This window comes from Streptomyces sp. NPDC048521 (assembly GCF_043199855.1).
In the GTDB taxonomy this organism is placed as follows: Bacteria; Actinomycetota; Actinomycetes; order Streptomycetales; family Streptomycetaceae; genus Streptomyces.
The window spans coordinates 488,418-601,779 of record NZ_JBICWR010000003.1; the positions used below are offsets into that span (position 1 = coordinate 488,418).

Here is a 113,362-nt window from a genome sequence, read left to right on the forward strand (position 1 = left end):
TCACGGAGAACTTCGAGGGCGACGGGTGGACGGCCCCGCGGGTCAGTCATGGCGTCCTGCGCTTCCTCGACGCCGAGACGCTGGAGGGTTTCCTCACGGAGGCCGGCCTGGCCGTCGTCGAGCAGTACGGGGACTGGGGGCGGGGGCCGCTCACCCCCGCCGGTCCGGAGATCATCACCGTGGCCCGGCGGGCCTGAGGACCCCCTACTCCCTCGCGTCCTCCTCCAGCGCCGCCAGCGCCGGGTCCAGCACGATGTCCTCGTCCCGGGCCTCGGTGGTCGGGTCCTCCGGGAAGTGGCAGGCCGTCAGGTGGCCGTCCCGGTTCCCGGAGAGCTGGATCAGCGGCGGCTCCTCCGTCGCGCACTTGTCCTGCGCCTTCCAGCAGCGCGTGCGGAAACGGCAGCCGGAGGGCGGGGAGATCGGGGACGGCACATCGCCGGCCAGGCGGATGCGTTCGCGTGCGGGCGCACCGCCCACTTCCAGGCTGACCTCGGGGACCGCGGACAGCAGGGCGTGGGTGTACGGGTGGCGCGGGCGGGCGTAGATGGAGTCCCGGTCACCCACCTCGATGATCTTGCCGAGGTACATGACCGCGACGCGCTGCGAGAAGTGCCGTACCACCGCCAGGTCGTGGGCGATGAACACGAACGCGATGCCGAGTTCCCGCTGCACCTTCTGCAGCAGGTTCACCACCTGGGCCTGGATGGAGACGTCCAGGGCCGAGACCGGCTCGTCCGCCACGATCAGCTTCGGCTCCAGGGCGAGCGCGCGGGCGACGCCGATGCGCTGGCGCTGACCGCCGGAGAACTCGTGCGGGAAGCGGTTGTAGTGCTCGGGGTTGAGACCGACGATCTCCAGGAGTTCGCGGACGCGCTTCTCCCGGCCGCCGGCCGGGTTGATGTCGTTGATCTCCATCGGACCCGAGATGATCTTGCCGACCGTCTGCCGCGGGTTCAGCGACGAGTACGGGTCCTGGAAGATCATCTGGATCTCGGAGCGGATCGGCGCCAGCGCCTTGCGCGAGGCATGGCTGATGTCCTGGCCGCGGTAGGTGATCGTGCCGCTCGTCGGCTCCATCAGCCGCGTGATCAGCCGGCCCGTGGTCGACTTGCCGCAGCCGGACTCGCCGACCAGGCCGAAGCTCTCGCCGGCGTGCACGGTCAGGTCGATGCCGTCCACGGCCTGCACCGCGCCGATCGTGCGGCGGATCGGGAAGCCGCCCTTCACCGGGAAGTGCTTGGTCAGCCCCGAGACTTCCAGCAGCGGTTCCCCGTCCGCGCCGGCGCTCGTCTTGCGCGGGACCGGGAGGACCAGGTCCTCTTTCATGACGGTGTCCTCCTATGACGACCTAGCCCAGTCGGGGCTTGATCTCCTCGATGAAGATGGTCCGCTTCTGGTCGGCGGTGAGATGGCAGGCCGACGCCCGGTCCGGGGCCAGCAGCGGGCGCTCGTTCACACAGCGGCCCGTGCCCGCCACCCGGTCCTGGAAGGTGCAGCGGGGGTGGAAGCGGCAGCCGGACGGCGGGTTGAGCAGCGAGGGCGGCGAACCGGGGATCGGGGACAGCTGGGCGCCGAGGTCGGAGTCGAGACGTGGCATCGAGTTCAGCAGGCCCCAGGTGTACGGGTGCTGCGGCGAGCGCAGCACCTCGTCGACGGTGCCCCGCTCCACCGCGCCGCCCGCGTACATCACCATGATGTCGTCGGCCATGTCGGCGATCACCCCCAGGTCGTGGGTGATGAAGACGATGCCGGTGCCGAACTCCTGCTGCAGGTCCTTGAGCAGGTCCAGGATCTGCGCCTGGACGGTCACGTCCAGGGCCGTCGTCGGCTCGTCGGCGATCAGCAGGTCGGGGTCGCAGACCAGCGCCATGGCGATCATCGCGCGCTGGCGCATACCGCCGGAGAACTGGTGCGGGTACTCCTTCGCCCGCTCCCTGGGGTTGGGAATGCCGACCTTGCCCAGCATCTCGACGGCGCGCTCCCATGCCTCCTTCTTCTTGGCGCCGGTGTGCTTCATGTACGGCTCGGCGATCTGGCGGCCGACGGTGTAGTACGGGGAGAGCGCGGTGAGCGGGTCCTGGAAGATCATGGCGACCTTGTTGCCGCGCAGCTTCTCCAGCTCCGACTCACGGGCCGACGTCAGCTCCTGCCCGTCCAGCAGGATCTCGCCCTCGACCGTGGTGAACATCGGGTTGTGCAGGCCGAGGATGGTCAGGTTCGTCACCGACTTGCCCGAGCCGGACTCCCCCACGATGCCGAGCGTCCTGCCCCTCTCCAGATCGAAGGAGAGCCCATCGACGGCCCGTACGACGCCGTCCTCGGTCTTGAAGCTGACGTGCAGGTCCCGCACCGAGAGCAGGGGCCCGGTGCCGGCCGGGACGGGAGCGCCGGCTTCCTTGGTCAGAGTGGTCACGACAGTGCTCCTAGGACAGCCGCACGCGCGGGTCGATGAAGGCGTACGCGGCGTCGACGACGATGTTGAACATCAGGATCATGGTGGCGGCGAACAGCATCACGCCGAGCAGCAGCGGCAGGTCGCTGAAGAAGACGGACTGGACGGCCAGTTGGCCGATCCCCGGCAAGCTGAAGGTGGTCTCGGTGATGATGGCGCCGCCGAGCAGGGATCCGAGGTCGATGCCGAAGATGGTGACGATCGGGATCAGCGAACCGCGCCAGGCGTAGCGGAAGAAGACGTACCGCCGGGACATGCCCTTGGCGCGGGCGGTGCGGACGTGTTCCTCCTGCAGCTGTTCGATCATCGAGGACCGTGACATACGGGTGTACTGCGCCGCGAAGATCGTGGAGAGGACCACCCACGGGATGATCAGGCCCGAGAACCAGGTGACCGGGTCCTGGGTGAACTCGTTGTAGGAGGGCTTGTCGAACCAGTGCGTCTGGTAGACGAGGATGGCCAGGGCCAGCGGGCCCAGGAAGTAGATCTGCAGGGAGCTGAGGACCATGGCCCCCGCGGTGGCCGTCTTGTCGATCAGCGTGCCGCGCCGCCAGGCGGCGAGCAGGCCGGCGCCGAGGCCGACGAGCAGGAAGACCACGGCCGCGCCCAGGGTGAGCGAGATGGTGGTGGGCAGGCGGTCCAGCAGCGTGCCCCAGACCTGCTCGTTGGTGTGGTACGAGTAGCCGAAGCAGGGGGCAGGGCACGGGCCCTGGGCGAACTGGTCACTGCCCAGGACGAGGTTGTGCAGGAAGGTCCAGTACTGCTCGGGGATGGATTTGTCCAGGCCGAGCACATGGTGGATGTTCGCGATGCTGTCCGGGTTGCAGGTCTTGCCGCACATCAGCAGCGCCGGGTCCCGGGGCACCCCGAAGAACAGCACGAACGCGACGATGCTCAGCAGGAACAGAATGACGACGGCACCGATGATCCGGCGGACGAGGAAGCGCAGCATGACAGGGCAGCTCTCAGACGTCGGCGGTCCGGGCGGTACCCGGCGCACCCTTGGTGCGGGCGCGCCGGGTACCGGAGGGAACGGTTACTTGATGTAGAGGCGACGCGGGTCGATGCCGCCGAGCACGTCGTCGTAGACGAGCCCGCCGACCTTGGAGCCGGCGATCTGGGTCTGCTTGTAGTACGCGGTCGGAACGACGTTGACGCTGTCCTTCACGATGTACTGGTCCAGCTTCTCCCACTCGGCCGCGGACTTGACCGGGTCGGTGATCTTGTTGATCCGGTCGATCTCGCTGTTGATCTTCGGGTCGTTGACCTGCGAGTAGTTCTGCGCGCCGTCGGCGATCACGCGGCCGTCGTACAGCGGCGGGATCACGGTCGAGGCGGACGGCCAGTCGGCACCCCACGCGGTGTGGAAGATGTCGTAGTTGTTGTCCAGCTTGGAGACCTGGTCGTAGTAGGTCTCGGCCGGGATCTCCTGGCGCTGGACGTTGAAGCCGGCCTTCTTCAGGCCCGCCGCCATGGCGGTGGAGTACTGCTGGCCCTCGGGGGTGTTGATGTAGCCGAAGGTCAGCTTCATGTTGAGCTTGCCGGCCTTCTTCAGCAGCTCCTTGGCCTTGACCGGGTCACCGGCGGGCTTCTTCTTCTTGCCCCACGGGTCGAACGCGGCGTCGTAGCCGGAGACGGTCGGGGAGATCAGACCGCCCGCGACCTCCATGGCGTCGTTGCCGCCGTAGGCACGCACGAACGGGGTGACCGGCAGGGCGTAGGCGATCGCCTCGCGGATCGTCTTGTCCTTCATGGCCGGGTGGCTCATGTTGATGTTCATCTGGCCCACGTACGGCTGGTAGCCGGAGACCGTGCGGGACTTCATCTTCGGGTCACGCAGCACCTGGGACAGGTTGCCCGCGTCGACCTGGTTGTTGAAGCTGACACCGGTCTGGTCCGCGCCGGTGTCGGCGAGGAGGGCCTTGGTGGAGGTCTCGTACTGCTGGTTGAACGTGATGTTGAACCGGTCCACGTACTGGTGGCGGATCGGGTCCGTCTTCGGGTCCCAGTTGGTGTTCTTGACCAGCACCATCGACTTGCCGGACTTGAACGACTGGACCTTGTAGGGACCGGTCACCACCGGCGCCTTGTCGTACTTCTCCTTGGTGTCGCCCTTCTCCGAGACGACCGCGTAGCCCGCCATCGCCAGCGCGTAGGGCAGGTCGGGGTGCGGGGTCTTGAAGTGGAAGACGATGGTCTTGTCGTCCGGCGTCTCCAGGACGGAGCCGGGCAGGTGCTTGCCCTTGTACGGGCCGTCCTTGAGGAGCTTGCGGTACTCGGTGCCCGGCTTGTCGGCCAGCCACTGCTGGAGGTAGGTGGGGCCCTGGTTGATGAACGGCGCGAAGAGCCGCTCGACGCTGTGCCGGACGTCCTTGGACGTGATCGGGGAACCGTCCTGGAACTTGATGCCGTCCTTGAGCGTGTACTTCCAGGTCTTGCCACCGTCGCTGGTGGTGCCGGAGTCGGTGGCGAGGTCGCCGACCACCTCGTGCTTGCTGCCGTCGTTGCTCGTGGCCTTGTAGCCCGTCAGACCGCGGTGGAGCAGCGAGGCGAGGGAGCCCTCGTCGGAGACGTAGATCTGCGCCGGGTCGAGGTGGGCGTAGCTGTCGCGCTGCAGCACCTCCATCGTGCCGCCGGGCTTGGCGCCGGGCACATCGGCCGCCGGGCCGGTGGAGGCCGCCGCGTCGCCGAACTTGATGGACGCCTGCTGGCGTTCGGCGTTCTGCTTGTCCTTCTTGCCGTTGTCGCCGCTGTCGCTGCCGCCCTTGCTGCAACCGGTGAGCACAAGAGCTCCGGCCGCGAGCACGGAGAGTGCGCCGTAGGCGTGGCGTCCGCCCCTACTCATCACGAAGATTCCCACCCATCTGTGTGTCACCAGTGCGTTCTGTGTGTCACCAGTGCGAAAAGAACTGCTGAAGTGCAGTGAAGAACAACGGAACTGACGTTCCGTACGGTTGATGTGCTGAGGTCAGCGCGCGGTCTTGGGATCGAAAGCGTCTCTGACCGAGTCCCCGAGCAGGTTGAACGCGACGACGAAGATGACCATCGAGATGCCGGGGAAGAACATGTAGGTGATGTCGTTCTGCAGCACCAGTTCGGTGGACGCCTTGGAGAACATCTGCCCCCAGTCCGGCGTCGGTTCGACGATGCCCACGCCCAGGAAGGACAGGCCGGCCTCGGCGGTCACGAAGCCGGGCAGCAGATACGTCGTCTGCACCAGCAGCGGGGTGACGATGTTCGGCAGGATCTCCTTGCGGATGATCCGCCACGGCGAGGCCCCGCTGACCCTGGCCGCCTCGATGAACTCTCGTTCGCGCAGGGCGAGTGCGGTGCCGCGCAGGATGCGGCCGAGCCCCATCCAGCCCAGGAACCATTGCACGAGGATCAGCGCCACCACCCGGACGTAGGTGGGCGTCTCGTCGCGCGGGCTGACGAACAGGGAGACCACGACCGGCATGCTCGCGATGAAGAACAGCTGCGCCGGGAAGGCGAGCAGGAAGTCGATGACCCGGCCGATGAAGTAGTCCGTCTTGCCGCCGATGTAGCCGGCGGTGACGCCGAGCAGGATGCCGGTCACGACGACCGCGAGGGTCACGGCGACCGAGATCATCAGCGAGGTGCGGATGCCGTAGATCAGCTTGGTGAAGACGTCGTAGCCGTTGCCCGGTTCGAGCCCGAACCAGAACTCGCCGCTGATGCCGCCGTTGGGCTGCACCGGCACGCCGGCGCTGTCGAACAGCTCCGGACGCTCGTCCGCGTAGACCGTGTACGGGTCCTTGCCGTACACCTTGGCGATCAGCGGAGCGAGCAGGCCGATCAGGAAGAAGAAGCCCACGACGTAGGCCGAGATCACACCGGTGCGGTCGCGCTTGAAGCGCATCCACATCAGCTGGCCGGGGGACCGGCCTTCGAGCTTGACGGCTTCGCTCTTCGCCTCCGGCCCTGGTTCGCCGTCGACGACGACCGAAGTCCCGCCGCCCTCAATGTCGATAGGACTTGTCACGGTTCGTCCGTTTCACAGATATAGGTGTGAGAGGTGTTCGGGTACTCGGAGAACGCGCGAACCCGCAGTCGGACGCGCGTAGTTCTACAGCCGAATCACACCGCTGGAAGCGACGAACTGTCCCACCTGGTGTTTTTGACACCGCGCATGGGGCTTCCTCCTCATGACTTCACGTGTTCACCAACAGGAGAGGGTTACCGTCTTTCCTCCGACACCCCTGACGGAGGGTCAGACACCCCCTGGTGCTCGTGAGTCGGCGCTGTCCCCACAGCGCGAGACCCATTGACCCGAGCGCTACGCGGCTAACTATCTGCCATGAGCCAGGTGGCGACCACTGTCTTTAAATCTCAATTCAGTCACAGCTGCCGTGTAGAACTTCCAAAAACTGGACAAACTGTTCGAGGGGAGAAGGCCGCGAAACGGACGTGTTACATGGCTATCGGTCGGGGATCTCCGCATTTCGGACACCGGGCCCGCGTAATCGATCATCGTCCGCCGGAAAACGGGTTGCAAAAAGCCCGGGTCCCTCCATCCTGGAGGGACCCGGGCTCAAGTGTCCTTGGATCAGCTGTGCTTGGCGCGGCTCGCGGCGCGGGCGCGCTCACGCTGGTCGAGCACGACCTTGCGGATGCGAACGGCCTCCGGGGTCACCTCGACGCACTCGTCGTCGCGGCAGAACTCCAGCGACTGCTCCAGCGACAGCTTGCGCGGCGGCACGATCGACTCGGTCACATCGGCCGTCGAGGACCGCATGTTGGTGAGCTTCTTCTCCTTGGTGATGTTGACGTCCATGTCGTCGGAGCGGGAGTTCTCACCGACGATCATGCCCTCGTACACCTCGGTGCCCGGCTCCGTGAAGAGCACGCCGCGCTCCTGAAGGTTCGTCATCGCGAACGCGGTGACGGCACCGGAGCGGTCGGCGACCAGCGAGCCGTTGTTGCGGGTCTGCAGCGGTCCGAACCAGGGCTCGTGGCCCTCGTGGATGGAGTGGGCGATGCCCGTGCCACGCGTCTGCGTCAGGAACTCCGTACGGAAGCCGATGAGGCCGCGGGAGGGCACCACGAACTCCATGCGGACCCAGCCCGAGCCGTGGTTGGACATGTTGTCCATCCGGCCCTTGCGGACGCCCATGAGCTGCGTGACCGCACCCATGTGCTCCTCGGGCACGTCGATCGTCATGCGCTCGACCGGCTCGTAGACCTTGCCGTCGACGTCCTTGGTGACGACCTGCGGCTTGCCGACGGTCAGCTCGTAGCCCTCCCGGCGCATGGTCTCGACCAGGATGGCGAGCGCCAGCTCACCACGGCCCTGCACCTCCCAGGCGTCCGGCCGCTCGGTCTCCAGGACACGCAGGGAGACGTTACCGATCAGCTCGCGGTCCAGGCGGTCCTTGACCTGGCGGGCGGTGACCTTGCGGTCCTTCACGGCCGCCTTGTTGTCGGCGCCCTTGCCGGTGGCGCCGCGACCGACCAGCGGCGAGGTGTTCGTACCGATCACCATGGAGATCGCGGGCTCGTCGACCGTGATCAGCGGCAGCGGGATCGGGTTCTCGGTGTCGGCGAGGGTCTCGCCGATCATGATGTCCGGGATGCCGGCGACGGCGCAGATGTCACCGGGACCGGCCTTCTCGGCCGGCTTGCGGGTGAGCGCCTCGGTCATCATCAGCTCGCTGATGCGCACGTTGCTGATGCTGCCGTCGCGCTTGATCCAGGCCACGGTCTGGCCCTTGCGCAGCTCGCCCTGCTCGACGCGGAGCAGCGCGATACGGCCGAGGAAGTTGTCCGCGTCGAGGTTGGTGACGTGCGCCTGGAGCGGCGCGTCCTCCTCGTACGTCGGGGCCGGGATGTGCTCCAGGATCGTGGAGAAGAAGGGCTCCAGGCTGTCGCTGTCGGCCGGGACCGTGCCGTTGTCCGGCTTGGTCAGCGAGGCGATGCCGTCACGGCCGCAGGCGTAGACGATCGGGAACTCGATCTGCTCCTCGTCGGCGTCCAGGTCGAGGAAGAGGTCGTAGGTCTCGTTGACGACCTCGTCGATCCGGGCGTCGGGGCGGTCCGTCTTGTTGATGCACAGGATGACGGGGAGCCGCGCCTGCAGCGCCTTGCGCAGCACGAAGCGGGTCTGCGGCAGCGGGCCCTCGGAGGCGTCCACCAGCAGCACGACGCCGTCGACCATCGACAGACCGCGCTCGACCTCACCGCCGAAGTCGGCGTGGCCGGGGGTGTCGATGATGTTGATGGTGATCGGTTCCCCGCCGTCCTTCGGGTGGTACTTGACCGCCGTGTTCTTGGCGAGGATCGTGATGCCCTTCTCACGCTCCAGGTCGTTCGAGTCCATCATGCGGTCGTCGACGGAGTCGAGCTGGTGGGCGGCGAACGCGCCGGCCTGCTTGAGCATGCCGTCGACGATGGTGGTCTTGCCATGGTCGACGTGGGCGACGATGGCGACGTTGCGGATGTCGTGGCGCGTGGCCATAGTGCGGCGAACTCCCGGGGTGTGAGGATTGCCCTGCGCGTACGTCTGTGTTGCGCGGGCCCTGCCGGGCTGGACACGCCACGGCCTCACCCCATGGTACGTGCCGTCCGCGGCGGGGGCTCGCCGGGCCGCTTCCGGGCAGGCGACCAGGCCGCTTGCCCAGGCGCGCGGGGAACGGCGCGAGCGGCCCCCACGCACCCTGAGCCGGCGAGGGTGCTCACTGCCCCTTGGGGGCGGCAGGAACCTTCGCCCCCTTCTTCAGGAAGCCCATGTCCTCGTAGATCGGCGTCTGGAACCCGAACGCCCCCGCGTTGACCAGATCCTTGCGCGCCCCCACCAGCTGGGGCCGCTGATAGAGCGGAATGGAGCCCGCCGCCGCCCAGATCCGCGCGTCGGCCTTGCGGATCAGCGCACGCGCCTCGTCCTCGTCCAGCGTCGCCGCCGCCTGGTCGAAGAGCTGGTCGACCTGGTCGGTGCCGACCCGCGTGTAGTTCTGCCCGATGTTCACCGACCCGTCGGCCGCCGCCACCGGCTTGGCGTAGATGGGCCGGGCGTCGGTCGCGGGGAAGGCGGAGGACGGCCAGGAGTACAGGGCGAGGTCGTAGTCGCCGGAGGCGATGTGGTCCTTGAAGTAGCTCTCGTCCGAGACCTTGGTGATCGTCGTCCGGATACCGACCCGCTCCAGCATCACCGTGATCCGCTCGGCGACCGTGTTCAGGGTCTCGGAGCCGGGGCCCGAGGGCAGCACGAAGCTGAGCGCGAGCGGCTTGCCGTTCTTGGCGAGCGGTCCGGCCGGCGCGGCGGCCGGAGCGGCCGTGCCCTTGGGGGCGTACGCGCCCGGCGCGCCGCCGTGCTTGCCCTCCTGCGCGAGGTGCCGGCCGTCCTCCTCGCCGTGCTGCCGCCTGCCGTCGGCGGACTCCTGGTCCTTGCCCTCCTCCCCGCTCTTGTCCTCCCCGCTCTTGTCGTCCTCGCCGACGATGTACTCGCCGTCGCCGCCGCCGTCGGACGTGTCCTCGTTCTGGCTCTTCTCGCCTTCCCCGCTCTGCGGGCCGGCCGCCTTCTCCCCCTTCTTCTCCTCCTTGACCGGGCCGCCGGGCACCCAGCCGGCGTCGGCGAGGAGCGCCTGCGCCTCCTTGGTGTCCTGACCGCCGATGGCGCCGCTGTTGTCGGCGTAGGCGGTCTGCCCGGACAGGGCGAGGTGGCTGCCGACCGGGACGGCGGGCAGGCCGAGCGGGGTGAGGACCAGCTTGGCCAGTTCCTCGCGGTCCAGGGCGCGGGCGACGGCCCGCCGGACCCGTTCGTCGGCGAGGGGGCCCTGGGAGCCGTTGAGGGCGAGCTGGGTGTAGGCGGGCTCCAGGGACCTGCGGACGTCGAAGGCGCGCAGGGCCTGCTGCTGCTCCAGGTACTCGGAGATGGCCTTGCGCAGCTTCTTCTTGCCGACCTTCACCTTGTCGGAGTCGAAGCCGTGCGCGAGCGCCCAGGAGCGCAGCTTCTTGACGGAGGTCTTCCCGCCGCCCTGCAGCGGGGTCCCGGTGCCCTTCTGGCGGGTGGCGAGGCTGATCCGCTGGGCGTCCGCGGCATCGATCTCGGCGAGGTCCACGCTGCCGTCGGCGAGCGCGGCGGCCCGCTTGTCATGGGGTACGGCGTGCAGCACGATCTGGTTGAGTTTCGCGGGCTTGCCCCACCAGCGCGGGTTGCGGGTGAGGACGACGTCCTTCTTGGCGGTGTCGACCTTCTCCACCTTGAAGGGTCCGGCGGTGACCTTCAGCTTGCGGCGGGCGCCGTCGTTGAAGGCGTCCGGGGTACCCATGACGTCCTTGGGGTACAGCGGGGAGAACAGCGATCTCCAGTCGGCGTAGGCGCGGGAGAAGGTGACCCGGACCTGGAGGTCGTTGGCGCCGCGCTCGATCTTGGCGATGCGGTCGTAGCCGGCGTTGCGGGCGGTCCAGTAGGCGCTGTCCTTTCCGGACAGGGCGCGCCACTGGGCGACGAAGTCGGCGGCGCCGATCTCCCGGCCGTCGCTCCAGACGGCCTGCTGGTTCAGCTTGTACAGCACGACCTGGCGCGGCTCGGTCTCGATGACCTTGGCCGACTCGAGATAGGAGGGGTTCGCCACCGGGCGGCCGCCGGCGTCGAGCCGGAACATCGACGGCAGCACGGCCTGGGCGACCCGGGTGGTGCCGGCGTCGGCGTCGGCCTGGAAGGTGTTCAGGGTCTCCGGTACGGCGTCCACGGCCCACTTCAGGGTGCCGCCGTCGGCGACCAGGTCGCGGGCGACCAGGGCGATGTCCTGCGGCGCGAGCGGGCCGCTGGTGTCGTCCTCGGAACCGCACCCGGCCAGGAGGGGCACCGCGAGCGCCCCCGCGGTGAGGAAGGCGGCCGAGCGCATGGCCCTGCGCTGGGAACGCCGCGAGGAGCGGTCGATCGGCTGCGGCACCGTCATGGCTGGTCGCGCGGTTCCCCGCGCCGCTTCGGGGCGCTGCCGGACCCCAGCGGACCTCGCCCCGCCTGCTGCGGCCGCGTAGGGGCCGACGCCGTCGTAGGACATCTCTGCTACCTCCGGGAAGCCGCGGGCTTTATGCTCACATTTATCGGTATATGGAGCTGATCACTTTTGGCGGTATATGGAGCTGATCAGATCTATGCGGCCACTGAAGAGGAAAGGATCCGGCCACAGCGGGCGACACGGCGACGACGGGCGGTAACCCCACCCGTGCGGCGCAACACACCCGGAGATGCATCCGTGCGCCTCCGCCAATCGCTGCACATGCCTTCACACCGGCAGGTGTGACGCGCAACACTCCAAGGCGCATGAACGTTGCCGCCCAGGTCCCGTCGGACCCATGGAAGTGAGGGGCAAGTCATGACCGTGCACGACGACATCACCTCGGTCCAGCGCTCCCTCGACGATCTGTACCGGTCGTTGGGACGTCTGGAGCAGCACCTGGGCAGCGGCGGCCTGGAGATGCGCCGGGTCCGACTGGACGCCGACCATCTGCGCGAGAGCGTGGCGCTGCTGCGGGATGCGGCGGCCGCCCCCGACGCGGCGCGCCGCCCCGACCTCGTCACCATCTCCGACACGCCCTACGACATCAGCCTCTGGACGGACACGGACGACGAGGGCCTGGGCGCCCGCGACCGCCGCGCCCCCTGAGATCCCCGCAACCGACCGGAGTCCCCCTTGGCTACTGGTACGGAACCCCAACAGAACAGCGGCGGCGTGCGCACCGGTACGCGCGCCGCGATCGCCGCACCGCATCTGCGGACCGACCGCTGGTGGCTGGCGCCCGCCGTCACCGCGGCCGGTCTGTTCGCCTTCGTCGTCTACTCGACCTGGCGGGCCTTCGCCAACGCCCACTACTACGCGGCGCCGTACGTCTCGCCGTTCTACTCGCCGTGCCTGGCGGAGAACTGCCGGGCCATGCGGGCGGGGCCGAACGCCGACCTCTTCGGCAGCTGGTGGGCGATCTCGCCCGCGATCATCATCCTGATCTTCCCGCTCGGCTTCCGGCTGACCTGCTACTACTACCGCAAGGCGTACTACCGCAGCTTCTGGGCGTCCCCGCCCGCCTGCGCGGTCGCCGAGCCGCACCGGACGTACACCGGTGAGACCCGCTTCCCGCTGATCCTGCAGAACGTCCACCGGTACTTCTTCTACGCCGCGCTGCTGGTCGCCGGCGTGCTGACCTACGACACGGTGCTGGCCTTCCGGGACACGCACTACCGCTGGGGCCACATGGGCCTCGGCACCCTGGTCTTCCTGGTCAACATCGTGCTGATCTGGGCGTACACGCTCTCCTGCCACTCCTGCCGACACATCGTCGGCGGCAAGCTCAAGCACTTCTCCAAACACCCCGTGCGCTACCGGACGTGGCAGTTCATCGGGAAGCTCAACGCCCGGCACATGCTGCTCGCCTGGACGTCCCTGGTGAGCGTGGCGCTCGCCGACTTCTACGTCTATCTGGTCGCGTCCGGGGTCTTCGACGATCCGCGCTTCTTCTAGAGATTCCAGTGAGGGACTGACTGATGTCCGTGGTGGACCGGCAGGAGTGGGACGTCGTCGTGGTCGGCGCGGGTGGCGCCGGTCTGCGGGCCGCGATCGAGGCGCGCGAGCGGGGCGCCCGTACGGCGGTGATCTGCAAGTCCTTGTTCGGCAAGGCGCACACGGTGATGGCCGAGGGCGGTATCGCGGCTGCCATGGCCAACGCCAACGAGCACGACACCTGGCAGGTCCACTTCCGCGACACCATGCGCGGCGGCAAGTTCCTCAACCAGTGGCGGATGGCCGAGCTGCACGCCCAGGAGGCCCCGGACCGGGTGTGGGAGCTGGAGACCTGGGGTGCGCTGTTCGACCGTACGAAGGACGGCCGGATCTCCCAGCGCAACTTCGGCGGCCACGAGTACCCGCGCCTCGCGCACGTCGGCGACCGTACGGGCCTGGAGCTGATCCGCACCCTCCAGCAGAAGATCGTCGCGCTGCAACAGGAGGACTTCAAGGAGACCGGGGACTACGAGTCGCGGCTGAAGGTCTTCCAGGAGTGCACGGTCACGCGGATCCTCAAGGACGGTTCCCGGGTGAGCGGGGTCTTCGCGTACGCGCGCGAGACCGGACGCTTCTTCGTCCTGGAGGCGCCCGCCGTGGTCGTCGCGACCGGCGGCATCGGCAAGTCCTTCAAGGTCACCTCGAACTCGTGGGAGTACACCGGCGACGGCCACGCCCTCGCGCTGCTGGCCGGCGCGCCCCTGCTGAACATGGAGTTCGTGCAGTTCCACCCGACGGGCATGGTCTGGCCGCCGTCGGTGAAGGGCATCCTCGTCACCGAGTCCGTGCGCGGGGACGGCGGAGTGCTCAGGAACTCCGACGGCAAGCGGTTCATGTTCGACTACATCCCGGACGTGTTCAAGGACAAGTACGCCGAGTCGGAGGAGGAGGCCGACCGGTGGTACGAGGACCCCGACAACAACCGCCGTCCCCCGGAGCTGCTCCCCCGCGACGAGGTGGCCCGCGCGATCAACGCCGAGGTGAAGGCGGGCCGGGGCTCCCCGCACGGCGGTGTCTTCCTGGACGTCTCGACACGGATGCCGGCGGAGGTCATCCGGCGCCGGCTGCCCTCCATGTACCACCAGTTCAAGGAGCTGGCCGACGTCGACATCACCGCGGAGGCGATGGAGGTCGGCCCGACCTGCCACTACGTCATGGGCGGCATCGCCGTGGAGTCCGACACGGCGGCGGCGCGCGGCGTGCCGGGGCTCTTCGCGGCCGGTGAGGTGGCCGGCGGCATGCACGGCTCCAACCGGCTCGGCGGCAACTCGCTGTCCGACCTGCTGGTGTTCGGGCGCCGGGCGGGTCTGCACGCGGCCGAGTACGCGCAGGGGCTGGCGAACCAGCGCCCGCCGGTGGACGACGCGCAGATCGACACGGCCGCCGCGGAGGCGCTGCGGCCCTTCTCCGCGGAGACGGCGGACGAGGCGGGGCCGCCGGAGAACCCGTACACCCTCCACCAGGAACTCCAGCAGACCATGAACGACCTGGTCGGCATCATCCGGCGCGAGGGTGAGATGGAGCAGGCCCTGCACAAGCTGGCCGAACTGCGGGCACGGGCGCGCCGGGCGGGGGTGGAGGGCCACCGCCAGTTCAACCCCGGCTGGCACCTGGCCCTCGACCTCAGGAACATGCTGCTGGTCAGCGAGTGCGTGGCGCGGTCGGCGCTGGAGCGCACCGAGTCGCGCGGCGGGCACACCCGCGAGGACCACCCGACGATGGACCGCGCCTGGCGCAACGTGAACCTGCTGTGCGCCCTCGCCGACCCCACCGGCGGCCTCGCGGCGACCGACCCCGCCCGCGGCCAGATCCGTCTGACCCGCGAGACCACCGAACCCATCCGCCCCGACCTGCTCGCCCTCTTCGAGAAGGAGGAGCTGGTCAAGTACTTCGCCGAAGAGGAGCTGTACGAATGAGCAGCTACGAGGCCCGCTTCAAGGTGTGGCGGGGCGATGTGCAGGGCGGTGACCTGGAGGACTTCGAGGTCGAGGTCAACGACGGCGAGGTGGTGCTCGACATCATCCACCGGCTCCAGGCCACGCAGGCGCCCGACCTCGCCGTGCGCTGGAACTGCAAGGCGGGCAAGTGCGGTTCGTGCTCGGCCGAGATCAACGGCCGCCCGCGGCTGATGTGCATGACCCGCATGTCGGTCTTCGACCGCGCGGAGACGATCACGGTCACTCCCCTGCGCGCCTTCCCGGTGATCCGTGACCTGGTGACGGACGTCGGCTTCAACTACCAGAAGGCGCGGGAGGTGCCGGCGTTCGTGCCGCCCGCCGGTGTGGGTCCCGGCGAGTACCGCATGATGCAGGAGGACGTGGACCGCTCGCAGGAGTTCCGCAAGTGCATCGAGTGCTTCCTGTGCCAGGCCACCTGCCATGTGGTCCGCGACCACGAGGAGAACAAGACGGCGTTCGCCGGCCCGCGCTTCCTGATGCGCGTCGCGGAACTGGACATGCATCCCCTGGACGCGGCCGCCGAGACGGGCCTGGACCGGGGACGCACGGCCCAGGACGAACACGGCCTCGGCTACTGCAACATCACCAAGTGCTGCACGGAGGTCTGCCCCGAGGGCATCAAGATCACGGACAACGCCCTGATCCCCCTCAAGGAACGGGCCGTCGACCGCAAGTACGACCCGCTGGTGTGGCTGGGCTCGAAGATCGGGCGCCGGTCTTCCTAGGCGTCGCTCGTCATTCGGCCCAGTCCTCCCGGTACGCCCGCCAGTCCGCCTCCGTCGCGGCGAAGTCGACGTACAGGGCGACGCCGAACCCGGCGCGGTCGGCATCGGTGCGGGACAGGCCGAGGCGGACGCCCCGGACGGCGGCCGGGACGGTCTCGGCGTGCGCCCAGTGGCCGAAACGGTTCTCGTGGTAGAAGGGCAGGCCCATGAGGAGGTCGGTGCTGTCGGGCGTGACCTCCAGGGCGAGGCTCGTCTGCTGGGCCACGTAGCCGCCGTACAGGCTCTCCAGCGGCTGCATGGTGTCGTACGACATCACGGCGATCTGGTCCACGCGGCGGGCCACCTGGCCGAAGTAGGCCTGGGACCACCACTTGGGGTGGCCGGTGGTCGCACCCCAGAAGGAGTGGAACGCGGGCAGCGGGTCGATCTGGTGGGCGGCCACGGAGAGCAGCGCGTGCCGGGCGCGGGTGAGGTCCCGCAGGTCGTCCAGGAGGGTCAGGTAGTCGCGGTCGCCGGAGTGGAGGGGTTCCAGGTCGAAGTGGGCGCCCTCGAAGCCGGCGGCGAGGACGCGGCGGGTGGAGGCGAGGATCGCGGCGCGGGTCGCGGGGCGGTCCAGGCGCAGCCCGTCGGGGCTCTCACTGGCCAGCTTGTCGCCGAGCCAGGCCTGCACCCGGACGCCGGGCAGCTCCCGGTGGACGGCCGCGATCAGCCAACGGGCCCTCGGGTACGCCGAGCCGGGCAGGGTGCCGTCGTGCTCCAGCGGCCCCGAGTGGACGTACAGATCCCGGATCCCGCTCCCGCTGAGACGCCTGGCGAGCGCCTCGACGTCCTTGCCGCCCTTACGCCCGTCCACCCAGGCATGACCCAGCCAGAGGGCGTCCCGGTGGCGCGTGCGGGTGCCGGGGGCCGGATCACCGGTGTAGTGGAGACGCAGGGCGGTCTCGGCGGTGAGGAGCGGGACGAGGAGCACGGCGAGTGCGGCGAGGGCCCACCGGAGAACCCGCCGCCGCATGCGCCCCACCGCCCGCCGTGCCGACGGCTCGGGGGGCGTGGGCTGAGTCGAGGCATCGGCCGGCTGCGGCGAGGGGGACTCGGGCCGGTTCGGCGCATCGGCCGGCTGGGCGCCCGACTGGCTTGAGGTGCCCGACGGCTCTGCCCTGGGCCGCGCCGAGTCGGCGACGCTATCCGGGCGGGCGGTGCCGTCGCCCTGCTCCGCCTCCGGCCTGGTCGTCTCTTCGTTGTCCATCCCGCCCCCTTGTCCACCTGGTCCCCCACCCGTATCCACCCCGCTCGCGAAGCCGCCTACCTGCCCATACGCTCCAAAATGTGACGTCCTCCCTGATCCGGGGCCGGCCCCGGCACGCCAAGGCGCAGATACGGGCGCGGGTGGCGCATGTCGTACTGGGTGCCCTGATCGGCGGCGGGTGGCTGGTGTTGCCGGTGATGACGGTCGCCGCCCGTGATCCGGTTCCCGTGCCCCCCTCCGGGCCGGTCGCCGGCGCCACCGCACCGCAGCAGGACGAGACGTCCACCGCCGATCTCGTACTGCCGCTGGTCGCAGGCGGTGCGGCCGTCGTGCTGGCCGGATACGGCTACCTGCGCCGCACTCGGCGTGCCCGCTCCCGGACGACGCCGGGGATCGTCTCCGTGCACCCGCCCACGCCCGCACCGGCCGAATCCGAACGCCAGGCCCGCGCCGCGCTGGTGCTGGCCGACGACTGCGTGCGTACCAGCCGGGAGGAACTGTCCTTCGTACGGCAGCGGTTCGGCGAGGCGGAGGTCGAACCGTTCACGCACGCCCTGCGGGCCGCCGAGACCGAGCTTTCGGCCGCGTTCGCGATCTGGCGGCGGTACGAGCAGGGGGTGCCGGCCGAAGCGGACGCGCGGCGACAGGCGCTCGTGGGGGTGATCGGGCGGTGCGCGGAGGCGGGGCGGCGGCTGGACGCCGAGGCACCGGCCCTGGACCGGCTGCGGGGACTGGAGGAAGGGGTGGGCGGGGCGCTGGAGGTCGCCGAGGGACGGTTCCGGGAGCTGACGGTGCGGACGGCTGCCGCCCAGGGCACGCTCACGGCACTGCACGAGCGGTATCCGCCCCTGGCCGCCGGGTCTGTCACCGGGTACGTCGAACAGGCGAAGGACCGGTTGGTGTTCGCCACGGCCCAGCTCAACCGGGCCCGCCAGGCCGACGACTCCGGCGAGGAAGAGTGGGCGGCGGGGCACCTACGCGCCGCCGAGGGCGCCATCGCCCAGGCCGGTGTCCTCACCGGCGCAGTGGAACGACTCGCAGCCCAGCTACGGCAGGCAGCCGACCTGCTGCCCCCCACCCTGACCGACGCGGAGGCGAAGCTCACGGTGGCCCGAAAGGGGGAGGTGGCCCTCAAGGGGGAGATGGCACGGAGGCAGGAGGCGGCGCGGGAGGGCAGGGTGATCCGGGAGGGGGAGGTGGCACGGGACGACGGGGCGGCCCGGGAGGAAGTGCTGCGGGAGGTCGGGGTCGCTCGGGAGGAGGCCGAATCGATGCGCCAGGGCGAGGGGACCCGCGAGGGCAAGGCGACGCGCGGCGACGGGGCGACCCGCACCGACGACGCGACCGGCAGTGAGGACGAGGCGACGCGCGAGGGCCGGGCGACCCGCGAGGGGGCGACGCGCGAGGACGAGGCGAACCGCGACGAGGGCCTGGCGAGAGACGAAGGCCGGGCGGCCCGCGACGAGGACGAAGCGAGGCACGAGGGCCAGGAGAGCGAGGCGGTAGGTAAGGCCAATGCGTCGCCGGAGAGCTGGGCGGCGCGAGCGGGTGCGGTGCGGCCGTCCATGGCCGTCGGCGAGTTGCATGCCCGGCTCGTTCATGCGGACGGCGTGTTGGCAGCCGTCCGCGCGGAGTTGACCGGGGGGCCGTACGACCCGCTGGACGCGTTGCGCCGGATCACGCGGGCCGTGGCGCGGCTGAGGGTGGGACGGTCGGGGGTGCTCGACACCGCGGCGCTGCTCGTGGCACGGAGTTCCGTGGCCGGCGCGGAGGAGTTCGTGGCGGTGCACCGGGGTGCGGTGGGCGCGGAGGCGCGGGCCCGGCTGGCGGAGGCGGTACGGTCGCTCACCGCGGGGGATGCCGAGAGGGCCGACACCGAGTCCCGTCACGCCCGTGAACTGGCCGAACGGGATGTACGGACGCACGGCAACCCGTACGCAGGCCCCGACGGCGACTCGGCGGGCCTGGTCGGTGCCGTCCTCGGCGGGATCCTCCTGGCCGAGGACCCGACCGGCGGCCCCCCGGCCGGCTTCGGCGGACCGGAGACCAGGAGCAGGCACCGCTTCCCCCCGACGCCATAGTCACCCCCGAAGCACCCCCACCGGCCCCTCACCCACCCCTCCCGTCGCCTTCTCAGTCGGCCGAGTCGGGTGGGTGGGTAGGCAAGCAGTGTCGGCGGGCGGTGCCCAAGCCGTGCCGGCCAGCCCTGTCGGCCGGCGGTGCCGTGGGTCAGAAGAGGCTGAGCAGGGCCTCCGCCGGGTCGGTGAGGCCGTTCTCGCCGCCGGGCAGCGGAAGCTCGAACCACACGGTCTTGCCCCGATGCGTCCGCCGCGATCCCCACGCCGCGCTCAGCAGCCCCACCAGCTGCAGCCCCCGGCCCCCCTCGTCCGTGTCGCGGGCCCGCCGCCGCCGGGGCTGGACCAGTCCGGAGTCCCACACCTCGCACACCAGCGTCCGGTCCAGCAGCAGCCGGAGCCTGATCTCCCCCTCGCCGTACCGCAGCGCGTTCGTCACCAGCTCGCTCACCAGGAGTTCCGTGGTGTCGATCAGCGGCTCGAGATCCCAGCTGAGCAGCTGCGCACGGGCGTACTCCCGGGCCCGGCCCACACTGCGCGGCTCGCGCGGCAGCGTCCAGTCGCCGACGGATGCGGCGGGCAGCCCCTGGACCCTGGCCATCAGCAGGGCGATGTCGTCCTCGCCGTGGTGGGTGTCGAGGGTGTTGAGGACGTGGTCGCAGACGTCCTCCAGCGGGCGGGAGGGGTCCGTGAGCGCGCCCACGAAGGCCTGGAGGCCCTCGTCCAGGGGGTGGTCGCGGGATTCGACCAGGCCGTCCGTGTAGAGGGCGAGGAGCGCGCCTTCGGGGAGTTCGACCTCGACCTCCTCGAAGGGCTCGCCGCCCACGCCGAGCGGCATGCCGGGCGGCACGTCGAGCATCAGGGCCGCCTCGCCGGGCTCCACCAGGACCGGGGGCAGATGGCCGGCGTTGGCGAACGTACAGCGTCTGGTCACGGAGTCGTACACGGCGTACACGCAGGTCGCGAGGTACACCTCGGAGAGGTCGGCGTCGCGGGGCTGCCGGGCCGTGCGGGTGGCCTGCTGGACGCCGCCCGGGGTGCCGAGGCCCCGGGCGATCTCGTCCAGGGCGGACAGGACTTCGGCGGGTTCGAGGTCCAGCAGGGCCAACGTACGGACGGCCGTGCGCAGTTCGCCCATGGCGACGGCGGCCCGCAGGCCCCGGCCCATCACGTCGCCGACCACCAACGCCGTGCGGTGTCCGGGCAGTTCGATGACGTCGAACCAGTCGCCGCCGACCTCGGTCGCCGCGTTTCCGGGCAGATAGCGGCAGGCGATGTCCAGCCCGGAGGCCTCCGGGTCGCCGGGTGGGAGCAGGGACCGTTGCAGTATCAACGCGCGTTCGTGCTCACGGCGGTACAGGCGCGCGTTGTCGATGCAGACCGCGGCGCGCGCGGCCAGCTCCACCGCCAGATCCCGGTCACGGTCGCCGAACGGCTCGCTGCCCTTCGTCCGGGAGAACTGCGCGAGGCCTACGACGGTGTCGTGGGCGACCATGGGCACGGCCAGCGTGGACTGCACGAGCCCGCCCTCCTCCGGGGGCACGGCCTGTGTGCGGGCGGTGCGCAGGGCGTCCGCGCAGGGCGAGTTGAACGGGAAGTGGTGGACCGCGCCGAGCGCGACGGCTTCACCGGCGCCGCTGAAGGGCGCGTCGGAGACGGCGCTGGCGAAGGCGACGCGGCGCAGTTCGGCGCTGCCGTCGGCGAGTCCGGGCGGGGCCTCGTCGCCGGCCAGCAGCCCTTGGTAGAGGTCGACGGTGGCGAGGTCGCAGAACCCGGGGACGACCACGTCGAGGAGTTCGCGCGCCGTGGTCTCCAGGTCGAGGGAGTTCCCTATGCGGGCGCCGGCCTCGTTGAGCAGGGCGAGGTTGCGCCGGGCGGCGGCGGCCTCGCGGGCGGCGGCGCGGCGGGCGGTGATGTCGGTGCCGAGCCAGGCGATCCCGATGGGCCGGCCGCTGCCGCTGTGCACGCGGTAGAGGTTGACGGACCAGTGCCGGCGCTCCTCGGAACCCGGGAGGAAGCCGGTGACGTGCATGTCGGTGATGGACTCGCCGGACTCCAGCACCCGCCGCAGGGTGGCCGAAACCCGTTCCGCCTCGCCGCGCGGCAGATAGTCGTGAACTCCCTTGCCCCGGTGGTCGTCCGGGGTTCCGCCGAAGATGGAGGCGAAGCGTTCGTTGGCTCGACGGACCCTCAGATCGTCGTCGATCAGCAGGAATCCGAAGGGTGATTGTCCGAAAATAGCCTGCGATGCGGCGAGGTCGGTCTCGATGCTGCGCAGGGTGCGGACGTCCACGACGATGCACACGGCCGCCTTGTCGCCCTCGGCGGTCCGGGTGGGCATGACATAGACCTCGGCCAGGCCCTCCTCGCCCCTCGCGCCGTCCGGGGCGTCCGGCATCCGGAAGGGGACCACCCCGGTCCACTCGCGTCCGTCGAGGATCTCGGCCATCTTGCGCTGGCCACGATCGCGCAGGTCGGGGTCGATGAAGGCCTCTATGGGGTCCATTCCGACGGCGCGTCCGGCGGGGATGCCGAAGAGCTGCTCGGCGCGCAGGCTCCACTGGTCGACCAGTCCGCCGGGGCTGATGGAGAAGGACGCGACCTTGATGTAGTCGTAGATCGAACCGGGCGGACTGCTCTGCCACATGGCGTCGCCGGGTGCCGCGGCACCATCCGCGGCCTGCTTCCTCGCGCCGTCCGACGGGTCCTCGGACTCCGTGGCCTTCGCTGGTATCTCGCTCACGCGAACCGTCCCCTCCAGCTCACCGCGTCCGGCACCGGTCACCGGGGGCGGCTGCCCGCAGTATCCAGCACTACGGCGCCGCACGACACGGTGTTCACGATCACAGCTCGGTCCAGGTGCTTTTCGGACCGGTCCGTGACAACACTTCCACTCTTCTAACCAGGGAACACGCCCACGAATCCCGCACCGGGGGACCGGTCGCGGGCGGGGAGCGCACGACGGACGGCACACCGGCGGACGCACACCGCTGTTCGGCCCCGCCGGCCCCTCCGCATCACCCGGGCACCGCCAGTTCGAACCAGACGGTCTTTCCGTTCGCGCCGGGCCGGGTGCCCCAGCGGCGCGAGGAGCCGGCGACCAGTTGCAGGCCGCGTCCGCTCTCGTCCTCGGGCTGGGCGACGCGCTCGCGCGGCGGGTCCGGGATGGGGTCGGAGACCTCCACCAGCAGCGTGTCACCGAGCCCGGCGGGGCGCACCAGCCGTACGCCGATGGGTCCGGTGGCGTACCGCATCGAGTTGGTGACCAGCTCGCTGACCAGCAACGCGGCCAGGTCGGCGACGCAGTCGAGGTCCCAGCCGTGCAACTGGCCCCGTACCGCGGCCCGGGCGGTGCGCACGGCACCCGGTTCCGCGGGAAAGGACCACTCGGCGCAGTCGCCATCGGTGTCGATCACGCCGATCACTTCCCAGGCCAGCAAGCCCACCCATGTCCGGTTTCGTGGGGTTAATGGGCACATACCCGATATGTCGCGGGCAGTACCGTGCAAGAGGGCGCGCTGTGGCACGAACGGCGTACGAGGCGCTCCGCGGGGTCGGGTGAGCGCCGGGCCGAGGCGCGCGTCGGCTCGACGGGCACCGCTCGCAGGTCGGCCGAGCAGGGGACCGGTGTCCGACTCGGTCAGCCGGGCAAGGGCCGTCGGTGTTGCGCTAGACCCAGGGTGCGGTCAGATTCCTGATCTCCTGGACCGCCGGGACGTCCTGGTCCAGCCATGCCACCGTCCAGAGCTCCCCCGGGGTCAGCCAGCGCAGTTCGTCGTGGTCCTGAAGGGGCCGGGGCGTGGGCGAGCCGGGACGCAGGCGGGCGGTCCACACCTGTAGGACGTACGGCGCCCGCAGGGGCCACTCCCCCGGCACGCGCTCGACCGGCTCGGTGTCGACGCCGAGTTCCTCGCGCAGTTCGCGCACCAGGGCGTCCTCGGGCCGCTCTCCCGCTTCGACCTTGCCGCCGGGCAACTCCCAGCGTCCGGCCAGTTCGGCGGGCGCGGTGCGGCGCGCGGCGAGCAGTCGGCCGCCGTCGAGCAGGGCGGCCCCCACCACCACGATCCGTTCCGTCTTGGGCGTCATGGGGCGGAGCCTACGGGAGCGCGCGGCCGGTCAGTTGCGGCCGCCGTCCCCGTTCTGACCGATGCGCTCGACCCAGTAGAGCTGCTTGTGCCCCCGGTCGTCGAGGCTGTCGGCGATCTTCTGGGCCTCGGCCCGGGTCGCGTACCGGCCGACGCGGTAGCGGTTGCCGTTGTCGTCCTGCCGTATCACGATCCAGGGCAGCGAGACCGTGCCCTCACTCATGGCCCCCACCGCCCCCGTCACTCCTTCTCGCACCGCCCCGCCCTCCCCCACGCTCGGCTGCTCCCCCACCTTGGACCTCCTTCGCGCGGGAGGGACTCCCATCGCAGGAGGGCCCCTGTCCCGTCCGGGGCCCCCGCCGGGCCCCGCCTAAGGAAACCGCGATCCGCATATGCCCGAGCGTACGCCCAACCTTTACGCAGCGAATACGGCTTTTCACAAAGAGGTACGCAACCAGCCAGAACGCCGGGGGCGCACGGGAGCGAATGCGCCGTCGCCCAGGTGCGGGGCCTCGGGCCGGGGCCTGTCGGCGGAAACCGGGGCCACCTGGGAAAACGGCCGGATTGCAGCGCCCCGCCGAGCCCGGCCCCGACCGGCCCGGCCGGGGTGTCCGCCCACCCGAGGCGCCGAGGGTGTGCGCTACCTCACTCGGGGGAGCGCGTGAAAGTCCGGCCGGCGGCCCGCGCCGGCACCGGGAGCCTCCAGGGACGTCACTTCACGGGCAGGTGGTACGCGACCCGGTAGCGGTCCGCCGGGATCACCACGTCGGCGGTCTCCACCGGGCGGCCGGAGGCGAAGTAGGTGCGCTGGATGACCAGGACGACATGGCCGGGGACTCCGCCGAGCACATGCAGCTCCTCGGCGAGGCCGGGGCGGGCGCCGACCTCCTCGGTGACGTTGTCCACGATGACGTCGATGGCCCGCATGCGCTCGACCACACCCATGCCGCCGAGCGGTCCCTCCTCGGGCAGCATCACCGGGGTGCGGCCGGTGACGACGAGCGGCTCCCAGGAGGTGGAGAGCATCATCGGCTCGCCGGCCTCCCGGAACAGGTATCTGGTGCGCATGACCCGGTCACCGGCCTGGATCGCGAGCCGCTCGGCGATGGCCGCCCCGGCCTCGGTCTGCTCGCTGCCGGATTCCCAGCTGCCGCGCGCCGAGGCGTCGGCCTGCTCCTGCCGGAAGGGGGTCGCGCCACCGGCCGGCCGGTACCCGGAGCGGGCCACCCGCCGGGGCACGGGCCGTTCGCGCACGTACGTCCCCGAACCGGAGCGGCCCTCGACCAGCCCCTCGGCCATCAGCACCTTGCGGGCCTCGAGCGCGACCGTGTCCGAGACGCCGTACTCCTCGCGGATGCGGGCCTGGGAGGGGAGCCGGGTGTGGGGCGGCAGTGAACCGTCGACGATCTTCTTGCGGAGATCACCCGCGACGCGCAGGTACGCCGGCTGCTCACCGAAAGTCACTGGCCACTCCCATCAGGTTGTACAGACAGCAACAGCCTGGCAACCGTCGGTTGTGCCGTGCAAGCAAAGGCCAGAGAATCACTCGATGTGATGACATGCGGGCCGGGAAGGCTTTACGCAGGCACTTTCCGCCCCTTATAGGGGTGCTCACACCAGGGCGCGCTCACACCTGGATGCTGGTGTCGGCGCCGTCGTCGCCCAGGGGCGGGGTGGCGGCCAGCCCCAGGGCCTTCCGCGCGGTGACCGCCTGGCCCGGCGCGATGAGGCCGAGGCCGGTGTCGTAGTGCTCGTAGAAGGCGTCCGCGTCCTCGGCCTTCGCGGCCTTCGCCCACTCCGCGCGCGCCTTGTCCAGGTGGGCCGCCAGGGCCGTGACGGGCCTTTCGGCCCCGGCGGGCCAGTCGTGCGCCCGCAGCATCCGCGCCTGCTCGCCCAGCGCGGCCGAGACCCGGCCCGCCCACGCCTTGTGCCCGGGCAGGTCGTCCTCCACGTACTCCTCCTCGGGGACGGTGTCCAGGGCGGCGTTGAGGACGTGAGCGGCCTTCAGATAGGCGACCTGGTCGGCGTCGAGGACGGTCTCGTCGTTGCGCAGCGAACCGGTGAGGTCGCCACCCTCGGTGGTGCTGCCGAACACGCAGGTGACCTCGCGGTCCCCCACCGCCCAACTGTCCTCGGTCGGCGTGAGGTAGTACACGTCGACGTCGCCCGGGAGCGCCCAGCCGTCCATCGCGTAGCTGTCCCGCAGGCTCCAGCAGCGTTCGTCGGCGGTGTCGGTGACCGTGTCGTCCCCGGGGTAGCCGTCGCCGGTCAGCTCGAAGGACGCGAACACCTCGCCGTCGTGCTCGCCGGTGCAGGGCACCTTGTCGACGTCGTACGTCTCGCCGCTCAGCCTGCCCCCCGGCGCGTCGAAGCACTCGCCCTCGACCAGCGAGATGCTCACGCCGTCGCGCGCGCCGTCCTTGAACCCCTGCCAGAAGTCGGACGCGCCGCCCGTGGCGAACAGCACTGCCCACAGCGCGATGCCGATCCCGGAGAGCACCGCGCCGCCGACGGCCAGCCCCTTGCCGCGTTCACCGCGCCGCCGGATCTGCCGCAACGCGACCAGACCGAGCACCAGCCCGACACCGGGCAGGAAGCACAGCACACCGAGCACGAGCGCGGCGATGGCGAGGCCGTTGACCGGCGCCGGGTGGTTGTAGGGGCTGTAGCCCTGCGCCCACGGCTGGTACGGCAACCCGTGACCCGCGCCCGGCTGTTGCGGGTACGCAGGCGGCGCGTACGGGCCCTGCGCAGTGGGCTGAGGCGGCTGATACGGGTCTTGTGGCTGGTGGGGGCCGGGGGGCGGAGGTGTGGACACCGGTACCGTGCTCCTGGGTCGGGCGGCGGCAGCGCAGCACCGGCGGCCGGCCCGCCGACTGGACTGACGTACGACTGGCCGCATGGTAAGCGGGGCGCGAGCGGGGGCGGAATGAGGGTGGGGCACCCGACGGGGGGTGGAGCCGGCGGCGAGGTCGTCCGGGCGGTGAACGGACTGACCGCCCGGTGGGCGGCGACCGCGCGGGACGGCACTGTCTTCTCGGCGGCCGGCGTCTGGCCCCTGCTGGCCTTCCTGGCCGACGGTGCGGCCGGTCCGGCCCGGGCGGAGCTGGCGGGGGCGCTGGGCGTGCCCGCCGAGCAGGCGGCCGGCACCGCACGGGAGTTGCTCACGGCTCTGCGGTCGGTGTCCGGCCTGGACGCGGCGCTCGGTCTGTGGACGCACCACGGGCTGACGCTGCGCGAGCAATGGCGGGCCGGGCTGCCGGCCGGGACCCACGGGGTGTTCGGCGACGACCTCGTCACCGCACAGGAACGGCTGGACGCCTGGGCGGCCGAGCGGACCGGCGGGCTGGTCGAGCGCATGCCGGTGACGCTGGACCGGGAGGCGCGGATGGTGCTGGCCAGTGCCCTCGCGCTGGGCACGACCTGGCGGCAGCCCTTCAAGGAGCTGCCGCTGCGACCGGACTCCGGCCCCTGGCAGGGCCGCACGCTGCGCGGGTTGTACCGGCGAAGCGTACGGCCGGACCGGGTGGGCGTGACGGGCACCCCGGACGGCTTCGTCACCGCGCTGACGGTGCCCGGCGACAACGGCATGGACGTCCATCTGGTGCTCGGCGAGGAGCGTATGACGCCGGGTCAGGTGCTGACCGCCGGAGTGGGGGTCGTGGAGCGCACGCTGCCGCTCACCGGGGGCGGTCTGCTGCCGCACGGGCACGTCGGCCCGGGCCTGCATGTGGAGCAGCAGCCGGCCGTCGAGCCGGAGCCGACGACGCTGGACGTGCGGACGGTGGCGTACGAGGTGCGGGCCGACCACGACCTGCTCGCCCTGGCGGGCCTGTTCGGGCTGACGGCGGTGACGGACCCGCGGCACGGCCACTTCCCCGGCATCAGCGCCTTCCCGCTCGCCCTCGGGGCGGGCCGCCAGTCGGCACTCGCCCAGTTCGGTCCGCTCGGCTTCCGTGCCGCGGCGGTGACGGCGGTCATGCCGGTGGCGGGCAGCGGGCCGCCCCGGTACCGCTACGAGACCACGGCCGTCCGCGTCTCCTTCGACCGCCCCTTCGGCTTCCTCGCCGTCGACCGCGCCTCCCGGCTGGTGCTGGTGGCGGGCTGGGTGACGGACCCGGCGCCGTACCCGGTCAGGGCGTTCCCGGGCGCTGTTCCTCCAGGACGCTGACGCAGCGGGCGAGGAGCGCGGCCAACGCGTCCCGTTCCTGGTCGGTGAACTCGGCGGCGAGGGCCCGCTCGACGCGTACGGCGCGTGCGTCGGCGTCGGCCAGCACGGCACGGCCCTCGTCCGTGAGACGGGTCTCCAGGATGTTCTTGTGCCACTCGTGGGGGGTGCGCGCGATCAGGCCACGGTCCTGGAGGTTCTTCAGGACCGTGTTCATGGTGGGCGGGGTGACTCCGCACAGCCGGGCCAGGGCGGCCGCGGAGATGCCGGGCTTGTCGGAGAGGTGGAGCAGCGCGGCGTACTGCGCGACCGTCACACCCGCCGGCTTCAGCACCGCGGTCTTGGTCGCGTTGAGGGCCTGCTCGGCCCGCTTGAGGTGGGAGCCGAGGCGCTCGGACGCGGGCATGGAGGTCATCACCCGCGCATAGTAGCGGGCACGTACAACCATTCACTCCCCGGCGATGATTAACACCTTGACGATGATTAGAGTTCTAACTTAGCTTCGTGGACGTACAGAAGTGATGGCTCAACCGATTTCGAGAGGCACCGGTACCCGTGTCCCGTTCGATCCACCGCCGTACGTTCCTGACCGCCGGCGCGGCCGCCGCCCTGGCCGTCGCCGCCCCCGGGGCCGCCCGGGCGGCCACCGGACCCCGCATCTCCACGGCCTTCACGCTCCCCGGTGAGCGCACCTACCCGGAGGGCATCGCCCTCGACCCGCGCACGGGTGACGCCTACGTCGGCTCGTTCACCACCGGTGCGGTCTACCGCGCCGCCGCCGGAAGCCGCACCGCCCAGGTCTTCCTGCCCGCGGGCGCCGACGGCCGGGACACGGCCAACGGCCTGAAGGCCGACCGCGCGGGCCGCCTGTGGGTGATCGACTCGACCGCCGGGATCGATGTGTACGACCTGCGCGACCGCTCCCTGCTGGCCCGGTTCGACCTGCCCGACGGCGATTCCCGCTTCCTGAACGACCTCGTGATCACCGCCGACGGCACGGCGTACGCCACCGACAGCCTGCGTCCGCTGATCTACCGCGTCACCCCGGCCGAGGTGGTCCGCGCCCGCGGCGGCCGTGCGCCCCTCACCGCCCGTTACGACCTGAGCGGGGCCCTGCCCCCGCACCCGCCCTCGGCCTACGCCCTGAACGGCATCACCGCCGACCGCTCCGGACGCCTGCTGTTCGTCGTCGACATGAACGGCGGCGGCCTGTACCGGGTGGCCGTGGCCGACGGCTCCGTACGGCACGTCACCCTCCACGGCGGGGACTTGGTGCACGGCGACGGCCTGGAACTGGCGCACGGCACCCTCTGGGTAGCCCACAACGCGAGCAACACCCTCACCCGCTGGCACCTGTCCCCCGACGGCACCTCGGCCCGCCTCACGCGCAGCCTGACCGACCCCGCCCTCCAGATCCCGACCACCCTGGCCCACGATCACCACGGCCTGCTGGTCGTCCGCTCCCAGTTCGACAAGGGCGGCCCGATGGGCCCGGGGACCCCGCGGACGCCGTTCACGGTGGCCCGGGTGACGGGGATGTGACAGCGCCGGCGCGGGTAGGCAGAGCCGAGTGGCACGGTTGACGATCTCGTGGCCCGGGTCAGGCCGATCGCTACGGCTGTGCCATGACCTCACTGCCCGACTGGATGCGCCCGCCGCGCGCGGAAGGCTGGTTCGCGGAGGACCTGGACCGCCTCCCCGAGGACGGCTGGTCCGTGACTCGATCGGCGCCCTCGCGGCCGGACTGCGCGCCCATCGCGGGGTGGAGATGCACTCGTCACGCCGGCCTTGGCATCCTTCCTCGTATCCATCGGCGCCACGCAGCCGTGGCGCAAGGCCGTCTTCACGGCAACCGGCCGGTTCGGAGAGTCGTCGGCTCGGCCTCCTCCAGCTCCTGGATCCGGCACTACGGGGCGCTGCCCTTTCACACCACGGACCAAGGAAAATCACACCGTCACGAGCCGGACACGATCGCCACAGAGCTTGGCCATGTCGTCAACATCAGAGGTCAACATGACCACGGGGCGGTGCTGTCGCAGCGCGGCCTCAGCGACCGCCGCATCGATCGCGTACTTGTACCCGTGCAAGCCGGCGTTCATCAGTAGCTTCGAGGCCGCCCTCGCCTCCTCGTCGCCCACCGGGACTACGCGCAGTCCGGAGAGTGCCCGGTTCAGGCGGGACGTGTTCGTACGGGCGTGGACGGCCTCGATGATGGTGAGCGCGCTGATTACGACCTCCATGCCTCGCGAGCGCGCCTCAGCAACCAGAGCCACCACCTGCTCGTCGTCAGCGAGCAGCTTCGAAAGCCCCTCGCTGTCGAGGACCAGCGTCCCCTCGTGACTCAGCTTGCGGCGGGCCATTCGCCCTCCTCGGCGAACACCTCGTCGAAGATCTGCCGAGCCCGCTGCCGGGCCTGCTCGGAGACCGGCCCCTTACGGTTCTCGTAGTCCGCCAGGTACTCATCAAGGACCTGGCCGCGCAGCTCACGCTCGACCGCCGCGGCGATGAACGCGGAGAACTCCCGCTTGCCCACCCGAGCCCGGATCGCCTCCGCGGTCCCCTCCGGCAGCGACAGACTCACCCGCGTCGCGGGCCCTTCCCCGATGCTGTACGTCGTCTCACCCACACCCCCAGTGTGTCAAACGAGTAGGAAACGCGCTACGGCCCGCCCCCGCCACGCACCGCAGGGCCCGTAACCCCACACGGGCGCCCTCATCCCACCCCAGCACCATCCCAGCACGGGAAAAAACAAAGGCCCGACTCCGAAGAGTCGGACCCCTTCTGACCCGTATGTTTTTCAGATCTGCGACGTGGTGATGTGGCACCCGCTACACGTTGAAGCGGAACTCCACCACGTCCCCGTCCTGCATGACGTAGTCCTTGCCCTCCATGCGGGCCTTGCCCTTGGCGCGAGCCTCGGCGACCGAGCCGGTCTCGACCAGGTCCTCGAAGGAGATGACCTCGGCCTTGATGAAGCCCTTCTGGAAGTCGGTGTGGATCACACCGGCCGCCTCGGGGGCGGTGGCGCCCTTCTTGATGGTCCAGGCGCGGGACTCCTTGGGGCCGGCCGTCAGGTAGGTCTGCAGGCCGAGGGTGTCGAAGCCGACGCGGGCCAGCGTGGCGAGGCCGGGCTCGTGCTGCCCGACGGACTCCAGCAGCTCCAGGGCCTCCTCCTCGTCCAGCTCGGCGAGGTCGGCCTCCAGCTTGGCGTTGAGGAAGATCGCCTCGGCCGGGGCGACCAGGGCGCGCTGCTCGTTCTTGAAGTCCTCGTCGGTCAGCTCGTCCTCGTCGACGTTGAAGACGTAGAGGAAGGGCTTGGTGGTGAGCAGGTGCAGGTCGTGCAGCAGCTCATTGCGTTCGGTGCCCTGGACGATGCCGTGCGCGAAGAGCGTGTCGCCCTTCTCCAGGATCTCCTTGGCCTCCTCGACCGCCTTGACCTTGGGCGCGATGTCCTTCTTGATCCGGGACTCCTTCTGGAGGCGCGGCAGGACCTTCTCGATGGTCTGGAGGTCGGCGAGGATCAGCTCGGTGTTGATCGTCTCGATGTCGTCCTTCGGCGAGACCTTGCCGTCGACGTGCACGACGTTCTCGTCCTTGAAGGCGCGGATGACCTGGCAGATCGCGTCGGACTCACGGATGTTCGCGAGGAACTTGTTGCCCAGGCCCTCGCCCTCGGAGGCGCCGCGCACGATGCCGGCGATGTCGACGAAGTCGACCGTGGCCGGAAGAATGCGCTCCGAGCTGAAGATCGAGGCCAGCTTGGCGAGGCGACCGTCGGGGACGCCGACGACGCCGACGTTCGGCTCGATCGTGGCGAACGGGTAGTTGGCCGCCAGCACGTCGTTCTTGGTCAGGGCGTTGAACAGGGTCGACTTGCCGACATTCGGCAGGCCGACGATTCCGATCGTGAGCGACACGTTGCGACTTCCCGTAGATGAGAGGGCCAGGGGCTGCCAGGGGCCAGAGACACTGGCCGATCCACCAGTCTACGGCGTCCCGCATGGCGGGCTCGCGGGAGCGTCGGACGCCCGGCCAAGCTCCGCGCACCGGCGTGTCTGAGGGCTGATTCGGCACATAAACAGACCTAAGTTGGTCCGGTGGAGCAACGCAGGACGCGACCCCCGAACGACGGACGGCGACGAGGCACACCGCAGGGTTCCCTGCCATCGCAGGCCCGGCGCCGGCCCGGCGGCGAACGCCGGCCCGGACCGGGCTCGGAACGGGCCTTACGGCAGGTCCGGGTCACCCGGCCGGTGCCGCCGGGCCCACGGCTGCCGAACCCCCGGCTCACCGGGCTCGGCAGCGGCCTGTTCTGCGCGGTGGTGATGTTCCTGCTCGGCTGTCTGGACCAGCTCCTGTTCGGCGGGTCCCAGCCGCTGTACGGGGTGCTGTTCCTGCTGGTGTGCGTCCTGACCGCGCTGTGGGTGCGCGAGGGGGACCTGCTGAGCGCCCCCGTGGTCGTACCGATCGCGTTCGTCGGAGGGCTGCTTCCCGTCGCCGACGGCAGCGGGGGGCTGCTCGGCCGTCTGATGGGGCTGGTCACCGGGCTCGCCACCCAGGCGGGCTGGCTGTACGGGGGGACGCTCGCCGCCGGCGTGATCGTCCTCGTCCGCCGGGTGCGGTGGGTACGGCGGCGCCGGCGACGGCTCTGAGCGGCTAGCCCTCCTGCGCGGCTCTCATCGCCGCTCCGACGATCCCCGCGTTGTTCTGCAGCTGCGCGGGCACGATCTCGGCCTTGACGCCCTCGATCAGGTGCAGGAACTTGTCCGCCTTGCGGCTGACCCCGCCGCCGATGATGAACAAGGACGGCGAGAACAGCATCTCCACGTGAGCCAGGTACTTCTGGACGCGGTGCGCCCACTGCTGCCAGTTCAGGTCGTAGTCGTCCTTGGCCTTGCTGGAGGCGCGCTTCTCCGCGTCGTGGCCGCCCAGCTCCAGGTGGCCGAGCTCCGTGTTCGGCACCAGGACGCCGTCCACGAAGACGGCGCTGCCGATGCCGGTGCCGAAGGTGAGCAGGACGACCGTGCCCCGCCTGTCCCGTCCGGCGCCGAACTGCATCTCGGCGACGCCCGCCGCGTCCGCGTCGTTGACCACGGTCACCGGCAGCCCGCCGAGCCTGCCGCTGAACAGCGCCCGGGCGTCCGTGTCGATCCAGCTCTTGTCGACGTTCGCCGCCGTACGGACCATGGCGCCGCCGGTGACCACTCCGGGGAAGGTCAGCCCGACCGGGCCGGTCCAGCCGAAGTGGTCGATCACCTGCTTGACCCCGTCGGCCACGCCGTCGGGCGTCGCCGGATGCGGGGTGAGCACCTTGCAGCGCTCCTTGGCCAGGTCGCCCCTGTCCAGGTCAACAGGGGCGCCCTTGATCCCTGATCCGCCGATGTCCACGCCGAAGATCTGCATGGCACCACGTTACGACGGACCACTGACGGTCACTACGGCCTACGGCGGCCCGTACGGCCGCCCGTCACTCGCCGGCGGTGTCCTAGGCGCCGGCGCCGCCGCGCTGGGCGACCAGGGCCGCGGCCTCTTCGCGCAGGTCGCGGCGGAGTTCCTTGGGCAGCGAGAAGGTGATGGACTCCTCGGCGGCCTTGACCAGTTCCACGTCCCCGTAACCGCGCTCGGCGAGCCACTCCAGGACCTGCTCGACCAGCACCTCGGGCACGGAGGCACCGGAGGTGACACCGACCGTGGTGACGCCCTCCAGCCAGGCCTCGTCGATCTCGTCGGCGAAGTCGACCAGGTAGGCCTCGCGGGCGCCCGCGAGCTTGGCGACCTCGACCAGCCGCTTGGAGTTGGAGGAGTTGCGCGACCCGACCACGATGACCAGCTCGGCCTCGGCGCCCATCTGCTTCACGGCGAGCTGACGGTTCTGCGTGGCGTAGCAGATGTCGTCGCTGGGCGGGGAGACGAGCCCCGGGAACTTCGTCTTGAGGGCGTCGACGGTCTCCATGGTCTCGTCGACGGAGAGGGTGGTCTGCGACAGCCACACGACCTTCGACGGGTCGCGGACCTCGACCTTGGCGACGTCTTCGGGGCCGTCGACCAGCTGGATGTGGTCGGGGGCCTCGCCGGAGGTGCCGATGACCTCCTCGTGGCCCTCGTGCCCGATCAGGAGGATGTCGTAGTCCTCCTTGGCGTAGCGGACGGCTTCCTTGTGGACCTTGGTGACCAGGGGGCAGGTGGCGTCGATGGTGGCGAGACGGCCCTGCTGGGCCTCCTCGTGCACCACGGGGGCGACGCCGTGCGCCGAGAACATGACGATGTTGCCGGGCGGCACCTCCTCCGTCCGCTCGACGAAGACGGCGCCCTTCTTCTCCAGGGTCTGCACGACGTACTTGTTGTGGACGATCTCGTGCCGGACGTAGATCGGGGCCCCGTACTGCTCCAGGGCCTTCTCCACGGCGATCACGGCGCGGTCCACACCCGCGCAGTAGCCTCGGGGTGCGGCGAGCAGGACACGGCGGCCAGGCGAAGCGGTCATGCGTCCCATCGTAAGGCCGCGTTCGGGGGCGCAGAGATCGCGTCACCGTGGCCAGGCGGGGAAGACTGGTCCCCATGTCCGACACCGGAACGACGGCCTCCGCGGTCGACGCGCACCACCGGCTGCGGCGCAGCCTCGGCTTCCGGGACCTCGTGGTCTACGGGCTGCTGTTCATCGCCCCGATGGCCCCGGTCGGGGTCTTCGGCACGCTGGACGCGGCGTCGCACGGTGCGGTGGCGCTGGTGTACGTGGTGGCCACGATCGCGATGGCGTTCACCGCGTTCAGCTATGCGCAGATGGTGCGGGTGGTGCCGCGTGCGGGATCGGTGTTCGCCTACGCCCGCGCGGGGCTCGGCAAGGAGGCGGGGTTCGTCGCGGGCTGGATGGCGATGCTCGACTACGTGCTCATCCCGGCGGTGGCGTATCTCTTCTCCGGGATCGCGATGAACGCGCTGGTGCCCGAGGTGTCCCGCTGGGTGTGGACCGCCCTGGCCGTCGTCGTCACGACCTTGCTGAACCTGTGGGGCGTACGGGCCGCCGCGCGCGTGGGTTTCCTCGTGCTGGCGCTGGAGATCGCCGTCCTGCTGGTGTTCGTGGTGTCCGCGATCGTGGTGCTGGCGCGGGACGGGGCGGCGCGGGGACCGCTGTCGCCGCTGGCGGGCGACGGGACGCAGGGCGCCTTCGCGCTCTCGGCGGTGATCGGCGCGGTGTCGGTGGCCGTCCTGTCCTACCTCGGCTTCGACGCGATCGCCACGTTCGCCGAGGAGGTCACCGGGGGCTCGGCGAAGGTGGCGCGGGCGCTGCTGTTCTGCCTGGCGCTGGCCGGGGTGCTTTTCGTGGCGCAGACGTACCTGGTGGCGCTGCTGGAGCCGGTGACGTCCGCGCAGCTGGCGCGCGATCCCGGCAGGCAGGGGTCGGCCTTCTACGACGCGGTGGACGTCTCCGTCGGCACCTGGCTGCACGACCTCGTGGCCGCGAGCAAGGCGATCGGGGCGGCGTTCGCGGCGCTGGCGGGGCAGGCCGCGGCCGGCCGGCTGCTGTTCGCGATGGGGCGGGACCGACGGCTGCCCCGTGCGCTGTCCCGGACGGACGCCGGGGTACCGCGGGTCGCTCTGCTGTGCGCGGCGGTGATCACACTGCTCGCGGCGGGCTGGGCGGCGCGGCGCGACGACGGCCTCGACAAGCTCGTCTCGGTGGTCGACATCGGCGCGCTGACGGCGTTCACGCTGCTGCACGCGAGCGTGGTGGGGTATTTCGCGGTGCGGCGGGGCGGGGGTCCGGTGAGCTGGTGGCGGCATGTGCTGGTGCCGGTGGTGGGGGCGGCGATCACGGTGGCGGTGATCGTGGAGGCGTCGCGGGTGGCGCAGGTGGTGGGCGGGGTGTGGCTGGTCGTGGGTTTGCTGGTGCTGGTGGGCCAGCGGGGCCGGGCCGAGCACCCGACCAGCTGAGCGGTACCGGGGAGCCGGCGGGACCCGGCCGAGCGTCTCGACCAGCTGAGCGGTACCCGCGAGCCGGCGGGGCAGGCTGCGGCCTCTCGGGTAGCGGAGCTGTAGCGACGAGCCGGCGCGACCCGGCCGACCGTCTCCGCCAGCTGAGCGGCACCGGCGATGCCGGCGGGGCAGGCTGCGGCCTCTCGGGTAGCCGGTAGCCGGTGGGTGCGAAGCCGGCCGCACCGCGGTCCCGCGGGGAACTGCGCGACGAGCCACGACGCACCCGCGCCCGGACGTCGGCCCGCGGGCCGACGGCGCCCCCCTGTCGGTGGCGCCCGTTACGCTCGCCGCATGGCTGTGAACACGTCCCCCGAAACCCCGCTCCCCGTCGGCGAGGTGTCCCGGATGATCGGGGGCTGGATCGACCGGCTCGGGGCGGTCTGGGTCGAGGGACAGATCACCCAGTTGTCGCGGCGCCCCGGCGCGGGGGTCGTGTTCCTGACGCTGCGCGATCCGTCCTACGACATCTCCGTCGGCGTGACCTGTTACCGGCAGGTCTTCGACGCCGTCGCGGACGTCGTCGGCGAGGGCGCCCGCGTCGTCGTACTGGCGAAACCCGAGTGGTACGCGCCGCGGGGCCAGCTGTCGCTCAGGGCCGCCGAGATCAAGCCCGTCGGCGTCGGGGAGCTGCTGGCACGGCTGGAGCGGCTGAAGAAGGCGCTCGCGGCCGAAGGCCTGTTCGCACCGGAGCGGAAGAAGCCGCTGCCGTTCCTGCCGCAGCTGATCGGCCTGGTGTGCGGGCGGGCCTCCGCCGCGGAGCGGGACGTGCTGGAGAACGCCCGGCACCGCTGGCCCGCCGTCCGCTTCGAGGTGCGCAACGTCCCCGTGCAGGGCGTGCACGCCGTCCCGCAGGTCGTGCAGGCGGTGAAGGAGCTGGACGAGATCGACGAGGTGGACGTCATCATCGTCGCGCGCGGCGGCGGCAGCGTGGAGGACCTGCTGCCCTTCTCCGACGAGCAGCTCGTGCGGGCGGTGGCGCAGTGCCGTACGCCCGTCGTGTCGGCCATCGGGCACGAGCCGGACAACCCGCTCCTGGATCACGTGGCGGACCTGCGCGCCTCCACCCCGACGGACGCGGCGAAGAAGGTCGTACCGGACGTGGGCGAGGAGTTCGAGCGGGTGCGGATGCTGCGGGACCGCACCCGGCGCTGCATGAACGCGTTCCTGGAGCGGGAGGAACGCGGCCTCGCGCACGCGCTGGCCCGGCCCTCGATAGAGGATCCGCACCGGATGATCGACGAACGTGCCGATCAGGTGGCGTCCCTGACCGGGCGGAGCCGGCGGACCCTCGGGCATCTGCTGGACCGCGCGGACTCCGAGCTGACGCACACCCACGCGCGCGTGGTGGCCCTCTCGCCCGCGGCCACGCTCAAGCGGGGTTACGCGGTGCTGCAGAAGGCCGACGGGCATGTGGTGCGGGACCCGGAGGAGGTCGCGCGGGGCGAGGCGCTGCGGGCCCGGGTCGCCGACGGCGAATTCACAGTGAAGGTAGGCGAATGACCGGCAAGGTGGACGAAGCGCTCTCGTACGAGCAGGCGCGGGACGAGTTGATCGAGGTCGTACGGCGACTGGAGGCGGGCGGTACGACGCTGGAGGAGTCCCTGGCGCTGTGGGAGCGCGGTGAGGAGCTGGCCAAGGTGTGCCGGCGCTGGCTGGAGGGGGCGCGGGCGCGACTGGACGCGGCGCTGGCCGAGGAGGCGGAGGACGAGGACGCCGAGTAGCGGCGCCGAGCGGACGCGGCGCGCGGGGCTGTGCGGCGAGTGGGCTGTGAAGCCAGTCACCGCACCCCGACTTTTGTTGAACGTTTAACTTCTCTTCGCGTAGGGTCGAGCGCGTCAACCGGTCCGAGCCCCCGGACCGGACGCACATCCGAGGAAGTCACGCATGTCTCTCGTTCTTGACCCCGCCGCCCAGGACCTGCTGTTCCGCGAGGCCCGCACCGCGAACACCTTCACCGACGAGCCGGTGACCGAGGAGCAGGTCCAGGCGATCTACGACCTGGTCAAGTACGGCCCCACCGCCTTCAACCAGACCCCGCTGCGCATCACCCTGGTCCGCTCCGCCGAGGCCCGCGAGCGCCTGGTGCAGCACATGGCCGAGGGCAACCGGGCCAAGACCGCCACCGCCCCGCTGGTCGCGATCCTCTCCGCGGACAACGAGTTCCACGAGGAGCTGCCGGCCCTGTTCCCGGCCTTCCCGCAGGCCAAGGACGTCCTCTTCGCCGAGCGCCCGGCCCGCGAGGGCTCCGCCGCGCTGAACGCCGCACTGCAGGCCGCCTACTTCATCGTCGGTGTCCGCGCCGCCGGCCTGGCCGCCGGCCCGATGACCGGCTTCGACTTCGAGGGCGTCCGCAAGGAGTTCCTGGACGACGACCACACCCCGCTGATGGTCGTCAACATCGGCAAGCCGGGCCCCGACGCCTGGTACCCGCGCTCGCCGCGACTGGCGTACGACGACGTCGTCACCACGGTCTGAGCCACCGCGCACCCGTGTACGACGAAGGCCCCCGGCGGTGCCGGGGGCCTTCGTCGTACACGGGTGTCACTGCATCTTCAGCGCCGCCGCCATCTTCGCCAGCTCGGTGAAGGACGCCGTGCCCGCCACCACCGTGGTGGCGCCGGGCGTGCCCTGCAGCACGAGGGCGTCGTAGCGGCCGCCGGTGTAGCGCGTCCAGGTGCGGTCGCCGATCTTCTCGGTCCGCTTCGTCGCCGACGCGCCCTGGCTGGCCTCGTCGATGAAGTCGGCGGGCTTCGCCGTGGACTGCTCGACCTGTACGTACTGGCCGTCCGGGGACTGGAAGCCCAGGTGCCAGCGGTCGGAGTTCTCGCCCTGGAAGCGTACGGAGGTCGCCTTCCAGGTACTCGGCAGGCCTTCGGGCGCGGCCACCGGATAGCTCACCGCACGCCGGGCCGTGAGCAGCTCCACCCGGTAGTCGACCCGCTTGAGGTCGGGAGCGTGATCATCGTGCGGGATGGTGAGGAAGTAGACCACCGCCGCCGCGATCCCGATGAGGACCAGGGAGAGGATCATGTCCCGGGCCGTCTTCTGCTTGCCGTTCGAACCTGCCACGCCCTCTATCGTCGCAGGTGCCCCAAGTGCTCATCCGTGGGGTCCCCTGCTCATTTTGGCTGCCCAAGGATAGAGTCAGAGGCCAAGACCCTCATCCGGCCGTCGTCGTATCAGAAAGGTGCGCTCCGATGACCGAAAATCATCACCTGCCGTCCGAACTCGATGTTCCCTCCGAGGCTCCCGACCGCAACCTCGCCCTGGAACTCGTCCGGGTGACCGAGGCCGCCGCGATGGCAGCGGGCCGCTGGGTGGGGCGCGGCGACAAGAACGGCGCCGACGGCGCCGCGGTGCGCGCCATGCGGACCCTCGTCTCCACCGTGTCGATGAACGGTGTCGTCGTCATCGGCGAGGGCGAGAAGGACGAGGCCCCGATGCTCTTCAACGGGGAACACGTGGGCGACGGGACCGGCCCCGAGGTCGACATCGCCGTCGACCCGATCGACGGCACCACGCTGACGGCCAAGGGCATGCCGAACGCGATCGCCGTCCTCGCCGCCGCCGAGCGCGGCGCCATGTTCGACCCGTCCGCCGTGTTCTACATGGACAAACTGGTCACCGGCCCCGAGGCGGCGGACTTCGTCGACATCAACGCGCCCGTGGAGGTGAACATCCGGCGGATCGCCAAGGCCAAGCGGTCCGCGCCGGAGGACGTCACCGTCGTCATCCTGGACCGGCCGCGGCACGAGGGTCTGATCCGGGAGGTCCGGGAGGCCGGCGCGCGCATCAAGCTGATCTCCGACGGCGACGTCGCCGGCTCGGTGTACGCACTGCGCGAGGGCACCGGCGTCGACCTGCTGCTCGGCATCGGCGGCACCCCCGAGGGCATCATCTCGGCCTGCGCCGTGAAGTGCCTCGGCGGCACCATCCAGGGCAAGCTGTGGCCCAAGGACGACGAGGAGCGGCAGCGGGCGATCGACGCCGGACACGATCTGGACCGGGTGCTCACCACCGACGACCTGGTGTCCGGGGAGAACGTCTTCTTCGTCGCGACCGGCATCACCGACGGCGAGCTGCTGCGCGGTGTGCGGTACCGGTCGGAGACCGCGCTGACCGAGTCGATCGTGATGCGGTCGAAGTCGGGGACGGTACGGCGGATCGACTCCGAGCACCGGCTGCGCAAGCTGCGGGCCTACAGCGCGATCGACTTCGACCGGGCCAAGTAGCGCGGGAATCGGGCGGACAGCGTCCACGAGAGGGGAACCGCGGGTCGTCGGCGGCCGACGGTGCGCGGTTCCCCGCACCCCCTCAGGTCGGCGGCGCCCCCGGTGCGGAGGGGGCGCCGCCGTTCACGATCAACCCGCTATGCGGTTCGCCGTCGCCCTTGCCGCCTTCTTCAGTTCCAGGTCGCGGCGGCGGCGCCTCGCCAGGACCACGCGGCGTTCCGCTGCCGTGAGGCCGCCCCAGACGCCGTAGGGCTCGGGCTGCAGGAGGGCGTGCTCGCGGCACTCGACCATCACCGGACAGCGTGCGCAGACGCGCTTGGCCGCCTCCTCGCGGGACAGCCGGGCAGCCGTCGGCTCCTTCGACGGGGCGAAGAACAGGCCGGCCTCGTCACGCCGGCACACCGCCTCGGTGTGCCAGGGGGCGTCCTGGTCCCTGTCGCGCGCTGACGCCCGCTGGGCCGGCACAGCAGCTACCTGCAGGGACGAATGCGGCGGTTGCAGCACGGTCTACTCCTGACGACGGCTTCGCGAGCGAGAGACGATGCAGCAAGGCCTACCCGCTGTGCGCGCGCCTATGCACTGCGTTCCCAACCGCGGGCGCACGACGGCGCGTTCACGCCCCCGCCACCGCCGACGCCGGCGGACGAATCCCTTCCGACACCCGGCGGGGTCCGCGACCGTCAACGGTCCAGGTGCTTGCGCAGCTTCCGGTCCACCTTGTCCTGGACGCGCTCCAGGATGTCCGCCACCAGCTTGCCGCGCTTGGGCCGCGCCTCCACATTGCCGAGGACGGCCCAGCCGTCGACGTAGACGACCGGGGCGTCGGACTCGACCGAGTCCAGCGGGCTCACCTCGAAGTTGCCCAGCACTCCGCCACCGGTGCCGCGCAGCGAGATGTTCTCCGGAACGCGGATCTGGACGTCACCGAAGACCGAGACGGCCTTGATCACGACCTGCTGGTACTCGAAGATCGCCTCGCTGAGGTCGATCTCGACGCTGCCGAAGATCGCGTACGCGTGCAGCCGGCGGCCGGCGCGCCAACGGCCCCGGCGCATGGCGCTGCTGAACACGGCCACCACGTTGGCGTCGGCCTCGGCCGGGATCTCGCCGGGCTCGGGGCGCGGCGGCACGGGCGTGTAGGCGGGGGCGGCGGACTGCCGGTGGCCGGCGGGCAGGTCCCGGATGAAGACCTCGAGTTCGCCCACCGTCTTGGCGTGCAGCACCCCCTCGACGCGCTCGGCGTGCTCCTCGGCGGTGAGCCTGCCCTCCGCCAGGGCCTCACGGAGGATGTCGGCGACCCGGTCGCGGTCGGCGTCCGAGGCACGCAGTTCGGAGACGCGCGGTCCGGCGTCCTGGATCGGGGCGGGCTTCTGAAGGTCCACGGCAGCAGCGTACCGAAACGCGATAGATCGCGACTAGGGGTGTGGAGAACCCGGGCGTGTCCCGGCACTGAGCCCCACCTCACACGCACTGAGCCTTACCTCACAGGTTCCGTGTCGGCGGCAGGTTCTAGGCTGGTGAGGCCCGCCGGCGTCGGCGGGCACCGTCCGTCAGAGTGAGGAATGGGCTGAGATGCCGCGTAGTTCCCCCCCAACCCGCCCAGCGTTCGCGTACACCGATCTGCTCCCCCAGGGCGAGGACACCACTCCGTACCGGCTGGTGACCTCCGAGGGCGTCTCCACCGTCGAGGGACCGGACGGGCGGACATTCCTCAAGGTGGAGCCGGAGGCGCTGCGCAAGCTGGCCGAGGAGGCCATCCACGACATCCAGCACTACCTGCGCCCCGCCCACCTGGCGCAGCTGCGCCGCATCATCGACGACCCGGAGGCGTCGGGCAACGACAAGTTCGTCGCGCTCGACCTGCTGAAGAACGCGAACATCGCGGCGGCCGGGGTGCTGCCGATGTGCCAGGACACCGGCACGGCGATCGTCATGGGCAAGCGCGGGCAGAACGTCCTCACCGCGGGTGAGGACGAGAAGCACCTCTCGCACGGCATCTACGACGCCTACACCAAGCTGAACCTGCGCTACTCGCAGATGGCTCCGCTCACCATGTGGGAGGAGAAGAACACCGGCTCCAACCTGCCGGCCCAGATCGAGCTGTACGCCACCGACGGCGGCGCCTACAAGTTCCTGTTCATGGCGAAGGGCGGCGGCTCGGCCAACAAGTCCTTCCTGTACCAGGAGACCAAGGCCGTCCTGAACGAGGCCTCCATGATGAAGTTCCTGGAGGAGAAGATCCGTTCGCTCGGTACGGCCGCCTGCCCGCCGTACCACCTGGCCATCGTCGTCGGCGGCACGAGCGCCGAGTACGCGCTGAAGACCGCGAAGTACGCCTCCGCCCACTACCTGGACGAGCTGCCGGCCGAAGGCTCGCCGCTCGGCCACGGCTTCCGGGACAAGGAGCTGGAGGAGAAGGTCTTCGAGCTGACGCAGAAGATCGGCATCGGCGCGCAGTTCGGCGGCAAGTACTTCTGCCACGACGTCCGGGTCGTCCGCCTGCCCCGGCACGGCGCGTCCTGCCCGGTCGCCATCGCCGTGTCCTGCTCGGCCGACCGGCAGGCCGTCGCGAAGATCACCGCCGAGGGCGTCTTCCTCGAGCAGCTGGAGACGGACCCGGCGCGCTTCCTGCCGGAGACGACCGACGAGCACCTGGACGAGTCCTCCGACGTCGTGAAGATCGACCTGAACCAGCCGATGGACACGATCCTCGCCGAGCTGACGAAGTACCCGGTCAAGACCCGGCTCTCGCTGACCGGCCCGCTGGTCGTGGCCCGTGACATCGCGCACGCCAAGATCAAGGAGCGGCTGGACGCGGGCGAGGAGATGCCGCAGTACCTGAAGGACCACCCGGTGTACTACGCGGGTCCGGCCAAGACCCCCGAGGGCTACGCCTCCGGCTCCTTCGGCCCGACCACGGCCGGCCGCATGGACTCCTACGTGGAGCAGTTCCAGGCGGCGGGCGGCTCGAAGGTGATGCTCGCCAAGGGCAACCGCAGCAAGCAGGTCACCGACGCGTGCAACGCCCACGGCGGCTTCTACCTCGGCTCCATCGGCGGCCCCGCCGCCCGCCTCGCCCAGGACTGCATCAAGAAGGTCGAGGTCCTCGAGTACGAGGAGCTTGGCATGGAGGCCGTCTGGAAGATCGAGGTCGAGGACTTCCCGGCGTTCATCGTCGTGGACGACAAGGGCAACGACTTCTTCCAGGATCCGGCACCCGCGCCGACGTTCACGTCGATCCCGGTGCGCGGGCCCGGGCTGGCGTGACACCGCTCCCGCTCGCCCCCACTGCCCTCGGGCTTCACCTCTCCGCCCGTGGGCAGTGAGCCCCTTGGGGCCGAGCGGCCCGTGACTTACGATCAACCTCGTTGCGATCACGGCCACTTGACCCCGACGAGGCGCTCCATGCCGGCGAGCGAGCCACCCTCCACACCGCCCGCCTCCCCGGACCCCGAGGACGGTGGCCGGGCCACGTCCTCCTTCCTGAACGACGTCATCTCCGACGTGCTGCCCGAGGCGGCGGACCCCGACCCGCGCAGACGCAACCGCCGGGTGCTGATGCGAGCGGGCTGGGCGGCGCTGACCGCACTGTTCGCGTTCACGCTCACCAAGGGCTGCGACTGGCTGACCGCCGAGCACGACGCACAGGTGGCCAGCGACGCCGACGACAAGGTCGACCTGTCCGGCCCCGCGTTCACCTCGTCGGTACGGCTGGACGCCGGCACCACGCCCCCCGACGCCTACCTCTTCGACGCGCCGTTCTCCCCGCAGGAGAAGAGGACGTTGCTCGCCATGGGCAGGGACGACGGAGCCCTCACGCCGTTCGTCGAGGCGCATCACGGGCGTGGCGTCCTGGGTGCGGACCCGGTGCGCGCCCGCCCGACGGACCCCGCCCCCCTCTTCTCGCAGACCTGGCTCGTCGACATCCTCAGCGACCGCAAGGCCGGCCTGGTCATCAACGGGCTGCGCATGAAGGGGCTGACGTGCACGCCCGCCAAGGCCGCCGCGGTGATCGTCCGGAAGGGGCAGGCCGGTGGCAGCTACGAGGGGATGTTCTTCGACGTCTCCCGGTCCGCGGGCACGCCGTTCATCACGGGTGAGGAGGAGGGTCGGCACTACGGGAAGCCGTTCTTCCAGTACAAGAAGATCGACCTGGGCAACGGGGCGGCACCGGAGGGGCTGCGCGTTCAGGTCACCTCGTGGACGCAGGACTGCACCTGGAAGGCGTTCGAGGCCACGTACGTGGACACGCAGGGCACCCACACCCAGGACATCACCGACAACGGCAAGGGCTTCCGGGTCCGCGGCGTCGCGGCACCGTCGGCACAGGTGTTCGAGTTGCGGACGGCCGGGCCGTTCGTCAGGCAGTGCCATTGGCGCGACGTGAGGTCGTACGACTGCTGAGACGTGACGCACGGGCACCCACCCGGCCCAGCCTGCGGAACATCCCCGCCTTTCCGACCGCTATACCCGGCATGAGCGAATACCGCATCGAGCACGACTCCATGGGCGAGGTCCGGGTCCCGGCCCACGCCAAGTGGCGGGCGCAGACCCAGCGTGCCGTCGAGAACTTCCCCGTCTCCGGGCAGCGGATCGAGCGGGCCCACATCGAGGCGCTGGCGCACATCAAGGCGGCCGCGGCGAAGGTGAACGCCCAACTCGGGGTGCTGGACAAGGAGGTCGCGGAGGCGATCCAGGACGCGGCCGGCGAGGTGGCCGCGGGCAGGTGGGACGAGCACTTCCCGGTGGACGTGTTCCAGACGGGCTCCGGCACCTCCTCCAACATGAACACCAACGAGGTCATCGCGACCCTCGCCACCGAGCGACTGGGCCGGGACGTGCACCCCAACGACCACGTCAACGCCTCGCAGTCGTCCAACGACGTCTTCCCGTCCTCCATCCACATCGCGGCCACCGCCGCGGTCACCCATGACCTCATCCCGGCCCTGGAGCACCTCGCGGCCTCTCTGGAGCGCAAGTCCGAGGAGTTCGCCGACGTGGTGAAGTCCGGGCGGACGCATCTGATGGACGCGACGCCGGTGACGCTCGGGCAGGAGTTCGGCGGGTACGCGGCCCAGGTGCGTTACGGCATCGAGCGGCTGCGGGCCTCGCTGCCCCGGCTGGCCGAGTTGCCGCTGGGCGGCACGGCGGTCGGCACCGGCATCAACACCCCGTCCGGGTTCTCCGCCGCCGTCATCGAGGAGGTCGCCCGGGTCACCGGGCTGCCGCTCACCGAGGCCCGCGACCACTTCGAGGCGCAGGGCGCCCGGGACGGCGTCGTGGAGACCAGCGGGCAGCTCAGGACCATCGCGGTCGGCCTGACGAAGATCGCCAATGATCTGCGCTGGATGTCCTCCGGGCCGCGCACCGGTCTCGCCGAGATCCGGCTGCCCGACCTCCAGCCGGGATCGTCGATCATGCCGGGCAAGGTGAACCCGGTCGTTCCCGAGGCCGTGCTGATGGTCGCCGCGCAGGTCATCGGCAACGACGCCACCATCACCACCGCCGGTGCCGCCGGGAACTTCGAACTGAACGTGATGCTGCCGGTCATCGCCAAGAACGTGCTGGAGTCCATCCGGCTGCTCGCCAACGTCTCACGGCTGCTGGCCGACCGGACCGTCGACGGCATCACCGCCGACCGCGAACGCACCCGCGAGTACGCCGAGTCGTCCCCTTCCGTGGTCACCCCGCTCAACAAGTACATCGGCTACGAGGAGGCCGCGAAGGTCGCCAAGAAGTCCCTCGCGCAGCGCCGGACGATCCGTGAGGTCGTCCTGGAGGGCGGGTACGTGGAGCGCGGCGAGCTGACGCTGGAGCAGCTCGACGAGGCCCTGGATGTCCTGCGGATGACGCGCCCGTAACCAGGAGCGAACCTTTCCGGCCGCCGCCGTACAACCGTGACGGGCACCGCAGCGTCGTATGCCTACGGCACCTAATATCTGTGCATGACGGACGACGGAGCGGTGACACGAGTGGAAGCGGGACCTGTCGCGTACTGGGCGCCCGGGACGCAGATCCTGTGGCGTTACCGGGAGAACGCCGGCGAGCACGTCCACATCGCCCGGCCCGTCACCGTCGTACGCGACGACGCGGAGCTGCTCGCGGTGTGGCTGGCGCCCGGCACCGAGTGCGTGCGCCCGGTTCTGGCCGACGGCACGCCCGTGCATCTGGAGCCGCTGGAGTCCCGCTACACCAAGCCGCGCACGGTCCAGCGGGACCGGTGGTTCGGCACGGGCGTGCTGAAGCTCGCCGAGCCCGGCCGGCCCTGGTCGGTGTGGCTGTTCTGGGAGCCGGGCTGGCGGTTCAAGAACTGGTACGTCAACCTCGAGCAGCCGCTCGCCCGCTGGTCGGGCGGGGTGGACTCCGAGGACTACTTCCTGGACATCTCCGTGCACCCGGACCGCAGTTGGCACTGGCGGGACGAGGACGAGTTCGCGCAGGCCCGGCGGGACGGGCTGATGGACGAGACGACCGCCGAGCGGGTGCGAGCGGCCGGGCGGGACGCGGTGGCGGTGATCGAGGCCTGGGGGACGCCGTTCTCGGACGGCTGGCCGCACTGGCGCCCGGATCCGTCCTGGGCGGTACCGTCACTCCCCGATGACTGGGACCGTACCCCCGCGCACATGTCCTCATGAGACCCTTGATGCGCCCCCCGGCAAGAAACGTAGGATCGTCCTCCGCAAGGGCGTACAACAGCAACTCCCGGAGCATGTGCCGGGCTTGACCGATCGTCATCGAGGGGCGGCAGCACGTGAGCGAGGGGTACCAGGGCAACACCGCCGCCGGCCGCCACGGCCCCGGTGGCACGGCGACAACCTCTGAGCACGCGGGAATTCCGTTCCTGGGGCACGTATTGCGGGTATCGGGATTTCTGCGGGACCGACTGCGCGCCCGGCGCGCAGCCCCGGACGGATGGATGCGACACGCGTGACGGAGCAGCCCACCTCCTTCGAGCGCCCTCAGACGGGCGGTGACCCCGCGGAGACCCGCGGGGCGCTTCTGCGTACCCCGGAGCCGCCCGGCACCTCGGGCTTACCGGTGCAGGCCCGGGCCGACGGCATCCCCTCCGGCCCGGGGACGGCCACACCCCGTGGCAAGGGAAAGGACGGCAAGGGGAAGGAGCCCCCAGTCAACGGCCCCGAGCACTCCCAGCCCGCCACCGCCGAACCCGGCGCGCACCGCCCGCGTCCGGCGGCGGAGACCATCCCGCCGCAGCCCGGTGCCGAGCAGGAGCGGGCGCCGGGCGGTCCGGAGCGCCGTACCGGCCGGGGTCTGCCGCCGGGGCGGCCCATGCCGATGCGCCGCGACGGCGACCGGCTGCGCTTCGTCGGCGCGGCCACCCGGCGGATCGCCCGCGGGCTCGACCTGGACGAGATCGTGATGGGGCTCTGCCGGGCCACCGTGCCGACCTTCTCGGACGCGATCCTGGTGTATCTGCGCGACCCGCTGCCGGTCGGCGACGAGCGGCCCACCGGACCGGTGGTGCTGCGGCTGCGCCGGACCGATCGGATACCGGAGGAGCGGGACACCGACGGGGTGCTGCTGCCGCCGGCCTTCGATCCGGAGCCGGAGCCGACCGCGCTGGCGGATCTGTCCGCGCTGACGACCGAGCTGTGCGAGGTGCGGCCCGGCGGCGCGCTGAACGAGGTGCTGCGCGGGGTGCGGCCGGTGTTCGCGGACGCGCCCGCCGCCCGGGCCGCGCTGCCCGAGCTGCTCGGCGAGGGCGGTGAGGCGGTCGTGCCGGAGGGGCGGCACGCGATCCTCGCGCCGCTGCGCGGCCGGCGCCGGGTGATCGGCGCGGCCCTGTTCCTGCGCCGCCCGGAGCGGCCGGCGTTCGAGGCGGACGATCTGCTGGTGGCCGCGCAGCTGGCCACGCACAGCGCGCTCGGCATCGACAAGGCGGTGCTGTACGGCCGGGAGGCCTACATCGCCGACGAGCTGCAGCGCACCATGCTGCCCGAGACCCTGCCCCGTCCGACGGGCGTGCGGCTGGCCTCCCGGTACCTGCCGGCCGCGGAGACCGCGCGGGTCGGCGGCGACTGGTACGACGCGATCCCGCTGCCCGGCAGCCGGGTCGCGCTGGTCGTCGGCGATGTCATGGGGCATTCCATGACCTCGGCGGCGATCATGGGTCAGCTGCGGACGACGGCCCAGACGCTGGCCGGGCTCGACCTGCCGCCGCAGGAGGTGCTGCACCATCTGGACGAGCAGGCGCAGCGCCTGGGCACCGACCGCATGGCGACCTGCCTGTACGCCGTCTACGACCCGGTCACGCACCGCATCACCATCGCCAACGCCGGCCATCCGCCGCCCGTTCTGCTGCATCTGGGCGGCCGGGCGGAGGTGCTGCGGGTGCCGCCGGGCGCGCCGATCGGGGTCGGCGGGGTCGACTTCGAGGCGGTCGAGCTGGACGCGCCGGCCGGGGCCACCCTGCTCCTCTACACGGACGGTCTGGTGGAGTCCCGGCTGCGGGACGTGTGGACCGGCATAGAGCAGCTGCGGGAGAGGCTCGCCGCGACGGCCCAGTTGACCGGCCCCGACCATCCGCCGCCGCTGGAAGCGCTGTGCGACGAGGTGCTGGACATGCTCGGCCCGGGCGACCGGGACGACGACATCGCGCTGCTCGCGGCCCGCTTCGACGGGATCGCGCCGAGCGATGTCGCGTACTGGACGCTGGAGCCGGAGGACTCCGCTCCCGGCCAGGCCCGCCGGCTGGCCCGGCGCGCGCTGAGCCGCTGGGACCTGGAGGACCTGACGGACTCGGTGGAGCTGCTGGTCAGCGAGGTCGTGACGAACGCCGTACGGTACGCGTCCCGGCCGGTGACGCTGCGGCTGCTGCGCACGCACGTGCTGCGCTGCGAGGTCGGTGACGACGTGCCGCAGTTGCCGCGGCTGCGGCAGGCGCGGGCCACGGACGAGGGCGGGCGCGGCCTGTACCTGGTCAACAAGCTGGCCCGGCGCTGGGGCGCGACCCGGCTGAGCACCGGCAAGGTGGTCTGGTTCGAGCTGAACCGGGGCTGAGCCGCCGCGGGTGTGACGACGTCGAAGGGGCGCCCGGAGTTCTCCGGGCGCCCCTTGTCGTGCGCGGCTACTGGTCGAGGCTGTCGTCGGGGTCGAGCGGGTCCTCCGTGACGGGGTCCGTCGGCGGCCCGGTGGTCGGGGTCTGGGACGGCGTCTGGGACGGCGTCTGCGACGGGGTCTGGGACGGCGTCTGCGACGGGGTCTGCGACGGCGACTGGGACGTCGTCGGCGGCTCGCTGCTCGGCGTCTGAGACGGTGTCTGGGAAGGCGAGTGGGACACCGTCGGGGTCTGGGTCGGCTCGACGGCCGCGCCCTGGGTGGTGTTCAGGTCGAACTTGGCCTTGTCCGTGACGCCGAAGGTGTACGCGGCCCAGATCTTCGCCGGGGGGCCGCCGCCGTTCACGCGGCCGCCGCCCATGGCGCCCTTCAGCGAGACGTGGGCGCCCTTCTTGATCGGCTCGCCCTCGCACCCGGTGCCGCCGGCCTTGGCCGCCTCGCCGAACAGGCCGACGGAGGTGACCAGGTCGGGCGTGTAACCGGTGAACCAGGCCGAGCGGTTGCAGTCGGAGGTACCCGTCTTGCCCGCCACCTGCTGGCCGTCGCGCAGCGCGTTGCCGGCCACGGACTCCTGCGCCGTACCGTCGTCGACCACACCGGTGAGCACGGAGGTCACCGTGTCGGCGGCCGTCCGGCTGATCACCGAGCCGCCGACCGGTTCCGGCATCCGCACCGAACGGCCCTTGTTCTCCGCGGACTTGATGAGGGTCGGGGTGACCTTGTAGCCGTGGTTGTCGAAGGTGGCGTAGATCCCGGCCATCTCCAGCGGGCTGGCGCCCATGGAGCCCAGTGTCTGCGCGGGCACGGCCTGCATGCCCTTGGTGTCCATGCCGAGCTTGTTGGCCGTGCCCATGACCTTGTCCATGCCCACGTCCACGCCCATCTGCGCGAAGACGGAGTTCACGGACGCGTTCATCGCGTTCTGGACGGTGATCTTCCCGTAGTTCCGGTCGTCCTCGTTGGGCGGGGCGAAGCCGACCCTGGAGCCGTGGTCCAGGACCTGGCGGCGGCTGGTGCCGTCGTAGACGGTGTCGGCGGTGATCGGCTTGCCGTCCTGCGTGGTGGCGTTCTGTTCCAGCGCGGCGGCGAGGATGACCGGCTTGAACGTCGAGGCCGGCTGGTAGTCCTTGCGGGTGGCGTTGCTGTAGTAGTGCTTGTAGTAGTCCTCGCCGCCGTACAGCGCGACGATCCTGCCCGTCTTGGGGTCGACGGAGACGGCGCCGGCCTGGACGTCACCGTCGACCTTGCGCTTCTTCCGGTCGAGCTTGCCGGTCAGCTGGGACTTGACGGCCTTCTCCAGCGCGGCCTGCTTCTTCCGGTCGATGTTCAGGGTGATGGTCCAGCCCTTGTCGACGACCGCGTTCTCGGCCTGGGCGGGGCTCAGCCCCTCCTGGTCCATCAGCTGCCGCTCGAGCTGCTGGTTGGCCAGTTCGACCAGGTAGCCCTTCTGGCCGCCGAGGCCCGGGGCGCCCTTGGGCTCCTTGGGGACCGGGAACTTCAGGGCGTCGCGCTCGGACTTGGGCAGCCAGCCCTCCTCGACCATGTTGTTCAGGACGTAGTTCCAGCGCTCCTTGACCAGCCGCCGGCCGGTGGGGGTGGCGACCGCCCAGTCGTACTGGCTGGGCGCCTGCAGCAGGGCCGCGAGGTAGGCGCCCTGTTCGACCCTCAGGTCCTCGGCGTCGACGTGGTAGTAGGCCTGCGCGGCGGCCTGGATGCCGTAGGCGCCGCGGCCGTAGTAGCTGGTGTTGATGTAGCCCGCGAGGATGTCGTCCTTGGACTTCTCACGGTCCACCTTCAACGCGATGACCAGTTCCTTCAGCTTGCGCGTGACGGTCTGGTCCTGGTTGAGGTAGTAGTTCTTGACGTACTGCTGGGTGATGGTCGAGCCACCCTGCTTGCCCTTGCCGGCGAGCGTGTTGAGCAGGCCGCGGGCCGTGCCCTTGAAGTCGACGCCCGCGTCCTTGTAGAACGTCTTGTTCTCCGCCGCGACGAAGGTCAGCTGGACCTTCTTCGGCACCTTGGCCAGGTCGACGATCTCGCGGTTGACCTCGCCCCTGCGGGCCAGGACCGTGCCGTCGCTGAACTTGTAGACGTTGCTCTGCTGCTGGGCGGCGGCGTTGCCCTTGGGGACGTCCACGTACAGGTACAGTCCGATGAAGCCCACGATGCCCAGCAGGCACAGGCTGAAGAAGGTCCCGAGGATCTTCTTCCAGGTGAACATCCTGCGTATGAGGCTCTTGGCGGGCTTGCCGCCGGCCGCGGCGGGACCGCTGCCGGGCGTGGGCGCGGAGCGGCGGCGCCTGGGCGCCGCGCGGTGGCCACCGCGCTGTCGCGCTCGTCTCTCTTCCGCTCGTCCCATGGGTCCCTACGCTCGCTTCCGTCTCGGGGTCAGCTCCGAAAGCTAACACCCCTCTATATGACAAAGACCGTCCGATCCGCTCTTTTACGGACGTGACAATCAGCACCCGCCCCAAGGGAACCGACGGATATGACCGCCGTAAGGTTGCTCGGCACGCTAAAGTGATATCACTTAGCTAGAATAAAGCTTGGCGTTCCCGATCGGGCGCCCTGGAGAACGGGGGACCACCCATGGCCGCACACGACTTTGCGCAGGACCCCGCCGAGACGGCGGTCGCCGACGCCGACGTGCCCGAGATGCCCGCCCCGCGGGTCAGGGAGTTCACCGCGCACAGCATCGGCGGCGGGCTCGCCCTGCTGCTCGGGCTGCTCGGACTCGGCGCCGCCGTCGCGCTGTTCGCCGCCTCCTCGGCGGTCTCCGCCGCCGGCGCCGAGGGCGGCCTCATCCTCGCCGGTGTCCTCGTCTTCCTCGCCGCCGTCATAGGGATGCGCGGCCTGAACACGGTCGCCCCGGGCGAGGCGCGGGTGGTCCAGCTCTTCGGGCGCTACCGGGGCACGATCCGGCAGGACGGCCTGCGCTGGGTGAACCCCTTCACCTCCCGGACCCGGATCTCCACCCGGGTGCGCAACCACGAGACCGCCGTCCTGAAGGTCAACGACGCCTACGGCAACCCGATCGAGCTGGCCGCGGTCGTGGTCTGGAAGGTCCAGGACACCGCCCAGGCGGTGTTCGAGGTGGACGACTACTCCGAGTTCGTCGCCACGCAGACCGAGACGGCCGTACGGCACATCGCGATCGAGTACCCGTACGACGCGCACGAGGAGGACGGCCTCTCGCTGCGCGGCAACGCCGAGGAGATCACCGAGAAGCTGGCCGTCGAGCTGCAGGCGCGGGTGGAGGCGGCCGGGGTGCGGATCATCGAGTCACGCTTCACGCATCTCGCGTACGCTCCGGAGATCGCCTCGGCGATGCTCCAGCGCCAGCAGGCGGGGGCGGTCGTCGCGGCCCGCCGGCAGATCGTGGACGGTGCCGTCGGAATGGTCGAGGCGGCACTCGCCCGGATCGCCGAGCGGGACATCGTGGAGCTGGACGAGGAGCGCAAGGCGGCGATGGTGTCGAACCTGATGGTGGTGCTGTGCGGCGACCGGGCCCCGCAGCCGGTCCTCAACACCGGGACGCTCTACCAGTGACGGACTCCCCGGGGACGCCGAAGCGCCGACCGCAGCAGCGCAAGCAGGTGCTGCTGCGGCTGGACCCGTCGGTGTACGACGCGCTCGCCCGGTGGGCCGGGGACGAGCTGCGGTCGGCGAACGCGCAGATCGAGTTCCTGCTGCGGAAGGCGCTGGCGGAGGCGGGACGTCTGCCGCGGGACGCCGGCCCGCTGCCCCGCCGGGGGCGGCCGCCCGGGGGCTCCACCCCCGAGCCCCCCTCGGCCTGAACGGCCTCGCCTCCGGACGCCGGACGGGCCTGTCGCCGTTACCGAACCATGACAATCGCCCCGGACCTGCGTCGCGACACCTGCCGCCATGATCTCCACACCCTGCGTATACATATCGCGTATACACCGTGTGTAGAGTGCTCGCATGTCCATCGGTCACACCCTCCTAGGGCTCCTGGAGTCCGGCCCGCGCCACGGCTACGACCTCAAGCGGGCCTTCGACGAGAAGTTCGGTCACGACCGGCCGCTGCACTACGGCCAGGTCTACTCCACGATGTCCCGGCTGCTGAAGCACGGCCTCGTGGAAGTCGACGGGATCGAGGCGGGCGGCGGGCCCGAGCGCAAGCGGTACGCCATCACCGACGCCGGCATCACCGACGTCGAGCACTGGCTCGCCACCCCGGAGAAGCCGGAGGAGTACCTCCAGTCGACCCTCTACACCAAGGTCGTCCTCGCGCTCCTCACCCACCGCGACGCGGCCGACATCCTCGACACCCAACGCGCCGAGCACCTGCGCAGCATGCGGATCCTGACCGACCGCAAGCGCAAGGGCGATCTCGCGGACCAGCTGATCTGCGACCACGCCCTGTTCCACCTGGAGGCCGACCTGCGCTGGCTGGAGCTGACGGCCGCGCGGCTCGACAAGCTCCGTGAGGCGGTGGCCAAGTGACTCCTCCACCCGGCTCCCTGCTCGCCGCCGAGAACCTGCGCAAGGCCTACGGCCCGACGGTCGCCCTCGACGGCGCCGAGTTCTCCATCCACTCCGGTGAGGTCGTCGCCGTGATGGGCCCCTCCGGCTCCGGCAAGTCGACGCTGCTGCACTGTCTCGCCGGCATCGTGCCGCCCGACTCCGGCTCCATCACCTACGCCGGCCGCGAGCTGGCGACCATGAGCGACACCGAACGCAGCGCGCTGCGCCGCAGCGAGTTCGGGTTCGTCTTCCAGTTCGGCCAGCTCGTCCCCGAGCTGACCTGCGTGGAGAACGTGGCCCTGCCGCTCAGGCTGAACGGCACCTCCCGCAAGGAGGCCGAGCGGGCCGCGCTCGGCTGGATGGAGCGCCTGGAGGTGGACGACCTCAAGGGCAAGCGCCCCGGCGAGGTCTCCGGCGGCCAGGGGCAGCGCGTCGCGGTCGCGCGGGCGCTGGTCACCGGACCACGGGTGCTGTTCGCCGACGAGCCGACCGGCGCGCTGGACTCCCTCAACGGCGAGCGCGTGATGGAGCTGCTGACCGACGCGGCCCGCTCCACCAACGCGGCCGTCGTGCTGGTCACCCATGAGGCCCGGGTGGCCGCCTACTCCGACCGGGAGGTCGTCGTACGCGACGGCAGGTCCCGGGACATGGAGCGGGCCGTATGAACGCGGGCCGTGTGCGGCAGTGGGCCAGGGACCTGGGCATGGGGGCCCGGTTCGCCCTCGCCGGCGGGCGCGAGGGCTGGGTCCGGATGCTGCTGACGGCGGTCGGCGTCGGCCTGGGGGTGGCCCTGCTGCTGCTGACGACCTCCCTGCCGAACGTGTTCACCGCCCGCCACCGGGTGGAGCACGCCCGCCAGGACTACTCGTTCTCCTCCACCATGCCGCCGAAGGCCGACAACACCGTGCTGGTCGCGGCCGTCGACACCGAGTGGCACACCAAGGACATCCGCGGCCGGCTCCTCGAGCCCGAGGGTCCCCGGGCGCCGCTGCCGCCGGGGGTGGACCGCCTCCCGGCGAAGGGCGAGATGGTGGTCTCGCCCGCGCTGAAGGAACTGCTGTCCTCCGACGGGGCCAAGCTGCTGCGGGAGCGGATCCCGTACCGGATCACCGGGACCATCGGTGAGAGCGGGCTGATCGGCTCGCACGAACTCGCCTACTACGCGAGCGGCGAGCATCTGGTGCCCGGGACGAACGGGGCGCGGGTGGAGCGGCTGACCGCGTTCGGGGACCCGCATCCGACGAGCGAGGAGGCCGACCCCGTCCTCCTCCTGATGGTGCTGGTCGTCTTCGTCGTGCTGCTGATGCCGGTCGCCGTGTTCATCGCCGCGGCCGTACGGTTCGGCGGCGAGCGGCGCGACCGCAGGCTGGCCGCGCTGCGGCTGGTGGGCTCCGACAGCCGGATGACCCGGCGGATCGCGGCGGGCGAGGCGCTCGCCGGCGCGCTGCTTGGACTGGTCGTCGGCTCGGTGTTCTTCCTGATCGGACGTCAGGCCGCGGGCTCGGTCGAGGTTCTGGGCGAGAGCTTCTTCTCCAGCTATCTGGACCCCTCCCCCGTGCTCGTCGCGCTGGTCGCGGTGGCGGTCCCGGCCGCCGCCGTGCTGGTCACGCTGTTCGCCATGCGCGGAGTGGTCGTCGAGCCGCTCGGTGTGGTGCGGACGGTCAAGCCGGCCCGGCGGCGCCTGTGGTGGCGGCTGCTGCTGCCGCTGGCGGGCCTCGCGATGCTGTACCCGATGATCGGAAACGGCCGCTCCCACGGCGACTTCAACCAGTACCTGGTCGTCGGCGGTGTGATGCTGCTGCTGGTCGGTGTGACCGCGCTGCTGCCGTGGGTCGTGGAGGCGGTCGTCGCCCGGCTCGGCGCCGGCGCCGTCTCCTGGCAACTTGCCGTACGACGGCTGCAGTTGAGCAGCGGCACCGCGGCCCGGATGGTCAACGGCATCGCGGTCGCGGTGGCCGGGGCGATCGCGCTGCAGATGCTGTTCGCGGGTGTGGAGAGCCAGTACACCAAGGTGACCGGCCGGGATCCGGGCCGGGCGCAGATGCAGATCGACCTGTCCGACCGCACCCGGGTGGCCGTCGCGGGCAAGGAGCTCCGCCGGACCAAGGGCGTGGCGGTGGCGGTCTCGCTGTCCACCGGGTCGCTGGGCGACAAGCGCCGTGAACCCGACGTCCTCGGCGACCTGACCGTCGGTACCTGTGCCGCGCTGCGCGAGGTGGCCCGGCTGCCCTCCTGCCGGGACGGGGACGTGTTCGCGCTGAGCAACCCGACCTACAACTCCGACTACAACACCTCCGTGCAGACCGCCCTGCGGCCGGGGCACCGCCTGTACATCGACCCCTCGTACACGGAGGCGCCCGGCCGCGAGATCCCCCTCACGCTGCCGGCCCGCCTCCAGCAGGCGGTCGTTCGCGAGGACTCGCTGCAGAACACCGCCAGCGGCCTGCTCGTCACCCCCTCCGCGCTGCCGGCCGGAGCCGCGCCCACGCTGTCCGGCAAGGTCTATGTCCGGCTCGACGAGTCGGTCAAGGACGCGAAGGAGTACGTGCGCAACACGGCCGCGCGGGTGGACCCGGTCGCGAACTCCTGGACCTGGGCGGCGACCGAGCGGTCCGGCAGGTACACCTCCCTGCGCACCGGCCTGTTCATCGGCGCGGTGTGCGTGCTGGCACTGATCGGGGCGAGCCTGCTGGTCTCCCAGCTGGAGCAGTTGCGCGAGCGGCGCAAGCTGTTGTCGTCGCTGGTGGCCTTCGGCACCCGGCGCCGCACGCTGGGCCTGTCGGTGCTGTGGCAGACGGCGGTCCCGATCGCCCTCGGCCTGGTGCTGGCCTCGGCGGTCGGCCTCACCCTCGGCGCGGTGCTGCTGAAGATGGCGGCCACCCCGGTGAGCGTCGACTGGGCGAGCGTGCTGTCGATGACCGGCGCCGGCGCCGCGGTGGTCCTCGCCGTCACCCTGCTGAGCCTGCCGCCGCTGCTGCGGCTGATGCGCCCGGAGGGGCTGCGCACGGAGTAGCGGCGCGCTGCGCCAAGGGCCCCTCCTGCCCGGAGGGGCCCTTCACGCGTCCTGCTCCAGCACCCGGACCGGCAGCGGGCGCATGGCCTCGCGCAGGGCGGCCGCCAGTTCCTCGTACTCCGCGCCGCGCGCCGCCCCCGCCCGCATCGCCAGGGCGATCCGGCGGCTGGGTGCGGGCTCGGCGAAGGAACCCGTGAGGAGCCGGCTGCTGCGGGTCGTCTCCAGCTTCAGCGCGGTGCGCGGGAGCAGGGTGCAGCCGAGACCGCCCGCGACGAGCTGGACCAGGGTGGACAGACCGGCGGCCGTCGTCGTGACCGGCGCGTCCTCGCGGCCGGCCTCCCGGCAGATGTCCAGGGCCTGGTCGCGCAGGCAGTGGCCCTCGTCGAGGAGCAGCAGGTTGAGTTCCTTCAGGGCTTCGCGCGGGATGCCCTCACGGCCGCCGAGCCAGTGGTCGAGCGGGGTGACGAGCACGAAGTCCTCGTCGAACAGGGGCAGTTCGACCACTCCCGGGACGCCCAGCGGCACGGCGAGCAGCAGCAGGTCGAGCCGGCCGGAGTGCAGACCGTCGATCAGGTTGGCGGTCTGCTCCTCGTGCACCTGCAGGTCGAGGTGCGGGTACCGCTCGTGCACCAGCCGCAGCACGGTGGGCAGCAGATACGGCGCGACGGTCGGGATGACCCCGAGCCGCAGCACCCCGGTGAAGGGCGCGCGAACCGCCTCGGCCTCCTCCAGCAGCGCGCCCACCGCCTCCAGCACCGCCTTCGCCCGTACGGCGAGCCGCTCCCCCGCGGGCGAGAGCAGCACCTTGCGGGTCGTACGCTCGAGGAGGGTCACCCCGAGGGTCTCCTCCAGCGCCGAGACCGCTCCGGACAGGGCGGGCTGGCTCATCCCGATGGCTGCCGCCGCGTCCCGGAAGTGCAGGTGCTCGGCCACGGCGGCGAAGGCACGCAGCTGTGCGAGGGTCGGCTGCCTCCGCTTGCCGTTGCTCATAGTCACTGATAAATACCTCCGATCAACTTGACCGAGTGTAGCTATTTCCCGAATCAATGCACCCTGTGCCAACATCGACAACGTCCAACCCCATGGGAAACACCCTCACAAGGGGCGTTTCTTCGCTGCAAGGAGAGCGTGTGCTCACTGTCGGTGACAAGTTCCCCGAGTTCGAACTGACCGCCTGCGTCTCGCTGGAGAAGGGCAAGGAGTTCGAGCAGATCCACCACAAGTCCTACGAGGGCAAGTGGCTGGTCGTGTTCGCATGGCCGAAGGACTTCACCTTCGTCTGCCCGACCGAGATCGCCGCGTTCGGGAAGCTGAACGACGAGTTCGCCGACCGCGACGCCCAGATCCTCGGCTTCTCCGGAGACTCCGAGTTCGTCCACCACGCCTGGCGCAAGGACCACCCGGACCTGACCGACCTGCCCTTCCCGATGATGGCCGACTCCAAGCACGAGCTGATGCGCGACCTCGGCATCGAGGGCGAGGACGGCTTCGCGCAGCGCGCCGTCTTCATCGTCGACCCGAACCGTGAGATCCAGTTCACCATGGTCACCGCCGGTTCCGTGGGCCGTAACCCCAAGGAGGTCCTGCGGGTCCTGGACGCCCTGCAGACCGACGAGCTGTGCCCGTGCAACTGGAACAAGGGCGAGGAGACCCTCGACCCGGTCGCGCTGCTGGCTGGTGAGTGACCCATGTCGCTCGACTCCCTGAAGTCCCGCGTCCCGGACTACGCCAAGGACCTGAAGCTCAACCTGGGCTCGGTCATCGGCAATTCGGAGCTGCCGGCGCAGCAGCTGTGGGGCACGGTGCTGGCGACCGCCATCGCCTCCCGTTCCCCGATCGTGCTGCGTGAGCTGGAGCCGGAGGCGAAGGCGAACCTGACGCCGGAGGCGTACACGGCCGCGAAGGCCGCCGCCGCGGTGATGGCGATGAACAACGTCTTCTACCGCACCCGCCACCTGCTGTCCGACCACGAGTACGGCACCCTGCGCGCGGGTCTGCGGATGAACGTCATCGGCAACCCGGGTGTGGAGAAGGTCGACTTCGAGCTGTGGTCCTTCGCGGTCTCCGCGATCAACGGCTGTGGCATGTGCCTGGACTCGCACGAGCAGGTGCTGCGCAAGGCCGGCGTGGAGCGCGAGGTGATCCAGGAGGCGTTCAAGATCGCGTCCGTGGTTCAGGCCGTGGGCGTCACGCTGGACGCCGAGGCCGTGCTGGCTGAGTAAGCCGGACGACGAGGACCCCGCTCACTCTTGGTGGGCGGGGTCTTCCGCGTTCTCCTCCCCGGCCTCCTGCGCGGGCTCGGCAGGCGCGTCCTGCACCTGGACCTCCAGCGAGTACTGCCGCAGGTACCCCACCACCGTGTTCGTCACCGCCACCAGCGGTACGGCCACCACCGCGCCGCCGATGCCGGCCACCATGCCGCCGGTCGCCACCGTCAGCACGACCGCCAGCGGGTGGACGCGGACGGCCCGGCCCAGGATGAACGGCTGCAGGACGTGGCCCTCGATCTGCTGGACCGCGAGGACGACCGCCAGGGTCATGACCGCCGTGAAGACGCCCTGGGTGACCAGCGCCACGATCACCGCCAGCGCGCCGGAGGCGACCGCACCGACCAGCGGGATGAAGGAGAACAGGAAGATGAAGACGGCCAGCGGGACGGCCATCGGCACGTCGAGGAAGTAGATGCCGATACCGATGAAGATCGCGTCGATGAGGGCCACCAGGACCGTGCCGCGGACGTAGGCGGTCAGGGTGCGCCAGGCCCGCGGACCGGCGCCGGCCACGCCCGGGCGGGCGGCGGACGGCACCAGCTTCAGGAACCACTGCCAGATGCGCTCGCCGTCGTAGAGCAGGAACAGCGTCGAGAAGAACACCAGCAGGATGCCGGTGAGGGCCTCGACGATGACCTGAACGCCCTCCAGGCCCGCGGACGTTATCTGGTCGGCGTTGGCGCCGATCGCCTCGCGGAGGTTCTTGGCGATCTGGTTGATCTGCTTGTCGGTGACGTGGAAGGGGCTCTTCAGCAGCCAGTTGCGCAGGTCGTCGATGCCGTTCTGGATCTGGTTGGAGAGCGTGTCGATGTTCTCCATGACCTGCCAGGTCACGAACCAGCCCATCAGGCCGATGACGACGAAGCCGCTGATGGCGGTGAGCGCGGTGGCCGGGCCGCGCGGCACCCCGCGCCGGGTGAGCCGGGCGACCGTCGGCTGCAGCAGCGCGGTGACCAGCAGGGCGATGACGAAGGCGAACACCACCAGCTGGACAGCGCTGATGACCCGCATCAGCACCCACACGGTGCCGGCGAGGACCAGCAGGCGCCAGCCGGCCTCGGCCGCGACCCGGACACCCCAGGGCACGGCCTCGGCGGGGTCGGGACGGGGACCGGCCGGCGGCGCGGGCCGGCGGGCGGGTGGTGCCGGGGCGGCGGCAGGGGGCGCGTCGGCCGGTTCGGCCTCGGCACGCTCCTTCGCCACCTCGGCGCGGCGTTCGTTCAGGCGCTCGCTCATCTCGGTGAGGCCGGCTCCGAGCCGGCCGAGCCACCCTGGCACTCGCGACATGATCCGTCCTCTTCCCCCGCGTCCCCGGGTGCACGCCACCACTCCCCCCTGGAGTCGTTCGGACACGACGGTACAGGGCGAAAGCCCCTCCCCAGAGGACGGGGAGGGGCTGCGCGAGGTTGAGAAAGCCCACTGAACGCGCCCCGAGGGGCCACGCGGAACTGCGCGACCGGCCACATCCGGCCGGCACGTGCCCCGTCGGCCGGACCCGGCGGAGCGTCTAGTACCAGTGGTTGGCCTGCCAGAACGACCAGGCCTGGCAGGCGCTGCCGTAGCGGCCGTTCATGTAGCTGAGGCCCCACTTGATCTGGGTGGCCGGGTTGGTCTGCCAGTCGGCACCGGCGGAGGCCATCTTGGAGCCGGGCAGTGCCTGGAAGAGACCGTACGCACCGGAGGAGGCGTTGACCGCACGGTAGTTCCAGCTGGACTCGTGGTCCACGATGTTGCTGAAGCACTGGAACTGGCCCGCACTCACCATCTGACGGGCCATCGCCTGGATCTGCGCCACGGTGTAGCTGCCCTGGACCGGGAAGCTCGAGGAGTCACGGATGTCGTCGCGGCTGGCCGCGGCCTTGGCCTCGGCACGCTCCTTGGCGGCCTTGGCCGCCTTCTCGGCAGCGTCCTTCTTCGCGATCGCCGTCTCGGCGGCGGCCTTGCGGGCCGCTTCCTCGGCGTCCTTCTTGGCGCTCGCGTCCGCGGCGATGGCCTGTGCGTCGGCCTGCTGCGTCAGGGACGCGGTCTGCACCTGGGCCTGCTGACCCGCGGGTATGTCCGCGAGGAGCGTGGTGTCGGCTGCCGTCGCCTCGGCGTCGTTGTTGTTCTGCGCGACGCTGCCCGAGGCAACACCGACAACGCTTCCGACGGCGGTGACCGCGGTGGCCGAGGCCACTGCGAATCCCCGGACCGAAATCCGGCTCACACGGTTTCCTTCCAGCATCGCCCGCTTCGGTGACCCTGGCGGACGCAATCGTGCCCCTGGCACTGGCCTCCCAACTGCGGGGTCACGGGAGGCACGGACCCGGTGGGCAACTCCCTTGCGGGGAGCGCCGCGTGGTGCTCGGGCGGCATACGGCGGCGCTATGGAGTTGATGGTGCTGCTGCGGTGCGGTACCGCTGGGGGTACACGTGTGCCGTATGCGGGGCCTGACAGGACTGAGACTCTGCCGTAACCGGACGGCGAGTGGCAATTCCGAGTTGCGTGTGAAAGCTCACACCCGGTTTCGCCCTGGTGATTTCAGGAAACCGCCACACGCGAAGGCGCCGTCCGGCTAGGCTCCTGTGCCTTTGCCGGACGGCGCCCTATGACGCGCTCGGATATCCGCTTGGATCCCCTTAGATGTGGCCCTCTTCGAGCATTTCGGTCACAAGGGCGGCGATCTGGGACCTCTCGGACCTGGTCAGCGTGACGTGCGCGAAGAGCGGATGCCCCTTCAGCTTCTCCACGACGGCGACCACACCGTCGTAGCGACCCACGCGCAGATTGTCCCGCTGCGCCACGTCATGGGTCAGCACGACCCGCGAGTTGGCGCCGATCCGGGACAGAACGGTCAGCAGGACATTCCGTTCGAGGGACTGCGCCTCGTCCACGATCACGAATGCGTCGTGCAGCGAGCGGCCGCGGATGTGCGTGAGCGGGAGTACCTCCAGCATCCCGCGCGCGGTGACCTCCTCGATGACCTCGCGGCTGGTGACGGCCGAGAGCGTGTCGAAGACGGCCTGTGCCCACGGGCTCATCTTCTCCGCCTCGGTGCCCGGCAGATAGCCCAACTCCTGGCCGCCGACCGCGTACAGCGGACGGAAGACCATCACCTTCTGGTGCTGGCGGCGCTCCAGTACCGCCTCCAGGCCCGCGCACAGCGCCAGTGCCGACTTGCCGGTGCCGGCCCGGCCGCCCATCGAGACGATGCCGACCTCCGGGTCGAGCAGCAGGTCGAGCGCGATGCGCTGTTCGGCGCTGCGGCCCTTGATGCCGAACGCCTCCCGGTCGCCGCGCACCAGACGGACGTTGCCCTCGGCGGTGATCCGGCCGAGCGCCTTACCGCGCTCGGACTGGATGGTCAGGCCGGTGTGCACGGGGAGGTCGGAGGCCTCCGGGACGTATACGTGCCCTTCCTCGAAGAGGATGTCCACCTGCTCGCCGGAGAGCGTCAGTTCGGACATTCCGGTCCAGCCGGAGTTCTCCGTGATGGCCAGTTCGGCCCGGTACTCCTCGGCCAGCAGGCCCACGGACGAGGCCTTGATCCTCAGGGGCAGGTCCTTCGACACCACGGTGACGTCGAACCCCTCGGCCTGCAGATTGCGGGCCACCGCGAGGATGCGGGAGTCGTTGTCCCCCAGGCGGTAGCCGGTGGGCAGCACGCTGGGGTCCGAGTGATTGAGCTCGACACGGACCGTTCCGCCGAGTTCCCCGATCGGGATGGGGGCGTCGAGGCGACCGTTCCGCACGCGGTAGTCGTCCAGCAGGCGCAGGGCCTGGCGGGCGAAGTAGCCGAGTTCCGGATGGTGCCGCTTGGCCTCCAGTTCCGTGACCACGACGATGGGGAGCACGACCTCGTGCTCGTCGAAGCGGGTCAGGGCGTTCGGGTCGGCCAGCAGGACGCTGGTGTCGAGAACATAGGTGCGCCGGTCTGGCTTGTGGCGCTTTGTGCTGGTCACCACGGAAGGACGTACCCCCTCGGATGAGGTCGGGGAGCGACGAAGTGGAAGCCGGGCCGGGAGGGTGGGGGCATTGCGGCCGGCGCCAGGCCCCCGCGCAGGGCGGGCCGGACACCGGCCCTCCGCGGCTGCTTCCGTGCGGTGACCGCACGGTCGGGCTGGTGCAAGGGGCCTCCCGGGCGGACGGCCCCGAGCCGCCCGCTGAGATCCGACACCCGTGGTTCGGGCGTCGACCTGCTTGGCTTATGCCCTCCAAGATGCGCCGCCATGCAGAAGCAGCCCACAGCGCACCGGTGAACTCCTTGTTACTTCCGCCCGAATCCGGGTATACGGAAACCGCCCCGTCGCCGGGCGCGACGGGGCGGTGTGGTGTGCGGTTCAGCCGCCGAAGCGGCGGTGGCGTGCGGCGTAGTCGCGCAGGGCACGCAGGAAGTCCACCTTGCGGAAGGCCGGCCAGAAGACCTCGCAGAAGTAGTACTCGGAGTGCGCGGTCTGCCAGAGCATGAATCCGGACAATCGCTGTTCGCCGCTGGTGCGGATCACCAGGTCCGGGTCGGGCTGGTCGCCGGTGTAGAGGTGACGGCCGATCATGTCGATGTCGACGGACTCGGCGAGCTCCTCCATCGACACGCCCTTGTCGTGGGCGTCGAACAGCATGGAGCGCACGGCGTCGGCGATCTCCTGGCGGCCGCCGTAACCGATGGCCACGTTGACGAGTATCCCGTCGATGTGGGCGGTGGCCTCCTCGGCCTCCTTCAGTGCCGTCTGCAACTGCGCGGGCAGCAGGTCGCGCGCGCCGACGTGGTGCACACGCCAGCGGCCGTCGGCTCCGAGGGTGCGGACGACGTCCTCGACGATGCCGAGCAGGGGGACCAGCTCCTCCTGCGGGCGCTCGAAGTTGTCCGTGGACAGCAGCCACAGGGTGACGACCTCGACGTCGGTCTCGGTGCACCAGCCGAGGAATTCCTCGATCTTCTCGGCACCGGCCCGGTGGCCGTGGACGGTGGTGGAGCCGGACGCCTTCGCCCAGCGGCGGTTGCCGTCCATGATGACGCCGATGTGCTTGGGCACCTGAGCGTGGTCCAGGTGACCTTCCACCCGGCGTGCGTAGAGCCTGACGAGCAGGCCGCGCAGCTTGTCGCGCAGGTTCACGTGGCCTCCGGGGGTTGGCGCGGGGGATAGGTGCCGGAGCCCTTGAGCCTACCGCTGCGGGAGGCTTGGTCCCGGTCCCAGGGCTGGGGTGTGGGGCGGGTGCGGCTGCGTCGCCGGGGGCGGGTCCGCCGGGGCCGGTCGCGCGGTTCCCCGCGCCCCTCGGCAGGGACGCTTTCCCCGCGCCCGGACGTTCGCCATGAAAAACGGGCCGGTCCGTGGGGGGGAGACGGACCGGCCCGAGGGGGGGGTTTCCACCATAACCCTTCGTAAGGGATCGTGGGTGCATCGGCGCGGCACAACTACTCTCCGGAATCGCCCGGCGACGCCACGATGGGGGCGGAACGTTGGATTCAGGGGCGTTTCATGGCCGATTCACAGCCGATTCCCAGGGAAATCCGGCCGGATATGAACAGATCCGAAGACTTTGCGCCACCTTAGGAACACATAGGCGAGTTGTCCCGGGGTCCCCCCGACGGGCTACTCCACCCGCGAACGGCGACTTGACGCCTTCACCACGCGGCGCGGGGTGGATCATCCGGTTTCGCGACACCGCGCAGCCCCCTCCACCGCGCGGTGCCGCCCGCGCAGCTTCGCTGACGCGAATTACCTTGGTCTGAACTTACGTGACCTGTGAGACGGATGTGAACCGGACCCGATAACAATGTGGAAACCGCGGGGGAACGACGGCTGAACAGGGGTCGCTTCCTCCCGGTTCGCCCGGTCGGTCAGCGGTCCGGCTTGCGGGCGTCGAAGAGGTGGCGGCTGCTGTGCGCCACGAACGGGCCCTCCTTCTCGATCCGCTCGTGCAGCGCGCGGAGCCGGGGCTCGTACGCCTCGACCGTGAAGCCGGGGACCATCCAGACGACCTTGCGCAGGAAGTGGACGACCGCGCCGACGTCGTAAAACTCCATCCGCAGCCGCTCCGCCCGCAGATCCACCACCTCCAGGCCCGCCGCCTCGGCGTCGGCCCGCTCACGCCCGGGATCCCGGCCGCCGCGCGCCTCGTCCGGCAGCGGTCCGAGGAAGTACTCGACCAGCTCGAAGACGCTGGCCGGCCCGACGTGCTGCGCGAAATACGTGCCGCCCGGCCGCAGCACCCGGGCGATCTCGTCCCAGTACGGGCGCACCGGATGCCGGCTGAGCACCAGGTCGAACGCCCCGTCGGCGAACGGCAGCGGCGCGTCGTCCGGGGCGGCGACGACCACCACACCGCGGGGCCGCAGCAGCGCCGTGGCCTTGGCGACGTTCGGCGGCCACCCCTCCGTGGCGGCGACCGACAGCGGCCGGGCCGGCTCCGCCCCGCCCAGCGCGTGAGCCAGCACCTCCCCACCGCCGGTCTGGACGTCCAGCACGGCCCCGGCACCGGCCAGCCGCTCCCCCGCCGATCGGGCGTACCCCCAGGAAGGCCGCGCCTCGGTGGCCCGCCCCTCGAACCACGAGAAGTCCCACCCTTCGGTGGGCACCGCCGCACCCTCCGCCACCAGGTCTTCGAAGGTTCGGTTCGCTGTCATGACAGGCATGATCGCAGGGCGTCGTCAGCGGGTCCTGGCAGTTTCCGCCCGCATGACGACTTGCTTCGCCGGGCCGTGCGGCACGCCGGGCACGTGGACATCCTGCGCGAGCTGATCGACGGGGCGACCGGCGACGATCCGCCGGCCGCGGCAGGGGCAGACGGGTGACGGGGGCGCGCACCGGCCGGCACGAGCCGTCATCACCCGCTTCCCTGTCCGTTCGCCCCTCCGCTTGCCTGTCCGCTCTCGCCGGACGCCTCGCCGAGGACGAGAAGGAGGTGTTCGTCCTCCCCGTGCCGGACGGTGCCGGCGCGTGCGAAGCGGTGTCTTTCCAGCAGGCGGACGGAGGCGGTGTTGCCGGCGAAGGGGTCGGCGTACAGAGGACGTACCCGCTCCAGCTCCAGGAAGAGGCCCACGGCGCGGCTGCCGATGCCGCGTCCCCAGTACGGCCGCCCCAGCCAGTACCCGACGAACCGCCGCTGCCCCTCCGTCCAGGAGACGACGCTCCCGGCCACCTCCCCGTCGAAGGTGACCGTCCGCACGAGGCAGTCGGGATCGCCGAGCACGCGCTCCCGCCAGTGCCTGAGGAAGACATCCCGCGGCCGGGGGGTGAACCTCGACCGCCGGACGGCCTCCGGATCGTGCTCGTAGGCGACGAAGAACTCGAGGTCGGCCTCGACCACGGCCCGCAGCCGCACCTCGTGCGGCCCGCCCTCCACCGTCATGTCGCGGCGCCCGCCCCGCTCGCCGCCCCTGCCCTGCGCCCCATCGGTCATGCGGAGAAGTGTGGCAGCCGGCACTGACAACGGCTCCGGCTCGAACGCGACCGCTACGGCACCAGAGGCCGTACTTCCTCCGCGGTGAAACGCACGAAGCCCTCCGGGTCGGGCTCGTCCCCGGTCGGCTGGAGGACGACGGTGTCCGCACCCGCCTCGACCAGCCGTCGCACGGCCTCGGCCACGGCACCCGCGTCCCCGGCGACCCCGAGGTCCGGCACCGACTGCAGCCCTTCGGCGTCCAGTTCGGCGCGCAGCCGGGCCTCGGCGCCGGGCCCGGTCGCGGCGAGCAGGTACACGACCACCGTGTGCGGCTCACTGCGGCCCGCCTCCCGCCGCCCTTCGTCGATGAGCTGCCTGGCCCGGCGCACGCCGTCCGGCGAGGTGGAGGCGGTGAGGACGGTGCCGTCGGCCTTGGCGCCGGAGAGGCGCAGCGTCCGGGGCCCGGTGGCACCGGCGAGCACGTCCACGGCGCCCGCCTCCTCCGCGTGACGCGGTGGCCAGTCGAGCGCGACGTCGTCCAGGGTCACGTATCGGCCCCGGACGCTGAGCCGGTCCCCGCGCAACAGCGCGCGCAGGGCGTCCAGATGCTCACCCAGGAGGGTCAGCGGGGAGGCGGCGCGGGCGCCGACCTGTCCCATCCAGTCCTGCACGCCGTGTCCGACGACCAGGGTCGCGCGGCCGGGGAACATCCGGTGCAGGGACGCGGCCTCCATCGCGGTGAGGGCCACGTTCCTGAGGGGGACGGGCAGCAGCCCGACACCGACCCGCACCCGCTCCGTCCAGGCGAGCGCCGCGGCGGCCGTCGAGATGCCGCCCTCCCGGAAGCAGTCCTCCCACAGCCACAGCTCTTCGAGCCCCGCGTCGTCCGCGGCCCGGGCGACGGCCCGCAGCCGCTCGGGAGGAAGCTGGGGGCGGAACACTGCACCGAGTCGAGTCATGTCGCCCTTCCTAGTGGGGAGGAAGGGAGGAGAACAACCTGTTTACGGGTTCGGTGCGTTGGCCGTCGACGGCTTCCGGCGGAGAGGGAGGACGGGGATGGGGTGGCGAGGGCGCCGGCGGGACGGACGAGGCGAGCTGATCGTGCGGGGATCCTCCGAAGACGCGGCGGTCGTGACCGTCCCCCTGGAGATCTCGACGTCCTACCGGGCGCGGACGAAAGGGCTGCTGGGCCGGGACTCGATCGACGGGGCGATGCTGCTGTCACCGGCGAGCGGAGTGCATACCTTCCGGATGCGGATACCGATCGACGTCGCCTACCTGGACCGCCGGCTGACCGTCGTCGCCGTCCGCACGATGAAACCGGGCCGACTGGGCCTGCCCCGACTGCGGGCCCGCCACGTGCTGGAGGCGGAGGCGGGGGCGATGGCGGGGTGGGGGGTTCGGGTGGGGGTGGAGGTGGAGGTACGGGTGGAGGGGCCGGCTTGAGAACGGGCACGGGGCCGGCCGCTCGGGCTCCGTCTCACTCCTGGGTCCGGGGGAAGGACACCTCCACCCGGCGGTTCTTCTTCCGTCCCGCCTCGGTGGAGTTGTCGGCGATCGGGTACTGCTCGCCGTAGCCGCGGACCTCGAAGGTGACGCCGGGGTCGTTCAGGTCCTGGTCCAGGACGGCCTGGACCGCGTTGGCGCGCTGCTTGGACAGGGTGTCGCCGTGGGCGGAGGAGCCGAGGTTGTCGGTGAAGCCGAAGACGCGGACCCTGGCCGAGTTCTGCTTCTTGATCTCCTCGGCGATGACCGCGATACGGGCCTTCGCCTCCGCGCTGAGCTTGGCGCTGTCCTTGTCGAACAGCACCTCGGCCTGCAGGGCGAAGGTCACGTCGGCGTTGGTGTCCTCCCTGCGCTCGTCCCCGCTCTGGTCCTCCACGACCGACTTGATGTCCAGCACCTTCGGCTCCGCCAGGGTGGCACCCTCGGGCAGCTTCAGATCCGGGTCGGTGGGGTCCACCTTCACCGGCGCGGTGGCGGAGGGTTCGGTGCCGGGGGGTTCACTGGGGTCCGTGTCGTCGGCCCGGGCCGCGGGGGCGCCGTGCAGACCGGCGATGAACAGGAGGGCGGCCGCGAGGGTGCCGGTGAGACGGGGCGTGGTGGTCACTTGAGCCTCACCCGGAGATCTGGATGCCGGCGCTGGAGAACGTGGGTAGTTGGAGGGTCACCTCGGTGGTGTTCCCGGGTGGGGAGGGGAACTGCATGAACACCGGCAGGGACTGACCCGCCTGGAGTGTGCCGAGCCCTGTCGTGGTGAGGGGGCGGCCTTCTGTATCACGCAGTACGTAGTAACGCTTCTTGCTCTTGGAGTCGACGAGAGTGGCGCCGCCCAGGGAGGGGCCGTGCTTGACGACCTCCGTTTCGTCGCCACTTGTCTGAGCAGGAACGACGACCGACTTAGCCGCGTCGTTCTTCAAGTTGCCGTTCACGGTGACGAATCCACCGGAATCCCGTTGGGCGGAAGTGATCTGGAGAATCAGCCCGCTGGTTCCCTTGAGTTCCGCCAACGGCTGCTCCGACTGGCCCTCTTGAGTACTCGGGTTCGGTCCACCGTTGCTGGAGGCGGGCGTGGAGGTCTCCGGCCGCTTGCCGTCGTCATCGCTCCCACCGCAGCCCGCCACGCCGACGACCATGCCGACCGCAAGGGTCAATGCGACCATCCCAGTCTGGACCTTCGCAGTGAACCTCATGGCTCCGCTCCCCTTTTCACTCATGGTTCAGTTGTCAATCGGCCAGGTGGACGTCGAAGAGATCCTCGGGCTTGGGTAGCCTTGCTTGGTCATCAGGGTCCAGCTCCCAGACCTTGCCGTCGCAGTTGAGCTTGGGCAGCACGTCGGCTTCGGCGTCCTCGCCCGGGGGGTCGAACGTACACAGCGGCTTGATCTCGGCAATGGCAGAAGCCGCCGACTGGATGCTCTCAGTGTTGGGTACGACGGAGGCACCGACCGATTTATTGGTTGTCACTTCCGTCTTGAACCTCAGGGGTGAGAGCGGATGGCAACTGTCCAGGCGGGCGTCGTTCTGGGCTGCAAGCTGTCCGGCACGCCAGCACGAATCCGCTACTTCCGCTTTCCCATGGAAGATGTCCTGCCACTTGGTGGGGTCCTGCACGTCGTCCAACCACAGACCCGCCAGCTGATTCCGTTCGTCCTGGGCTGCCGCCAGTGCTGCCGCGTCGGCCGCGGTCTGCGCGCCGCTCCGGTTCACTGAAGCTTGACCGACCGCCAAGTAGGCGAAAGCAAGAAAGAGCAGGCCTGCCACCACCGTGATGTAGATGGGGAAGGCCTGCCCCGCGTCGTCATGCCCACGCGAACGCATCAGGTGATTTCGTTGATCTTCTCCTGAATCTTGTTGAGGATCGTCTGGCCGATGTTCGTACCCGTGATCGCCAGCACGATCGCCACAACCACCGCGATGATCCCGAGGTACTCGACGGCGGTCTGCCCCTTGTCGTCGCTGCGACGCTGCATGGCCACCATCAACTTCATCATCCAGTCGCTCATGGTGCTCCCCTCCGGCTTCGCTTCGGATCCCGCAAACGTAGGACCCCACCCACCCCCCGCCGAAGGGCCCCAGGGCCCAACCCCGGGCCCATCGGGGGTCGTCGCTGCTGGTGCGTGTCGGCATGTCAGGCCACCCCCAGCCACTTGGCGGCTGCCTGGGACCTGGTCGTGGTGTGGAGCTTGGCGAAGATGCGGTTGATGTGGTTCTTGACCGTTTTCTCGCTGATGAAGCAGGCGGCGGCGATCTGCTGGTTGGTCATGCCGGACGCGATGAGGTCCATGATCTCCGCCTCCCTCGTGCTCAGCCGGAACCGCGACCGGAACGACTGTCCCACAGATGGTTGCAATCGCGAAAGAGGATGAGTGGGTATCTCGCCGCAAATCGCGGTCAGTTGACCGGGGCCGTGTGCAGGTGCACTCGCTAGCAGCTCGGTCAGTAACGCCCTCGCCGCCCCCGGTGTCACATGCGGCCGCCCTTCTCGTACGTCCCGTACCGCCCGCACCAACTGCTCCGTCGTGAACTCGCCGTGCACCAGGTATCCCCCCGCCCCCAGCCGCAGCGCCTCCCGCACGGTCTCCGCCTCGTGGCTGTAGGTGAGCATCATGACGGGGGCGAGCCGCACCAGGTGCGGCAATGCCGAGATTCCGTCGACCCCCGGCATGCGGACGTCGAGGAGGATGACGTCGGGCCGGTGCTGGAGTGCCGCCTCGTAGGCTTCGCGGCCGTCCGTCGCCTCCGCCACCACGGTGGTGTCCGCACGGCCCGAGAGCAGCGCGGTCAGGCCCGCGCGGACCACGGGGTTGTCGTCGGCGACCAGCAGCCGCAGGGGTGGGGCAGCGGGCGTGGGCGGCGGGAAGTCGGGCCGGGGGTGGGCGTGCCGCGTCATCGGTGCCTCCTCTCAGGTGTTCCGGGGGACGGGTCCACAGGGCTGGCGGGGACGGGGAGTTCCACCCGCACCTCTGTTCCTCGTGCGTGGTTTCCCCGGCCGATGCGGATGCGGGCGCCCGCCTGTGCTGCTCGTTCGACCATGCCGAGGAGGCCGAAGTGGCCCGAGGTGCGCAGGCGCTCGAGCGTGGTGCCGGGCGGCAGGCCGGTGCCGTCGTCGTGGATGGTGAGGCGGAGCAGGCCGCCGTGGACCGAGACGCGTACGTCCACATGGGTCGCGGAGGCGTGGCGGTGGGCGTTCTCCAGCGCCTCCGCGGTGATGGCCAGGAGGTGGCGGGTCAGGGGGGCAGGCAGCGGAGGGAGGGCGGCGGGGTCGGGGTCCGGCCGGTGGCAGGTGACCGGCAAGCCGGTTCTGGCTGTGAAGTCGCGGGTGGTGCAGGCCAGTTCCTGCCAGGCCGTTGGCTCCTCCGGGCCGGCCGGCCGCTCCCGGCGCAGGTCGGTCAGCAGTTCTCGTGACTCCGTCGCCGCTCTGCGCGCCGAGCGGGACACCAGCTCCGCCTGCTGCCTTATACGGGCGGGATCGGGTGCGTCGGCGGAGGCGGTCGCCGCCAGGCCGTCCGCGGCGAGGGCCACGCCGTACAGGGTCTTGGCCACGGAGTCGTGCATCTCGCGTGCCAGCCGGGCGCGTTCCGCGCTCACCGCCTCCGCCGCCGCGAGGCGCGCCTGCACCGTCGTCAGGGCCTGGGTCGCGGCGCCGAAGCGGAGCATCAGGTTGCGCAGGGTCGAGCCCATGGCGCCGGCGATGACGCACAGGCCGGGCAGGAGCAGGGCCTCGGCGACAGGCGCGTGCCGGTCGGCCTTCAGGGTGGCGTGGACGAGGAGCAGGATCAGGGACTGCAGGGAGGCGAAGCAGGCCGCGCCGCGCCAGCTGTAGACCAGGCCCGCCAGGAGCGGGGTGCAGACGCTGACGTAGGCGAGGGTGGTGTCCGGGCCCGCCGAGATCAGCAGAAGGGAACCGAACAGGGTGTCGGCTGCCAGGAGGCTGGGGTGGCGCAGGAGGAGCGGGCCGAAGCGTTCCCAGTCGCGGAAGAGGGCGTAGGACACCATGAAGGTGACGACCACGGCCGCGCCGACCAGGCGGGCGCCCAGGCCGGGGGCGGCGTTGAGCAGGGCGGCGGGGGCGGCCAGGGCGATCATGGCGAGCCGGAAGCCGAAGACCTGCCGGCACATCGCCTGCAGTGCACGGACCTGGATCTTCTCGGACGGCTCGCTCGGCGGCACCGCGCGGTCCGCCCCGGCCCCGGCCGCAGGCGCCCTACGGTCCACGCCACCCTCGACCGGCGGCCCCGCTCCGTCAGTCCCACCCGCTCGGCCCGGGCGAGCGAACCAGCCGGTGCCCCGCCTCAGCCACTGCGCTGAGGGCGCTCCTGCGACGCGGCCCCCGCGTCCCGTCAGCCCTGTCACCGTCATGGCCGTCTCACTCCCCCGTGAGCGAACCGAAGTCCACGCCGGAGCCCAGCAGCAGGCCCGCGCCCAGGAGGAGCATCGTCGCCGGGACCATGAACGTGGTGATCATCAGCGTAGCCTTGGGCACCGCGCGGGCGGCCTTGCGGCGGGCGTTCTGGGCGTCGGTGCGGCGCATGTCCTTGGCCAGGGAGACCAGGGTGTCCACGATCGGGGCGCCCAGTTCCTCGCCCTGCTGCAGTGCCGTGACGAACATGGCCACCTGTTCGGAGTCGTTGCGGCGGCGTAGTTCCGCGAAGGCCTGGCGGCGGCTCATGCCGAGGTCCATCTGGCGGAGGGTGATGCGGAGTTCGTCGGCCCACGGGCCCTCGTAGCGGGAGGCGACCCGGTCCAGGGCCTGGCGGAAGCCGAGGCCCGCGCTGACGACGACCGCCAGCACGTCCAGGAAGTCGGGCAGCGTGCGCTCGATGACGTCCTTGCGGACGCGGATCGCCGACCAGAGGCCGACCTCCGTCCAGAACGCGCCGAAGAGCAGCAGGAGCAGGGCCACCAACCACTGGCCGCGGAGCAGGAAGACCAGGAAGCCCACGCCGCCCAGTGCGCCGTAGACCGCGCGGCGGGCCGCGTAGCGGTCGATGGTCAGGCCGCCGGGGTTGCCCGCGAGGTCGATCTTGCGGCGGTACTTGGCGACCAGGCGGGGGCCCATCAGGCGCAGGACGGCCGGCGCGTAGCGCATGCCCATGCGGTCGATCACCGAGCCCACCGCGCCGGTGCGGGTGGCGCCGACCTCCAGGGCCACGGCGAGGTCGCCGGGGAGCTTGGCGTCGGCGCGGTACATGCGGATGCCGGTGAAGACGCCCCAGACGCTCAGGCCCATCAGCAGTGCGAGCAGGAAACCCATGGAGTCCGGCCCTCCTCACACGTCGATCCGGCTCAGGCGCCGGATGAGGACGAAACCGACGGCGTACATGGCGAACGCGATGATCACGCAGGCCTGGCCGACCGGCGAGCCGGTCATGCGTTCCAGGGCGCCGTCCTTGACACCGTTCATCAGGAACAGGGCGCCGACACCGAGGACGGGAACGGCGTACGAGGTCATGGTCACCTGGGAGAGCTGGGTGCGGATCTCGCGCCGGGTCTCCTTGCGTTCCTCCAGGGTCTCGGTCAGGTTGCGCAGCGCGGACACCACTTGGCCGCCCGCTCTGTTCGACAGGACGAGGGTGGTGACCAGGACGACCAGTTCGCGGGACGGGAGGCGGTCGGCGAGTTCACCGAGCGCGTCCTCCAGGGAGTGGCCGATGGCCAGCTGGTCGGCGACCTTCGCCAGTTCCTCTCCGGCCGGGGCCTCCAGTTCCTCGGCGGCCATGCCGATGGCGGTGCGCAGGGCGAGGCCGGCCTGGGTGGCGTTGGCCAGGATGCGGGCGAGTTCGGGGAGTTGGTTGATGAAGCGTTCGATGCGCTTCTGCCGCTGCCAGTTGAGGAACTGGACCGCCGCCCAGACGCCCAGCAGACCCGCGAGGGGGCCGAAGAAGGGGGCCAGGGTGGCCTGGCCGATCAGCCAGAGCGCGGCGACCGCGACGAGCATGTAGACGAAGAACTCGCCCGGCGTGACGTCCAGGCCCGTCGTCGCCAGCCGGAGTTCGAGCCGGCGGCCCGGGCGGGTACGGCGCAGCCGCCGGTCGAGGTCGCGGAAGCGGCGCCTGCGGCCGGTCGCCGGGGGCGGCCCGGTGTGCGCGAGCCGGTCGACGAGGGCGGCGCGCTGGGCCCGGCCCGCGGCGTAGGCGTGCAGGCCGGCCACCGCCAGGACGCAGGTCAGCAGCGTCACGCCGGTGGTGAGCTGGACGAGGGTGTGCAGTTCCATGGGGTGGCCTACCTGGCTTCTCGGGTGGCGAGCTGGTCCGCGGAGTGGGCGACGCCGAAGGCCTGCGGGACGGGCTGGCTCGCCATGTAGAGGCGGTCGGCGGTACGGCGGGGCAGCGGGAAGTACTGGAAGGTGCCGTACACGCGGCCGTCCGCGGTCATGGGCCGGGCGTCGAAGCGGGCCACGGTCGCCAGCCGGTACGGTTCCCCGCCGTGGCTGTCGAGCAGGGCGATCTCGGTGATGCGGCGGGCGCCGTCGGCGAACCGGGTCAGCTGGACGATGACGTCGACCGCGCTGTTGATCTGGTCGTGCAACGCCACGAAGGGGACCTCGACGTCGGACATGGAGGCGAGGGTCTGCAGCCGGGTGAGGGCGTCCTCGGCGCTGTTGGCGTGCACGGTGGCGAGGGAGCCGTCGTGGCCGGTGGACATGGCCTGCAGCATGTCGAGGGACTCGCCGCCGCGGACCTCACCGACCACGATCCGGTCGGGGCGCATCCGCAGGGAGTTGCGGACCAGGTCGCGGATGGTGATCTGCCCCTTGCCCTCCACGTTCGGCGGGCGCGACTCCAGGCGGACCACGTGCGTCTGCTGGAGCTGGAGTTCGGCTGAGTCCTCGATGGTGATGATGCGTTCGTGGGACGGGATCAGCCCGGAGAGGGCGTTCAGCAGGGTCGTCTTGCCGGTGCCGGTCGCGCCGGAGACGATGATGTTGAACTTGGCCTGCACCAGGCCCGCCAGCAGATAGACCATGTGCTCGTCGAGCGATCCGAATCCGATCAGCTCCTGCAGGGTGAAGGAGCGCGGGAAGCGGCGGATGGTCAGGATGGGGCCGGTCAGGGACAGCGGCGGGATGATGACGTTGACGCGCTCACCGGAGGGGAGGCGGGCGTCCACCATCGGGTTCGACTCGTCGACTCTGCGGTTGACCGTGGAGACGATCCGCTCGATGGTCTGCATCAGCTGGTCGGCGGAGGCGAACCGGAGCGGCAACTGCTCGACGCGGCCGCCGCGTTCGACGAAGATCGCGTCGGGGCCGTTCACCATGATCTCGGTGATCGACGCGTCCTCCAGGAGCGGTTCGAGGATGCCGAGGCCCAGTGCCTCGTCCACGACCCGGCGGATCAGCTGGGAGCGCTCCACCGTCGACAGCACCGGGCCCTCGCGGCTGATGATGTGCCCGAGCACCCGCTCCAGCCGCGCCCGGCGTTCGGCGGCGGCCAGCGAACTCATCTCCGCGAGGTCGATCTCCTCCAGCAGCTTGGCCCGGTAGGAGGCGACCAGGTGCCCGTCCTCGCCTCGGCTGCCGTGCTCCTCCGGAGTGTTGATACGTGCCCGCAGGCTCATGGTCCGCAGCTCCTCGGTCCTGGTCAGTGGTCGAGCGGCATGGTGGCGGTCTTGGTGGCGTCGCCGAGGCTCCAGACGATCTTGGGGATGCGGACGGTGGCGGTCACGGTGACCGAGCCGTCTCCCTCGGCGGCGGAACAGCTCACCTGCATGCCGCCGCTCACCGCGTCCGCGCAGGCCTGCTGGTACGGCTGCTGGAGGGACGCCGCCCGCGCGCCCGCGCGGGCCGCCGTACCGGCCTGCTCGGCGGCGTAGGCGACCGCGCCGATCTGGAACCCGGCCAGCCCCACGATCAGCAGGATCGGGATGAACCCGAGGTACTCGATGGCGACCTGTCCCCCGTCACGTCCGCGGCGGTACGTCATCTCAGCGCTTCACCTCCTCGACGGCACCGGCGTGGCCGTGCACCGTGACCGGGAAGTCGATCGAGCCCGGAAAGAGAACGGGGACCTTCAGCGACACGTCCGCGGTCACGTAACCGGTCCCGCCGCACTGGTCCACGCTGGCTCCCCCTCGCCACGCCCCTGACAGATGCTGCAGGGCCGCCTGCCGGCACACGCCGAACCGCTCCCCCCGAGGCGCCGCCGTCCCCGCTCGCACCCCCTCGTCGGCAGCATTCCCCGCGAGCGTGTAGGCGTATCCCACGAGTACGGCCTGCCACATGAGCACCAGCGTCAGGATGATCAGCGGGGCCATGCCCAGGAACTCGATGCTGACCTGCCCCCGATCCCCACCCGGCCGTCGTCTCACCGCGCCCTCACTCCTTCCGCCGCCGAAAGCTCACCGATCCCCGGTCGCCGCGCGCCCGTCCGCTCCCGCGATGCGAGGCGCCCTCGGCCGCCTTCACCAGCCCCAGCTCCCCCGCGAGCGCCCACAGGGCCTGCTTCACCGTGCTCTTGCCGTCCAGCTCATGGACCCGGCCGGCGTCCACGACCCCTTGCAGTTCCTTGAAGTTGGCGGGGACGGCGGTGCGGGCGAGGGCCGTACCGGTGATGCGCTGCACCAGGGCGGGCTGGATCTCCGTATGCCGCGAATGCCGGTTGACGACCACCGTCGTCTCCTCGGCCTTGCGGATCTGGAGCCGGTCCCACATCCGTACCGTCCGCTTGGCTGCGCGTACGGCGATGACGTCCGGGGTGGTGACCAGCAGGGCGGTGTCGGCCATCTCGACGGCCGCGGCTCCCGCCCCGCTGAGCTGGGAGCCGCAGTCGACGACGACGACCTCGTAACGGGAGCGCAGGGCGCTGACGATCTGCCGGGCGGCGCGGTCGGTGACCTCCTCACCGCGTTCGCCCTCGCCGGGCGCGAGGAGCAGGGCGAGGCCGGTGTCGTGGCGGAAGACGGCGTCGGCGAGGACGCGGGGCGAGATGTCGCTGATGGCGGCCAGGTCGACCACGGACCGGCGGAACTGGATGTCCAGGTAGGAGGCGATGTCACCGGTCTGGAGGTCGAGGTCGACCAGGGCGGTGGCGCGGCCGGAGGCCTGGGCGGCGAGGGCCAGCTGGATCGCGGCCAGGGTGGCGCCGGTGCCGCCCTTGGCGCCGCTGACGGTGACGACGGTGCCGCCGACGCCGCCGAACACCTCGGCGCCGTGGCCGAGGTGCCGCCGTACGCCGGTCGACCACTGGGCGACGGCCTGGACGCGGCCGGCGAGTTCCTCGTACGACAGCGGCAGCGCGACCAGGCCGCGGGCGCCGGAGTCCATGGCGGCGGCGAACAGGCCGGGGCTCGCGTCGGTGGTGACGAGGATGACGCCGACGGCCGGGAAGCGCAGGGCGACCTCGCGGATCAGCTCCAGGGCCGGGATCGGGCCGATGCGTTCATGGACGACGACCACTTCCGGGAGTTCGTCGATCGACTCGGCGGCGAGCCGGGCGAGGCTGTCGACCAGCTGGGTGGAGTCGGTCGCCGGCGGCTGCGGTTCGGCGTCGGGGAGCTGGCTGAGCAGGGTGGTGAGGGAGCGGACGGCGTCCGGGTCCGCGCCGGCCGGGAGGATCCTGGTGGGCATGGCCGCCTCTCACTTGTCCGTCGCGAGTTCGTAGGTGCGGTCCTTGTCGGGGACGCCGGTCTCGCTGCCGGGCGCCACCAGCGCGAGCCGGACGCGCTGGGCGAAGGACTCGGCGTAGGTGATGCGCTGGGCGTCGAGGGTGGACAGCGCGAAGGTGATGGGGACGGCCTCGGTGGGCTGCTGCTGGTTCTTGCTGCGTTCGGGATCGAGGGCGGTGATGTGACCGACGTCGAGGACACGGGCGTTGGTCACGATGATCTTCGACTGGTCGGGGTCGCCTTCCTTCTTCCCCTCGAAGGTGGCATAGACGTTGACGCGCGAGCCGGGCGTGATCTTGCCGGCGACGCCGGTCGCGGCGTCGATCATGATGGCGACCTCCTGCTGTCCGGGCTGGAGGGCGGGCTGGTCGACGATCATGTCGGTCTGGAGGAGGGAGCCGGCCCGCAGGGTGGTCACGGCGATCTTGCCCCGGATCTGGCGGAGGTCGGTGACGGCGTTGCCGGACAGCCACCGCTCGGGCATCTCGATCTTCTGGAACTGGTCCGTGTTCAGCGCGGTGTACGGCTTCACGTCGGACCTGACCCGGTAGGCGGTGACCTCGGGGCCGACCTTCGCATTCACGTCGCGGACGACGGACAGCACGCCGGCGAACGCGCCGAGAGCGCACAGGACCGACAGGATCAGGAGTATCACGCCGCGGCGCTGACGGGAGTTCATGAACCGTGCAACCTCATTGGGGGAATCGGTCGAGCGGGATGTGAGTGTCTGTGTCGGGCCGGTCGAACGGGATGTGAGTGCCGGTGTCGGGCGGGCCGGTCGGGCGCATCACGGGGGTCGGTGTCGGGGCGGGCCGGTCGGGCGGGCTACGGGTGGGGGCCGGTCGGGCGGGCGTGCGCGTCACGGCTGTCGGGCCGGTCAGGCGGGCGTGCGTTGTTCCAGGGCGCGGGGCGCGGGTGGTTCGTGGACGGGCGGGGTGGCGGAGCAGAAGACGCATCGGTCGCCGATGACGTCGAGGCCGCACCAGTGGCAGCTGGTCTGCCGCACGGACGTGACCAGCTGGTAGAGGACCGACAGATCGGCGAGGTAGCTGCAGAACTCGATCATCCGGCCGGTGCCCCACCACACCGGGGACTCGGCGGGCAGCGGGGTCTCGCGCAGGCCGTGCACCTTCCATGCCGTGCCGAGGCCCGCGGCCCAGTCGCTCTGCAACTGCCCCTTGGCGACGAGCAGCCAGGTGTTGAACTCGGGCCCCTTCAGCACGGCCCCGGGACCGATCCGCACGAGCTGCGGCTCGGGGTGGGCGAGGACCGCGAACTGGTTGCCCGGCACCCAGGACTTGGCGTGCGCCTTGAGCCCCACCGGGACGCGGTCCAGCTTGGCGACGGAGCCGAGGACGGCGCCGGCGTGGAGGTAGTGGGTGAGCAGCCGCCCGGCGGAGGCCAGCACGCCCGGGCTCAGATCGCAGGAGGCGAGCTGGCGCAGCTGGCGGGCCAGGACGGCGACGGCGAGGGGCGGCAGTTCGGGCCGGAAGAAGGCGATGCGGTCGCTCTCCAGCAGCGAGCGCAGGGTGTACAGCCGTCGTACGACGGGCTCGGGGGTGGCCGGTGAGCACAGGACGACCAGGTACCCGTACTGCTCGGTCAGGGCGTGCACCTCGGCGAGGGCCTGGTCCAGTGGCCGCCGGTCGAGGTCGCGCAGCACGACGGCGGGCATGGTTCGTTCGTCCTGCGCCGGCAGCGCCATGTCGGCACTGGTCACGGCAATGGCAGTTGGCACGCGCAGCTCCCCGCTCTTCCCACCCGCCGGCCCACCGGTGTCACTCCAGTGCGCCAGAACGACTTCATTGCGTGACTACGTGAGCACTGTATCCACGGCCGTATGACGGGAGAACAGCGTTTGTGAAGCTCGCGTGGAACTCTCTCGGAGCAAGTCCCGCCAAAACAGGACAGGTTGCGTCGCCGAGCGGAGACGGTTTTGGTCTGGACCTCTTGACACCCGGATTGGTCTGGACCAACTTGTAGGCCAGCGGTGGCCACCGTCTCACCACCTCCCCGTCGAACTCCCCCACCCGGAGGCTCCAGTGGAGCGCGCACCAGGCATACCCAGACCCCGCGGCCGGCGACTCGCCACGTGGTCCGCCGCCACCGCCCTCGCCCTCTCGGTCGCGGGCCTCGCCGCGGCCTCCCCCGCGTCCGCCGCGGACGTCAACAACGTCAAGAACGCGGGCTTCGAGTCGGGCCTGACCAACTGGACCTGCACGGCCGGCAGCGGCACGGCGGTTACCTCCCCGGTGCACGGGGGCACTTCCGCCCTGAAGGCGACCCCGGCCGGGCAGGACAACGCCCGCTGCACCCAGTCGGTGGCGGTCAAGCCGAACTCCACGTACACGCTGAGCGCGTGGGTCCAGGGCGGCTACTCCTACCTGGGCGTGACGGGCACGGGAACGACGGACGTCTCGACGTGGACCCCGGACACGACGAGCTGGAAGCAGCTGTCGACGACGTTCACCACGGGCTCCTCCACCACCTCCGTCACGGTGTACACCCACGGCTGGTACGGCCAGGCCGCCTACTACGCCGACGACGTCTCGGTGTACGGCCCCGACGGCGGCGGAGGCGGCGACCCGGCCCCGACCGTCCCCGCCGCCCCGGCCGGCCTGACGGTCTCCGGTACGACCGCCTCGTCCGTCTCCCTCTCCTGGTCCGCGGTGTCGGGCGCGGCGGGCTACAACGTCTACCGCGACGGTACGAAGGTGACGGCGGTGACCGGCACGTCGGCGACCGTGACCGGCCTCGCGGCCTCGACGTCGTACTCCTTCCAGGTGACGGCGACCAACGCGGCGGGCGAGTCGGCGAAGTCGGCGTCGGTGTCGGCGACGACGTCCTCCGGCACGGGCGGCGGAGGCGGCGCGCTGCCCAAGCACGCCGTGACGGGCTACTGGCAGAACTTCAACAACGGCGCCAGGGTCCAGAAGCTGTCCGACGTCCCCTCCGCCTACGACATCATCGCGGTGGCCTTCGCGGACGCGACCTCGACGCCGGGCGCGGTGGCCTTCAACCTGGACTCGGCCGGCCTCGGCGGCTACACCGTCGACCAGTTCAAGGCGGACATCAAGGCCAAGCAGGCGGCCGGCAAGAAGGTCATCATCTCGATCGGCGGCCAGAACGGCACGGTGTCGGTCAACGACGGGGCGTCGGCGGCGAACTTCGCCAACTCCGTCTACTCCCTGATGCAGACGTACGGCTTCGACGGCGTCGACATCGACCTGGAGAACGGTCTCAACGCGACGTACATGACACAGGCGCTGCGTGCGTTGTCGTCGAAGGCCGGCTCCTCCCTGGTCATCACGATGGCCCCGCAGACGATCGACATGCAGTCGACGTCGAACTCCTACTTCCAGACGGCCCTGAACATCAAGGACATCCTCACGGTCGTCAACATGCAGTACTACAACAGCGGTTCCATGCTGGGCTGCGACGGCAAGGTGTACAGCCAGGGCTCGGTGGACTTCCTCACCGCGCTCGCCTGCATCCAGCTGGAGGGCGGCCTCTCCCCGTCCCAGGTGGGCCTCGGCCTCCCGGCCTCCACGAGCGCCGCAGGCAGCGGCTACGTCTCCCCCACGGTCGTGAACAACGCCCTGGACTGCCTGGCCAAGGGCACCGGCTGCGGCACCTTCAAGCCGTCCAGGACCTACCCCGCCCTGCGCGGCGCGATGACCTGGTCCACGAACTGGGACGCGACGTCGGGCAACGCGTGGTCGAACGCGGTGGGGGCGCATGTGCACGCCCTGCCATGACCTGAGCGCCCGCTGACCCACAGCGCCTGCTGACCTGCAGCGCCCGGTGCCTTCGCGGCTCCGGGCGCTGTCGTGTGCGGCGACGGGGTTCGGCCATATCCGAGCGGCTGGGCGTGTACCGCGTTGCAGTCGCCAAGGCGCCGATGTGATGATCTGATGCATGGCTGAACACGGGGGCGACGCCGACTCGGTGGCACGAACACCCAGGTCACGGCTGAACGACTACGTTGACCTGGCCCACACCGACCAGCGGGACCCGACCGGACCCGAGACATTCGAGGGCACCACTTTGCCCGAGCATGCGGCGACCTTCACCGATGCCGCGAAGGCCGCTGAGCGCCGGCGCCATGAGTTCGCAGTTCTGCTGGGCGAGTTCCGGCGTAGCGCTGTGCTGGTGCCGGTGGACGAGGATGACGCCCCCCTGGCGGCCGACTTCGGCGGCGTCCGCTGGATCTATGCCTTCTCGAACGAGCATGCGCTGGCCCGCTTCGCCCTCGCGCGGGGTGAGGACGACCGGCAGTGGGCGTACCAGCGGTGGCTCGGGGCGCGCCTGCTGGACGCGGCGGTCCCTGCCGTGGGGGTGCCGTGCGGGGTGGCCCTGGACGTGGGGAGTGAGGGCGAGGGCGCGCTGTTCCCGCCGGTGCGCGGCGTCGTGCCGGACGGGGCGGCGGTCGACGTCGAGGCGGAGACGGGGGACATGAAGTGACCGATGGCGGCAAGGACCTGGCGACGGACGGGCTGGGTCTGATCGCCAAGGGACTGACCGAGGCGCTGGGCGAGCTGAGGGAACTCGGCATGGTCGGCGAGGCCGGGGCCGGGCGGGGGTTCGGTGACATCGCGCTGTCCGGCCTTGAGCTGGGCCACGAGGGGCTCACGGGCGAGTTCAGGTCGTTCTGCGAGCGCTGGGGGTGGGGTGTGCGGTCGCTGATCAACGAGGGCAACGGGTTCGCCCAGAAGGCGGGCCTGGCGGCGGGCACGTACTACGAGACCGACCAGTACGTCGGGGGCACCCTCAAGGTCGTCGAGAACGCGGCCATCGGCAACCCGTACGCCTCCGAGGAGGACGTCGAGAAGATGGGCTACGGCGAGATCGCCACGTCCGGCGCGTACGGCGGTGATGTGGACTACAGCAAGGAGTCCTTCGAGCAGGCCTGGGCCAACAGCAAGCAGGGCTGGAAGGACGCCGGCCGTGACATGGCGACCTCACAGGTGCTGGGACCGCTGAGCCCGGGCGCCGACACCTTCGGCATGACGGACGCCGAGTACGCCAAGTACCTCGACGACACCTTCGGCCCCTCCCCCGAGGCCCGCGCCCGGACCACCGAGCAGGAGCACGGTGGCAACTGATGGGCATCCTCGGTGACATCGGTGACGGCCTCAACAAGGGCCTCGACTACGGCGAACACCTCTACGACGAGGGCAAGAAGAAACTCGGCGAGGGCGTCGACTACGCCACGAACAAGCTGGGCGACGGCCTGGACTACGTCGGGGCGCACGACTGGGCGGACGCCGTCGAGGACTGGGGCGACGACCTCGCCTCCGACCTGGGCGCCACCCCTGGAGAACAGCAGCTCGGCCAGAGCGAGGAGGCCGACGAACTCGTCCACGGCAAACCGGCCAAGATCCGCGAGAGCGCCAAGCACCTGCGGGACTTCCACGGCGCGTTCGACAAGGTCGGTCAGGGTCTGAAGAAGGTCGACTCCTCCGGCTGGAAGGGCGAGGGCGGTGACGCGTTCCGCCAGAAGTTCGGCGTCCACCCCGCGAAGTGGACGCAGGCGGCCGAGGCCTGCAAGACGGCGGCGGCTGCCCTGGAGTCGTACGCGGACACCGTCACGTGGGCGCAGGGCCAGGCGAAGGAGGCCATCACCCTCTACAAGAAGGGCATGAAGGCGTCCCAGGACGCGGTCGACGCATACAACAAGAAGGTCGACGCCTACAACGCCAAAATCAAGGCGGACCAGGACCCGGGTCCGAAGCCCGGCCCCTTTCACGACCCGGGCAAGGCCGACGTCGAAGCCGCCGTCCACAAGCTCGCCCAGGCCCGCAAGCAGCGGAACACCGCCGCCTCCGAGGCACAGGGCAAGGTCAAGGAGGCACTCGCCCACGCGCCCGCCGAGCCCCCGCCCCCGGAGCGCCTGGGCAACGACCTCACCGACAACTTCAAGGCCACCACCACCGAACTCACCCACTTCACCGGAGGCGTCCTCAAGGGCACGGCCGGCCTGGTCACCTTCGTCCGCGGCCTGAACCCCGTCGACCCCTACAACCTCACCCACCCCGCCGCCTACCTGCAGAACGTCAGCATGACGCTCTCCGGCCTGGTCTCCACCACCGCGCACCCCGAACGGGCCGTCCAGGCCGCCGTCGACGGCGTCAAGAAGGACCCGTCCGAGTTCTTCGGCCGCATGGTCCCGGAAATGATCGGTACGAAGGGCGCGGGGCTCGCGCGGGGCGGGATGCGGCTCGCGCTGAAGGAAGGCGTGGAAGGGATCGCGGAGCAGGGCTTGCGCAAGACCGCCCGGAACGCGGTGGAGGAAGGCGCGGAGGACGCCGGAACCTCGGCTCGGGGACGGGTGAGCGAGGACCCGCACCAGCCGTCCCGTGAAAGCGACTCGGTGCACAGCGGCGGCACCGACCCCATCGACCTCGCCACCGGCAAGATGTACCTGCCGCAGACGGACGTCGCCCTCCCCGGCATACTCCCCCTGATCCTCAAGCGTCGGGTGGAGTCCGGCTACCACCTCGGCCGCTGGTTCGGCCCGTCCTGGTCCTCCACCCTGGACCAGCGCCTGGAGATCGACGCGGAGGGAGTCGTCTTCGTCACGGAGGACGGCCTGCTCCTGTCGTACCCCCACCCGGCGCCCGGCCTGCCCACCGTGGCGAGCCACGGCCCCCGCCTCCCGCTGGACCGGGTGGACGGCGGCTACACGATCGCGGACCCGCGCACTCACCGCACGTGGCACTTCGCCGACCGTGGCGCGGGCCTGGCGGTCCTGGAACGGATAGACGACCGCAACGGCAACTGGATCACCTTCGAATACGACACCGAGGGCACCCCGCTGGGCGTCTTCTCGAGCGCCGGCCAAGGCATCCGCATCACAACGCACTCGGGTCACGTCACGGCATACCACCTGGCTGCGACCGGCGAGGAGCTGAAACGCTTCGCATACAGGGACGGCGATCTCACGGAGGTCATCAACTCCTCCGGCCGGCCGCTTCGCTTCACGTACGACGAGGCGGGCCGGGTCACGTCCTGGACGGACACGAACGACCGCAGCTACACGTACGAGTACGACGACCAAGACCGCTGCATAGCGGAGGGCGGCACGGCCGGCCACATGGCCCTGCGCCTGACGTACGGGGACCCGGACCCGGAAGCGGGCCTGCGGACCACGACGGCGACGACGGGCGAGGGCCACGCTCGCCGCTACCTGGTCAACGAGGCCTGGCAGGTGGTCGCTGAGATCGACGCCCTGGGCGCGACAACCCGCTACCACCGGGACCGCTACCACCGCCTGCTGTCCACGACGGACCCACTGGGCCACACGACGACGTTCGAGTACGACGCGGCCGGCAGCCTCATGCGGGTCGTGCGCCCGGACGGCCGCGAGGCGAAGGCTGAATACAACGACCTGGGCCTGCCGGTGAAGGTGGTGAACCAGGACGGCACGGTGCTCCGCCAGACCTACGACGAGCGGGGCAACCGCACCTCGGTGACGGATCCTGCGGGCCGGACGACGCACTTCGCGTACACGGAGGCCGGCCACCTGAGGTCCGTGACCGACCCGCTGGGCCACACGACCACGGTCGTCTGCGACCGCGCGGGCCTGCCGGTCGAGGTGACGGATCCGCTGGGCGCGACCACACGATACGAACGGAACGCTCTCGGCCGTCCCGTCGCCATCACGGACCCGACCGGCGCGACGACGCTGCTGGAATGGTCGATCGAGGGCCACCTGACCCGCCGCACGGCCCCCGACGGCACGACGGAGACGTGGACGTACGACGGCGAAGGCAACTGCACCAGCCACACCGACCCGCTCGGCGGTGTCTCCCGCTTCGAGTACACCCACTTCGACCTGCTGACCGCACGGACGGGCCCGGACGGAGTCCGCTACGAGTTCGCCCACGACACCGAACTCCGCCTGACCAAGGTAACCAACCCGCAGGGCCTGACGTGGACGTACGAGTACGACGCGGCCGGCCGCCTGGTGACGGAGACGGACTTCGACGACCGCACGCTGACTTACGCGTACGACGCGGCGAGCCGCCTGACCTCCCGGAGGAACGCCCTCGGCGAGGTGGTGTCCTTCGAGCGCAACGAACTCGGCCAGGTGCTCCGCAAGGACGCCGCGGGCCAGGTCACGACCTACGCCTACGACCTGACCGACCAACTGGCCCAGGCAACCGGCCCGGACGGCACCACCCTGACCCTCCTCCGCGACCGCTACGGCCGCCTCCACTCGGAAACGGTCAACGGCCGCACGCTGACGTACACCTACGACGCCCTCGGCCGCCGCACGGGCCGCACGACACCGACCGGGGCGGAGACGACGTGGTCGTACGACGCGGCAGGCCGCCGCACGGGCATGGTGGCATCGGGTCGTGCGATCGACTTCACGTACGACGACGCGGGCCGCGAACTCACCCGTCACATCGGCGGAACGGTCGCGTTGGAGCACACCTTCGACACCCTCGGCCGTCTGACGACCCAGTCGGTGACGGGCACTGAGGGCCGCACAGTCCAGCACCGGACGTACACCTACCGCGCCGACGGCAACGTCATCGGTATCGACGACCACCTGTCCGGCTCCCGCCGCTTCGACCTGGACGCGACGGGCAGGGTGACTGCGGTCCACGCGGCGGGGTGGACGGAGCGGTACGCCTACGACGAGGCAGGCAACCAGACCCAGGCGTCCTGGCCGTCGGACCACCCAGGCATCGAGGCAACGGGCCCACGCTCCTACGTGGGCACCCGCATCACCCGAGCCGGCAACGTCCGCTACGAACACGACGCCCTGGGCCGCATCACCCTCCGCCAGAAGACCCGCCTGTCGAGGAAGCCGGACACCTGGCGCTACGAATGGGACGCCGAGGACCGCCTGACCTCGGTGGTGACCCCCGACGGCACCCGCTGGCGCTACACGTACGACCCTCTGGGTCGGCGCACGGCGAAACTACGCCTGGCGGACGACGGCGAAACGGTGCTGGAGAGGGTGGACTTCACCTGGGACGGCACCACCCTCTGTGAACAGACAACGGCATCTCTTGACCTCCCCAACCCGGTCACCCTCACCTGGCACCACCAGGGCCTGCGCCCCCTGGCCCAAACAGAACGCATCACCCCAGCCGACGCCCCACAGGAGGAGATCGACTCCCGCTTCTTCGCCATCGTCACCGACCTGGTCGGCACACCCAGTGAACTCATCGACGAGCAGGGCGACATCGCCTGGCGTACCCGAAGCACCCTGTGGGGAACGACGGCGTGGTCCGCAAACAGCACCACCTACACGCCCCTACGCTTCCCAGGCCAGTACTACGACCCGGAAACAGGCCTCCACTACAACTACTTCCGCCATTACGACCCCGAGACTGCCCGTTACCTCACGGCCGACCCATTGGGGCTCACAGCTGCCCCAAACTCCATCACCTACGTCCATAACCCGCTCACGTGGACCGACCCTCTGGGCCTTGCTCCGAGATGCCTGAACACCACGGGGAAGGAGGGAAAGGCAGCCAACGAAAACTTCATATCCGGATCAGCCGGCGGCGAGCGACTGGCAGATCAGTTACGCCGAGAGTCGGCCGATTCTCTATTTACTGAAAGTGGATTGCTCACTCCTCAGGCGATCATGGAGTCGCGCGTTGCCATACCTGGAGAGCAACTCGACAATCAGATAGTTCGCGATCTCATGGTTAGCGACGGAAGTAGTCTAAGCGACTGGGGGAAGTACTCCACAAGAACACACCACTCACCCTATGGCGATTTCCAAGTACATTTCTACTACAATCTCGCGACAGGGAGAGTACTGAACTACGACTACAAGGTCGTCATGAACAGGAGGTGACGTGATGCGTGTTCAGTTCGCGTCAGAAAGAGCTATGGGTATCCCAAACCTTCAAGGCATTGACGCCCTCAGGGACGGCAGGGAATACACAGTGCTCGAAGTGTTCGCGCCGCACGACAAGAGCGCACTGTTCCGCTTGGAATTCATCGAGGGAGAAGATCCTGCGCTGTTCGACGGCAGGGCTTTTACGGTGACCTCTCCTCTCATCCCGCCTTCCTGGCGCTACTTCCAGTATGACTCAGGCTCCTTCACACTTGGCCCGGAGCCATGGAGTCGTCCAGGATTCTGGGAAGCTTACTACGATCGCCTTCCTGAAGCCCTCGAAGCTTACGAAACAGAGAAAAGGAAAATTCTGTCTTCTGCATAGTGGCGCCGACTCGCACGGAAGCCATGCAGACTCTCAGTCGGTTTCGAGAACTTGCCTGGTGCAGATTACCCACGAAATACAACGAGGTGTACGGCTATCAGCAGGTTCCATACATGGGGTGGCGCTACGCGTGCCCCCCGTGAAGGTATCGCAGCGTACATCGAGGATGCCGTGAGAGGGATTCCCACCCAGTCGAGTGGACGCTCGACAGGACAAGACGGAAGTGGGCACTGCTACCACGCCGGAGTTTGCACTAGGCGCAAGGACTCCCAAGTCCCGCTTTTGCAGATATGGTGCACTCCATCCCACCCAGGGCCAGGACTTCTACCTCAAGGCACTTTCGGATTTTGGTTTGATCATCCGGAGGCTCCAGGAGATCCCCCCTCCCGGCGAACTGACCCAAGGGCTCCCAGCGCAGGCCGCGCCGGCCATGGCGACCGGCCGAAGGCGAGGCTGCTGGGAGCACCTCCGTGTGGAGCACCGGATGAAATGGAGAGTCGTCATCGACGGCCCCGACCCCATCCCGTACGAGAGTGAGCCATGAAGCGGCGCTCCGTATCATGGTGAGCGGGCGCGTCCCGGGATCAGCTGAACCACATCCTGGAACTGGCCGAAACCAACCGCTGGACAAGCGGCGAGCGGCCCAACGGCCACTCATTCACTCCCCGGCGAACAGCTCCGCCGCGTCCGTTGCGTGTACGGCTCGCTGGGCCCAGGTCTCCAGCTGGTCGAGGTCCGTACAGGCGCTCACCCGCTCACGTACGGCGTCCGGCACGAAAATGCCGCGCCATTCCAGAACCTGGAGAACCATCTCGGCCTTGGCCTCGGCGCGGCCCTGCTCTCGGCCTTCCTCACGCACCTGCTCGGCCAGCGGGTGTCGCCAGAAGTACTGGATCGCCGTCATCAGGTCCCTCCACATCTGCTTCGCCTGGGGGTCGGCCAGGCAGGAGTCGACGAACTGCACGAAGACTGCGGCACTGTCGGCATCGATGGTCCGCAGGGCGGTGGCCAGGGATTCCAGTATGGCCGGAGCCTGCGGGCCACGCCCGTGTGTCATCGCCGACAGCACCGCAAGAGGTACGTCCCGCTCGGCCTGCCGCTCGTCCGCGATCACCGGCACGTTGTCCGGACCCAGCACCAGCGGACGCACCGTCAGCGAGTGCCAGCCCGGGAAACCGAGCCGGATCGGACGCGACGCCCACTTCGCCGTCGAGCTGCTCTGGGTGATGACGATGAGCACCGGCTCGCAGCGGTACTTCTCGTACAGGTAGGAGAGGTAGTACGGCCAACTGCCCCGCTTCCGCTCGTCCACCTTCCCTGCGACTCCGCCACGAGGAGATAGGTCCCCGCGTCCGTCTCCGCCCGCAACAGCGTATCCACGCGCCGCTCGACCGGTTCGATCTCGGTGAGGTCCACGTTCAGCGCCGCGATCTCCCTCGACTCGGGAAACGGCACGTGCAGCACCCGCTGTAACGCCCGCGTCAGCAGCGCCGGGTCCTTCTGGAAGATCCGGTGCAGCGCCTCGTGCGACGAGCCGACCATCAGCTCTCCTTTCGTACGACGTGATCAACGAGCTAGGCCGCCGCGAGTTCGCACCACACGAACTTGCCCCGGTCCCCGAACCGCGCCGACGGCTGCCAGCCCCAGTAGTCCGCGCAGGCCCTCACCAGCCCCAGACCCCGCCCGTCCTCCAGGTCGGCGACCTGCTCCAGCGGCCGGGGCGGAGGGGGCGGCTCGGGGTCCGTGTCCCACGCCCCGATCCACACCACCCCCTCCCGGGTGCGGCGAACCCTCAGCGCGGCCGGCCCCTTCGTGTGCCGTACGGCGTTGGAGACCAGCTCCGTCGCCAGCAGTTCGGCGGTGTCGACCAGGCCGATCAGGCCGTGCAGGGTGAGGATCAGGCGCAGGGTGCGGCGGCAGACGGTGACGGCTCTGAGGTCGTTGGGGATGTAGAGGGTGTAGTCCCAGGTTTCGGGCATGCGTCATCAACTCCGGCGGGATACAAGGGATTTCGTGTGCGGTGGCATTGCCGCAGCCGTCACGGCAGGACAGAGCGGTGCGCTTCCGCTGTGTGTGCGCTACGTCACCGACGGTAGGTCATAAATTTCATTCGCTGCAACTGGGTCGCGTAGCCTGACACCCGAACGAGTCGCCTCATCATGGCCGTTGAGGAAGGAAGGACGCCGTGCCAGCACGACGGCACCCCACAGCACGCCAGGCACGCCTGGGGACCGAACTCCGGAGACTGCGCGAAGCTGCCGGGCTCAAAGCCACCGAGGCGGGCGGTCTGCTCGGGGTGAACTCCGTGCAGATGAGTCAGATCGAGTCCGGGATCGCAGGGGTGAGCGAGCAGCGCGTGCGTCGACTGGCCGCCAACTACGCCTGCGCCGACGAAGCATTGATCGATGCCCTGGCGGCCATGGCGACCGACCGGACGCGAGGCTGGTGGGAGCAGTACCGCGGCGTCCTCCCCGCCGCCTACCAGGACCTCGCCGAACTGGACCATCACGCGACGTTCCGCCATGACGTGGCGGTCATCCACGTACCTGGGCTCTTCCAGACGGAGGCGTACGCCAGAGCCCTCTTCGCCTACATGAACCCCGAGTTCCCGGCGAGCGAGGTGGACCTCCGTGTGGAGCACCGGATGAAACGGAGGGTCGTCATCGACGGCCCCGACCCCATCCCCTACGAGACCGTGATCCATGAAGCGGCGCTCCGCATCAAGGTGGGCGGGCGCGCAACCTCCCGGGATCAGCTGAACCGCATCCTGGAACTGGCCGAAGCCGACCACGTCACCGTTCGGGTCGTCCCCTTCGCCCTGGACGACTTCGCCGGCGGGGGCAGCACCATGGTCCACCTGGGCGGAGCGGTCCCCCGGCTGGACACCGTCGTGCGCGACGCTCCGCATGGCACGGCCTTCGTCGACTCCGAAGCCCAACTGGAGCACTTTCGAAAGCTCTTCCGTAAGGTGAAGGAAGAGGCGCTGTCCCCGGAGCGGTCGCGTGACCTCATTCACCAGTTGGCGAAGGAGCTGTGAGGACCGGCATGAGCACCCCCACCTCGTGGAAGAAGTCGTCCTTCTCCGGCGGAGGCGAGGGCAACGACTGCGTCGAGATCGCGGACCTGGACACCCACATAGCCGTCCGCGACTCCAAGGCCCCCGCCGGAGCCACCCTCACCTTCCCGGTCGCCGCGTTCGCTTCCTTCGTTCAGGGCCTCAAGGAGACTCGCTCCACCAAGCCGGAGTGATGCCGCCGGCGGCTACGGCGGCCCACAGCACCCCGCGCTCTTCCACAGCGTGGTGGGCTGACGCGGATCCTGCCCCTGGGCGTTCGAAGAGGCCGGTCGGTGAGTTTCAGCCGAGCCGTTGCCAGTGCTTGATATGACCATGACACTCACGGATGATGGAGCGCCGCACGTCGCACTGAAACACCCCCACCTCCACCTCAAGGAGAGTTCATGCGACTTCGCACCCGCGGCTCAGGGCCGCGCGGCGGCAGACGTATCGCCGGGCTCGGCGCGCTGCTGGCCCTCGCCCTCGCCGCCCCCGTCTCGGCGACCGCCACCCAGGCCAGTGCCGACAGTGTCCGCAAGGTCGCGCCCTCCGGCGACGACATCCGGCAGTACGAGATCCACCAGCGCACGACTCCCGTGACCCGTACGGCCATTCAGGCGACCGGGGTCACCGTGGACGAGGCCGATGAGGAGACCGTCGTCGTCTCCGGGCGCGCGGACCAGATCCGGAAGCTGCGCCGGCTCGGGTACAGCGTCAGTCCGCTGGGGGCCGCGCCGGCGCGGTCCGGGGCGCGGCTGTTCGACTTCCCGACCGCCGACTCGAAGTACCACAACTACGCCGAGGCCAACGCCGAGATCGACCAGCGGCTCGCCGCCCACCCCGACATCATGAGCAAGCGGGTGATCGGGAAGTCGTACCAGGGGCGGGACATCGTCGCCGTCAAGGTCAGTGACAACGTCGGCAGCGACGAGGACGAGCCCGAGGTGCTGTTCACCTTCCATCAGCATGCGCGCGAGCATCTGACCGTGGAGATGGCGCTGTATCTGCTGCGCGAACTCGGCGCGGGGTACGGGACCGACTCCCGGATCACGAACATCGTCGACAGCCGGGAGATATGGATCGTCCCGGACCTGAACCCGGACGGCGGCGAGTACGACATCGCCACCGGGTCCTACCGGTCCTGGCGGAAGAACCGGCAGCCCAACTCCGGCTCGTCGTACGTCGGCACGGACCTCAACCGGAACTGGGACTACAAGTGGGGCTGCTGCGGCGGGTCGTCAGGATCGGCCTCGTCCGAGACCTACCGGGGTTCCGCCGCCGAGTCCGCGCCCGAGGTGAAGGTCGTCGCCGACTTCGTGCGCGGCCGGGTCGTCGGGGGCAAGCAGCAGATCAGGGCCGGGATCGACTTCCACACCTACAGCGAGCTGGTGCTGTGGCCGTTCGGGTACACGTACTCGGACACCGCCACCGGGATGACCGCGGACGACGCAGCCGCGTTCAAGGCCGTGGGGCGGAAGATGGCGGCCGGCAACGGGTACACCGCCGAGCAGTCGAGCGACCTGTACATCACGGACGGGTCGATCGACGACTATCTCTGGGGCGCGCACAAGATCTTCGACTACACGTTCGAGATGTATCCGGCGTCCGGTTCCGGGGGTGGGTTCTACCCGCCCGACGAGGTGATCGAGCGGGAGACCTCCCGGAACAAGGACGCGGTGTTGCAGCTGCTGGAGAACGCCGACTGCATGTACCGGGCGATCGGCAAGGCCGCCCAGTACTGCGGCTAGGCCTCCTCGAAGTAGGCGTCCAGCACGGCGTCCAACTGCGCCTCCCACTCCGCGAAACGCGCCCTGGCCGTCGCCTCGATCTCGATCGGGTACCAGCGGCGGTCAGGGGTGTGCACGGTGATGGTGAAGCGCTTGCCGAAGCGGGGCGACTCCGTCTCCACCGCGGCGACCTCGTCCCAGCGGAACTCGCAGGACTCCTCGTCGAGGCTGAGGCGGACGCCCCTGCGGTCGGCCACGATCTTCGCGCGGCGGTCGGCGGCCTCGAAGACGGGGCCGTCGGCCGCCTCCTCCTCGTCCGCCGGTTCCACCGGCTGTGCCGGGTCCTGGCCCTCCGGTTCCTCGGTACGCGCCGGCTCCTCCGGTTCCGCCACCGCTTCCGGCTCCGCGTCCCGCGGCCCGGTCTCGGCCTGAGCCGGGACCGGGGCCGGAGCCGTGATGCCGGGGATGAAGGCCGGGTCGAAACCGGCGCCCGTCACGGGCTCGCCCTTGAGGGGCTTGCTGCTCGATCCTATGCGCTGCTCCACGGCGGCAGTATGGACGACTTCCCTGTGCCGGAACCAGTCAGCCCGCCCAACACCTGCCGCACACGGGCCACTCGTGCGACGCCTAGACGAACACGCTCAGCGCCGCCGCCACCGCGAACCCGGCCACGGACAGCACCGATTCCAGGACCGTCCACGTCTTCAGCGTGTCCCGTTCACTGATGCCGAAGTACTTCGCCACCATCCAGAAGCCGCCGTCGTTGACGTGCGAGGCGAAGATGGACCCGGCCGAGATGGCCATGATGACGAGGGCGACGAAGGCCTGGGAGTGGTGACCTTCCGTCAACAGCGGTGCCACGATGCCCGCCGTCGTGACGATCGCGACCGTCGCCGAGCCCTGGGCGACCCGCAGCACGAGCGAGATCAGGTAGGCCAGCACGATCACCGGCAGTCCGACGCCGTTGAAGGTGTCGGAGAGGGCCTGGGCGACCCCGCTGGCCTTCAGCACAGCGCCGAAGACCCCGCCCGCGCCGACCACCAGCAGGATGTTGCCGACGGGCTTCAGGGACGAGGTCGACACCGTCTCCAGGGACTTGCGCGACCAGCCGCGCCGGATGCCGAGCAGGTAGTAGGCGAGCAGCAGGGCGACGGTGAGGGCGACGAAGGGGTGGCCGAGGAACTCGAGCACCGAGCGGCCGGTGGAGGGGTCCAGGGCGATGGAGGAGAAGGTCGCGGCGAGGATCAGCACCAGGGGCGTACCGATGATGGCGAGGACCGTGCCGAGCGGCACCGGCTTCTCCCGCGGTTCCACGCCCTGGGACCGCTGCTCGGCGACGACGGCCCGCTTGGCCTCCTCCGCGGCCTCGACCATGTCCTGCGGTACGGCGACGAAGATCCGCCTGCCGATCCAGGCGGAGTACGCCCACGCGGCCAGGACGGCGGGGATGCCGCAGACGATGCCCATGAGGATGACCCAGCCGAGCTGGACGTGCAGCAGTCCGGCGGCGGCGACCGGGCCGGGGTGCGGCGGCAGGAAGGCGTGGGTCATGGAAAGGCCCGCGAGGAGGGGCAGGCAGTAGAGCAGGATCGACTTTCCGCCGCGCTTGGCGGCCGCGTACACGAGCGGCGCGAGGACGAAGATGCCGACGTCGAAGAAGACCGGGATGCCGAAGATCAGGCCGGTCAGGCCCATGGCGAGGGGGGCGCGCCGCTCGCCGAAGAGGCCCAGCAGGCGGGAGGCCAGGACCTCGGCGCCGCCGCTGACCTCGAGGATGGCGCCGAGCATGGTGCCGAGCCCGATGATGATCGCGACGTGGCCGAGGATGCCGCCCATGCCGGTCTCGATGGTGGAGACGGCGTCGGAGCGCTGGACGGTGCCGAAGAGTTCGGTGACCGACAGTCCGGCCAGCAGGCCGACGGCTATGGAGACGGCGAGGAGGGCGACGAAGGGCTGGAGCCTGACCTTGATGATCAGGAAGAGGAGGAGCGCTATGCCGATGGCGGCGACGGTGAGCAGGCCCGGGGTGCCGTCGAGGAGGAGGAGCAGGCCTCCGGTGTGGGGTGGTGCGGCGGGGGCGGTTGCGGCGAGCGGAACGGACATACGGGGGTCCTCTGCGTAAGTTCATACAGCTTTCGGGCAAGGGGGATCGCGGCACGGCGCCCCGGAGGGTGCCGTGCCGTGCGGGACGTGCGGGAGATGACGGATCGTCAGCGCTCAGCCGAGGACGGCGAGGGCGTCGATCTCGATGAGGAGGCCGGCCGGCAGACCGACGTAGACCGTCGTGCGGGCGGCGGGCGGCTGGGTGAGGCCCTGCTCCTCGAAGTAGGTGTTGTAGATCTCGTTCATCTCGGCGAAGTGGTCCACGTCGGTCAGGTAGACGCGGATCATCATCACGTCGTCCCAGCCGGCGCCGCCCTCTTCGAGGATCGCCTGGACGTTGGCGAGGGTCTGCAGGGTCTGCTCGCGCAGGGTGGGACCGGCCGGCGTCGGGGGCTTGCCCTCCTCCGCGGGCAGGAAGCCGACCTGGCCGGCGACCTGGAGGATGTTGCCCTTCTTCACGCCGTGGGAGAACTTCGCCGGCGGGGTGGTGTGGGTCTTCGGGGTGAGCGCGATCTTGTCGGTCATACGGTGGTGCCCTTCACTGGCGTTCTTCCGGAGTACTCGCCGCTGATCGCGTCCGCGGTACGGCGCACCTGCGGGAGCAGGGTGAGGAGTTCGTCGGCGGTGACGACGACGTTGGGCGCGGAGACCGACATCGCCGCGACGACGCGCCCGTCGGCGCCGCGGATCGGTGCGGCCACGCAGTTGATGGACTCCTCGTGGCCACCGAGGTCGGTGGCCCAGCCCTGTTCGCGCACCTGGTCCAACTCGCGCAGGAAGGCCGCGGCGTTGGGGGTGGAACGGGCCGTGTAGAGGGGGTAGTCGAGCTTGTCCGCGAGGGCGCGGCGCTCCGGTTCGGGCAGGTCGGCGAGGAGCAGCTTGGCGACCGCGGCGACCGTGATGGCGACGGGCTTGCCGATCCGCGAGTACATGCGCACCGGGTAGCGGCTGTCGACCTTGTCGATGTAGAGCACCTCGTTCTCCTCGTAGACGGCGAGGTGCACGGTGTGGCCGCAGGCCTCGTTGAGGCGGACCAGGTGGGGGTGGGCGATCTCGCGGATGTCGAGGTTCTCCATCGCCTCCTGGGCGAGGGCGAACAGGCGGGCGCCGAGGCGGTAGCGCTGGTCGGACTGGCGGTAGACCAGGCCGTGCTCGTGCAGGGTGCGCAGGAGTCGCAGCGCCGTGGACTTGTGGACGCCGAGGCGGTCGGCGACCTGGCCGAGGTCGGCGGGGCCCTCGGCGAGCAGCGGCAGGATGCTCAGGGCGCGGTCGACGGTCTGACTCATGGGGTGTTCGCCTCCTCCGGGGCCTGGTCGGCTTGCGTCCAGCCGGGGCCGATTCGAAGTCTCCCCCATGCGTCGTCGTCGAGGGCGGCCAGGCGGTCGGTGTGGCTCATCCAGGCGGGGCGCCGGGCGGCGGCTCCTCGGGGGACGGTGCCCAGGTGGCGGGCGGGCGGGGCGGCGAGGTCGCCGGGCGTGGTGAGCGCGGCCGCCGCCATCAGGTGCCCGTGCCGGATGCGCTCCCGCGGGGGCAGTCCGCGCAGGGTGCCGGAGAGGAAGCCGGCGGCGAAGGCGTCGCCGGCGCCGACGTGGGCGACGACGTCCACCTTCGGCGCCCGGACGAAGGTCGCGGTGCCGTCGGCGTCCTGCGGCCCGTCGGTGTTCCTGTCGAACGCGGTCGCTCCGCCCGCGCCCTGCTTGACGACCACGATCGAGGGCTCGGGCAGCGCCTCCAGGATGGCCCGGCCGCCGCGCAGCCCCCACGCCTGGCGTGCCTCGTCGTCGCCGACGAACACGATGTCGGCGCCCCGGGCCAGCTCCAGCAGCACGCGCGGGCCGTCGGCGTCCGGCCACAGCGCGGGCCGGTAGTTGACGTCGAAGGAGACCAGCGGCCGGCCGGGCCGGGGTGCCGTCAGTGCCCGCATCAGCTCCAGGCAGTCGTCGGACAGCGCGGCCGTGATCCCGGACAGGTGCAGCACCCGCCCCGCCCGCACCGCGGCCAGGTCGACGTTGTCCACGGCCATGGCGGAGGCCGCCGACCCGGCCCGGTAGTACGCCACCTCGTGGGCGTCGGTGTCCCGGTCGGCCGCCGTACGGAAGTAGATGCCCGTGGGCCGGGCCGGGTCGGTGCGCACGGCGTCGGTGTCGACGCCGTACCCGGCGATCCGCTCCACCAGGTACTGCCCGAAGCCGTCGGCCCCCACCCGGCTCACCCATCGCGCCGAGTGTCCGGCAGCCGCCAGTACGCAGGCCACGTTGGACTCGGCACCGCCGATGCCCCGCTCGAAGGACGGCACGTCGGCGAGGCTTCCCGGCCCGGACGGCAGGAACGTGACCATGGACTCGCCGAGCGCGACGACATCGACGACGTCGGGGGTGGCGCGGGGGTGTCCGTCGGCGGTCACGATGGTGGGGCTCCTCGTCCGTGTCCCGGGGCGGCGGTTTCGTTGACCCGGTGTTGGCCGAGATGTTAGACAGCAGTGAGCGATATACGCAATGGATGTTGCACAACATGCAACAGGCCAGATCAGGAGGGGTACATGGGCCGTCATACCGGCACCGAAGCGCTCGCCCGCCTCACCGGGGAACGGGTCGACCACCGCTTCAAGGGCCTCCCGCCGGACGCCGACGGCCTCACCGTCGGCGAGCTGGCCGCCCAGCGCCGCAACCTCTTCCGCGAGACCGACGGCTTCACCACCCCGGTCCTCGCCCTGTCCGCCGAGCGCCTGGAGCACAACCTGGCGCTGATGGAGACGTACACCGTCCGGCACGGCCTCGCCTTCGCGCCGCACGGCAAGACCTCCATGGCCCCGCAGCTCTTCCACCGCCAGATCGGGCACGGCGCCTGGGGCATCACGCTGGCGGTGCCCCACCAGGTGCGCGTCGCCCGGGCGTTCGGCATCCGGCGGATCTTCCTCGCCAACGAGCTGGTGGACGCCGCCGCCCTGCGCTGGATCGCCGCCGAACTGGCCGCCGACCCGGACTTCCGCTTCGTCTGCTACGTCGACTCCGTACGCGGGGTGGAACTGATGGACGCGGCCCTGCGGGGCGCCGCCCGCCCGGTGGACGTGGTCGTGGAGCTGGGCGCCGGCGAGGGGGCGCGGACCGGGGTCCGCACGGACGCCGAGGCCCTGGCCGTCGCCGACGCGGTGGCCGGCGTCGAGACGCTGCGGCTCGCCGGCGTGGCCGGGTACGAGGCCCAGGTGCCCGGCGCCACGCCGGAGCGGGTGCGGGAGTGGCTGGAGCGGCTGGTCGCGCTCGCCGTGGAGTTCGACAAGGCGGGACGGTTCGCGGGCGCCGGAAAGATCGTGGTGAGTGCCGGCGGCAGCGAGTGGTTCGACGCGGTCGCCGACGTCTTCGCCGCCGTCCCCGAGCTGTCCCTGCCCGTCCTGAAGCTGCTGCGCTCCGGCGCCTACGTCTCGCACGACGACGTGCACTACAGCCGGCTGACGCCGTTCAACCGGGTGCCCGAGGAGGGCGCGCTGGAGCCCGCGTTCCGGCTGTGGGCCCAGGTGGTATCCCGGCCCTCGCCGACGGAGGCGTTCGTCAACGCCGGCAAGCGGGACGCCGCCTACGACCTCGACCTTCCGGTGGCGCACGTGGTACGCCGGAACGGCACCGAGCACCCCGCCGCCGGCGTCGAGGTGAGCGCCCTGTCCGACCAGCACCTGTGGCTGCGCACCGGCCCGGACGCGGACGTCGAGACCGGCGACTGGATCGGCTTCGGCCTGTCCCACCCGTGCACGTCCTTCGACAAGTGGCAGCTGATCCCGCTCGTCGAGGCGGACGGCACGGTCGTCGACTACATCCGTACGTTCTTCTAGGAGGCCCGCGTGGAGGACCTGGTCATCCGGGACGCCGATGTCGTCGACGGCAGCGGCGCGGATTCCTACCGCGCCGACGTCGTGGTCGACGGCGGCCGGATCGTCTCGATCGTCAAGGAGGCCGCCGCGGCCGGCTGTCAGCGTCCGCGCGCGATGCGCGAGGTGGACGCGGAGGGCCTGGTCCTCTCCCCCGGCTTCATCGACATGCACGCCCACTCCGACCTCGCCCTGCTGCGCGACCCCGACCACAGCGCCAAGGCCGCGCAGGGGGTCACGCTGGAGGTGCTCGGCCAGGACGGGCTGTCGTACGCCCCGGTGGACGACCGCACGCTGGAGGAGGTGCGGCGGGCGATCACCGGCTGGAACGGGTACGGCGACGACATCGACATCGACTGGCGCACGGTCGGCGAGTACCTGGACCGGCTCGACCGCGGGATCGCCGTGAACGCCGCCTACCTCGTCCCGCAGGGCACGGTCCGCGCGCTCGCCGTCGGCTGGGAGGACCGCGCGGCCACCCCCGAAGAGCTGGACCTCATGCGATGGTTGGTGGCGGAGGGGATGGAGCAGGGCGCGCTCGGCCTGTCCTCCGGGCTCACCTACACCCCGGGCATGTACGCCGAGGACGCCGAACTGACCGAGCTGTGCCGGGTGGTGGCCCGGTACGGCGGCTACTACTGCCCGCACCACCGCTCCTACGGCGCAGGTGCCCTGGAGGCCTACGCCGAGATGGTCGCGCTGACCCGGGAGGCGGGCTGCCCGCTGCACCTGGCCCACGCGACGATGAACTTCGGCGTGAACGAGGGCCGGGCGCCCGAGTTGCTCGCCCTGCTCGACCAGGCCCTGGACGCGGGCGCGGACATCACGCTGGACACCTATCCCTACACCCCCGGGTGCACCACCCTGGCCGCGCTGCTGCCGAGTTGGGCGAGCGAGGGCGGCCCGGAGGAGATCCTGGCCCGGCTCACCGACCCGGCGACGGCCGAACGCATCCGGCACGACCTGGAGGTGACCGGCTCGGACGGCTGCCACGGCGTGCCGGTGGAGTGGGAGACGATCGAGATCTCCGGCGTCACCGAACCTGCCCTGGCGGACCACGTGGGCCGTACGGTCCGCGCCTCGGCCGCCCTGCGCGGCGAGACCTGCTGGAGCACGGCCCGCCGCCTGCTGGTCGAGGACCGGCTCGGCACGACGATCCTGCAGCACGTCGGCCACGAGGAGAACGTCCGCACGATCATGCGGCACCGGACCCACACCGGCGGTTCCGACGGCATCCTCCAGGGCGCCAAGCCGCACCCGCGCGCGTACGGCACCTTCCCTCGCTACCTCGGCCACTACGTACGGGAGTTGGGCGTGCTGACGCTGGAGGAGTGCGTCGCCCACCTCACCGGCCGGCCCGCGGCCCGGCTGCGCCTGCCGGACCGCGGGCTGGTGCGCGAGGGATACCGGGCCGACCTGGTGCTCTTCGACCCGGAGACGGTCGCGGCCGGCGCCGGCTTCGCCGAGCCCCGCCGCCTGCCGACCGGCATCCCGCACGTCCTGATCGACGGCCGGTTCGTCATCGAGGACGGCAAGCGGACGGACGTACTGGCGGGGCGGGCGGTCCGTCGTACCCCGGTGTGACCGACCGGCGCCGGCGGCTACGGCTTGGGCAGGGTGCAGCCGGCGGCGCTCAGGTCGAGCTTGTTGCCGGTGGTGAAGCAGGCCGGGATGGTGTAGGTCTCCTGGCCGTAGTTGATGCCCTGGCGGACGGTCACGGTTCCGTTGGCGTCGACCTCGCACGGGTTGTTGTCGGTGCAGCGCCCGCCGTCCTCGTTGCCCGTGTTGTTGACGGCGACGACCTTGCCGGTGGCGGTGTCGATCACGGGCGAGCCCGAGGTGCCGCCGATGGTGTTGCAGGAGGAGGTGTAGCGGACCGAGTCCTTCCAGGTCCAGGCGCCCTCCTTCAACCGGTACACGAAGCCGTCGATGGTGCAGCTGTAGGTCCGCTTCCAGTAGCCGGAGACGACCTTGATGGCGGTGCCGGCGGTGGGGTGCGTGTCCTGCACGGTGAGCGGGCTGATGCCGTACGAGTTCTTGATCGCCGCGTACGTGGTGGTGGTGCGGTAGATCGTGACGTCCGTGTCCGTCATGGTCGAGTAGACGACCTGGTTGGCGCGGAGCGTGGCGACCTTGGTGCCGGCGGAGTTGAGCAGGCCGAAGCTGCGGCTGGAGGACTGGCCGGTGATGACCTCGCCGGGCTCCGGGAAGCCGGTCTCCAGGCAGTGGCCGTTGGTCAGTACGAGCGCCGGGTCGGTGTCCGCGGAGTTGGGGAAGCGGATGACGGAGCCGGAGCAGTTGCTGAGCGAGACGGTGCCCGCGAAGTCGACGGTCACCGCGGCGGCCTTGGCGGTGTGCGGCGCGGCGACCGCGGGGGCCGCGCCCATCCCGGCTATGGCCAGGGAGGAGAGCGCGGCAAGGAGAGGCTTGTTCATGTGGGGGTCCCCTCTGACGACTTGGGCGACCGGAGAACGTCCGGTCGCCCACCTGTTTGTCATGCGCATTCTCAGCGCAGAGGGGGGCGGGAACAAGGAGCCGGCTCAGGTCATAGGGGTTTCCCTGTACCGCCGACCACGCCAACAAACGTATTTCTCCCGCTACTTCACCCCCGACTCGGTGACGACGGCACCGAACAGGACGGGACCCTCGACGACGACACGCCCGGAGGGGACGACGGCTAGCAGGCCTGGGTCAGTGCGGCGCCCCCGGGGCAGTGGCCTGGGCGCGACGGCGCCTACCGCGAGCCGGGCGGTGTTCGGCGGGCAGTGGTGCCGAGGTGTGAGGATGTCGGGCGCCCGGCCGGTGGCGTTCGGCGGGCGGCGGGTGCGCCGCCCGGGGGTCAGTGGGGCTGCTTTGTGGCGCCGTGGCCGTGGCCCCGGCCGGGGGTGTCGGGGGCGGACGTCGTCGGGGTGACCGACGTGGCCGTGGGGGCCGGGGTGGCCGACGCCGTGACGGTCGGGGTCGAGCCGGTGGTTGCCGGGGTGCCGCTCGCCCGGGCGGTCGTACCGCCCTGGGACCCGCGGGTGGCCGGCGGAACCGCCGCACCGGACGGCGAGGCCCCGACGGACTCGCCGCCGACGGTCGGAGCCGCCGTGGTCGGGGCGGCGGTGTCGGTGCGGGTGCTCGCGGTGACGGACTCCCGGACGACGTCGCGCCCGCCGCCCGCGGGAGGGGAGCCGTCGGGGGAACCCGAGCCGCCCGACAGGGCGGCGATCACCGCGACGGTCCCGGCCACCCCGACCGCTCCGGCGACGACCGCCACCCGGCGCCGCCCGCCCGTGCGCCGGGCCTCACGCCGGCGCACGGCCCGCCCCTCACCCGGCTGCCGCGGCGCGGTCGGCCCAGGCCGCGCGGGCAGGCCGGACTCGGCGGACGGGTCAGACTCGGCGGACGGGTCGGGCTGCGCGGGCAGCTCGCGCGTGGCGTCGTAGGCGTCCTGCCAGCCGTGGGCGGCGGCGGGGTCGGCGTAGGCGTCGTAGGCGGGGGCGGGCTCCGCCTGCGGGAGGTACACGTTCGGCGGACCCTGTGGCTCGCCGGCCGGTCCGTGCACGCTGTACGCCCCCGCCTCGCGCTCCGGTTCGGTGGACATGACAGCGGATTCTAGGGACGCAAGTGACTCCCGAGACAGCCAACGGCGATATCCGGGCAAACCTCCGTGTCTCACGTGTCGGAAAACACGACCCGAGAGGCGTTACCGGGTCGTAAGCTCACGGACATGCAGGTGATCCAGTCGACCAAGCTCGCCAACGTCTGTTACGAGATCCGGGGCCCGGTTCTCGAGGAGGCCATGCGGCTTGAGGCGGCGGGCCACCGCATCCTCAAGCTGAACACCGGCAACCCGGCCGCCTTCGGCTTCGAGTGCCCCCCGGAGATCCTCGAGGACATCCTCCGCAACGTCTCCACCGCGCACGGCTACGGCGACGCCAAGGGGCTGCTGGCCGCCCGCCGCGCGGTCGTCATGCACAACCAGACCCTCGGCATCGAGACCGACGTCGAGCACGTCTTCATCGGCAACGGCGTCTCCGAGCTGATCGTGATGGCCATGCAGGGCCTGCTGGACGACGGCGACGAGGTCCTCGTACCGGCGCCGGACTACCCCCTGTGGACGGCGGCCGTCTCCCTCTCCGGCGGTACGGCGGTGCACTACCGCTGCGACGAGCAGTCCGACTGGATGCCCGACCTCGCCGACGTCGAGCGCAAGGTCACCGACCGCACCAAGGCCATCGTCATCATCAACCCGAACAACCCCACCGGCGCGGTCTACGACGAGGCCATGCTCAAGGGGCTGACGGACATCGCCCGCCGGCACAACCTGCTCGTCTGCTCCGACGAGATCTACGACAAGATCCTCTACGACGGCGCCACGCACACCCCGACCGCGAAGATCGCCCCGGACCTGCTCACCCTCACCTTCAACGGCATGTCGAAGGCCTACCGGGTGGCCGGCTACCGCGTCGGCTGGATGTCGATCTCCGGCCCGCGCGCGCACGCCGACTCCTACATCGAGGGCCTGACGATCCTGGCGAACATGCGATTGTGCGCCAACATGCCGGGCCAGCACGGAGTGGTCGCCGCGCTCAGCGGACGCCAGACGATCAACGACCTGGTGCTGCCGGGCGGCCGGCTGAAGGAGCAGGTGGACACCGCCTACGAGCTGCTGACGCAGATCCCGGGGGTGAGCTGCGTACGGCCCAAGGGCGCGCTGTATCTCTTCCCGCGCCTGGACCCGCAGGTGTTCAAGATCAGGGACGACCGGCAGATGGTCCTGGACCTGCTCCGCCAGGAGAAGATCATGGTCGTCCAGGGCACGGGGTTCAACTGGCCCGAGCCGGACCACTTCCGCGTGGTGACCCTGCCGACGGTCGGGGACCTCAGGGACGCGGTGACCCGCATCGGGAACTTCCTGGACGGATACAGCCAGCCGTAGCGGACGGAGACCGACGGACCGCAATCCGTGACCCGACTCAACTTTAGACGAAATCCAAGCTAAGATGGCTTCCTGCAGCGCACAGGAGGCCATCACCCATGTACGAACCGATCCGCACCAAGTCGGTCCACAGCACGATGGCCGGCACCCCCTCGGACTTCCCCCACCGCTCGCGCGAGGAAGAGCTGGACATCCAGCTCGCCGGGCACCTCACCGCGCTGCTCGCGGTCACCGACGAACTGCGCGCCCTGACCCCGTCCGCCGACCTGGACGCGGCCGCCGAGCGGCTCACCGGGCAGGTGGCCCGGCTGCGGGGAGGACGCGCACCGTTGCGCGCGACGCCGTCCGCCACCGGTGACCCCGCCGCCCTGCACCGGCGTGCGCACGCCCTCGCCGGCCGCGCGCTGGTGGTCGCCGCCTCGCGCGCCGACACCGCGGCGGCGATCCTCTCCGCCGAACGGATGGACGCCCACGCGGCCGCGCTGTCCGAGCCGCAGGAACTCAGCACCGCCCACTGACCCCGCCCTGCGGGGTCACCCGATCGGCCCCGGTCCGCGTGCACCCTCAGCGACGCGCGGACCGGGCGCCACACTCCGCGGCCGGTTGCGCCGCAGCGCCATCGAGCGGGCCTGGTCCGCGACGCCGTCTACCGACCCGGCCCCACCAGCTGAACGCGGCCTCGCCGCGCCAGGGCCGGCCTCCCGTACCCGGGAAGCCGGCCCGATCCAGTGTCGTGGTGGTCAGGGGCAACTGATGCGGGTGTCGCCCCTGTCGGTGGTGCAACCACGGCCGGCCGTGACGATCGCTGGTCAGGGCATCCGGACCGGCCGTGGAGTCTTTGCCGCGGGCCTCAGCCCAGGCGCTCCACCAGCGCGCGGTACTGGTCCCACAGCTCCTTCGGGGTGTGGGCGCCGAAGGTTTCGAGGTGCCCGGGGACGAGGGCCGCCTCCTCGCGCCAGACCTCCTTGTCGACCGTGAGCAGGAGCTCCAGGTCGGACTCGGACAGTTCGAGACCGTCGGTGTCCAGCGCGTCCTTGGTCGGCAGCACGCCGATCGGGGTTTCCACGCCCTCGGCCTTGCCCTCCAGCCGCTCCACGATCCACTTCAGGACACGGGAGTTCTCGCCGAAGCCGGGCCAGACGAATGCGCCCTCGTCGTTCTTGCGGAACCAGTTGACGTAGTAGATCTTCGGTAGCTTGGACTGGTCCTTGTCCTTGGCCACGTCGATCCAGTGGGCCATGTAGTCGCCCATGTTGTAGCCGCAGAACGGCAGCATCGCGAACGGGTCGCGGCGCAGTTCGCCGACCTTGCCCTCGGCGGCGGCGGTCTTCTCGGACGCCACGTTGGCGCCCAGGAAGACGCCGTGGTTCCAGTCGAAGGACTCGGTCACCAGCGGCACCGCGGTGGCGCGGCGACCGCCGAAGAGAATCGCCGAGATCGGCACGCCCTTGGGGTCCTCCCACTCGGGCGCGATGATCGGGCACTGGGCGGCGGGCACGGTGAAGCGGGCGTTGGGGTGGGCGGCCGGGGTCTCGGACGCCGGCGTCCAGTCGCTGCCCTTCCAGTCGGTCAGGTGGGCCGGGGGCTCCTCGGTCATGCCCTCCCACCACACGTCGCCGTCGTCGGTGAGGGCGACGTTGGTGAAGACCGCGTTGCCCCACAGGGTCTTCATGGCGTTGGCGTTGGTGTGCTCGCCGGTGCCGGGCGCGACGCCGAAGAAGCCGGCCTCGGGGTTGATCGCGTACAGGCGGCCGTCCTCGCCGAAGCGCATCCAGGCGATGTCGTCGCCGATGGTCTCCACGGTCCAGCCGGAGATCGTCGGCTCGAGCATGGCGAGGTTGGTCTTGCCGCAGGCGCTCGGGAAGGCGGCGGCGACGTACTTGGACTCGCCCTGCGGCGGGGTCAGCTTGAGGATCAGCATGTGCTCGGCCAGCCAGCCCGCGTCCCGGGCCATGACGGAGGCGATGCGCAGGGCGTAGCACTTCTTGCCGAGCAGGGCGTTGCCGCCGTAGCCCGAGCCGTAGGACCAGATCTCACGCGACTCGGGGAAGTGCGAGATGTACTTGGTCGTGTTGCAGGGCCAGGGGACGTCCTCCTGGCCTTCCTCCAGCGGGGCGCCGAGGGTGTGGACGGCCTTGACGAAGAAGCCCTCGTCGCCCAGCTCGTCCAGGACGGTCTGACCCATGCGCGTCATCGTGCGCATGGACACGGCGACGTACGCGGAGTCGGTTATCTCCACGCCGAGCGCGGACAGCGGGGAGCCGAGCGGGCCCATGCAGAAGGGCACGACGTACATGGTGCGGCCGCGCATGGAGCCGCGGAACAGGCCCTGCTCACCGGAGAAGATCTCCCGCATCTCGGCGGGGGCCTTCCAGTGGTTGGTGGGGCCCGCGTCCTCCTCCTTCTCGGAGCAGATGAAGGTCCGGTCCTCGACGCGCGCGACGTCGGTCGGGTCGGAGGCGGCGTAGTACGAGTGCGGGCGCTTGATCGGGTCGAGCTTCTTGAACGTGCCCTTGGCTACCAGTTCCTCGCACAGTCGCTCGTACTCGGCCTCGGAGCCGTCACACCAGACCACACTGTCCGGCTGCGTCAGTTCGGCGATCTCGTTGACCCACGAGATCAGTTCCTGGTGCTGGGTGGGGAGGCCGGTGGGAGCCGCGATGTCGCGCGCCACGATTGCTCCTAAATGAGGGATTTTTGTCTTGTCGCCCCGTGGGGGCCGCGACCCGGACGCTTCGTAGCCGCTCATCCGGTGTCGACCGCACTCATTTGATCATCCGAGTTTAGTGCCCATCTGTCCAGAGGGCATCACAAGTGAGCAGCGTGAGGAATCCCACGGTTTCCGCGATTCTTTGCGGTCACGTTGGGTTCGGGTGAAGGATTTTTTGCCCGTCGGCGTTGGATGACCATGCATTGACCGGTGACTTACGGCGACGTAGGTACCATGCCGCCTATGACTGCGTCCGCCTCCGACGCGCCCAGGGACACGCCGGCCGCCGGCCGCGGTCCCGTCGCGCTCTCCTTGCCGCATCCGGTCAAGCCCAGGCTCCGGGGCTGGCTGCATCTCGGCATGTTCCCGGCCGTACTCATCGCGGGCCTGGTGCTCACCGCGCTCGCCGACTCCACCAGAGGCCGTATCGCCTGCGGGATCTACGCCCTGACGGCCTGTCTGCTCTTCGGCGTGAGCGCGCTGTACCACCGGGGCAACTGGAGCCCCCGCATGGACGGCGTCCTGCGCCGCCTCGACCACGCCAACATCTTCCTGATCATCGCGGGCACCTACACCCCGCTGACCCTGCTGCTCCTGCCCGGCAGCAAGGGCCAGTGGCTGCTGTGGGGGATCTGGGCCGCCGCCGCGGCCGGCATCACCTTCCGCGTCTTCTGGGTCGGCGCCCCGCGCTGGCTCTACACGCCCTGCTACATCGCGATGGGCTGGGCGGCCGTCTTCTTCCTGCCCGACTTCATGCGCACCGGCGGCATCGCCGTCCTGGTCCTGGTGGTCGTCGGCGGCCTGCTCTACAGCGCCGGCGGCGTGATCTACGGCATCAAGCGGCCGAATCCGTCACCGCGCTGGTTCGGCTTCCACGAGGTCTTCCACTCCTTCACCCTCGCCGCGTTCGTCGTCCACTACGTCGGCATCTCGCTGGTGGCGTACCAGCACTCCTGACCCCTTCCCGCCCCTTTTTCCGGCCACGGCTCACGAGCCGTGGCCGTTTTCGTGTGTCCGCGTCGGCGTCCGGGCACCCGACACCGACCCATTGACAGTAACCATCTTTTGAGAGCTACTCTCATTTCATGGTTACTGTCACTGCGTCGCGCGAGACGCGGCCGGACCCCCGCCGCTGGTGGGCCCTCGGGGCCCTGGTCGCGAGTTCGCTCGTACTCGGCTTCGACACGACGATCCTCAACGTGGCCCTGCCGACGATGGCGCGGGAACTGGGCGCCACCACCGGTCAGCAGCAGTGGATGGCGGACGCGTACATCGTCGTGTTCGCGGCCCTGATGCTCCCGGCGGGACTGCTCGGCGACCGGTTCGGGCGCCGGCGGATGCTGATCACCGGGCTCGGGATCTTCCTCGCGGGCTCGCTGGTGGGCGTGCTGGCCGGGGACGTGGACGCCGTCATCGCGGCCCGGGCGGTCATGGGCGTCGGCGCGGCGCTCGTGACCCCGCTCGCGCTGTCCGTGCTGCCCTCGCTGTTCGACGCGGACGAGCGCGCCAAGGCCCTCGGCATCATCTCGACCGCGTCCGCGCTCGGCATGCCGCTCGGCCCGATCATGGGCGGCTGGCTGCTGAACCACTTCTGGTGGGGCTCGGTCTTCCTGGTCAACGTGCCCATGGCGGCGATCGGCATCGCGGCCTGCGTGTTCCTGCTCCCCGAGACCAGGGACCCGTCCTCCCCCAGGGTCGACACCGTCTCCACGGCGTGCACCGCGGCCGGCCTCGGCGCCCTCGTCTACGCGATCATCGAGGGCCCCGAACGCGGCTGGCGCGACCCGCTGGTCCTCGCCCTGTTCGCGGCGGCCGCGCTCCTGATCGCCGCCCTGGTGCTGCGCGAACGCCGGCTGGAGCGCCCCATGCTCGACATGACCCTGCTCGCCCACCGCGGCTTCCTGCTGAACACCGTCGCCGCGACCCTGGTGATGTTCATCCTGTCCGGACTGCTGTTCGTACTGCCGCTGTACCTCCAGGCCGTACGCGGCAACGACGCCTTCGGCACCGGCATCCGGCTGCTGCCGATGATCGGCGGCCTGATGGTCGCCGCGCGGGGCGCGCCGCTCGCCTCCCAGCGGTTCGGCGCGCGTGCCACGGTCAGCGCGGGCCTGGTCGTGCTGGCCTTCGCCGCACTCCTCGGCAGCCGTACGACGGCCGGCTCCGGCTTCGGCTTCACCGCGCTGTGGCTCTCGATCGCCGGCGCCGGCTTCGGCTTCGCACTCGTCCCGGCGATGCACGGAGCGCTGGCCACCCTGCCGCGGGACCGCGCGGGCAGCGGATCCGGGCTGCTCATGACGCTGCGCCAGGTCGGCGGCGCGATCGGCATCGCCCTGCTCGGCAGCCTGCTGTCGAGCACGTTCCGCGACCGGCTGGACGTCACGGGGCTGCCCGCCCGGCTGGCCGACACCGCCGGTGACTCCGTCGTCGCCGCGCACCTCGTCGCCCAGAAGGCCGGCTCCGCCCACCTCGCGGCCTCCGCGAACAGCGCCTACGTGCACGGCATGGGCCTGGTACTGCTGGTGTGCGCGATCGCGTCCCTGGTGTCGGCGCTGCTGGCCGCGGTGTTCCTGCCGGGCACGACCGCCGCTCGCGACGAGACCCGTGACGTCCCGGAGATGGTGGCCCCCGCGACCGATGCCGGACAATGACTGCCATGACGGCCGCACGATCCCCTTACTCCCCCGCCGACCACTCCCGCCTCGGACTGCGGGAGCGGAAGAAGATAAAGACCCGCGAGGCCATCCGCACCGCGACCTACGCGCTGATCAAGGAGCAGGGGTACGACGCCACGACGATCGAGCAGATCGCCGACCGGGCCGAGGTGTCGCCGTCCACCGTCTTCCGCTACTTCCCGACCAAGGAGGACATCGTCCTCACGGACGAGTACGACCCCCTGATACTGGGGGAACTGCGCGCACGGCCCGAGGGCGAACCGTGGATGGACTCGCTGCGGTACGTGATGGGCAAGGCCCTCGAGCGGAGCGAGGAGGAACCCGAGGTGACCCGGCTGCGGGCGCACCTCGGGTTCCAGGTCCCCGCCGTCCGCTCCCGGATGTTCGAGACCATGTCGGAGACCGGGCGCCTGCTGCGCGGTGCCCTCGCGGAGCGCACGGGCCGTGACCCGGAGAGCCTGGACGTGCGTGTCTACGCGATGGCCATCATCGGCTGCATGATGGAGGTCTCCATGTACTGGGCGGAGAACGGCTTCGAGGGCGACCTCCGGGACCTCATGGACCGGGCCCTGGACGTCCTGGAGCACGGCCTCCCCACCGAAAGCCCCTGAGGCCCCCGGCACCGGCCGTGTCATCCTGACGGGGTGAACGGACCCGAGATCCACGTCGAAGTCGCCCCCGCGCTGCACGTGTTCGTGCCGCCCGCCCGGCGCTCGGCCGCCACCGGACTCACCACGGACGGCGTCTCGACCCTCGGTCATGTCGTCGAGTCCCTCGGCATCCCGCTCACCGAGGTCGGCACGCTGGTCGTGGACGGCCGCGCGCTGCCGCCCTCGCACATCCCGCGGGCGGGCGAACGCGTCTCGGTCCGGCCGGTCGAACGCCCCCAGCGGGTCCCCGGCGCTCCCCTGCGCTTCCTCCTCGACGTCCACCTCGGTACCCTCGCCCGCCGTCTGCGCCTGCTCGGCGTCGACACGGCGTACGAGTCGACGGACATCGGCGACCCGGCGCTCGCCGCCCGCTCGGCGGCCGAGAAGCGGGTCATGCTCAGCCGCGACCGGGGCCTGCTGCGCCGCCGCGAGCTGTGGGCCGGCGCCTTCGTCTACAGCACCCGCCCCGACGACCAGCTCCACGACGTCCTCGACCGCTTCGCCCCCGATCTGCAGCCGTGGACCCGCTGCACCGCCTGCAACGGCCTGCTGTCGGAGGCCACCAAGGAACAGGTCGCCGACCAGCTCAAGGGCGGCACGCAGCGCTCGTACGACGTCTTCGCCCAGTGCACGGCGTGCGGCCGCGCCTACTGGAAGGGCGCGCACCACGAACAGCTCGAAGCCATCGTGGAGCGCGCCCTGACGGAATTCAGCGGCCGGCGGTGACGCGCCCCCGAAGGGGCGCGTGGCGGCGCCGGCGCTAACGCCTCGTCACATCCCCCTTCCCGCAGGCGATGCCGTCCTTGTTCCGGTCCAGGCGGTGCCGGTCACGGCCGTGGACCTCGAGCCGGCCGTAGCCCTTGGCGAGCAGCCAGGTGCACCGCTCGGCCTGCGGCATCTTCGGGAACGTCCACGGCACGCACTGGCTGATCCGGCCGTAGGCGTGGTCGCAGCCGTCGTAGCCCTCGGCCATCTTCACGCCCGGGTGCCGGTGCGCCGACCCGTGTGCCATGCCGCTCATGCTGCCCGTGCTGCCAGTGCCGCCCGTGCTGCCCGTGTCCGGCTCGCTCGCCTTCAGTTCGTCGGCGAAGGACTGCACGCGGGCGGCGGCGACCTGGCCCTCCGAGCCGATGCGCACCCACTTGGACACCGACGGCACCCCCGTGGCGTCGACCACCGACAGCATGTACCAGCCGGGCGGTGCCAGGTTCGGGTTGCTGGTGAGGCTGAGGTCGATGGTGTTGCCGTCGACGGTCATCGGCAGGTCGACGTAGCGCTGGTTGGGGTCGGAGGAGTGGGTGACGGCGGCCGGGCGGATCAGGGAGGCCTTCACCACCGGCTTGTCGACCGTGATGCGCTGCGTGGTGCCGTACGTCCAGCGGGTGCTCGCGAGCGAGGTGATCTGCGGCCGGGCGCCCTTGAACAGGTACGGCGGCTGGTAGATCGACACGCGTTGGTCGAAGGAGCCGTCACCGGGGTTGTCGCCGACGCTCAGCACCCGGCCGTCCGGCAGCAGCGTGGAGGAGGAGTGGTAGGTGCGCGGGACCGGATCGGTGGCCAGGCCCGCCTGGAAGGTATGGGTAGCCGGGTCGTACAGCGAGGCCTCGAAGACCGGATCCTCGCGGTAGGTGTGCAGGGCGCCGCCGGTCTCCAGGACCTTGCCGTCAGGCAGGATCACCGCGGAGAGGTAGACCTTGCCCTGGGCGCCGGTCTGCGGGGTGCCGTCGGAGTAGTGGCCCTGCGGCAGGTCGGGTCCGGCCACGTACTGCGGCGAGTCGGCCTTCATGTCGATGAGGTCGGTGAACCGGAGGGCGTCGGGCGCGACGGTGTGGTTGCCGCCGCCCATGGTGAGGACCTTCTGGTCCTGGGCGGGCGGGAGCAGCACCGACATGGACTGGTCGCGTTCGTCCTTCTTGCGCAGTCCGGGCACCTCGCTGATGGTCCCGGCGTTGTAGTCGTAGACGGATGCGCCGGTGCCGGGCAGGCCGCCTCCGAAGACGTGGCTGCCGGTGTAGAAGAGGCGGCCGTCCTGGAGCAGGATCATCGACGGGTACAGGCCCCAGAAGGACCAGGCCTGCTTGGCCTCGCCCATCGGCAGCCACTTGTTCTGGGCGTAGGAGAAGTGCTCGTTGACGACCGTGCCGGAGGAGTCCTCGCCGAGGCCGCCGAGCGCGATGACGTCACCGTTGCCCATCGTGGTCGCCGACGGGTACCAGTGCCCGGCGAGCATGTCGTTGACGCGGACGTACTTGTTCTGAGCCGGGTCGAAGATGTAGCTGGTCCTCAGGCCCTTGTAGCCGACGCTGCCGTCCGGGGACGCGTAGTCCTTGTTGCCGCCGACCACCAGCACCCGGCCGTCGGGGAGCTGGACGTGCCCGGCGCAGAAGAAGTCCTCCGGGGTCGGGATGTTGGTATAGCCGCCGGTCGCCGGGTCGAACAGGCTCGTCTTGAAGGTGCCGGCGGCGAACGCGTCCCGGTCGTTGCCGGAGCCGGCGATCAGCAGCACCTTGCCGGTGTGCAGCAGCACCGAATGGATGGCCCGCACCGGGGAGTTGACGGACTGCACGGTCCACTTGCCCCGGCACTCCGGTCCCGTGCCGCCCGTCGTACAGGGATCGGGGCCGGCCGGGACGGTGGCGTCGGTCATCGCGTAGTCGTCGGTGGTGAGGGTGCCGACGCCGTACAGGGCGCCGCCCCAGGTGACCCGGTCCGTGTTCGGCGGGATGACCGGGGTGCGCACCTCGGTGCGGGTCCAGCCGGCCGCCTGAGGCAGGGTCTTGAGGTCGGTCCAGTAGACCCAGCCCTGGGCGGTGTCGTGCCGGAACAGGGTGAACGCCACGTTCGGGGTGGTCGACTTGTACCAGAACGACAGGTCGTACTGGTGGTCCGGAGTGACCTGCGGGGCGCAGGAGTTCTCCAGCATCATCGTCTTGCGGTCGCCGTCGCCGCGCCGGGTCAGCTGGATACGGACGGCGCGGCCGCCGCTGTGGGCGTCGTCGGTGACGGTGAAGGAGAAGTCGTTGTCGCCCCAGCCCGACTTCTCGAAGCACTGCGGGAACTGCGACGCTGCGTCGAGGATCTCCAGGCCCGGGTTCTTCACCAGGTTGCTCGCGGCGCTGGCGCTCTGGGTGCCGAGCGGGCCGAGGCCGAGCGCGGCGGCGAAGAGCAGCAGGGCGGTCAGCAGCAGACGGGTGCGGGTCGGCCGTGCCCTGGATGGTCTTCGCGAGCGGTACGGCATGACGGTGTACGGCATGGCGGGTCCCCCCCCTTGTTCTGTGGCGGCCCCGGATCAGCCTGCGCGGTCGATCCGGAGGATGTCGATCCGGCCGCCGCCCTCCCCGAAGGTGGCGACCGGCGTGCCGTGCGCGAACAGGTCGCGCAGCGTGGGCAGATGCTGGCGTTCACCACGCAGGGCGGGCGTGGACACCACGTAGTCGATGTCCTTCCAGCCGTGCGGCAGCGTCTTGGTGACCGCGGGGTCCTGGTCCAGCTTGTAGTGCCAGATGACGCCGGTGCCGGCCCGGTATCCGGCGTCGACCGCGTCCAGCCACAGCACGCCGTCGGTGACCATGCGGACCTTGTCGCGGTTACCGGTGTCGGTCTCCCGCAGCCAGCGCGCGGCGTCGTGGTAGACGCGGTTGTCGTCGGCGGTCGCGGCCAGGCGGTCCTGGCGGTACCAGGTGGGGCCGGCGATCACCGCGGCGGCGAGGACCGCGGCGAGGGCGGCGGTGGACCGCAGCCGCGGCCTGCCGGGCAGCCTCTCGACGAGGGCCTGGACCAGTCCGGCCACGGTGAGCGCGAGGAAGGGCAGCACCTGCGCGATGTACATCTGCGGCAGGTATCCGCCCGGCCTGAGGGCGACCAGGGCCAGCATCAGCACGGCGAGGGCGACGGGCCGCAGCCGGCGCACCGGCAGCGCGCACACCGCGGCCGCGGCACCACCGACCAGCAGATAAGGGTCGCGGGTGAGCCAGTCCGCGAACAGCTGGTGGGCGTCGGTGCCGGCCTGGAAGGCGGAGCCGCTGCCCTCGCGCCCGCCGAGCTGGAACTTGAGCGTGCCCAGCAGCGAGACATGGCCGGCGCCGGGCACCAGCTCGCCCTTGAGCAGGGCGTAGAGCGGATAGAACAGGCCGGTCAGCACGAACCCGGAGCCGAAGCCGGCGAGGGAGAACTTGCGGGTGCTGGAGTGGCTGCCCTGCCACATCGCCACGAGCAGCACCGGCAGCAGCACGCCGATGGTCTCCTTGGACAGCACCGCCAGCGCGAAGGACATGCCGGCCGCGACGTGGTGCCACAGGTGGCGGCGCGGCGAGAGCGCGAAGGCGAACGCGGTCAGCGCCCACAGGACGGCGAAGTTGTCCAGGTAGATCTGCCGGTGCAGGACCACCGCGAGCGGCGAGAGCGCGTAGAGCAGGACCGCGCCGGCCGCGGTGGGCCGGGCCAGGCCGAGGCGGCGGCCGACGACATAGACCAGGACGCAGGTCAGGCCGGCGATCGGGAGCATCGCGATGCGGCCCTGAACGAACGTGGGCAGATCGGGCAGGAGACGGTTCGGCAGCCAGGAGACGGTGGCGAGCTGTATCCAGCCGAGCGGCGGGTGGTCGTACCAGTAGGTGTAGTGCGCGAGTTGCCCGTGCCGTACGGCCCAGGCCTGGGCGAGATAGGTGCCCTCGTCGTCGTTGGGAAACGGGTATTTACCGATTCCCCAGG

At 70.6% G+C, this 113,362-nt stretch carries 100 protein-coding genes and 2 pseudogenes (2 of these 102 only partly in view); 44 read left to right on the forward strand and 58 right to left on the reverse strand.

The window, feature by feature from the left end; translation table 11 throughout:
- On the forward strand, window positions 1–197 hold the 3' end of the coding sequence (locus tag ACGFRF_RS09780) for a class I SAM-dependent methyltransferase (RefSeq protein WP_393738069.1). It extends 544 nt beyond the left edge of the window; the window shows 197 of its 741 coding nt (coding positions 545–741); its start codon lies beyond the left edge, outside the window; the stop codon is at window positions 195–197.
- A 7-nt stretch (window positions 198–204) separates the two neighbouring features.
- Here ACGFRF_RS09780 and ACGFRF_RS09785 read toward each other — a convergent pair whose 3' ends face one another.
- From ACGFRF_RS09785 to ACGFRF_RS09815, 7 genes are all read right to left on the reverse strand, one after another.
- Window positions 205–1,326, reverse strand: a complete 1,122-nt coding sequence (locus ACGFRF_RS09785) for an ABC transporter ATP-binding protein (protein WP_393738070.1) — start codon at window positions 1,324–1,326, stop codon at window positions 205–207.
- A gap of 22 nt (window positions 1,327–1,348) precedes the next feature.
- On the reverse strand, window positions 1,349–2,413 hold the full coding sequence (locus tag ACGFRF_RS09790) for an ABC transporter ATP-binding protein (protein WP_393738071.1): 1,065 nt from the start codon (window positions 2,411–2,413) through the stop codon (window positions 1,349–1,351).
- Window positions 2,414–2,423: 10 nt separating this feature from the next.
- Complete coding sequence (locus tag ACGFRF_RS09795; protein WP_393738072.1) at window positions 2,424–3,404, reverse strand: ABC transporter permease; 981 nt, start codon at window positions 3,402–3,404, stop codon at window positions 2,424–2,426.
- Window positions 3,405–3,488: 84 nt separating this feature from the next.
- Entirely contained in the window at window positions 3,489–5,297 is a 1,809-nt protein-coding gene (locus ACGFRF_RS09800) for an ABC transporter substrate-binding protein (protein ID WP_393738073.1), read from the reverse strand.
- Between the two features lie 123 nt (window positions 5,298–5,420).
- Window positions 5,421–6,455, reverse strand: coding sequence for an ABC transporter permease (locus ACGFRF_RS09805; RefSeq protein ID WP_393738074.1), 1,035 nt, complete (start codon window positions 6,453–6,455; stop codon window positions 5,421–5,423).
- A 564-nt stretch (window positions 6,456–7,019) separates the two neighbouring features.
- Window positions 7,020–8,927, reverse strand: a complete 1,908-nt coding sequence (gene typA, locus ACGFRF_RS09810) for a translational GTPase TypA (protein WP_393738075.1) — start codon at window positions 8,925–8,927, stop codon at window positions 7,020–7,022.
- 217 nt (window positions 8,928–9,144) lie between these two features.
- The gene (locus ACGFRF_RS09815; RefSeq protein ID WP_393738076.1) at window positions 9,145–11,370 is read right to left on the reverse strand and encodes an ABC transporter substrate-binding protein; all 2,226 of its coding nucleotides are present in this window, start codon (window positions 11,368–11,370) and stop codon (window positions 9,145–9,147) included.
- Window positions 11,371–11,790: 420 nt separating this feature from the next.
- Between ACGFRF_RS09815 and ACGFRF_RS09820 the strand changes: the two genes are divergently transcribed.
- The 4 genes from ACGFRF_RS09820 to ACGFRF_RS09835 are packed head-to-tail and all read left to right on the forward strand — an operon-like array spanning window position 11,791 to window position 15,652.
- Window positions 11,791–12,081 carry a hypothetical protein gene (locus tag ACGFRF_RS09820; RefSeq protein ID WP_393738077.1) on the forward strand — a complete coding sequence of 97 codons (291 nt, stop codon included), beginning with the start codon at window positions 11,791–11,793 and terminating at the stop codon, window positions 12,079–12,081.
- A 27-nt stretch (window positions 12,082–12,108) separates the two neighbouring features.
- A complete protein-coding gene (locus ACGFRF_RS09825) occupies window positions 12,109–12,930 on the forward strand; it encodes a hypothetical protein (protein WP_393738078.1) in 822 nt (273 codons plus the stop codon).
- Window positions 12,931–12,953: 23 nt separating this feature from the next.
- Window positions 12,954–14,885, forward strand: coding sequence for a fumarate reductase/succinate dehydrogenase flavoprotein subunit (locus ACGFRF_RS09830; protein ID WP_393738079.1), 1,932 nt, complete (start codon window positions 12,954–12,956; stop codon window positions 14,883–14,885).
- Entirely contained in the window at window positions 14,882–15,652 is a 771-nt protein-coding gene (locus ACGFRF_RS09835; protein WP_393738080.1) for a succinate dehydrogenase/fumarate reductase iron-sulfur subunit, read from the forward strand. The genes ACGFRF_RS09830 and ACGFRF_RS09835 overlap by 4 nt, the downstream gene beginning before the upstream one ends.
- A gap of 10 nt (window positions 15,653–15,662) precedes the next feature.
- Here ACGFRF_RS09835 and ACGFRF_RS09840 read toward each other — a convergent pair whose 3' ends face one another.
- Window positions 15,663–16,898, reverse strand: coding sequence for a hypothetical protein (locus tag ACGFRF_RS09840; protein WP_393738081.1), 1,236 nt, complete (start codon window positions 16,896–16,898; stop codon window positions 15,663–15,665).
- Between the two features lie 80 nt (window positions 16,899–16,978).
- Between ACGFRF_RS09840 and ACGFRF_RS09845 the strand changes: the two genes are divergently transcribed.
- Window positions 16,979–18,979 carry a hypothetical protein gene (locus ACGFRF_RS09845; RefSeq protein WP_393738082.1) on the forward strand — a complete coding sequence of 667 codons (2,001 nt, stop codon included), beginning with the start codon at window positions 16,979–16,981 and terminating at the stop codon, window positions 18,977–18,979.
- Between the two features lie 148 nt (window positions 18,980–19,127).
- On the opposite strand, the gene ACGFRF_RS09850 is transcribed toward ACGFRF_RS09845, so the two are convergent.
- From ACGFRF_RS09850 to ACGFRF_RS09875, 6 genes are all read right to left on the reverse strand, one after another.
- Window positions 19,128–21,716 carry a SpoIIE family protein phosphatase gene (locus ACGFRF_RS09850; RefSeq protein WP_393738083.1) on the reverse strand — a complete coding sequence of 863 codons (2,589 nt, stop codon included), beginning with the start codon at window positions 21,714–21,716 and terminating at the stop codon, window positions 19,128–19,130.
- Window positions 21,717–21,990: 274 nt separating this feature from the next.
- Entirely contained in the window at window positions 21,991–22,419 is a 429-nt protein-coding gene (locus ACGFRF_RS09855; protein WP_393738084.1) for an ATP-binding protein, read from the reverse strand.
- 223 nt (window positions 22,420–22,642) lie between these two features.
- On the reverse strand, window positions 22,643–23,059 hold the full coding sequence (locus ACGFRF_RS09860; RefSeq protein ID WP_393738085.1) for a (deoxy)nucleoside triphosphate pyrophosphohydrolase: 417 nt from the start codon (window positions 23,057–23,059) through the stop codon (window positions 22,643–22,645).
- 30 nt (window positions 23,060–23,089) lie between these two features.
- Window positions 23,090–23,281: an SPOR domain-containing protein gene (locus ACGFRF_RS09865; protein WP_076091109.1), complete on the reverse strand. Its 192-nt coding sequence runs from the start codon at window positions 23,279–23,281 to the stop codon at window positions 23,090–23,092.
- 488 nt (window positions 23,282–23,769) lie between these two features.
- Entirely contained in the window at window positions 23,770–24,522 is a 753-nt protein-coding gene (locus tag ACGFRF_RS09870; protein WP_393738086.1) for a GntR family transcriptional regulator, read from the reverse strand.
- A 163-nt stretch (window positions 24,523–24,685) separates the two neighbouring features.
- Window positions 24,686–25,876, reverse strand: coding sequence for a DUF4190 domain-containing protein (locus tag ACGFRF_RS09875; RefSeq protein ID WP_393738087.1), 1,191 nt, complete (start codon window positions 25,874–25,876; stop codon window positions 24,686–24,688).
- 111 nt (window positions 25,877–25,987) lie between these two features.
- Between ACGFRF_RS09875 and ACGFRF_RS09880 the strand changes: the two genes are divergently transcribed.
- A complete protein-coding gene (locus tag ACGFRF_RS09880; protein ID WP_393738088.1) occupies window positions 25,988–27,229 on the forward strand; it encodes a serpin family protein in 1,242 nt (413 codons plus the stop codon).
- On the opposite strand, the gene ACGFRF_RS09885 is transcribed toward ACGFRF_RS09880, so the two are convergent.
- Complete coding sequence (locus ACGFRF_RS09885) at window positions 27,192–27,641, reverse strand: MarR family winged helix-turn-helix transcriptional regulator (RefSeq protein ID WP_393738089.1); 450 nt, start codon at window positions 27,639–27,641, stop codon at window positions 27,192–27,194. The genes ACGFRF_RS09880 and ACGFRF_RS09885 overlap by 38 nt on opposite strands.
- 140 nt (window positions 27,642–27,781) lie before the next feature.
- Here ACGFRF_RS09885 and ACGFRF_RS09890 point away from each other — a divergent pair, with 140 nt between their 5' ends.
- Together ACGFRF_RS09890 and ACGFRF_RS09895 are read left to right on the forward strand one after the other, a co-directional pair.
- Complete coding sequence (locus tag ACGFRF_RS09890) at window positions 27,782–28,768, forward strand: SMP-30/gluconolactonase/LRE family protein (RefSeq protein ID WP_393738090.1); 987 nt, start codon at window positions 27,782–27,784, stop codon at window positions 28,766–28,768.
- Window positions 28,769–28,851: 83 nt separating this feature from the next.
- Window positions 28,852–28,965 (forward strand): annotated as a pseudogene (locus ACGFRF_RS09895) (Uma2 family endonuclease); the annotation flags it as partial.
- Between the two features lie 207 nt (window positions 28,966–29,172).
- Here ACGFRF_RS09895 and ACGFRF_RS09900 read toward each other — a convergent pair.
- From ACGFRF_RS09900 to ychF, 3 genes are all read right to left on the reverse strand, one after another.
- The gene (locus ACGFRF_RS09900; protein ID WP_393738091.1) at window positions 29,173–29,586 is read right to left on the reverse strand and encodes a PIN domain-containing protein; all 414 of its coding nucleotides are present in this window, start codon (window positions 29,584–29,586) and stop codon (window positions 29,173–29,175) included.
- On the reverse strand, window positions 29,568–29,852 hold the full coding sequence (locus ACGFRF_RS09905; protein WP_031078400.1) for a hypothetical protein: 285 nt from the start codon (window positions 29,850–29,852) through the stop codon (window positions 29,568–29,570). Before ACGFRF_RS09905 ends, ACGFRF_RS09900 begins: the two co-directional genes overlap by 19 nt.
- Window positions 29,853–30,054: 202 nt before the next feature.
- On the reverse strand, window positions 30,055–31,143 hold the full coding sequence (gene ychF, locus ACGFRF_RS09910; protein ID WP_393738092.1) for a redox-regulated ATPase YchF: 1,089 nt from the start codon (window positions 31,141–31,143) through the stop codon (window positions 30,055–30,057).
- A gap of 180 nt (window positions 31,144–31,323) precedes the next feature.
- Between ychF and ACGFRF_RS09915 the strand changes: the two genes are divergently transcribed.
- A complete protein-coding gene (locus ACGFRF_RS09915) occupies window positions 31,324–31,878 on the forward strand; it encodes a DUF6542 domain-containing protein (protein WP_393738093.1) in 555 nt (184 codons plus the stop codon).
- Between the two features lie 4 nt (window positions 31,879–31,882).
- Here ACGFRF_RS09915 and ppgK read toward each other — a convergent pair whose 3' ends face one another.
- Together ppgK and ACGFRF_RS09925 are read right to left on the reverse strand one after the other, a co-directional pair.
- A complete protein-coding gene (gene ppgK, locus ACGFRF_RS09920; protein WP_393738094.1) occupies window positions 31,883–32,629 on the reverse strand; it encodes a polyphosphate--glucose phosphotransferase in 747 nt (248 codons plus the stop codon).
- Window positions 32,630–32,711: 82 nt separating this feature from the next.
- Entirely contained in the window at window positions 32,712–33,710 is a 999-nt protein-coding gene (locus tag ACGFRF_RS09925; RefSeq protein WP_393738095.1) for a 4-hydroxy-3-methylbut-2-enyl diphosphate reductase, read from the reverse strand.
- A 74-nt stretch (window positions 33,711–33,784) separates the two neighbouring features.
- Between ACGFRF_RS09925 and ACGFRF_RS09930 the strand changes: the two genes are divergently transcribed.
- From ACGFRF_RS09930 to ACGFRF_RS09945, 4 genes are all read left to right on the forward strand, one after another.
- Window positions 33,785–35,158 (forward strand): APC family permease, encoded by a 1,374-nt coding sequence (locus tag ACGFRF_RS09930; RefSeq protein WP_393738096.1) that lies wholly within the window; start codon window positions 33,785–33,787, stop codon window positions 35,156–35,158.
- A 333-nt stretch (window positions 35,159–35,491) separates the two neighbouring features.
- Window positions 35,492–36,700 carry an exodeoxyribonuclease VII large subunit gene (gene xseA / locus ACGFRF_RS09935; protein WP_393738097.1) on the forward strand — a complete coding sequence of 403 codons (1,209 nt, stop codon included), beginning with the start codon at window positions 35,492–35,494 and terminating at the stop codon, window positions 36,698–36,700.
- Window positions 36,697–36,921 (forward strand): exodeoxyribonuclease VII small subunit, encoded by a 225-nt coding sequence (locus ACGFRF_RS09940; RefSeq protein WP_393738098.1) that lies wholly within the window; start codon window positions 36,697–36,699, stop codon window positions 36,919–36,921. The genes xseA and ACGFRF_RS09940 overlap by 4 nt, the downstream gene beginning before the upstream one ends.
- A 163-nt stretch (window positions 36,922–37,084) precedes the next feature.
- Entirely contained in the window at window positions 37,085–37,675 is a 591-nt protein-coding gene (locus ACGFRF_RS09945; RefSeq protein WP_393738099.1) for a malonic semialdehyde reductase, read from the forward strand.
- A 66-nt stretch (window positions 37,676–37,741) separates the two neighbouring features.
- On the opposite strand, the gene ACGFRF_RS09950 is transcribed toward ACGFRF_RS09945, so the two are convergent.
- The gene (locus ACGFRF_RS09950; protein WP_393738100.1) at window positions 37,742–38,269 is read right to left on the reverse strand and encodes a DUF4245 domain-containing protein; all 528 of its coding nucleotides are present in this window, start codon (window positions 38,267–38,269) and stop codon (window positions 37,742–37,744) included.
- Window positions 38,270–38,397: 128 nt separating this feature from the next.
- Between ACGFRF_RS09950 and glpX the strand changes: the two genes are divergently transcribed.
- Window positions 38,398–39,432: a class II fructose-bisphosphatase gene (gene glpX / locus ACGFRF_RS09955; protein ID WP_393738101.1), complete on the forward strand. Its 1,035-nt coding sequence runs from the start codon at window positions 38,398–38,400 to the stop codon at window positions 39,430–39,432.
- Between the two features lie 129 nt (window positions 39,433–39,561).
- On the opposite strand, the gene ACGFRF_RS09960 is transcribed toward glpX, so the two are convergent.
- Both ACGFRF_RS09960 and ACGFRF_RS09965 read right to left on the reverse strand, forming a co-directional pair.
- The gene (locus ACGFRF_RS09960) at window positions 39,562–39,936 is read right to left on the reverse strand and encodes a WhiB family transcriptional regulator (RefSeq protein ID WP_393738102.1); all 375 of its coding nucleotides are present in this window, start codon (window positions 39,934–39,936) and stop codon (window positions 39,562–39,564) included.
- Between the two features lie 176 nt (window positions 39,937–40,112).
- A complete protein-coding gene (locus ACGFRF_RS09965; protein WP_393738103.1) occupies window positions 40,113–40,814 on the reverse strand; it encodes a DUF1707 domain-containing protein in 702 nt (233 codons plus the stop codon).
- Window positions 40,815–41,004: 190 nt separating this feature from the next.
- Between ACGFRF_RS09965 and ACGFRF_RS09970 the strand changes: the two genes are divergently transcribed.
- From ACGFRF_RS09970 to ACGFRF_RS09990, 5 genes are all read left to right on the forward strand, one after another.
- Complete coding sequence (locus ACGFRF_RS09970; protein ID WP_393738104.1) at window positions 41,005–42,699, forward strand: fumarate hydratase; 1,695 nt, start codon at window positions 41,005–41,007, stop codon at window positions 42,697–42,699.
- A gap of 138 nt (window positions 42,700–42,837) precedes the next feature.
- Window positions 42,838–43,836, forward strand: a complete 999-nt coding sequence (locus ACGFRF_RS09975) for a hypothetical protein (protein ID WP_393738105.1) — start codon at window positions 42,838–42,840, stop codon at window positions 43,834–43,836.
- A gap of 71 nt (window positions 43,837–43,907) precedes the next feature.
- Complete coding sequence (locus tag ACGFRF_RS09980; RefSeq protein ID WP_393738106.1) at window positions 43,908–45,293, forward strand: class II fumarate hydratase; 1,386 nt, start codon at window positions 43,908–43,910, stop codon at window positions 45,291–45,293.
- Window positions 45,294–45,377: 84 nt separating this feature from the next.
- Window positions 45,378–46,067, forward strand: a complete 690-nt coding sequence (locus tag ACGFRF_RS09985) for a DUF402 domain-containing protein (RefSeq protein WP_393738107.1) — start codon at window positions 45,378–45,380, stop codon at window positions 46,065–46,067.
- 292 nt (window positions 46,068–46,359) lie between these two features.
- The gene (locus tag ACGFRF_RS09990; RefSeq protein ID WP_393738108.1) at window positions 46,360–48,453 is read left to right on the forward strand and encodes a SpoIIE family protein phosphatase; all 2,094 of its coding nucleotides are present in this window, start codon (window positions 46,360–46,362) and stop codon (window positions 48,451–48,453) included.
- Window positions 48,454–48,520: 67 nt separating this feature from the next.
- On the opposite strand, the gene ACGFRF_RS09995 is transcribed toward ACGFRF_RS09990, so the two are convergent.
- Window positions 48,521–50,869, reverse strand: coding sequence for a transglycosylase domain-containing protein (locus tag ACGFRF_RS09995; protein WP_393738109.1), 2,349 nt, complete (start codon window positions 50,867–50,869; stop codon window positions 48,521–48,523).
- 230 nt (window positions 50,870–51,099) lie between these two features.
- Here ACGFRF_RS09995 and ACGFRF_RS10000 point away from each other — a divergent pair, with 230 nt between their 5' ends.
- The 5 genes from ACGFRF_RS10000 to ACGFRF_RS10020 all read left to right on the forward strand — a co-directional run bounded on the left by ACGFRF_RS10000 (window position 51,100) and on the right by ACGFRF_RS10020 (window position 56,011).
- Window positions 51,100–52,059: an SPFH domain-containing protein gene (locus ACGFRF_RS10000; protein WP_393738110.1), complete on the forward strand. Its 960-nt coding sequence runs from the start codon at window positions 51,100–51,102 to the stop codon at window positions 52,057–52,059.
- Entirely contained in the window at window positions 52,056–52,307 is a 252-nt protein-coding gene (locus tag ACGFRF_RS10005; protein ID WP_393738111.1) for a hypothetical protein, read from the forward strand. Before ACGFRF_RS10000 ends, ACGFRF_RS10005 begins: the two co-directional genes overlap by 4 nt.
- A gap of 145 nt (window positions 52,308–52,452) precedes the next feature.
- Complete coding sequence (locus tag ACGFRF_RS10010) at window positions 52,453–52,977, forward strand: PadR family transcriptional regulator (protein ID WP_393738112.1); 525 nt, start codon at window positions 52,453–52,455, stop codon at window positions 52,975–52,977.
- Window positions 52,974–53,663 (forward strand): ABC transporter ATP-binding protein, encoded by a 690-nt coding sequence (locus tag ACGFRF_RS10015; RefSeq protein WP_393738113.1) that lies wholly within the window; start codon window positions 52,974–52,976, stop codon window positions 53,661–53,663. The genes ACGFRF_RS10010 and ACGFRF_RS10015 overlap by 4 nt, the downstream gene beginning before the upstream one ends.
- Window positions 53,660–56,011 carry an ABC transporter permease gene (locus ACGFRF_RS10020; protein WP_393738114.1) on the forward strand — a complete coding sequence of 784 codons (2,352 nt, stop codon included), beginning with the start codon at window positions 53,660–53,662 and terminating at the stop codon, window positions 56,009–56,011. The genes ACGFRF_RS10015 and ACGFRF_RS10020 overlap by 4 nt, the downstream gene beginning before the upstream one ends.
- Window positions 56,012–56,053: 42 nt before the next feature.
- Here the strand turns inward: ACGFRF_RS10020 and ACGFRF_RS10025 are convergent, their stop codons facing one another.
- Entirely contained in the window at window positions 56,054–57,001 is a 948-nt protein-coding gene (locus tag ACGFRF_RS10025; RefSeq protein ID WP_393738330.1) for a LysR substrate-binding domain-containing protein, read from the reverse strand.
- Between the two features lie 140 nt (window positions 57,002–57,141).
- Here ACGFRF_RS10025 and ACGFRF_RS10030 point away from each other — a divergent pair, with 140 nt between their 5' ends.
- On the forward strand, window positions 57,142–57,696 hold the full coding sequence (locus tag ACGFRF_RS10030) for a peroxiredoxin (protein WP_393738115.1): 555 nt from the start codon (window positions 57,142–57,144) through the stop codon (window positions 57,694–57,696).
- A 3-nt stretch (window positions 57,697–57,699) separates the two neighbouring features.
- Window positions 57,700–58,233, forward strand: a complete 534-nt coding sequence (locus ACGFRF_RS10035) for an alkyl hydroperoxide reductase (RefSeq protein ID WP_356941870.1) — start codon at window positions 57,700–57,702, stop codon at window positions 58,231–58,233.
- Window positions 58,234–58,254: 21 nt separating this feature from the next.
- On the opposite strand, the gene ACGFRF_RS10040 is transcribed toward ACGFRF_RS10035, so the two are convergent.
- The 7 genes from ACGFRF_RS10040 to ACGFRF_RS10070 all read right to left on the reverse strand — a co-directional run bounded on the left by ACGFRF_RS10040 (window position 58,255) and on the right by ACGFRF_RS10070 (window position 66,603).
- Window positions 58,255–59,568 (reverse strand): AI-2E family transporter, encoded by a 1,314-nt coding sequence (locus ACGFRF_RS10040; RefSeq protein ID WP_393738116.1) that lies wholly within the window; start codon window positions 59,566–59,568, stop codon window positions 58,255–58,257.
- Window positions 59,569–59,788: 220 nt separating this feature from the next.
- Window positions 59,789–60,505: a lytic transglycosylase domain-containing protein gene (locus ACGFRF_RS10045; RefSeq protein WP_393738117.1), complete on the reverse strand. Its 717-nt coding sequence runs from the start codon at window positions 60,503–60,505 to the stop codon at window positions 59,789–59,791.
- Between the two features lie 395 nt (window positions 60,506–60,900).
- On the reverse strand, window positions 60,901–62,226 hold the full coding sequence (locus tag ACGFRF_RS10050; protein ID WP_393738118.1) for a PhoH family protein: 1,326 nt from the start codon (window positions 62,224–62,226) through the stop codon (window positions 60,901–60,903).
- A gap of 375 nt (window positions 62,227–62,601) precedes the next feature.
- Window positions 62,602–63,375, reverse strand: a complete 774-nt coding sequence (locus ACGFRF_RS10055; RefSeq protein ID WP_393738119.1) for an isoprenyl transferase — start codon at window positions 63,373–63,375, stop codon at window positions 62,602–62,604.
- A gap of 725 nt (window positions 63,376–64,100) precedes the next feature.
- Window positions 64,101–64,886 (reverse strand): class I SAM-dependent methyltransferase, encoded by a 786-nt coding sequence (locus ACGFRF_RS10060; RefSeq protein ID WP_393738120.1) that lies wholly within the window; start codon window positions 64,884–64,886, stop codon window positions 64,101–64,103.
- A gap of 200 nt (window positions 64,887–65,086) precedes the next feature.
- The gene (locus ACGFRF_RS10065) at window positions 65,087–65,611 is read right to left on the reverse strand and encodes a GNAT family N-acetyltransferase (protein WP_393738332.1); all 525 of its coding nucleotides are present in this window, start codon (window positions 65,609–65,611) and stop codon (window positions 65,087–65,089) included.
- 104 nt (window positions 65,612–65,715) lie between these two features.
- Window positions 65,716–66,603 carry an LLM class flavin-dependent oxidoreductase gene (locus ACGFRF_RS10070; RefSeq protein WP_393738121.1) on the reverse strand — a complete coding sequence of 296 codons (888 nt, stop codon included), beginning with the start codon at window positions 66,601–66,603 and terminating at the stop codon, window positions 65,716–65,718.
- A 97-nt stretch (window positions 66,604–66,700) separates the two neighbouring features.
- On the opposite strand from ACGFRF_RS10070, the gene ACGFRF_RS10075 reads away from it, so the two are divergent.
- Entirely contained in the window at window positions 66,701–67,090 is a 390-nt protein-coding gene (locus tag ACGFRF_RS10075; RefSeq protein WP_393738122.1) for a DUF192 domain-containing protein, read from the forward strand.
- Window positions 67,091–67,124: 34 nt separating this feature from the next.
- On the opposite strand, the gene ACGFRF_RS10080 is transcribed toward ACGFRF_RS10075, so the two are convergent.
- From ACGFRF_RS10080 to ACGFRF_RS10145, 14 genes are all read right to left on the reverse strand, one after another.
- Window positions 67,125–67,754: an OmpA family protein gene (locus tag ACGFRF_RS10080; protein ID WP_393738123.1), complete on the reverse strand. Its 630-nt coding sequence runs from the start codon at window positions 67,752–67,754 to the stop codon at window positions 67,125–67,127.
- Between the two features lie 7 nt (window positions 67,755–67,761).
- Window positions 67,762–68,307, reverse strand: coding sequence for a hypothetical protein (locus tag ACGFRF_RS10085; protein WP_393738124.1), 546 nt, complete (start codon window positions 68,305–68,307; stop codon window positions 67,762–67,764).
- Between the two features lie 64 nt (window positions 68,308–68,371).
- Entirely contained in the window at window positions 68,372–68,965 is a 594-nt protein-coding gene (locus tag ACGFRF_RS10090; protein ID WP_393738125.1) for a pilus assembly protein TadG-related protein, read from the reverse strand.
- Complete coding sequence (locus ACGFRF_RS10095) at window positions 68,965–69,150, reverse strand: Flp family type IVb pilin (RefSeq protein ID WP_393738126.1); 186 nt, start codon at window positions 69,148–69,150, stop codon at window positions 68,965–68,967. The genes ACGFRF_RS10090 and ACGFRF_RS10095 overlap by 1 nt, the downstream gene beginning before the upstream one ends.
- Before the next feature lie 125 nt (window positions 69,151–69,275).
- A complete protein-coding gene (locus ACGFRF_RS10100; RefSeq protein WP_393738127.1) occupies window positions 69,276–70,037 on the reverse strand; it encodes a response regulator in 762 nt (253 codons plus the stop codon).
- A complete protein-coding gene (locus tag ACGFRF_RS10105; RefSeq protein ID WP_393738334.1) occupies window positions 70,034–71,266 on the reverse strand; it encodes a sensor histidine kinase in 1,233 nt (410 codons plus the stop codon). The genes ACGFRF_RS10100 and ACGFRF_RS10105 overlap by 4 nt, the downstream gene beginning before the upstream one ends.
- A 247-nt stretch (window positions 71,267–71,513) precedes the next feature.
- The gene (locus ACGFRF_RS10110; protein ID WP_393738128.1) at window positions 71,514–72,401 is read right to left on the reverse strand and encodes a DUF5936 domain-containing protein; all 888 of its coding nucleotides are present in this window, start codon (window positions 72,399–72,401) and stop codon (window positions 71,514–71,516) included.
- Between the two features lie 15 nt (window positions 72,402–72,416).
- Window positions 72,417–73,361, reverse strand: coding sequence for a type II secretion system F family protein (locus tag ACGFRF_RS10115; protein WP_393738129.1), 945 nt, complete (start codon window positions 73,359–73,361; stop codon window positions 72,417–72,419).
- A gap of 8 nt (window positions 73,362–73,369) precedes the next feature.
- On the reverse strand, window positions 73,370–74,707 hold the full coding sequence (locus tag ACGFRF_RS10120) for a CpaF family protein (protein ID WP_393738130.1): 1,338 nt from the start codon (window positions 74,705–74,707) through the stop codon (window positions 73,370–73,372).
- 23 nt (window positions 74,708–74,730) lie between these two features.
- Window positions 74,731–75,072 (reverse strand): TadE/TadG family type IV pilus assembly protein, encoded by a 342-nt coding sequence (locus ACGFRF_RS10125; protein ID WP_393738131.1) that lies wholly within the window; start codon window positions 75,070–75,072, stop codon window positions 74,731–74,733.
- 1 nt (window position 75,073) lies between these two features.
- Window positions 75,074–75,457, reverse strand: a complete 384-nt coding sequence (locus ACGFRF_RS10130) for a TadE family protein (RefSeq protein ID WP_393738132.1) — start codon at window positions 75,455–75,457, stop codon at window positions 75,074–75,076.
- Between the two features lie 7 nt (window positions 75,458–75,464).
- Window positions 75,465–76,715 (reverse strand): AAA family ATPase, encoded by a 1,251-nt coding sequence (locus ACGFRF_RS10135; RefSeq protein ID WP_393738133.1) that lies wholly within the window; start codon window positions 76,713–76,715, stop codon window positions 75,465–75,467.
- Window positions 76,716–76,724: 9 nt separating this feature from the next.
- Entirely contained in the window at window positions 76,725–77,432 is a 708-nt protein-coding gene (gene cpaB / locus ACGFRF_RS10140; RefSeq protein ID WP_393738134.1) for a Flp pilus assembly protein CpaB, read from the reverse strand.
- Window positions 77,433–77,630: 198 nt separating this feature from the next.
- Window positions 77,631–78,491 carry a hypothetical protein gene (locus ACGFRF_RS10145; protein ID WP_393738135.1) on the reverse strand — a complete coding sequence of 287 codons (861 nt, stop codon included), beginning with the start codon at window positions 78,489–78,491 and terminating at the stop codon, window positions 77,631–77,633.
- Window positions 78,492–78,795: 304 nt separating this feature from the next.
- Between ACGFRF_RS10145 and ACGFRF_RS10150 the strand changes: the two genes are divergently transcribed.
- From ACGFRF_RS10150 to ACGFRF_RS10170, 5 genes are all read left to right on the forward strand, one after another.
- Entirely contained in the window at window positions 78,796–80,511 is a 1,716-nt protein-coding gene (locus ACGFRF_RS10150) for a chitinase (protein ID WP_393738136.1), read from the forward strand.
- Between the two features lie 160 nt (window positions 80,512–80,671).
- Window positions 80,672–81,217: a hypothetical protein gene (locus ACGFRF_RS10155; RefSeq protein ID WP_393738137.1), complete on the forward strand. Its 546-nt coding sequence runs from the start codon at window positions 80,672–80,674 to the stop codon at window positions 81,215–81,217.
- Window positions 81,214–81,858 carry a hypothetical protein gene (locus ACGFRF_RS10160; RefSeq protein ID WP_393738138.1) on the forward strand — a complete coding sequence of 215 codons (645 nt, stop codon included), beginning with the start codon at window positions 81,214–81,216 and terminating at the stop codon, window positions 81,856–81,858. Before ACGFRF_RS10155 ends, ACGFRF_RS10160 begins: the two co-directional genes overlap by 4 nt.
- The gene (locus ACGFRF_RS10165; protein ID WP_393738139.1) at window positions 81,858–86,579 is read left to right on the forward strand and encodes a putative T7SS-secreted protein; all 4,722 of its coding nucleotides are present in this window, start codon (window positions 81,858–81,860) and stop codon (window positions 86,577–86,579) included. Before ACGFRF_RS10160 ends, ACGFRF_RS10165 begins: the two co-directional genes overlap by 1 nt.
- Window position 86,580: 1 nt before the next feature.
- Entirely contained in the window at window positions 86,581–86,946 is a 366-nt protein-coding gene (locus ACGFRF_RS10170; protein ID WP_393738140.1) for a hypothetical protein, read from the forward strand.
- 658 nt (window positions 86,947–87,604) lie between these two features.
- Here ACGFRF_RS10170 and ACGFRF_RS10175 read toward each other — a convergent pair.
- Both ACGFRF_RS10175 and ACGFRF_RS10180 read right to left on the reverse strand, forming a co-directional pair.
- Window positions 87,605–88,488: pseudogene (locus tag ACGFRF_RS10175) on the reverse strand (hypothetical protein).
- Between the two features lie 32 nt (window positions 88,489–88,520).
- Window positions 88,521–88,925, reverse strand: a complete 405-nt coding sequence (locus ACGFRF_RS10180; RefSeq protein ID WP_393738141.1) for an ATP-binding protein — start codon at window positions 88,923–88,925, stop codon at window positions 88,521–88,523.
- Window positions 88,926–89,131: 206 nt separating this feature from the next.
- On the opposite strand from ACGFRF_RS10180, the gene ACGFRF_RS10185 reads away from it, so the two are divergent.
- The 3 genes from ACGFRF_RS10185 (at window position 89,132) to ACGFRF_RS10195 (ending at window position 91,749) form a co-directional block, all read left to right on the forward strand.
- Entirely contained in the window at window positions 89,132–89,983 is an 852-nt protein-coding gene (locus tag ACGFRF_RS10185) for a helix-turn-helix domain-containing protein (RefSeq protein WP_393738142.1), read from the forward strand.
- An 8-nt stretch (window positions 89,984–89,991) separates the two neighbouring features.
- Window positions 89,992–90,195: a DUF397 domain-containing protein gene (locus ACGFRF_RS10190; RefSeq protein ID WP_393738143.1), complete on the forward strand. Its 204-nt coding sequence runs from the start codon at window positions 89,992–89,994 to the stop codon at window positions 90,193–90,195.
- Between the two features lie 210 nt (window positions 90,196–90,405).
- Window positions 90,406–91,749 (forward strand): M14 family metallopeptidase, encoded by a 1,344-nt coding sequence (locus ACGFRF_RS10195; protein ID WP_393738144.1) that lies wholly within the window; start codon window positions 90,406–90,408, stop codon window positions 91,747–91,749.
- Here the strand turns inward: ACGFRF_RS10195 and ACGFRF_RS10200 are convergent.
- From ACGFRF_RS10200 to ACGFRF_RS10220, 5 genes are all read right to left on the reverse strand, one after another.
- A complete protein-coding gene (locus tag ACGFRF_RS10200; RefSeq protein ID WP_393738145.1) occupies window positions 91,746–92,273 on the reverse strand; it encodes a hypothetical protein in 528 nt (175 codons plus the stop codon). The genes ACGFRF_RS10195 and ACGFRF_RS10200 overlap by 4 nt on opposite strands.
- A gap of 82 nt (window positions 92,274–92,355) precedes the next feature.
- Window positions 92,356–93,831 carry a GntP family permease gene (locus ACGFRF_RS10205; RefSeq protein ID WP_393738146.1) on the reverse strand — a complete coding sequence of 492 codons (1,476 nt, stop codon included), beginning with the start codon at window positions 93,829–93,831 and terminating at the stop codon, window positions 92,356–92,358.
- A gap of 114 nt (window positions 93,832–93,945) precedes the next feature.
- Window positions 93,946–94,356 carry a RidA family protein gene (locus ACGFRF_RS10210; protein ID WP_393738147.1) on the reverse strand — a complete coding sequence of 137 codons (411 nt, stop codon included), beginning with the start codon at window positions 94,354–94,356 and terminating at the stop codon, window positions 93,946–93,948.
- Window positions 94,353–95,117, reverse strand: a complete 765-nt coding sequence (locus ACGFRF_RS10215) for an IclR family transcriptional regulator (protein WP_393738148.1) — start codon at window positions 95,115–95,117, stop codon at window positions 94,353–94,355. Before ACGFRF_RS10215 ends, ACGFRF_RS10210 begins: the two co-directional genes overlap by 4 nt.
- Window positions 95,114–96,235 carry a sugar kinase gene (locus ACGFRF_RS10220; RefSeq protein WP_393738149.1) on the reverse strand — a complete coding sequence of 374 codons (1,122 nt, stop codon included), beginning with the start codon at window positions 96,233–96,235 and terminating at the stop codon, window positions 95,114–95,116. Before ACGFRF_RS10220 ends, ACGFRF_RS10215 begins: the two co-directional genes overlap by 4 nt.
- A 135-nt stretch (window positions 96,236–96,370) precedes the next feature.
- Here ACGFRF_RS10220 and ACGFRF_RS10225 point away from each other — a divergent pair, with 135 nt between their 5' ends.
- Entirely contained in the window at window positions 96,371–97,654 is a 1,284-nt protein-coding gene (locus ACGFRF_RS10225) for an amino acid deaminase (protein WP_393738150.1), read from the forward strand.
- Between the two features lie 9 nt (window positions 97,655–97,663).
- On the forward strand, window positions 97,664–99,274 hold the full coding sequence (locus tag ACGFRF_RS10230) for an amidohydrolase family protein (protein WP_393738151.1): 1,611 nt from the start codon (window positions 97,664–97,666) through the stop codon (window positions 99,272–99,274).
- 17 nt (window positions 99,275–99,291) lie between these two features.
- Here ACGFRF_RS10230 and ACGFRF_RS10235 read toward each other — a convergent pair whose 3' ends face one another.
- Window positions 99,292–100,125: a serine protease gene (locus tag ACGFRF_RS10235; RefSeq protein WP_393738152.1), complete on the reverse strand. Its 834-nt coding sequence runs from the start codon at window positions 100,123–100,125 to the stop codon at window positions 99,292–99,294.
- A 404-nt stretch (window positions 100,126–100,529) separates the two neighbouring features.
- Complete coding sequence (locus tag ACGFRF_RS10240; protein WP_393738153.1) at window positions 100,530–101,279, reverse strand: hypothetical protein; 750 nt, start codon at window positions 101,277–101,279, stop codon at window positions 100,530–100,532.
- A gap of 126 nt (window positions 101,280–101,405) precedes the next feature.
- Here ACGFRF_RS10240 and ACGFRF_RS10245 point away from each other — a divergent pair, with 126 nt between their 5' ends.
- A complete protein-coding gene (locus tag ACGFRF_RS10245) occupies window positions 101,406–102,617 on the forward strand; it encodes a pyridoxal phosphate-dependent aminotransferase (RefSeq protein WP_393738154.1) in 1,212 nt (403 codons plus the stop codon).
- A 98-nt stretch (window positions 102,618–102,715) separates the two neighbouring features.
- Window positions 102,716–103,135, forward strand: a complete 420-nt coding sequence (locus tag ACGFRF_RS10250; RefSeq protein WP_393738155.1) for a hypothetical protein — start codon at window positions 102,716–102,718, stop codon at window positions 103,133–103,135.
- Between the two features lie 332 nt (window positions 103,136–103,467).
- Here ACGFRF_RS10250 and ACGFRF_RS10255 read toward each other — a convergent pair whose 3' ends face one another.
- On the reverse strand, window positions 103,468–105,291 hold the full coding sequence (locus tag ACGFRF_RS10255) for a phosphoenolpyruvate carboxykinase (GTP) (RefSeq protein ID WP_393738156.1): 1,824 nt from the start codon (window positions 105,289–105,291) through the stop codon (window positions 103,468–103,470).
- A 279-nt stretch (window positions 105,292–105,570) separates the two neighbouring features.
- Between ACGFRF_RS10255 and ACGFRF_RS10260 the strand changes: the two genes are divergently transcribed.
- The 4 genes from ACGFRF_RS10260 to ACGFRF_RS10275 all read left to right on the forward strand — a co-directional run bounded on the left by ACGFRF_RS10260 (window position 105,571) and on the right by ACGFRF_RS10275 (window position 109,378).
- Window positions 105,571–106,284 (forward strand): hemolysin III family protein, encoded by a 714-nt coding sequence (locus ACGFRF_RS10260; RefSeq protein ID WP_393738157.1) that lies wholly within the window; start codon window positions 105,571–105,573, stop codon window positions 106,282–106,284.
- 128 nt (window positions 106,285–106,412) lie between these two features.
- Window positions 106,413–107,978, forward strand: coding sequence for an MFS transporter (locus tag ACGFRF_RS10265; protein WP_393738158.1), 1,566 nt, complete (start codon window positions 106,413–106,415; stop codon window positions 107,976–107,978).
- Window positions 107,975–108,613, forward strand: coding sequence for a TetR/AcrR family transcriptional regulator (locus ACGFRF_RS10270; protein ID WP_393738159.1), 639 nt, complete (start codon window positions 107,975–107,977; stop codon window positions 108,611–108,613). Before ACGFRF_RS10265 ends, ACGFRF_RS10270 begins: the two co-directional genes overlap by 4 nt.
- A 33-nt stretch (window positions 108,614–108,646) precedes the next feature.
- Window positions 108,647–109,378 carry a Mut7-C RNAse domain-containing protein gene (locus ACGFRF_RS10275; RefSeq protein ID WP_393738160.1) on the forward strand — a complete coding sequence of 244 codons (732 nt, stop codon included), beginning with the start codon at window positions 108,647–108,649 and terminating at the stop codon, window positions 109,376–109,378.
- A gap of 34 nt (window positions 109,379–109,412) precedes the next feature.
- Here the strand turns inward: ACGFRF_RS10275 and ACGFRF_RS10280 are convergent, their stop codons facing one another.
- Window positions 109,413–111,905, reverse strand: coding sequence for a galactose oxidase-like domain-containing protein (locus tag ACGFRF_RS10280; RefSeq protein ID WP_393738161.1), 2,493 nt, complete (start codon window positions 111,903–111,905; stop codon window positions 109,413–109,415).
- Window positions 111,906–111,941: 36 nt separating this feature from the next.
- Window positions 111,942–113,362, reverse strand: the 3' portion of a protein-coding gene (locus tag ACGFRF_RS10285; RefSeq protein ID WP_393738162.1) for an ArnT family glycosyltransferase. Its footprint extends 61 nt past the window's final position; only the last 1,421 of its 1,482 coding nucleotides appear in the window; its start codon lies beyond the right edge, outside the window — the gene reads right to left on this strand; it ends in the stop codon at window positions 111,942–111,944.

What these genes read in the sequence shown, in the direction of transcription:
- ACGFRF_RS10035 (WP_356941870.1), top strand. Translation starts at nt 57,700, where the DNA reads ATGTCGCTCGACTCCCTGAAGTCCCGCGTCCCGGACTACGCCAAGGAC.
- ACGFRF_RS10100 (WP_393738127.1), bottom strand. Translation starts at nt 70,037, where the DNA reads ATGACGCGGCACGCCCACCCCCGGCCCGACTTCCCGCCGCCCACGCCC.
- ACGFRF_RS10105 (WP_393738334.1), bottom strand. Translation starts at nt 71,266, where the DNA reads ATGTGCCGGCAGGTCTTCGGCTTCCGGCTCGCCATGATCGCCCTGGCC.
- ACGFRF_RS10065 (WP_393738332.1), bottom strand. Translation starts at nt 65,611, where the DNA reads ATGACGGTGGAGGGCGGGCCGCACGAGGTGCGGCTGCGGGCCGTGGTC.
- ACGFRF_RS09900 (WP_393738091.1), bottom strand. Translation starts at nt 29,586, where the DNA reads ATGGCCCGCCGCAAGCTGAGTCACGAGGGGACGCTGGTCCTCGACAGC.
- ACGFRF_RS10025 (WP_393738330.1), bottom strand. Translation starts at nt 57,001, where the DNA reads ATGAGCAACGGCAAGCGGAGGCAGCCGACCCTCGCACAGCTGCGTGCC.
- glpX (WP_393738101.1), top strand. Translation starts at nt 38,398, where the DNA reads ATGACCGAAAATCATCACCTGCCGTCCGAACTCGATGTTCCCTCCGAG.
- ACGFRF_RS10110 (WP_393738128.1), bottom strand. Translation starts at nt 72,401, where the DNA reads ATGGGTTTCCTGCTCGCACTGCTGATGGGCCTGAGCGTCTGGGGCGTC.
- ACGFRF_RS10115 (WP_393738129.1), bottom strand. Translation starts at nt 73,361, where the DNA reads ATGGAACTGCACACCCTCGTCCAGCTCACCACCGGCGTGACGCTGCTG.
- ACGFRF_RS09995 (WP_393738109.1), bottom strand. Translation starts at nt 50,869, where the DNA reads ATGGGACGAGCGGAAGAGAGACGAGCGCGACAGCGCGGTGGCCACCGC.
- ACGFRF_RS09945 (WP_393738099.1), top strand. Translation starts at nt 37,085, where the DNA reads ATGTCTCTCGTTCTTGACCCCGCCGCCCAGGACCTGCTGTTCCGCGAG.
- ACGFRF_RS10120 (WP_393738130.1), bottom strand. Translation starts at nt 74,707, where the DNA reads ATGAGCCTGCGGGCACGTATCAACACTCCGGAGGAGCACGGCAGCCGA.
- ACGFRF_RS10250 (WP_393738155.1), top strand. Translation starts at nt 102,716, where the DNA reads ATGTACGAACCGATCCGCACCAAGTCGGTCCACAGCACGATGGCCGGC.
- ACGFRF_RS10165 (WP_393738139.1), top strand. Translation starts at nt 81,858, where the DNA reads ATGGGCATCCTCGGTGACATCGGTGACGGCCTCAACAAGGGCCTCGAC.
- typA (WP_393738075.1), bottom strand. Translation starts at nt 8,927, where the DNA reads ATGGCCACGCGCCACGACATCCGCAACGTCGCCATCGTCGCCCACGTC.
- ACGFRF_RS10090 (WP_393738125.1), bottom strand. Translation starts at nt 68,965, where the DNA reads ATGCGTTCGCGTGGGCATGACGACGCGGGGCAGGCCTTCCCCATCTAC.
- ACGFRF_RS09970 (WP_393738104.1), top strand. Translation starts at nt 41,005, where the DNA reads ATGCCGCGTAGTTCCCCCCCAACCCGCCCAGCGTTCGCGTACACCGAT.
- ACGFRF_RS09980 (WP_393738106.1), top strand. Translation starts at nt 43,908, where the DNA reads ATGAGCGAATACCGCATCGAGCACGACTCCATGGGCGAGGTCCGGGTC.
- ACGFRF_RS10180 (WP_393738141.1), bottom strand. Translation starts at nt 88,925, where the DNA reads ATGCCCGAAACCTGGGACTACACCCTCTACATCCCCAACGACCTCAGA.
- ACGFRF_RS09885 (WP_393738089.1), bottom strand. Translation starts at nt 27,641, where the DNA reads ATGACCTCCATGCCCGCGTCCGAGCGCCTCGGCTCCCACCTCAAGCGG.
- ACGFRF_RS09985 (WP_393738107.1), top strand. Translation starts at nt 45,378, where the DNA reads ATGACGGACGACGGAGCGGTGACACGAGTGGAAGCGGGACCTGTCGCG.
- ACGFRF_RS09975 (WP_393738105.1), top strand. Translation starts at nt 42,838, where the DNA reads ATGCCGGCGAGCGAGCCACCCTCCACACCGCCCGCCTCCCCGGACCCC.
- ACGFRF_RS10210 (WP_393738147.1), bottom strand. Translation starts at nt 94,356, where the DNA reads ATGACCGACAAGATCGCGCTCACCCCGAAGACCCACACCACCCCGCCG.
- ACGFRF_RS10000 (WP_393738110.1), top strand. Translation starts at nt 51,100, where the DNA reads ATGGCCGCACACGACTTTGCGCAGGACCCCGCCGAGACGGCGGTCGCC.
- ACGFRF_RS09925 (WP_393738095.1), bottom strand. Translation starts at nt 33,710, where the DNA reads ATGACCGCTTCGCCTGGCCGCCGTGTCCTGCTCGCCGCACCCCGAGGC.
- ACGFRF_RS10155 (WP_393738137.1), top strand. Translation starts at nt 80,672, where the DNA reads ATGGCTGAACACGGGGGCGACGCCGACTCGGTGGCACGAACACCCAGG.
- ACGFRF_RS10125 (WP_393738131.1), bottom strand. Translation starts at nt 75,072, where the DNA reads ATGACGTACCGCCGCGGACGTGACGGGGGACAGGTCGCCATCGAGTAC.
- ACGFRF_RS09930 (WP_393738096.1), top strand. Translation starts at nt 33,785, where the DNA reads ATGTCCGACACCGGAACGACGGCCTCCGCGGTCGACGCGCACCACCGG.
- ACGFRF_RS10225 (WP_393738150.1), top strand. Translation starts at nt 96,371, where the DNA reads ATGGGCCGTCATACCGGCACCGAAGCGCTCGCCCGCCTCACCGGGGAA.
- cpaB (WP_393738134.1), bottom strand. Translation starts at nt 77,432, where the DNA reads ATGAACTCCCGTCAGCGCCGCGGCGTGATACTCCTGATCCTGTCGGTC.
- ACGFRF_RS10265 (WP_393738158.1), top strand. Translation starts at nt 106,413, where the DNA reads ATGGTTACTGTCACTGCGTCGCGCGAGACGCGGCCGGACCCCCGCCGC.
- ACGFRF_RS09860 (WP_393738085.1), bottom strand. Translation starts at nt 23,059, where the DNA reads ATGACGCCCAAGACGGAACGGATCGTGGTGGTGGGGGCCGCCCTGCTC.
- ACGFRF_RS10045 (WP_393738117.1), bottom strand. Translation starts at nt 60,505, where the DNA reads ATGCTGGAAGGAAACCGTGTGAGCCGGATTTCGGTCCGGGGATTCGCA.
- ACGFRF_RS10070 (WP_393738121.1), bottom strand. Translation starts at nt 66,603, where the DNA reads ATGACTCGACTCGGTGCAGTGTTCCGCCCCCAGCTTCCTCCCGAGCGG.
- ACGFRF_RS10020 (WP_393738114.1), top strand. Translation starts at nt 53,660, where the DNA reads ATGAACGCGGGCCGTGTGCGGCAGTGGGCCAGGGACCTGGGCATGGGG.
- ACGFRF_RS10060 (WP_393738120.1), bottom strand. Translation starts at nt 64,886, where the DNA reads ATGACAGCGAACCGAACCTTCGAAGACCTGGTGGCGGAGGGTGCGGCG.
- ACGFRF_RS10010 (WP_393738112.1), top strand. Translation starts at nt 52,453, where the DNA reads ATGTCCATCGGTCACACCCTCCTAGGGCTCCTGGAGTCCGGCCCGCGC.
- ACGFRF_RS10270 (WP_393738159.1), top strand. Translation starts at nt 107,975, where the DNA reads ATGACTGCCATGACGGCCGCACGATCCCCTTACTCCCCCGCCGACCAC.
- ACGFRF_RS10135 (WP_393738133.1), bottom strand. Translation starts at nt 76,715, where the DNA reads ATGCCCACCAGGATCCTCCCGGCCGGCGCGGACCCGGACGCCGTCCGC.
- ACGFRF_RS09865 (WP_076091109.1), bottom strand. Translation starts at nt 23,281, where the DNA reads ATGAGTGAGGGCACGGTCTCGCTGCCCTGGATCGTGATACGGCAGGAC.
- ACGFRF_RS09835 (WP_393738080.1), top strand. Translation starts at nt 14,882, where the DNA reads ATGAGCAGCTACGAGGCCCGCTTCAAGGTGTGGCGGGGCGATGTGCAG.
- ACGFRF_RS10205 (WP_393738146.1), bottom strand. Translation starts at nt 93,831, where the DNA reads ATGTCCGTTCCGCTCGCCGCAACCGCCCCCGCCGCACCACCCCACACC.
- ACGFRF_RS10075 (WP_393738122.1), top strand. Translation starts at nt 66,701, where the DNA reads ATGGGGTGGCGAGGGCGCCGGCGGGACGGACGAGGCGAGCTGATCGTG.
- xseA (WP_393738097.1), top strand. Translation starts at nt 35,492, where the DNA reads ATGGCTGTGAACACGTCCCCCGAAACCCCGCTCCCCGTCGGCGAGGTG.
- ACGFRF_RS09830 (WP_393738079.1), top strand. Translation starts at nt 12,954, where the DNA reads ATGTCCGTGGTGGACCGGCAGGAGTGGGACGTCGTCGTGGTCGGCGCG.
- ACGFRF_RS09785 (WP_393738070.1), bottom strand. Translation starts at nt 1,326, where the DNA reads ATGAAAGAGGACCTGGTCCTCCCGGTCCCGCGCAAGACGAGCGCCGGC.
- ACGFRF_RS10280 (WP_393738161.1), bottom strand. Translation starts at nt 111,905, where the DNA reads ATGCCGTACACCGTCATGCCGTACCGCTCGCGAAGACCATCCAGGGCA.
- ACGFRF_RS10085 (WP_393738124.1), bottom strand. Translation starts at nt 68,307, where the DNA reads ATGGTCGCATTGACCCTTGCGGTCGGCATGGTCGTCGGCGTGGCGGGC.
- ACGFRF_RS09795 (WP_393738072.1), bottom strand. Translation starts at nt 3,404, where the DNA reads ATGCTGCGCTTCCTCGTCCGCCGGATCATCGGTGCCGTCGTCATTCTG.
- ACGFRF_RS09800 (WP_393738073.1), bottom strand. Translation starts at nt 5,297, where the DNA reads ATGAGTAGGGGCGGACGCCACGCCTACGGCGCACTCTCCGTGCTCGCG.
- ACGFRF_RS10245 (WP_393738154.1), top strand. Translation starts at nt 101,406, where the DNA reads ATGCAGGTGATCCAGTCGACCAAGCTCGCCAACGTCTGTTACGAGATC.
- ACGFRF_RS10040 (WP_393738116.1), bottom strand. Translation starts at nt 59,568, where the DNA reads ATGTCGCGAGTGCCAGGGTGGCTCGGCCGGCTCGGAGCCGGCCTCACC.
- ACGFRF_RS10240 (WP_393738153.1), bottom strand. Translation starts at nt 101,279, where the DNA reads ATGTCCACCGAACCGGAGCGCGAGGCGGGGGCGTACAGCGTGCACGGA.
- ACGFRF_RS09940 (WP_393738098.1), top strand. Translation starts at nt 36,697, where the DNA reads ATGACCGGCAAGGTGGACGAAGCGCTCTCGTACGAGCAGGCGCGGGAC.
- ppgK (WP_393738094.1), bottom strand. Translation starts at nt 32,629, where the DNA reads ATGCAGATCTTCGGCGTGGACATCGGCGGATCAGGGATCAAGGGCGCC.
- ACGFRF_RS09840 (WP_393738081.1), bottom strand. Translation starts at nt 16,898, where the DNA reads ATGGACAACGAAGAGACGACCAGGCCGGAGGCGGAGCAGGGCGACGGC.
- ACGFRF_RS10215 (WP_393738148.1), bottom strand. Translation starts at nt 95,117, where the DNA reads ATGAGTCAGACCGTCGACCGCGCCCTGAGCATCCTGCCGCTGCTCGCC.
- ACGFRF_RS09815 (WP_393738076.1), bottom strand. Translation starts at nt 11,370, where the DNA reads ATGACGGTGCCGCAGCCGATCGACCGCTCCTCGCGGCGTTCCCAGCGC.
- ACGFRF_RS10195 (WP_393738144.1), top strand. Translation starts at nt 90,406, where the DNA reads ATGCGACTTCGCACCCGCGGCTCAGGGCCGCGCGGCGGCAGACGTATC.
- ACGFRF_RS10260 (WP_393738157.1), top strand. Translation starts at nt 105,571, where the DNA reads ATGACTGCGTCCGCCTCCGACGCGCCCAGGGACACGCCGGCCGCCGGC.
- ACGFRF_RS10095 (WP_393738126.1), bottom strand. Translation starts at nt 69,150, where the DNA reads ATGAGCGACTGGATGATGAAGTTGATGGTGGCCATGCAGCGTCGCAGC.
- ACGFRF_RS10235 (WP_393738152.1), bottom strand. Translation starts at nt 100,125, where the DNA reads ATGAACAAGCCTCTCCTTGCCGCGCTCTCCTCCCTGGCCATAGCCGGG.
- ACGFRF_RS09820 (WP_393738077.1), top strand. Translation starts at nt 11,791, where the DNA reads ATGACCGTGCACGACGACATCACCTCGGTCCAGCGCTCCCTCGACGAT.
- ACGFRF_RS10190 (WP_393738143.1), top strand. Translation starts at nt 89,992, where the DNA reads ATGAGCACCCCCACCTCGTGGAAGAAGTCGTCCTTCTCCGGCGGAGGC.
- ACGFRF_RS09880 (WP_393738088.1), top strand. Translation starts at nt 25,988, where the DNA reads ATGAGGGTGGGGCACCCGACGGGGGGTGGAGCCGGCGGCGAGGTCGTC.